This is a genomic window from Bordetella trematum (assembly GCF_900078335.1).
Classification (GTDB): Bacteria; Pseudomonadota; Gammaproteobacteria; order Burkholderiales; family Burkholderiaceae_B; genus Bordetella; species Bordetella trematum.
In genome coordinates, this window is record NZ_FKBR01000014.1 from 272 (window position 1) to 112,906 (window position 112,635).

The following is a 112,635-nucleotide window of genomic DNA, read 5'->3' on the forward strand; positions in this document are numbered from 1 at the left end:
CACATCCTTGCCTTGATGCCGCCTGAACTTGCCCACCGCCAACTACAAGTTCGTTGTCCCATATGTTGTCCCATATGCCCAGCAAACAAAAAGGGTTAGCTCAACAACATTGAGCTAACCCTTTGATTTTATTGGTCGGGGCGGTGGGATTCGAACTCACGACCCTCTGCTCCCAAAGCAAAAAAATACGTTTCCGCTGACGTCCGCCAAAGTCCGACAAAGTCCAGAAATTCCAATAAAATCAGCGCCAAGACAGCAGTCTTTTTCCGCCAACGTCCGTATTGGTTCGCCTGAAGCCGACAGCTCGTGGTGTCCCAATTGGTATCCCACCGAGCAGCTGACGCATGCCCTCAGACCTATTGACAGACACCGCCATTCGCCGCGCCAAGCCCGCAGAGACCCTGCACTATTTGCAAGATGGGAACGGGCTGATGCTACGAATCCGCCCCGACGGCCGTCGCGACTGGATGTGGCGCTACACAAGCCCTACGAAGGGGAAACGAGAAACACTCTACCCAGGATCGTACCCAGCGCTAACCCTGAAAGCCGTGCGCGAGTTCGTTCAAAAGCGCCGGGAGTTGGTTGCGAAGGGCATCGATCCGAAACGCGCCACAGCAGTATTGAACGACGACACCGACGCGATTCCAACGACGGTATCCGAGCTGTTTGGAGTGTGGTTCAAGAAAGAAATAATGCCTCATCGAAAGAGCGAAACCGATCACCAATCCATTCAAGGCCGCTTCAGTCGATATGTACTGCCGGCTATCGGCGACGTTAGCTTGACCGACGTTCGCCGGCCGCATGTTCTTAAGTCGATCGAGCCAGCGCGCGAGGGCAAAAAACTACGAACGGCCAACTTGATCCTGTCAGAACTCCGGCAAATGTTCGTTTATGCCGTGGCCAGGGAATGGATGCAGGGAGATCCCACTGCGGGGATAAAGCGACGAGACGCCGGCGGCCAGGATAAGGAAGGGGACCGCGTGCTATCCGATGGCGAGTTGTCCCAGCTCCGCGATGCGCTGGCTAGGCCAACAGAACAACGGACGAAGTATTACACGGCAACGCGTCGTGTCCTTCCGGTGCGTAGCGAACTCATGCTTTGGTGGACACTGGCAACGGCAGCTCGGGCGGTTGAGGTCGCCTCGATCAAGCGGCGGGGCGATGTCGATGTTGAGGCGCGCACATGGGATATCCCCTCCGACGTAGCAAAAAACGGGCGGGCTCATACGGTACATTTGAGCAACTTTACGCTGGCTATCTGGTCGCGCTTTCTTCTACTTCCGGCCGGCGACAGTCCATACCTGTTGGTTGGCCGGGAAGGTGGCCACGTTTCAGAGCGCGAGCTGACCCGTCGCCTCACCGACCGACAAACCCGTACGAAAAAGGTCAAGGGGAGAAAGAACACGACAGATCTGGATTTGCCTGGTGGCCATTGGACGCAGCATGATCTTCGGCGCACCGCAGCCACGATCATGGGCGAACTGGGCATACCCGAAGGCGTCGTGGACCGATGTCTGAATCACATTGAACCCAAGAAGGTCACCAGGACTTACCAGCGCCAGCAGATGCTGGTGCAGCGCCGAGATGCATTTGACGCGCTCGGCGCACATCTAACCAACTTGCTAGGCGATCCAGCCGAATGGTTGCCATGGCCAAACCTGGCCGAGGACTCGGCACAGTAAACCCTGCTCGTCACCGGCCAGAGCATCACACTCTGTTATGCATTGATGTAAGCTGTTGCTCACAGTTAACGCTTCACCCTGTTTTTCGACTTCACCGCAAGGTGCGTTTGACTCACATCGACACTACGGTTAACTTATAAGTGAACACATGCCCCTGTATCGGCTGATAACCAATGCCTCCATTGGGAACCCAGATGATGACCCCCAAGCGGCCAAGGACTCATGGAAGCTTTACTCGCGCCTCGAAGACGACAAGCCCGACGCGTCGCTGCTTTTGATCCGACAGATCGCAGCCATGCAAGAGCCTGCGGACAGAAAAGCGGCACTTGCCGCTGTTGTTAAGCTGATTCAAGTTGCCGCGACCGGTAAACCACTCACCGACTTTTATGACAAAAAGCAGTGCCATCCCTTTCATCAATTCCTTCATCCGGAAAAGCCACCGCAGACCAACCATTCGGTCTATCGAATTTGGAAGGGCGCAAGGGTAAGGTTGTCGTTCTATTACGGCGCGGATCGATCCATTTTGTTGGTGAACGCTTTTTCCAAGAAAGAGGACAAGCTGACGAAGGCACAAACGACCGCTCTAGAAACTGAAGTGAAGACCTACCTCGACGCTATGGCGGAAGGTACTTTTCGCATTTGCAAGCAAGAAATCAAGGATTGAGCCTCTAATGAAACACGCCCGTGCTAACACTGATACTCCCGTGAATGTGAGTGCTCTGTGGGCCGAAGCCACCAGCGACGACGACTTCGTTTTTGACGTCCGCGCCGAGCGCCTTTGCGTTGACTTGATCCGCGCTCTCCATCATCAGGACATGACGCAATCCGACTTGGCGTCTATCCTGGATTGGACGAAGGGCCGCGTGAGTAAGGTGCTGCATGGTCACACCAATCTGACGCTGAGAACGCTTCACACATTGGTGACCGCGATGAACTTGGATTTCGACATTGTGTTTCGTTCGAAAGAGGACGCGGCCTGCCGTCAACCTTGGCACGAACGCGAAGCGGACACCTACAAAACCCGCGTTGCGGCAGTGCATGCAATGGAAGCAACGATGCGGCAAAAACTCGCTGAATGCTCGATGCTGCTGGCTTCTGCAAAGCAGGTCAATCAGGCCGCATGGCGCCGTACCGATGTGCAGCAGGCGGCCAAGAAAACCCACTTTTCCCCCAACGAAAATTGGGGCTTTCCAATTGCATGCGCCGCAGCCTGATTTGGGGTAGCAATGAATCTATCTCCGCTGCAACTTGAGCATTACCACTTCTATCAGCTTTCGCTTGTCTCCCGGGACGACATAGAACTCGACCTTGACCGCAAGTCACTCTACCCGCCTATCGGCGAAGACGAAGTACACACAAAGGTCTTATTGCTGACCAGCGATGAGGCTGATCCGCATGAATTCATTGTGCGCCTTCGAGTCCGAAGCGAATTGACGTCCGCTAATGCAGAGTTCCCGTACACGTTCGATGTCGATATCGAAGGCATGTTTTCGATCGACCATGATGGGGAGATCGAAGAGCGAAAGCGACTGGTTGTCTGCAACGGTGCTTCAATCCTATATGGATCGATACGCGAGCAAATCCTTTCACTTTCCGCTAGGCATCGATACGGCCCGATCATGCTCCCGACTGCTAGCTTCTTGAAGCTGACGCGATCAGACAACGCCCCCGCCGAGCCCGCTGAGCCGAGGGAAGGCGCGCGGAAGCGGGCTAGCAAAAAGAAGCTGTAAGCTTCTTGAGCTAAGGAGGCCGCGGAGCTGCGATGCTCCCCGGCCTTTTTTTGTGGGGATTCCTCCTATTTCCAGCCAGTGTGCCTGTCGCGCGATAGCCACCAGCTTCGCCACGACCTGGCGCACCAATTGTTGGCGAGCGCGCTTCCGGGCGACGCCGCTCGATTGCCCCAGATCCGCTGCACCAGCGCTTGGCTAGTGCGCCGCCGGCGGCCGCCGCCCGGTCACACCCACAGATCCACCGCGACCTTATGCATCAGCCGTCTGGCCAGCGCGCCGACGTGGCCACGTCCACGACCGGCAGCAGCGTGTGCGGATCTGGCCAGGACCGGCGGCGGCAACGCGCTATCAGAAGAGTTGCGCGAACCCGAAGCCAGCCCGCAAAGAAACCATTCCTAATATTTCGGGAGGGGCTGGGAAAAACCTAACCTTCCTAACCAGACATAGCAAACTGGCCGGAGAGCCTTTATTCATACGGGTTTCCGGGGTTTCGCAAAACCTAACCTTTTCCTAACCAAAGCCTAACCCGGTTAGGTTTCTATACCCTAACCATATAAAAAATTAATTACTATATAAATCAATGACTTACGAAGCGGTTAGGTTTTAGGTTAGGTCAGGTTAGGTTTTAAACCTAACCAGTATTATTCATATAAATCAATCACTTATTAGGCTTTTTCAGGCCTAGTTAGGAAGGTTAGGTTTTTCCCAGCCCCTCCCCAAACCTGCGCAGAGTTTGAGCAAATCCACCACCACGCCCCGGACACGCCCACAGAAGTGCGTCGTTGGTGCGTCGTAGTGCGTCACCTGCCAAGCCCTACCAGCGGCCCGCAGAGCCGCGCCAATGCTGGCGCTAAGGGGTGACGCATAGATGAGTCTTTTTTGCCCCATTTAGCGCGCAGGCGTGGAGGGGGGAAGACTGCGCGCCAGGGGGTGCCACTGGTCAGAATACTGTATATTCATACAGCCCCTTGAGGTATCCCCATGGACTTCTTCGACCAATCACCGCGTGCCCCCCTGTCTGCGGCCCGCATACGGGCGCTCTACGCCCAAAACCCCACCACTGAGGCATGCGCATTAGCCTGGGAAATATGGCGCCTACAGCGCGTCGTGGTGGCTCTGGAAGCCGGCCTCAGAAACGCCAGCACCTTGCGCCACCGGCAAGACATCCTCGACCACGTGGCCAAGCTGCGGGAATACGTTCAGGGCGAGCCATGTTTGATCGAGGCGCTTGCGGTAAAGCCCGGCCGCCGGCGCGACGAGGAACGGTAAGCACGGCGCGACGTACCGACGAAAAAAAGCCCCGCCGAAGCGGGGCATGTCATCGAAGCCGAGCGGCCTATTCTTTCTCGCCCGTATGGACCACATAGGGCCGGAACTTCACCACCTCCTGCCCGAGCCATTCATTCAGACCCAGGAACTTCGCCTGTAGCGGCTCCAGCTCGTTGCGCGCGAATACCTGCGCAGCCGGCAGGATCGCGCCAAAGCCTCCGCTGTTGCTGGGCACCACCCCCATGAGCTGGGGCGGCACACGGTGCGCGGCGAGCATGTCATCGCGGCTGATGTTCTTGATGTTGAAGAAGTCATCACGTGCCGCGACCTCGCTAACCGGGATGATCTGCAAGCCGTCCTTCTTGCCACCAGGGGCATAGACAAACAGGTTGCGGAAGTTGCCCGGGCCTTTCGAGTTCTTCAACGCCTCACGGATGCCGTTCACATAGCTTTCATCTTGAATGGTGTCCGTCACGTACATGACGAAGCCCGCATGACTGCCGTTCTGGTAATACTTGCGCCGAAACAGCGTCGCGGACTCGTTTAGCCAGGCCGAATTCAGCGCCGCCAGATACTCCGGCATGCCATAGATTTCCTGGTTGATGTCGGGCTGCATGAGATGAGCCACGGCCCCTCGCGCGAATTCGTGTTCCTGGCCGATGCTTGGCACATAGAAATACTGGTCGGCCTCCAGCCCTCGCCGCGTGTACTTGGCCAGCGCATGGCGCAGCCCCAGCAGCTTTCCGGTCACGCTATCCTGCCGCTCCGCATGCGCGTTGCCGAAGATCAGAAAATCGACCGCCATCTTGTGGCACGTATCGCGGCTAAACAGGCGATTCGGCTCCAAAGTAGACGCCAGGATATTGGCTTTGAAGTAGATGGCCGAGCTGTGGTGGGGGCTTGCATGAAACGACTTGGCCAGCCCACCAAAATTGACGGGCGGCTCATACCAGCGACCGTTTTTCCAGCATTCCAGATAGTCCAGAATCTCGCGCCGATCCAGTACCGGCTCCGGCTCCCCAAAGGAAAACGCCTCGATGCCGGCGGAAGCCGGAGCCGCCGCCTGCGCCGCAGCGGTGGCGGCGAGCTGCACGCGCGGGGCTTTCTTTCGTTTCATCCGTAAATCTCCACAAGTCCCTGGTTCGCGCTGGTCGCGCCCTCCAGGGGTTCAAAGTCCAATGCGTGCATAAGCGCCCATGCGAGATCCGCATGCCCCGTGTCAGCAGCGCGCCCAGCGTCATAGGTCACGCTCTTACCGCTGGCGGTCATCGTCTTCTTGATCGACATCAGCGAATGGGCTATGTCGGTAGCGCCGGCGTCAAACTCAAGGCGTTTGTTCCGGATCACGTCGCCTGCCTTCAAGACAAGGCGCGACTTCACTTCAGGCGAATAGGCGTATGCGCGCGCATTCGGGAAAAATTGTTTGACCAGCTGGTAGACGCCCTGGCCCATGCCGGTGGCATCGATGCCGATATAAATGACGGCGTACCGTTCCGTGATTTCCTTTATCTTCTTGGCCTGGGCGGCAAAGTCCATGCCGCGCCACTGGTGACGCTCCAACACCCGGAACTTGCCGCCCGGCGTGCGCGGCGCGGCCAGCACGACGCAACCCGCCGAATCGCCGGTAAGCGATGGGTCATACCCGATCAAAACGGGGTTGTAGCCATAGGGCCGCAGCAGGAATTGCTGCACGTCGATCCATTCCACCATCGCATCCACCATGCAGCCCTGAAGCATGGCCAGGGGGAAGATGGACGCCGTATCGTCGATGAACCCGCACATAAGCAGGTTCTCGAACTGATCCGGGCTGTATTCAAGCCGCAGCTCGTCGATGTCGAACAGGTCGCACCCGCCCGCCTCCGCATCCAGAATCGTGACGATTTGCCGCCATAGCCGATCATCGCAGCGGTGCCCATTTTTCAGAACGGCATGCGCCAGCTCGATCGCAACCTGCTCGCGCTTCGCGCGCCGCTTGTTGAACAGCTCTCCAGTCCACAGCGGATAGGCTTCATGCGCCATGCTGGACGGAGTAGAAAAATAGGTCTTGCGCCAGTGCTTATGCAGCGCCATGCCACTGGCTACCTTGTTCAGCTCCGCGAAATTCGGTGTCCAAAAGAATTCGTCAAAGTAGAAGTTGCCGTGATAGCCCTGCGCCGTCCGCGCATTCGTGCCGAGAAAATACAGGTGCGCGCCATTTGGCAACACGATGGGATCGCCCTTTAGATCAACGTCCGCAGCTTCCCGGGCGAACTGCACGATGTACTGCTTGAAAACGTGCGCCTGCGCCTTCGATGCCGACAAGAAAATCTGATTGCGTCCGGTCCTGATCGCGTCGTCCAGCGCCTCACGGGCGAAGTACCACGTTGCGCCGATCTGGCGCGATTTCAGAATCATGCGCGTGCGCTGATCCCCATTGCGCAACCATACCTTCTGATAATCGAATAGCGACTCCCGGAAGGACTTCGATATCCGATCTGCCTGCGCCTCGCTGATCGCGTTTCGCTCCGGCCGGATTTTCGGGGCGGCGTTGCGGCGCTCAAGATTGGGGTTCAGCGTCGATTCTTTGCCGTCGCTGTCGAACTTGCGCACGCGTGCCGTGCGCTCAAGCTGCCGCCCCAGCAGGTCAATTTCCTTGAAATCCCGGCCGTCCTTCTGATCCTTCGCTATCAGCATGCACAGCCGCGCGTCTAAGGCGGTCTCCACGCGTTCCAGCGGCGACGCCGCGTCCCACTTGTCGCGCGTCTTCCAGCTATGCACGGTTGTGCGCTTCTCGCCGATGTGTCGCGCAATAGACGACACGCGCCAGCCCTGCCAGTACAGGTCTCGCGCAAGTTTTCGGGTATCGATGTTCTCTGCAATTTCAGACATGCCGCCATCGTGCCGACGTTTTCCGCGCGCGCGTGAAGGCGGGATGTGTAGCTACGCCTGCGACATCTTCCAGCCGTTGAGCGCGTGCCAGCCCCGCGCCACTATGGCAATACCCGAACACCACAAACAAAGCGAGACCAACCCATGAAATGGTTCACCGTGGCCACCGAAGGCCAAACGACTGACGGCCGCGTGATCGAACGCAGTTGGCTGGATGACATCGCCGCCACCTACAACCGCGAGACCTATGGCGCACGCATCTGGATGGAACACATCCGTGGCCTCCTCCCCGACAGCCCGTTCAAAGCATACGGCGACGTGCTAGCGGTCCGCGTGCAGGACAACAAAGACGGTAAGCGGGAACTGCAAGCCCAGCTTGACCCCACGCCGGACCTGGTGGCCATGACGAAGAAGCGCCAGAAAATCTACACGTCCATCGAGATCGAGCCGAACTTCGCCAAGTCGGGCAAGTGCGGACTCATCGGCGTGTCCGTCACGGATTCCCCGGCCAGCCTGGGGACTTCGATTCTGGAATTCGCTGCCAAGAACCCGGCAGCCCACCCCTACGCCTCCCGCAAGCAAAACCCCGCGAACCTCTTTACGAGCGCACTGGAGACCGTTCTCGACTTTGACGAAACACCCGCCGCCCAGGTGCCGGACGCAAGCGCCTCGTTCTTCGCGCGCATGAAGGAACTGCTGAGCACCTTCGCCCAGCAGCCCCAGCAGGCGCAGCCCGCCCTGCCGAACGACACCGCAAAGGCGCTCCAAGCGCTGCCGCAACTGTTCAGCGACTTCCAGGCGGCGTACACCGCAGGCAACAACGCGACGGCATCCAAGGTGGAGAAGCTCGAATCGGAACTGGCCGAATTCAAGAAGTCGGCCGCCAGCGCCGCCGACTTACAAGACCTGCGAGAAACCCTCGACAAGACGCCGAACAGCTTCCACCAGCGCCAACTGGCGACCGGCGGCACGGGCGAGCAGCTCACGCAGTTCTAACCCTCGAACCCGACATCAGACATCTATCGCCTACCGGATATCGAAATGCACCAAGAAACCCGCAAGAAATACAATGCCTATCTGGCCCAGCTGGCCGCCGTCAACGGCACCGACGATGCTGGCAAAACCTTCACTGTCATTCCGTCGGTACAACAGAAGCTCGAAACCGCGCTGCAAGAAAGCTCGTCGTTCCTGGGTCGCATCAACATGGTCGGCGTGGACGAATTGCAGGGTGAAAAGCTGGGCCTGAACCTGTCCGGCCCGGTAGCCTCGCGCACCGACACGACCGCCAAAGAGCGCCAGCCGCGCGACCTGTCCACCCTGGACAACAACGGCTATCACTGCCGCAAAACCGACTATGACTCGTTCATCCGTTACGACAAGCTCGACGCATGGCGCCGCTTTCCCGACTTCCAGTTGCGCATTGCCAATCTGCTGGTGCAGCGTCAGGCCCTCGACCGCATCATGATCGGTTTCAACGGCACCAGCATTGCGGCAAATACGGACCCCGCCGCTAACCCGATGCTGCAAGACGTGAACAAGGGCTGGCTCCAGAAGGCCCGCGAAAGCGCAGCCGAACGGGTCATGGCCGAAGGCAAGACCGGCTCCGGCAAGGTGCTGATCGGCCCGGACGGCGATTACAAGAACCTCGATGCGCTGGTGTACGACGCTATCCAGCTGCTGGACCCGTGGCATCAGGAGAATCCCGGGCTGGTGGCCATCCTCGGCCGTGGCCTGATGCATGACAAGTATTTCCCGCTGGTCAACCAGGACAACAAGGCAACCGACACCCTGGCTGCCAACATCATCATCAGCCAGAAGCGCGTCGGCGGTCTGCCGGCCGTGCAGGCGCCGTTCTTCCCGGCTGGCAAGGTCATGATTACGTCGTTGGACAACCTGTCGCTGTACTGGCAGGTCGGCGGGCGTCGTCGCCATGTGATCGAGAATCCGGGCCGCGACCGCATCGACACCTTCGAAAGCTCCAATGATGATTACGTCGTGGAAGACTTCGGCCTGCTCTCGCTGATCGAGAACATCGAACTGGCGGCAGCGTAACCATGGCCAGCCCTGCACAGCTTCACCGCATGCGGGTGCTGGCCGCCAAGACGAGCGCGGCCAGCGAGGGCGCGCCCGTCGTGGTGGGCGGTATCTATGGCCAGATGATGGCCAAACTGACACTGGACGCGCGCCGTCTGCACGACATTCAGTCCGTCGAACGCAAGATTTCGGTCAAGCGCGAACTGCTGCCCGAGTATCAGGCCTACATCACGGGCGTACTGGAGGGCGACTCGGGCCAGCCGGATGAGGTAGTCGCCACGCTCATGCTTTGGCACATCGACGCCGGCTTGTTTGAGCGGGGCCTTGAAATCGCTACCTACGTCATGCGCCACGAGCTGCCGTTGCCGGAGCGCCTGAAGCGCAACGCCGCGACCCTCTTGCTGGATGAAGTTGCTGGCGCCGTGGCCGGCGGCGCAGTCGCTGACGCAGATACTGCCATGGCCATTCTGCAACGGGTGGCCGTTCTGGTGGACGGTCACGACGCCCCGGACCAAGCGCGCGCCAAGCTGCACTTCGCCCTGGGCAAGACGCTGGCGCTCCAGGCCGGCGACACGCTGGACGGACAACGCCTGGAAATGGCACGTGCCGCCGTCGCGCAGCTCAAGCGTGCGGTTGACCTGTTCTCGGGCATCGGCGCCAAGAAGCTCATCGAACAACTGGAACGCAAGATCAAGAACGCCGGCACCGCAGGCTAACCGAGTGCCCCCAAGCGCACGGCGGCGCGGGCTGACGGTGGCTCCCTGAGCAACCCGACGCCTGCCCACCGCCGACCCCACTGGATTCCGCCATGAGCTTTATCGCCACAGCTCCCACACCGTCCAAGACACCCGCCAATGTCATCAAGAACGACGGCTTTTTCCCCGATTTCGACATGAGGGAGGCCCGCGACGCGCTCCGGCTTGATGGCACCGTCACGGACTCGCGCCTCCGGCATGCCCTGCTGGGCGCCATCGTGGAAGTGGGCGGCGACCTGGCGGCATGGAAGGAAGCCATGCGCGCGCGGGGCAGCGACACCCTGGCGAGCGTCCCCACCGGGGATTTAATCGACGGACAGTCGCGGCGGACGCTGGCGTATGTGCGCGCCGTGTACAGCCTGGTCAAAGCGGACCTGATCGAACGCATGGCCGACTACGACACCACGGGCGCCGGCCAGAAGCGCATCGAGTGGCTGGCCGACGCGCCGGACGAGCATCGGCGCAATGCCCGCTGGTCCACCGCCGACGTGCAGGGCCGACCGCGCAATGTGGTGGAGCTGATCTGATGCAGGTCCGCGCAATGCAGGGGGACACCGTAGACGCGTTGTGCTGGCGCCACCTGCGCACCACGCGCGGCGTGGTGGAACAAACCTTTGAACTGAACCCCGGACTTGCGGACCACGGCGCCATCCTTCCGCACGGCCTCGCCGTGACTCTCCCCGAGCCGGCATCCGAACCTTCGACGGTCCCGACCGTCAACCTTTGGGACTGAACTTCATGGCCGAACCCTCCACCGTCACCGCGACCGCAGCGGCGACCACCGCAACATCCGGGCTGGTTCTCGCCCAGGTGCTGCCCTACATCGACGCCAACGCCGCCTTTGGCGCCGTCATCGGCGCGGCCCTGGTCGCCAGCACCAAAAAGGATTTGAGCGCCTGGAAGCGCTTTCTATCCTTTCTTCTATCCGCGCTGTGCGGCTACGGTGGCGCCGGCGAGTTCATCGCGCGAGAATGGGCCAAACAGTCGTTCCTGCCCGCGCTGCTGGGCGCGCTGATCATTGTTCCCATCGCGCTCAAGCTGCTGGCCATGGCGCCGGATTTCGACTTGAGGGCGATCATCATTCGGATGGCCGGCGGCGGGGGGAAGCCATGAACACCGCCGCGCTGACGCTCACCCCCCTGGCCGTGGCCTGCGTCCTGCTGTACGCCCTGGCCGGCGCCCGCCTGCTTTGGTATCGGCCGAACGGCGCACACCATCGGCCGAAGGTGTCCCTATTCGCCTCCATCGCCATCGCCAGCCTGTTCTGCCGCGCCCTGGCGGTCGCCCTCTGCACGTCGGGCCCGCCTGGATTGCTGGAACTGGTCGCGGCCGGCGCCGTCTGCGCCATCGCTTACGCGATCCGGGGCAACTTGGCCATCTTCTTTCGGAGCAAGCAACGTGAATGAAATCCTGAAATCCGGCAGCCGCGGCCTTGCGGTAAGCGCCCTGCAAACGCAGCTGAACAATGCAGGCCATCGCCTGGACGTGACGGGCGAGTTCGACGACGCCACAGAAAGCGCCGTGCGCGCTCTCCAGGCGGCGCGCGGCCTGGTCGTGGATGGCAAGGTGGGAAACAAGACGCGCGCCGCCCTGGCCGGCCAGGACACGTCGAAACTGATGCGCGAATCCGATCTTTCCGCCGCCGCCAAACAGTTGGGCGTGCCCCTGGCCAGCGTCAAGGCGGTCAACGCGGTGGAGTCCAACGGCAACGGCTTCCTTCCCGATGGTCGCGTCTCGATTCTGTTTGAGCGTCATGTGTTTTACCAGCGCCTCCAAGCGCACGGCGTGGACCCCGCTCCGCATGCCCTCCGCTTCCCTGGCATCGTCAATCCCAAACGCGGCGGGTACGCTGGCGGCGCCGCCGAACACGCCCGCCTTGCGACCGCCGCGCAGGTATGCCGCGCTGCCGCCCTGGAAGCGACGAGCTGGGGCGCATTCCAAATCATGGGCTTTCACTGGCAAGCCCTGGGGTATGAAAGCGTCGAAGCCTTCGTTGCTTCCCAGCAGCAAAGCGAGGGCGCGCAGCTCGCGGCATTCGTGAAGTTCATCGAAGCCGACCCCGTGTTGCATAGGGCGCTGATCGGCCGGAAGTGGGCGGCGTTCGCGCGCGGCTACAACGGCACCGCCTATGCGGAAAACCTCTATGACGTGAAGCTGGCCCGGGCCTACGAACGGTTTTCAGCTCCGGCCGGCAAGGTGGCCGCATGAACGGGTGGCTTTGGCGGCTGGCGCCCTACCTCGTCTGCGCCTTGCTGGCCCTGGTCATCTGGCAGCAGCGCGGCACCATCGCCGGGCAGGCCGCCGCCCTGACAGCGTATGGCGAACGCCTGAACGCCCAGGACGTCGCCATGAGCAAGATCACGGCGGGCATTCAGCAAGGCAAGGACGACTTGCGCCAGCTGGTGGCCACACAAGAAGGATTCCGCAGCGCACTGGAATCGCGCCGCTCCGACATCGAGGACTTGAAACGTGAGAACGAAGATTTTCGCCACTGGGCTGATGGCGTGCTGCCTGAGCCTATTGCAAGGATGCGGGAACGCCCCGCGATCACCGGCGCCGATGGCTATGCCGAACACCTGCGCGCCCGTAGTCCCCTGCGTGCTGTCAGCCAGCCGCCCGGTCCGCAATGAGGACCTGAACGCAGCGCTTGACCGCGTAGAGGCAGATTGGGCTATCTGTGCCGCCCAGGTAGATGCGGTCATCGCGTGCGAAGCGAGGGAACGGAATGCGCAAAGCCACTGAACTGCGGGCGTACATCACTGAAGCAAACCCGTATCTGCGACGCGATCCGGAAAAGCTGCACGTCTTTATCGATGCCGGCGCGGTCGCAGCCGTCGCCACGGCCAGCCTGTCGCATGAATACGCTTATACCCTCAACCTTGTCATTGAGGACTTTGCCGGCGACCCGGGCAGCATCATGGTCCCCATCTTGGCTTGGCTGCGCGTGCATCAGCCGGACGTGCTGGAGAACCCCGAAAAGCGCAAGCAGGCCATCGCTTTTGAAGTGGAAATCATCACGAATGACACGTTCGACTTGAGCATCAAGCTCCAGCTCACAGAGCGCATCATCGCGCGACTGGATCCGGCCGGCGAGCGAATCGATATCACCCATGCGCAGGAGCCTTCCCACCCTGACCTATTCCCGGACCCGAGCGCGCCCGCGCGCAGCGTCTGCCGAGACGGTGAGGAAATCGGCATCCTGCCCTACCCTGGCTGGGCCATCGAGCGATGAGCGCCGACTTTGCCGACGTGCAGGACTGGGCCGCTGGCCTGCTCGCGCGGCTAGAGCCGGCTGAGCTGCGCAAGGCGAAGCTGCGGATTGCTCAGGAGCTACGCCGCACGGAAAGCCAGCGCATCGGCGCCCAGGTAGACCCGGACGGCCAGCGCTACAGGCCCCGCAAAGCCCGTAAGAACCTGCGCGGCAAGAAGGGCACCATCCGACGCAAGATGTTCGCGCGCCTGCGCACGGCACAGCACCTCCGCGCAGGCGTCACCGAGGACGCGGCAACGGTTGGTTTCAAGGGCCGCGCCTCGCGCATCGCCTGGGTCCACCAGCGCGGACTAAGGGACCGGGCAGCACCGGGCGCGCCCGACGTGCGCTATCCCGTCCGGCGCTTGCTTGGCTTCTCCAAGGAAAGCCGCGAACGCGTTCTGGATACGCTGGCCGACTTCCTGGCCGGTCGCGGGCTGTAGCAGGCCGAGCAACAACACCGGCTTCGTGCGCGCGCGAAGGCAGCGCGGCAACATGGCCGCATGCACGAAATAGCCGAACTCTTCCGCCTGCTGACCAACCTTATCCGGGTCGGCACCATCGCGCAGGTTGATCTTTCCTCCCGGCCGGCCAAGGTCCGTGTTTCCACCGGCGCGCTGACCACGGACTGGCTGCAATTCCTAGCCCTTCGCGCCGGCACGTCCACGACCTGGGATCCGCCGACGACGGGCGAACAGGTTCTGGTGCTTTGTCCAGGCGGTGACACCGCCGCCGGCATCGTCATCACCGGCCTGAACTCGGATGCGATCCCAGCCCCTTCGACCAGCGCCAGCGAACACGTGCGCCTGTATCCCGATGGCGCCCGCGTCACTTATGACCACCAGGCCGGCGCGCTGACTGCCACGGGCATCAAGACCATCCAAGCCAACGCCAGCACGTCCGCCATCCTGCGCTGCCCTGCCATCACCCTTGACGGCGATGTGACCGTCACGGGCCTGCTGTCCTATCAGGCGGGGATGTCCGGCAAGAACGGCAAGGGCAATCGGACGGTCATCAGCGGCGACATCATCCAACGCGATGGCGAACTGTCGTCCAACGGCGTGGTGCTGGAAACCCACACGCACCGCGTGCGCAGCCTGGGCGGCGAAACCGACGAGCCGACCAAATGAGCTATCTGGGAATGAATGCCAAGACGGGCCGGCGCATCACGGGCGCGGAACACCTGAGCCAGTCCATAGGCAAGATCATTGGAACTTCCGTCGGCACACGCGTTCGCCGGCGTCCCTTCGGTTCTGTGGCGCCCGATCTGGTGGACGCGCCTGCGAACGCCGCGACGCTGTTGCAGCTCTATGCGGCAGCGGCCACCGCATTGCTTGCCTGGGAGCCGCGCCTAACGCTGCGCGCCATCACCGCGCAGGTAGATGCGGCTAGCCCTGGCGCCCTGATGTTCGAGTTGTCTGGTGAAGCCTTGATAGACAACGAAGTGCGCCCGGTCTCCCTGTCTACCCGCATCGGTGCTTAGCATGGCCACGTCCAACACGATTGACCTATCCCTACTGCCACCGCCCGACGTGGTGGAGCAACTTGATTACGAGCAGATCCTTGAAACCCGAAAGGCACGCATCATCGCGCTGTTTGCGGCCGAAGATCGCGATGCAGTCGCCAAGACGCTGGCGCTGGAATCGGAACCGCTTACCATTCAACTGGAAGAGAACTCCGAACGCGAGTTGATCCTTCGCCAGCGCATCAACGAAGCGGCCCGCGCCGTCCTGCTGGCTTTCGCCAAAGGGGCAGACCTGGAGAACATCGCCGCCGAATACGGCGTGCAGCGCCTGATCATCCGCGCTGAAGATCTGACCGTATCGCCACCCATCGATGCCGTCATGGAAACTGATGACGAGCTGCGAGACCGCGTACAACTCGCATGGGAAGGCTTGTCCACGGCTGGCCCCCGTGGTGCCTACGAATTCCATGCGCGATCTGCACATGGGCAAATCGCGGATGCAAGCGCCATCAGTCCCGACCCCTGCGATGTGCTGGTGTCGATCCTTTCGCGTGACGGCGACGGTACGGCAAGCGAGACCATCCTCGCCGCCGCCCGCCTTGCGCTCAATGATGAAGACATCCGCCCGATGGGGGATCGCGTCACGGTGAAATCCTCCGTCATCCGCCGCTACAACGTGCGCGCCACGCTTCACCTGAAAGGCCAAGGCCCAGGCCGCAGCGTGGCAACCGCCACCGTCAACGCTTCTATCGGTGCGTTCGTGAACCGCCCTCGGCGCCAGGGCGTGTCCGTGTGGCGTTCCGCACTTACCGCCGCGCTGCACGTTGAAGGGGTGGATCACCTGGTACTGCACGAACCCGCCGCCGACATCCTGTTGCAGCCAACAGAAGCGGGCACTTGCGTTGAGGTTTCCATCGAGGTTGCGGGCGGGACAGACAATGGCTAAGAAACGCGCCTTGCTGCCGCCCAGCTCCACGCCACTGGAGCGCAACCTCGCCATCACAGGCGCGGACATCGAAGACATTCCCTTACCTATTCGCAGCATCCGGCAGGCCGCTGAATGCCCACCGGATCTGCTTACCTGGCTGGCCTGGGAGCGGTCCGTTGATCGCTGGGACGACGCTTGGCCCGTGGAGGCCAAACGCAAGGCCCTGCGCAACTCGTTCTTCGTCCACAAGCGCAAGGGCACCATCGGCGCCCTGCGGCGCGTCGTGGAGCCGCTGGGCTTCCTGCTGAACGTAACCGAGTGGTTCCAGATGCAGCCCGAAGGGCGGCGCGGGACGTTCCGCCTCACCATCGGCGTGCTGGATAGCGGTATCGACGAAGCGATGTATCTGGAGCTGGGACGCCTGATTGAAGACGCCAAGCGTCTGAGCCAGCACCTTATCGGCCTCGCAATTGCCGCCGAAGTCCGCACGCAAGTGAATTTCGGAATCGCCTCCTACGACGGCGACACCCTGACCGTTTACCCCTACATCCCCGAGACCATCGAAACGCGCGTTTCGCTGGCCTACGGCCTCCGCGATCACACCATAGACACGATGACGGTATACCCATGAGCGCTACCTATTTCGGAATTCTGACCAAGTACGGCGAAGAGCGCGAAGCGCAGGCGCACGCGCTGGGCATTCCCCTCAAAATCACGAGCCTTTCCGTGGGCGACGGTGGCGGCATCGTTCCGACCCCTGATCGCCTGCAAACCGCCGTTATTGGCGAATGGCGCCGTAAACCCCTCAATCAGCTATCCACGGATCCCGCGAATCCGAGTTGGCTGATCGCCGAACAGGTCATTCCTGAAAACGAAGGCGGCAACTGGATCCGCACCCTGGGGCTGCACGACGACACGGGCGGCCTGGTCGCCGTGGCGAACTGCCCGCCCACCTACAAGCCGCTGCTCGCCGAAGGTTCCGGCCGCACCCAGGTCATCCGCATGGTCTTGATGGTCAGCAGCGCCGCGAATTTCGAGCTGAAAATCGATCCTGCGGTTGTATTGGCCACGCGAAAGTATGTGGACGATGGCTTGGCGCTCAAGCTCGACAAGACCGGTACGGCAGTTGCCGCCGCCAAGCTTGCTACTGCCCGCACGATTGCTCTGACCGGAGACGGCACGGCTTCCGTTTCGTTCGATGGGAGCAAAAACATGTCGGCCGCTCTTACGCTCGCCGCTTCTGGCGTTACTGCGGGAACTGCTGGATCTGGAAATGAAATTCCCGTCATCACGGTTGACGCAAAGGGACGCGTCGTCAACCTGGGGAAGGCCGTAGTCGGAAACTCGGCTACAGCGACGAAGTTGGCCGCTGCGCGGCAATTCTCTATTACAGGTGGTGCGACAGCGGGTAGCGTGAGTTTTGATGGTTCCGGAAACGTGACTCTAAATGTGACGGCATTGGATGTGTCCAAGGCCACCGCAGGAACGCTCCCCGTCGCTCGCGGTGGAACCGGCTCTACGTCATTTGCAGCGCGGTCATATCTGACCGGCGCGGGCTCTGGCCCCCTGGTGCCTCGTACTGCGGTAGAAGTACTGGAAGATATCAAAGCCCTTCCCAAGGCCGGCGGCACCATGGAAGGTCCGATCTCTTTGGGCGCCGGAGCCGCCATCGGCGCGGAGTATGGCAGCACGTCCATTGCTAGAACTGCTCACGTGATACTTCCAGACGGCGGAGGCTTCTCCAGCAACAACGGAAGCATTCCCGGCGCAATGAAAATAACACTCCCATCCACATCAGTCGGTGCCAACACTATGTTGCGGCTCCGTGTAGAGGTGTTCGAATATTCGGGATCCAAACCTGTAACGATTTTGCTAGACGGCTACGTCCAGTCGAAAAAAACATGGTCAAGAGCCGGCGCAACGATTATCGCGGGCGAACCTACATCCGATTCATCTATTCGCTTCGGCCACGATGCGGAAGGTGTCCCATGCATTTGGATTGGTGAGCTTTCTAAAGGGTGGTTGTACCCAACCATTACCGTTGCCGAAGTCCTAGCGAAGTACAACGCTAACGGCGCAACCGTGGCCGCCTGGGGGACGGGTTGGAAGGTAGAGCCGGTCACGGCATTTGAGACCGTGGACATAACTCTTCCCGGCGGGAACCTGACATTTGGCCGCAGCGATATCCAGAACGTGGCAGGACTGGAGGATGCTCTTGCAAAAAAAACTAGCACCAGCGTGATGCTGACAGCAGGCAACGGCTTGAACGGCGGTGGAAACCTTGCAGCGAATCGCAGCTTTGAGCTTGGAACACCCGGCACGATCACTAAGGCATCGTCCAATGCTGTGCAGTCCACTAGCCATACACATGCCCTGGACATTTCCGCAGCCGACATTGGTGCCGCTTCATCCGATGTAATCCTGACAGCGGGGAACGGTCTATCTGGTGGTGGCAACCTCAGTGGAAACCGCGCCTTCAGTCTTGGAACGCCGGGAACGATCACTAAGGCATCTTCAAATGCTGTGCAGTCCACCAGCCATACGCATGCCCTCGACATTTCCGCAGCCGACATTGGTGCCGCTTCGTCCGGTGTAATCCTGACAGCGGGGAACGGTCTATCTGGTGGCGGAAGTCTCGGTGCAAATCGAACTTTCACTTTGGGAACGCCGGGCAAGCTGTCTGCAACAACCGCCAGCGCCGTAACTGCCGAAAGCCATACCCATGAGCTGGACACACAAGCCAATCAAATGGACACAACATCAGGCCGCCTGCTGTTGGTCGGCGCTTTTGGATTGGGGGCATATAACCCCCTAGGATCTGCGGATCTTGACACTATTGTGATACCCGGTAGCTACGGGCAAAACTCAAATTTGGGGGCAACGCTGGAGAATAACTATCCTGTTGCCGGCGCTGCTGGCACCTTGGATGTAGGTGTGGCCGGTTCTTACATTGTTACTCATACCTTCACCACGTTTAACCCAGTCCGCCTTTTTGTACGCTCGCGTCACAGCACTACCTCGTGGAAGCCGTGGGTAGAGTACGTTTCTACCGATACGGTGAAACTGAAATCACCAGCGGGACGGATAGCCTACATGGCCAGACGGACGGCCCCCCCAGGATGGCTGAAGGCAAACGGTGCTGCCATTTCCGTCGCTGCATATCCGGAACTGGATGGGGCGATATATTGCGGCGATGCTGCAAATTCAACCGCAGATTTTGGTTACCGCTGCACCAACGGGGCCAGTCCAGCAACGACACGAAGCACAACCGGGGAATTCATCGTACTGCCTGATCTTCGAGGCGAATTTACACGTGGCTGGGATGACGGCAGAGGCATCGATAGGAGCCGTGCGTTCGGCACTTATCAATCCGATACTTTCAAAGCCCACCGGCATACGCTCTCGACATCCGTAAACCGGGGCGTTGGCGGGATATCGGGGAGTCTTGAGCGTGTGCCATTTGTGTCGGACTCGTATGAACCGGAAACGATTTCAGAAGGTGGTGTTGAGACGCGTCCGCGGAACATAGCACTTCTGGCCTGCATCTCGTACTGACATGGAATTGCAATGAACGAATCAACCAATCAAGACGACTACCAACCCCGCATTGTGTCGGGGCTAGATCAGGACGGGTTTTTCCTCGAACCTGTCTATGCGGATCCGTCCCCTGCTGACCCTGGCGCCTTCTTGATCCCTGGTGGAGCAATTGACTACGAACCACCAGAATGCCGCCCAGAGAAATGCTATCGCCCAGATGGCAATGATGGCTGGGATGAGTTTGACGACTACCGAAACGTGCAAACTGTCCTTGTAGACAATGGAGTGCCTTACACCTACGGGCAGGTTATCAATGGCCTGACTTACAACGGGATTGGTCCCGTACCGGCCTGGCTAACACGAGCCACCCGCCCGAACGCTTGGAGCATCTGGGACGGACAAGCCTGGGTGGAGGACGAAGAAAAGCGCAGTCTGCTCATCAGGCAACAGCACGCGGACTCCCGAAACCAAAAGGCTGCACAGGCGGCAACAGCTATTGCCCCATTACAAGATGCTGTAGACCTTGGGCTGGCAACGCCAGAAGAAACGCAACTGTTGTACGCCTGGAAACTATACCGGGTCATGCTGAACCGAGTCGCCATCGAGCAGGAAGCCCCAGATTGGCCGAACCAGCCGACCTAATGACATTTGTACCTGCATCTGCACGAATCATGCCCTGCCAATTTTGGCGGGGCTTTTTGTTTGTCCGCCAGCGACATCAGGCACCCCGTGCGCGCGCGAGGGTCCGCATTCAAACTGATCTCTGTATCCAACAAGGCCCAGCGCCGCCCCGGCGTATCTATCGGAGTAAATCTCAATGGCTGAGGACTATCACCACGGCGTACGCGTCATTGAAGTAGACGACGGCACGCGCCCGCTTCGCACCCCGTCCACGGCTACCGTGGGCTTTGTGGCCACGGCTGAAGATGCCGATCCGGTCACCTTCCCGCTGAACACCCCCGTCCTGGCAACGAACATCGCCGCCGCCGCCGGCAAAGCCGGCACGAAGGGCACGCTTGCGCGCACATTGGAAGCCATCGGCGCCCAGATCAACCCGGCTACGGTCATTGTCCGCGTCGCCGAAGGCGCGACGCCCGCCGAAACGCAATCCAATGTGATCGGCGGCACCGACGCGAACGGCCGCTATACCGGCGTCCGCGCGCTGCTGGCGGCGCAAAGCAAAGGGCCGCTCATCAAACCGCGCATCCTGGGCGCCCCGGGCCTGGAGTCCGCCGCAGTCCTGGCCGAATTGGCCGCTACCGCGCAGAAACTGCGCGGCTTCGCATATGGCAGCGTCCCCGGCATGGACACGATTGAGGAAGTCGCCGCCTTCCGCGAGACCTTCGGGCAGCGCGAGCTGATGCTGATCTGGCCGGACTTCATGGGCTGGGACACGCGCACCAACAGCGAAGCACGCATTGTGGCATCGGCTGCTGCGCTGGGCCTGCGCGCCAAGATCGACACGGACATCGGCTGGCACAAGACCCTCTCCAACATTCCGGTAAACGGCGTGACCGGCATCAGCAAGGACGTGTTCTGGGACTTGCAAGACCCGGCGACCGATGCCGGCTACCTGAACGCCAAGGACATCACGACGCTGATCAACAAGACCGGCTTTCGCTTCTGGGGCAGCCGCACCTGCGCCGGACCGCAAAGCCTGTACCCGTTCGAGAACTACACGCGCACGGCCCAAGTGGTGGCGGACACGGTAGCCGAAGGCCATATGTGGGCTGTCGATCAACCGCTGCATCCCTCGCTGATCCGGGACATCATCGAAGGCATCAACAGCAAATTCCGCACGCTCAAGAACCTGGGCTACATCATCGACGGCAGCGCGTGGTGGGACAGCGAACCCAACACCAAGGAAACGCTCAAGTCGGGCCAGTTCTGGATCGACTACGACTACACACCCGTTCCGCCCGCCGAGAACATCATTTTCCGCCAGCGCATCACCGACCGCTATCTGGTGGACTTCGCCAAGCGCATTGCTGCCTAACGCAACACGGCCGCCATGCGCGGCCTGTTTCCTCTCTATCGAAACACCGGAGCATCAATTATGGGCATGCCCTCCAAGCTCAAGAACATGAACCTTTTCAACGACGGCCGAAGCTTTATCGGCGTCGTTTCCGCAGTCACCCCGCCGAAGCTGTCGCGCAAGATGGAAGCATGGCGCGCGGGCGGCATGGGCGGCGCCGCGCATGCCGATTTCGGCCTGGACGACGACGCGCTCAAGATGGAATGGACTATCGGCGGCTACATGAAGCAAGTGCTTCAGCAAGCCGGCGCGGTGGGTGTTGACGGCGTTCAACTGCGTTTCGCCCAGGCCTACCAGCGCGATGACACCGAGGAAGTCGATGCGGTAGAGATCGTCGTACGCGGCCGGCATTCGGAAATCGACCGTGGCGAATCGAAGGTTGGCGAAGACACGGAATGGAAGATTTCCACCAACTGCACCTACTACAAGGAAACGATCAACGGCGAGACCGTGATCGAAATCGACATCTTCAATCTGGTCCACATGATTGGCAGCGTGGACAAGCAAGAAGCCGTCCGCCGCGCCATCGGCATGTAACCCCTCAGACCCAAGAAAACCATGAAAGCTCAAGATCAAGCCAACGACCTCGCCATTGCCCCACATGAAAACGCAACCGCCGCCCAGGACGTGGACGACGGCAGCACGCAATTGGTGACCCTCGAAAGCCCCATCAAACGCGGCGGCCAGAACATCCACTCCATCACGGTTCGTAAGCCCAAGGCGGGTGCGCTGCGCGGCACCAGCCTAATCAACCTGGTGCAACTGGATGTCGTGTCCCTGCAAACCGTTCTGCCCCGCGTCACCGACCCGATGATTTCGGCGCCCGAAATCGCCAACCTGGAACCGGCCGACCTGCTGGCCCTGGGCGCTGCGGTTGCCTCTTTTTTCATGACGAAGGCGGAACGCGGGGCGCTCCAAACTGCGTAGAGGACGCGATGGCCGACTTGGCTCTGGTGTTCCACTGGAACCCGGACTACATGGACGGCCTATCGCTGGATGAACTGGCCCAATGGCGCGAGCGCGCACGCGTTCGTTTCCAACCGGAGTAGACACCGATGGACAAGACGCTTCAACTGCGCGTCATCGCGGCGATGCAGGACAAGCTGTCCGGGCCGCTCAAGAAGATCAAGCAAACCTCTGCCACGTCTGCCGCCGGCGTGGTGGAGCTTCGTGACAAGCTCAAGGCGTTGAACAACGCCCAGCGGGACGTAGGCCGGTTCCGCGAATTATCGCGCGGTCTGCAATTGACCCGCACAGAAATGGCGAACGCGCAGCAACGCGTGGCCACCCTCGCCCAGCAGATGCAGGCCTCTGCCAGCCCCACGCGTACGATGGCACGTGAATTCAACAGCGCGGTGCGTGCCGCGCAGCAGCTCAAGGCGAAGCATTCCGAACAGTCCATAGAACTGCAACGGCTACGGACTAGCCTCAGCACCGCCGGCTTGTCGGCAAGCAACCTTGCTCGGGACGAGCAAGGACTACGCCAGCGCATCGAGCAGACCAATGCGGCACTCGATAGGCAGATGCAGAAGCTGAAAGCCTCCGCGTCGCACCAGCAGCGCCTAGGCGCCGCGAAAGACAGGTACAACGCTGGCCGATCTGCCGCCGGTACGATGGCTGGCCTGGGCGCCGGCGGTCTGGCCGCAGGCGGCGCTGCGCTCTACGCGGAAACGAAGTTCTTGTTGCCCGGCGTGGACTTCGACGCTGCCATGAGCAAGGTTCAGGCACTCGCACGTCTAGATAAGATGAGCGTGGAAATGCAGGCACTGCGCAAGCAGGCCCGCGACCTGGGCGCGGCCACAATGTTCTCAGCTGGCCAGGCCGCCGAGGCGCAAGGATTCCTTGCGATGGCAGGCTTCAACCCGAAGGCGATTCACGCTGCCATGCCAGGCATGCTGTCGCTGGCCAAGGCGGGCGATACCGACCTCGCGCAGACGGCCGATATTGGGTCCAATATTTTGACCGGCTTCAACCTTCCGGCGGAACAAATGAGCCGCGTAGGGGATGTACTGGTGGGCGCTTTTACGCGTTCGAACACTAGCTTGTATATGCTAGGCGAGACCATGAAGTACGTGGCCCCCGTAGCCGCCGGAGTTGGCCAGGACATCGAAACGGTGGCCGCCATGGCAGGCAAGCTGGGCGATGCTGGTATCCAGGGCAGCATGGGCGGTACCGCCCTGCGGGCAATCCTGGGCCGTCTGGCCTCCCCACCAAAGGCGGCAGCCAAAGCGTTAGAAAGCCTGAAAATCCAGACCAAGGACGCAGCTGGCAACCTGCGCGACCTGCCATCTATTCTGGAGGAACTGCACAAGAAGACCTCCAAGATGGGCAACGCTGAACGCGCGGGGATCTTCAAGCACATTGCTGGCGAGGAAGCCTTTAGCGGCTTGCAGGTGCTGGTGGCACAGGCTGGAAACGGCGAGCTGCAGAAATTCATCCAAGAGCTTCGACAAGCGGCTGGCGAAGCCGACAAGACTGCCGGCACGATGGCAGACAACATGCGGGGGTCGCTCGACGAGTTGTCCAGCGCCTGGGAGGATCTGGGCATCCAGATCTACGAGCAACACGATGGCCCCCTGCGCAAGATGGTCACGGGATTGGCCGACACCATCGGCAAGGTGAAGGATTGGGCCGCAGCCAATCCCAAATTGGCTAGCGGCCTGACGGCGGCAGCGGCAGGCGTCGCCGCCCTGGTGGCCGGCCTGGGCGCGCTTACGCTGACGCTTGCCAGCATCCTGGGGCCATTTGTGATCGTGCGGTATGCGTTCACGATGCTTGGGATTCAGGGCGGCGGACTGGTGGGCGTGCTGGTGAACCTCGCCCGCAAGGGCATTGGTAGCGTAGGCCGCGCGCTCCTTCTCCTGGGCCGCATCCTGATGGTCAATCCGATCGGACTGGCCGTCACCGCCATTGGCCTGGCCGCATTCACCGTCTACAAGTATTGGGAGCCTATCAGCGCGTTTTTTCAGGGGCTATGGGCCAGCGTGCGGGACGCCTTCACCGGCGCTATAAACGGCATTACCGCGTTCCTGCAGGCCTGGAACCCGATGGCGACAATCCGAGCCATCTTCATGGGAGCATTGGAATTCTTCTCAGGGCTTTGGAACTCGATCCGCAGCACTTTTGATACGGCCGTGGCCGGCGTGTCGTCCGTCCTTCAGAGCTGGAATCCCATGGGGTTCATCCGGTCGGCGTTCGCGGGCATTGGCGGCTTCTTTGGCGAGACATGGGAAACGGTCAGCACGACGGTGACGGCGGGAATCGGCGCGGTCGGAAAGCTGTTGGCCGAATGGTCGCCGCTGGCGCTTCTGTCCGATGCCATCAATTCCGGCCTTCAGGCGATGGGCTTGGAAATCCCGGCGAAGTTCTCGGACCTGGGCGGCATGCTCATGCAGGGACTGGTGAACGGCATTACCAACGCCGCCGGCGCTGTGAAGGAGGCAATTTCCAACATGGGCGGCGGGGTCATCGGCTGGTTTAAGGAAAAGCTGGGTATCAAGTCGCCAAGCCGCGTTTTTATGGGCATGGGCGAATTTGTCTCTGACGGCGCGGCAGTCGGCATTGACCGCCATGCGCCGGCCGCTGCACAGGCTGCGCAAGCGCTTGCTGCATCGGTCGCAAAGGCGGGAGAGCTGGCCAGCCTCTCACCCTCTGTCAACCTGCCTCAGCCATCGGCGCTTGCCACTGTCGCCAACGTGGCGGCTCCGCCCGTCGCCCCGCACCAAATGCCGGCCAGCTTGCAGATGCCGCCAGCGGATGCACCGGCCCTGCTTCCCACCTCTAACGACCCGCAGCCTGCGGTATCCGCAGGCATATCTTCGTTCGCGGCACCGCACCCACAGTTTGTCCGCTCCGAGGCTCCACGCATCCCGCTGGCCCTAGAAGGAATCACAGCAGCCGGTAGTGCAATCGCATCGCGCCTGGTAGACGCTCTACGGGCTGCCCAAGGCGTTGTTACCGCACTTGCCATAGGCGGGACAGTAGTCGCGCCCAGTTCCGCGCTTGCAGCCTCTCCAGAGGCCGCAAGGCCATCGGCAATCAGCTTGGACCCCGACACGCTGGCGAGCCGCTTTGATATGCGCCCCACAGTGAAGCCGACTACTGCCCCGCGTTCTGTCGTCGTGCAGGGCGACACCATCGCCATCCACATCCACGGCGCTGGTTCCAGCCCCGCCGACATCGCACGCGCAGTGGAATCTGCCTTGCAACGCCGGGACGCGGAAAGGCAGGCACGTGTGCGCTCCGCCTACTTCGATCCAAACTAAGGAAACCTCGCCATGATGATGGCCCTGGGCATGTTCGTTTTCAGCCTTCCCACCGTCGCGTATCAGTCCCTGCGGCGCTCAACCGACTGGCGGCATGCGTCCAACAGCCGCATGGGCACAGCACCGGGATATCAGTTCGTGGGACGCGGGGAAGACAGCACCACCCTATCCGGCTTGCTCATCCCCGAGCTGGCCGGATCTGCCGGCGCCCTGGCGCTGCTGCGGCGCATGGCAGACACAGGCAAGGCGTACATCCTAGTGGACGGTAGCGGCACCGTGTACGGGCCGCACATCATCGACAAGATCGACGAAGACCATAGTGAGTTTTTCTTCAATGGGCAGTCGCAACGCGTCGATTTCAGCATTTCCCTAAAGTCGGTCGGCGACGATCAGGCCCGCACCCTGCTGGACGATCTGAAGTTGCCCATCGGGCGTATGGACAGCTCAATTCTGGATTGGAGCCTGTAGTGTCGTTCGCAGCCCTCACCACATCGGCCGACCCCTTAACCGGCGGCACCAGTTCGTACCCGCACCCACTGTGGCGCGTGGTCGTGGCCGGGAAGGACGTGACTGGCAAGATGCTACCGCGTTTGATGAAACTCACCTTGACCGAGTGCCGTAGCGACGAGGCAGACCAGTTGGACATCGAATTGTCCGACCATGACGGCAAGCTGGCCCTGCCCGCGCGCGGGGCGGTCATCCGGCTAAGCCTAGGATGGGCCAGCACTGGCCTGGTGGATAAGGGGACGTTCGTTGTGGACGAGGTAGCATTTGAAGGCCCGCCGGACACCATCACATTGCGCGCGCGTAGCGCCGACATGAAGTCGGCATTGCGTACGCGCACCGAGCGCAGCTTTCACAAGCAAACCATTCAGGAGATTGTCGAAACCGTGGCCAAGGCCCATCAGCTAACCGCCGTAGTCGGCCAGCGCTTCGCAAAGGTTAAGCTACAGCACATCGACCAAACGAACGAGTCCGATGTTGCCTTCCTGAACCGCATCGGCAAACGATACGACGCGGTGGCCACGATCAAGGATGGCAAGCTGTTGTTCTTGCCGACCGAACGCGGCCAAACCGCCAGCGGTAAGGACATGCCAACCCTCAGTCTGACCCGCCGCGATGGCGACCGGATCCGGTTTCATGTGGCCGACCGCGATTCTTATACCGGCGTCCGCGCGCTCTGGCAGGACAAAGGAAAGTCTGTGCAGCGCAAGGTTGTTGCGGGCGCTATCGGCAACGCCAAGACGCTGCGCACGGTGTTTGCAAGTGAAGCCGATGCGCTGGAAAATGCGCGCGCCGAATGGCAGCGAATTCGGCGAGGCGTTGCGAATCTGGAGATGTCCCTAGCATACGGCCGACCTGACCTATCACCGCAAACCAAGGTGCTCTTGCCAACCGTAAAAAGTCCCATCGATGAAATGACATGGCTAATTGTCAAGCTCACCCATAGCCTGGACGAACGTGGTTTGACTACCCGTTTCGAAGCAGAGACGGCAGAAGCGGCAGACGTACGAACGCGCGAGGAGGGCGAATCGGACGGCCTGCCAGCGGTGGATGGCGCGGGCTAACCCCGCGTCCGTCACCGCTCGATATTCACCTTCACATTAACCACAAGCTGCACCACACCAATCTGGATATTGTTGTTGCCAGTAATCGACTGACGCGGTGCGGCTTCACCCGCAAGCTGGATGTTCCCCTCACCCTCGATGTGTTGCTCATTGGCGGCACGGGCTTCTATATCGCCCTCGGTGCGATTTTCTTTCGCCATTTTGAGCGCATCAAACAGAGTGCCCAGCACATCGCTGGGCGACTGTTCTCCGCTAGGTTGGTTAAGAAAATGAACGTTTGTACCGGCGTCGTGAGGCTTTTGCATTTTTTATCTTCCTACTGTGCAATGCCAGCTCCATACAGACCCCAATACCGGCGGCGCCCGTAGCCCTTGCCGGCTTATGAGGGCATCTTCACCCCCCTTAAGCCTCTCGCCCGGCAGCGTCAGGTAGACGCCTCTTGTTTTAACTATTGGCCACTTAGCATGCACATGGCGGCGACGCTGGCCACCGCCTGGGATTGGCTCGCTTTGTCAAGGGCCACATCATCAACGCACGACGCGGCCCTCACCGACTTCTCCACTACGTCCATCGGACGCTTGGCGAGCTTCGCGGCAACGACCATATCCGCCATCGTGGCCATCTATGTTCTGCGTCACCGCGCCGGCCCATTCTTTCAGCGTGGCGTTGTGAAGAGTCCCGCCATCGTACCAATTGCCCGCCGCACCTACGGCCAGCGGCACGCCCAGGGCCAGCAGGCCCATAGCACTACGAAACACAGATTTCTCCTTGATGAAAATGCGGCGCGCGAACTACGCCGCCAACTGCAAAACCAGCTCGGTTAATTTGCTTTGGTCGATTGCGATTTGTGCCTTGCTGGCTTTGAACAGCGCATCGACAGCCTTGCGCTTTTTCGCTGGACTGAGTTCACGGCGAGCGGCCTCAAGTGCCATTTCCAGGGTTTCCCAGGCTTTCCCGTAACGCTCTAGATCTGCCTCTAGGTCGCGCTCAGACAGCGCGCGCGCGCCCGTAACGATGTAAAGCACGTCGGCGCCAGCCTGGGCAATCGCCTCCAAGTACGCCATATCAGGCTGCCGTAGCCCCTTTTCATAGTTCGCTTGCGCGCCCCGGCCCACTCCCCCGAGTGCAGCGAATTCGCTTTGCCCATAGCCGAGCCGTGCGCGTTCTTCTGCAAGCCGTTCGTTTGATGTATTCATTTGAGTTCATTCCCATTGACGAATGCTCTCATTTGAGAGCATAATCACTGCGTCACGTCACAAAGCAGAGTGTCACACCATGCAACATACACCATCCAAGCTCCGACCAGCGCCCAAACGAGTGCAACGCCCAATGGTTGGATTGCGTATGGACACATCGGAATTTGAGCAATGCAAGGCATTGGCGGAAGCCGATGCCCGGTCTGCGGGACAGTTCGCCCTGTTGATGTACCGGCGCGGGTTGGCCGACTACCAACGCGAAACGGCCGCCACTCCAAGCCCCCGGCGTCGTGGCGGTGTGAAATGAATGTGCTTGGCCAGCACTGCCCTCACTGCAACAAGTTCGCGACGGTCCGCACCAGCGCAATCGTCTCTCCCACCATGCGAATTCTCTATTTCCAGTGCCGCGACATCACATGCGGGCATACCTGGGTGTCGCACTTGGAAGCAGTACGCACCGTCTCTCCGGCATCGATACCAAATCCGAACGTCCATCTGCCTATGTCCACCAAGGCAGAAATCATTCGTCAACGCCTTGCAGCCTCATCCGATCCACGTCAACTGAGCTTCGACCATGAAAACGAATAACGCCCACCTTTCCGTTGTGAATGGTTCCGTGAACTGGGATCGGAATTTTCTGGCAGACCAAGCCCATCAATTTTTGGCTGTTGAGCTGGCACACGGCACCCGAACCGCAGCATTCCGCGACAACCTTTTGCTTGAACGCTGCACGGCGCACCTGATGGCGGTGGCCAACTGCTCGAAGTACACGGCCGCGACACAAGCCGCCCAGGCAATTGCCGAGATATCCAGCGCCCGCAGCCGCCTCACACTGGACATGGACCGCAGTACAAGCCATGCCCTTTTTGTTATTGACCGTGCTTCCGGCATCACCCGCGTAATTCCCGCCGCAGAGCTTGCCGTCATTCTGGATGTCCACAGCGCCGCACAGGCGCGCCGCCAGGCGCGGACCAACTAAACCCCATTCCCTGTTTTCCGTCTTGCTGGCGGGCGTTCTGACGCCCGCCACGGATAGCTGTTTTCCAAAGGAAATGAATATGCCCGCCATTCCCGTGCATGCCCGCATCGAGGCCCACATGAACGACGACGAAGTAAAGGCCTTGGCCAAGCTGACCGAGTACCTTGTTCGAGGCGCTTATGCGCCGGGGCAATCCCTTTTCTTGACTGCCGCCGCCGGCGACGCCGTCGTGTCCGGCCACATGCTTACCGCCGCCTGCACCGTCCACGCCGCTGCCATGCGCACGCTGCGCGAACGCAACCAACTGGCGTAATCATGAAGCCCGATCTTCACCGCGAGGTCATGGAGCGCCTTGAGGCCTACGGCTTCAAGGAACGCGCCGGCTGGCTACGCCAGGGCCGCTGTCCCGCATGCAACGAAAAAGAGCTGTACACCAACGCAGAGCATCCCTGGGTACTGCGCTGCGGGCGTTTGAACAACTGCGGATATGAGGGCCACGTCAAAGACCTGTATCCGGAAATCTTCGACCACTGGTCTACTCGGTACGCCGAAGAAGCGAAGACCAACCCGAACGCGGCCGCCGATGCGTATCTCATGCACGCCCGTGGCTTCGATATATCGCAGCTGCGGGGGTGCTACACGCAGGAGACCTATCACGACCGCGACAAAGGCATCAATTCAGCCACGGTCCGCTTTCCCGTAGCGCGGACCTATTGGGAACGCCTGATAGACCAGCCCAGCCGGTTCGGCAAGCAGAAGGCCCGCTTCCAGTACGGCGGCAGCTACATGGGCGAATGGTGGACCCCGCCCGGGTTCAATATTGCCAAGGTTGCCGAACTGTGGCTGGTTGAGGGCATATTTGACGCGATAGCGCTCTGGTCGGTCGGCATTCATGCCGCCGCTCTGCTTTCCTGCAACAACTATCCCAGCGTCGCCCTGCGCGCTGTCGCCGACGCGCGCCCCAACAACCTGCCGCATCTGGTGTGGGCATTCGACGGCGATCAGGCCGGCCGGAGATTCATTCGAAAGTTTGTAGAGCGCGCCCAGGACGATGGCTGGACCTGCAAAGCCGCCATCATCCCGCAAGACGGCCCCATCAAGCGCGACTGGAATGACCTGTACCAGCTCGACCGCAATACCGAGGACCCGGCCAAGCGCCGTCTTTCCGTTGAAGGGCGCAAGTTATATCTACATCACGGCGCGGTGCTGTTGGCCAAGTCCGCTACGGAAAAAGCCTTGCTGCTGTATGAACACGACAACAGCCGCACCGAATTTGATTTTGAGTTCGGCAAGCGCCTCTACTGGTTCCGCATGGACATTGATGCGTACCAGAAGGCCATGGACCGAATCGGGAACGAGGCTAAGGAACAGCACGCATCCGAAGAGCTACGCGCGCTTGCGCTGCGAGAGGCCGGCGGCATTCGCCCCATTTCCAACTGCTATCCCACGCCCCTCTACTTCCAAGAAAACAAGCTCACGGACGAGAGTTGGTATTACTTCCGCGTCGAATTCCCCCACGACGGCCCCCCAGTGAAGAACACCTTCACGTCATCGCAGGTATCGACCGCCAGCGAGTTCAAAAAACGTCTGCTTGCCATCGCGCCAGGCGCCATGTTCTCGGGCCAGGGCCACCATCTGGACAAGATGATGGAGCGCCGCCTCTACAACATCAAACGCGTGGAGACGGTTGACTTCACGGGGTATAGCCGCGATCACGGTTGCTTTGTTCTGGGCAAGCTAGCCGTCAAGGATGGCTCAGTCTTTCACGTCAACGCTGAGGATTACTTCGACATTGGCAAGCTGTCGGTGAAGTCGCTTAGCCAGTCGGTGGATCTGAAAATCAATGAGGACATTAACGATTACAAGACTGATTGGTTTGCTCGCCTCTGGACCGCGTTCGGCCCGCGCGGCACCGTGGCGCTGGCCTACTGGCTCGGCTCACTGTTTTCTGAGCAAATTCGCGCCTGCCTTAACTTCTACCCATTCCTAGAAATCGTTGGCGAGGCTGGCTCTGGAAAATCAACCCTTATCGACTTTCTATGGAAGCTGCTGGGCCGGGAGAACTACGAAGGCTTTGACCCGTCGAAGGCCACCGTGGCAGCCCGCGCACGCAACTTTGCGCAGGTATCAGGCCTGCCCATCGTCCTCATCGAATCAGACCGCGAACGGCTCTCCGAAGATAAAACACACGTTAAATCCTTCGATTGGGACGAGCTGAAAACGGCCTTCAACGGCCGCAGCATCCGTTCTCGCGGCGTGGCAAACGGTGGCAATGAAACCTACGAACCGCCGTTCAGGGCGTCCATCGTCATCGCTCAAAACAACGAGGTGAACGCATCCGAGGCCATCCTTTCGCGCATTGTCCACGTCCGAATCGACCGTTCCGAGCAATCGCCGGCGTCCTATGAGGCGGCGCAGGCTCTGGCGGCCGCGAGCGTTGAAGATGTATCCCATTTCATCCTGGCAGCCGTCAAGCGCGAAGCCGACGTAATGAGCGTTGTGAAGGCGCGCATGCCTGTCTATCGCCAGGCGATCCTAGAACGCCGCGAGGTGCGCATGATCCGAATCGGGGAATGCCACGGTCTGCTCATGTCATTGTTGGACGCGCTAAAGAGTCTCGTCCCGATGAGCGACGAGCAACACGCGACATCCGTTCAATACGTGGCCAGCATGGCCACAGCACGACAACTGGTCATCAACGCGGATCACCCGCTGGTGCAAGAATTCTGGGATGCGTATGCGTACCTGAACGGCGACGACGAAATGGCGCCGCAGCTGAATCACTCCTGCGATGACGACGTCATAGCGGTGAACCTGAACCAATTCATTGAGGTAGCCTCCGCACATCGCCAGCAAGTGCCAGCACTGCGCGACTTGAAGAAGGTTCTTCGCACTAGCCGCCAATACAAGTTCCTCGGGGTCAAGACCGTTAAGAGCCGGATCCGTCAGAACAATAGTCAGGCTGGCAGCAGCAAGGCATCCACGGTGCATTGCTGGGTCTTCAAGAAGGGTACATAGGCATGCTGAAACCCACTATGTCCCAGCTCGCGCACGCCCATGGCACCGCCCGCCTGCGCGGCACCCTGGCCGACGCCATGCAATCCCCGACCCTGGCCCGCTGCCTGGAAATCACCGCGCTGGCGCTCGCGCAGCCCCGCTCCGGCCACTACCGCCCGCCGCCGGCCGCGCCGCCGGCGCCCGCCCGATCCGCTGCCCACCCCGACCAACTCAAACCGCCGAGCCGCGATATCAAACGCGCCAGTGCCGGCGACGAGGACGAATAGACATGAGAGATACGAATCAGCCGTTTAGAAAGGCAACGGCACCCCACAAGGCATGGAGCTATAGGCAACTAACTGAGGCAACCGAAGCCCAGATTCATTTCCATACGGACTTCTTGAGAAAGTTGCTGGCACGCAGCCCCAATGACCGTCTGAACCATATCCATGTGAGTCAGGTAAGTGGTTGGGCCTATGGCGCGTTCGTCTTGTGGCAAAGCATGACGCAAGGCTGGCAGGATTCAAGTGACGAGCAACGCCTCCGGGAGCTTGCTGAATCGGTCGAAATGGCCGGCTCTGAGCATGGTGGCCAAGCATGAACGATCAACTTGTCTACCGCCTGGGGGATCTCGTCCGCATTCTAAGCCTGTCCAAGACAACGATCTATGAGCTGATTCAGCGCCAGGACTTCCCTTCGCCCGTGAGGCTCACGGCGCGGACTGTGGGCTGGCGCGCACAGGAGGTCACAGCATGGCTCGAAGCGAGGCCAAACAGTAGGAACAGGCAACCGGCTGACGATTCCGCTTAACGCTGGTATCCCTGGCGGTATCCCAAAGACAAAGGGCTTACAGATTCGCACCTGTAAGCCCTTGATTTTATTGGTCGGGGCGGCGGGATTCGAACTCGCGACCCTCTGCTCCCAAAGCAGATGCGCTACCAGGCTGCGCTACGCCCCGAAGGAGCAGAACTATACCAGATGCGGCGCACGCCCGACAGGGCGAGGCGCTTAGCCGAAGCGGCCGGTGATGTAATCCTCGGTTTCCTTGCGCGCGGGCTTGACGAAGATCTGGTCGGTGGCGCCGTACTCCATCAGTTCGCCCAGGTACATGTAGGCGGTGTAGTCGGAGCAGCGCGCCGCCTGTTGCATGTTGTGGGTCACGATGACGACGGTGTACTCGTGCTTGAGTTCTGCGATCAGTTCTTCGATCTTGGCGGTGGAGATCGGGTCCAGGGCCGAGCAGGGTTCGTCCAGCAGCAGCACTTCGGGCTTGATGGCCACGCCGCGGGCGATGCACAGACGCTGTTGCTGGCCGCCCGAGAGGCTGTTGCCGCTCTGGTGGATCTTGTCCTTGACTTCGTTCCACAGGGCCGCCTTGGTCAGGGCCCACTCGACGCGCTCGTCCATCTCGCCCTTGGACAGCCGCTCGAACAGACGCACGCCGAAGGCGATGTTGTCGTAGATGCTCATCGGGAACGGCGTGGGCTTCTGGAACACCATGCCGACCTTGGCGCGGATGAGCGAGATATCGGTCTTGGAGGTGAGCAGGTTTTCGCCGTCGAGCAGGATTTCGCCTTCGGCGCGCTGCCCCGGATAGAGTTCGAACATGCGGTTGAAGGTACGCAGCAGCGTGGACTTTCCGCAGCCGGACGGGCCGATGAAGGCCGTGACCTTGTTCTCGCGGATCGACATGTTGACGTTGCGAAGCGCGTGGAACTTGCCGTAGTAGAAGTTCAGGTTCTTGACCTCGAGCTTGGCTCGGGCGGCGGTTGCAGTGTTTTCCATGATTTTCCTTGTGCCGACGCTCGGATTACGACTTGCGGAAGAGGTTGCGGGCGAGGATGTTGATGCCCAGCACCAGCAGGGTGATCAACGTCGCGCCTGCCCAGGCGAGGTTGTTCCAGTCCTTGAAGGGGCTGGCGGCATATTGATAGATGACCACAGGCAGGTTGGCCATGGGGCCGTTCATGTTCCAGGACATGAACTGGTTGGACAGTGCGGTAAAGAGCAGCGGCGCGGTTTCGCCGGAGATGCGGGCGATGGCCAGCAGCACGCCGGTGATGATGCCGGTGCGGGCAGCGCGATAGCACACCATGGTGATCATGCGCCACTTGGGGCAGCCCAGGGCGGCAGTGGCTTCGCGCAGGCTGTTGGGCACCAGCAGCAGCATGTTGTCGGTGGTGCGCACCACGACCGGAATCACCAGGATGGACAGCGCCAGTGCGCCGGCCCAGCCCGAGTAATGCCCCACCTGGGCCACATAGACGGCGTAGATGAACAGACCGATGATGATGGACGGCGCCGACAGCAGCACGTCGTTCAAAAAGCGCGTGGCCGGCGCCAGCCAGCCGCGCTGGCCATACTCGGCCAGGTAGGTGCCGGCCAGGATGCCGATGGGCGTGCCGATCAGGGTGCCCACGCCAGCCATCAGCAGGCTGCCGACGATGGCGTTGATGAGCCCCCCGCCCTGCCCCGGCGGCGGCGTGATTTCGGTAAAGAGCGCAAGCGACAGCGCCGGCGCGCCCTTGACCAGCAGGGTCAGGATGATCCAGAACAGCCAGAACAGGCCAAAGGCGAGCGCGCCCACGGAGATGCCGAGCATCAGGCGATTGACCAGGCGGCGGCGGCGATAGACGCCGTTGTTCATGTTGAGCAGAGATTGAGCCATGATGTGCTATGCCTTAGGACTTGCGGCCTTCGCCTGCCGACAGGCGCGCCAGCAGCACCTTGGAGAGCGCCAGCACGACAGTGGTGATGAGGAACAGAATCAGGCCCAGCTCCAGCAGCGCCGCTTTCTGGATGCCGCCGGCCTCGTTGAATTCGTTGGCCAGCGCCGAGGCAATCGAGTTGCCCGGCGAAAACAGCGAGCCCGACCACTGAAAGGCGTTGCCGATCACGAAGGTCACGGCCATGGTCTCGCCCAGGGCCCGCCCCAGGCCCAGCATGATGCCGCCGATGACGCCCGACTTGGTGTAGGGCAGCACCACTTTCCACATGACCTCCCAGGTCGAGCTGCCCAGACCATAGGCCGACTCTTTGAGCATGGCGGGCACCAGCTCGAACACATCGCGCATCACGGCGGCGATGAAGGGAATGATCATGATGGACAGGATCAGCCCGGCCGTGAAGATGCCGATACCGAACGGGGGCCCGGCGAACAGGCCGCCGATGACGGGCAGATTGCCCAGCGTGGCGATCATCAGCGGTTGCACGTACTGCTGGAATACCGGCACGAAGACGAACAGGCCCCACATGCCGTAGATGATCGAGGGGATGGCCGCCAGCATCTCGACTGCGGTGCCCAGCGGGCGGCGCAGCCAGGCCGGCGAGAGTTCGGTCAGGAAGATGGCGATGCCGAAAGACACCGGCACCGCGATGATCAGGGCGATGGCCGAGGTCAGCAGGGTGCCGATGATGGGAACCACGGCGCCAAAGTTCTGTTTGACGGGGTCCCAGTCGTTCAGCCACAGAAAGGACAGGCCGTACTTGCTGAGCGACTCGTGGCTACCGTAGATCAGAGACACCATGATGGCCGCCAGCAAGATGAACACCAGAAAGGCGAACAGGCGGGTCAGGTTCCGGAAAAGCGCATCCATCAGCGCGTTGTTGTTTGGCTTCATAGGCGTAGGCGTGCCAGTGGTGGGTTCTGCCTTGCCTTGAGGCAGCGGCGCACTATTATCCATTACCGCGCTCATGGAGGAGCTTTCCTTTCGATGCCATGTCAGGAGAGGGGGGCAGAGACAAACACCCGGCGCGCCCGCCGCAAGGCAGGCGCGCCGGGTTAAAGGCAGGCTTAGTAGACCGCCTTGCCGTCCGTGGTCTGGACAGTCTTCCAGGCAGCACGGATCTCATCGGTCACGTTCTGGGGCAGCGGCACGTAGTCCAGCGCTTCAGCCGACTTGGCGCCATTCTTGAAGGCCCAGTCGAAGAACTCCAGCACCGCGCGGCCCTGGGCCGGCTTGTCCTGGACCTTGTGCACCAGGATGAACGTGGCGGCAGTCACGGGCCAGGATTCGTCGCCCGGCTCGTCGGTCAGCACCACGCCCATGCCCGGAGCGCCCTTCCAGTCGGCGTTGGCGGCAGCGGCGGCAAAGGCCTTCTGCTCGGGCTGCACGAACTTGCCAGCCTTGTTCTGCAGCTGCGTCCAGGCCAGCTTGTTCTGCTTGGCGTAGGCGTACTCGACATAGCCGATCGAGTTCTTCAGCTGACCGACGTAGGCGGCCACGCCTTCGTTGCCCTTGCCACCCTGGCCGGTGGGCCACTTGACGGCCTTGCCTTCGCCCACGGTGTTCTTCCAGTCGGGCGAGACTTTAGACAGGTAGTTGGTCCAGCCGAAGGTGGTGCCCGAGCCGTCCGAACGGTGCACGACGATGATGTCGGCCGACGGCAGCTTCAGGTCGGGGTTCAGCGCCTTGATGGCAGCGTCGTCCCACTTCTTGATCTTGCCCAGGTAGATGTCGCCCAGGACCTTGCCCGAGAGCTTCAACTGGCCCGGCGCCACGCCGTCGACGTTGACGACCGGCACGGTGCCGCCGATCACGGCGGGGAACTGCAGCAGGCCGGCCTGCTCCAGGTCGGCAGCCTTCATCGGGTCATCCGAAGCGCCGAAATCGACGGTCTTGGCCTTGATCTGCTGCTGGCCGCCGCCCGAACCGATGGACTGGTAATTCACGGCGTTGCCGGTGGCTGCCTTGTAGTCGGAAGCCCACTTGGCGTAGATGGGGTAGGGGAAGGAGGCGCCGGCGCCGGTGATATCGGTGGCCTGGGCGGCGAAGACGGCGGCGCTCAGGGCGGCGCCGAGGGAAACTTGCTTGAAGACACGTTTGAACATTTCGGGTTCCTTCTGTGCTCTTGGGAAAAGACCTGCGGGCTTGATGCCCATTCTTGGCTGACAGGGCTAATCCTAAACACCCAAAATGACAAGATAGTGACAGTCATATTCTTCATTTTGTAACTTGCGGGGCGGCGCCCGGCCTGCAGCGACAAGGGCCAATGTAAGCAATAGTCCTAGAACACGCCCATAGACACCAGACCAGTCTTGATTAGCGCGGCAAGCTCGCGGCCGAATGAAGCCAAATTGATATGTATGACGCTCAGGCTTTCAACGCCCTCACGCTCATCAGATCAATATTAGAAATACTATGCAGCCCAATCTGCCCTTCGGCCCCCCGTCTTTTCGCCCCACCCAGATCGCGCTTTGTCTCTCCCTGCTGATCGGTCCGCCGGTCGTGCATGCCGAGAGCGACTTTGATGCCAAGATCTCAAACAAAACCTTGGAAATCGCGGGCGAGACGATCCCCACCGAGTTGAAAGACAAGACCAAGGTGCTTTTGCAGGGTGACGCACACGTCACCGTCACGAGAGGCACCTGGAATCTCACTTCGGTTACGCTCACCGACAACTTGGACGAGCTGCTCAAGGATGACTCCTCTGATGCCGTACTCCTCGATTACCGCACACCCACGCTGACCGTGAAGCAGGCTGGCAAGGTCATGCTGAAAACCCTCGACCTGGAGGGCGGCACGATTCTCGTCACCGACACCAATTCCAACATCACCCTCAACGACACCGACAGCGGCGCACTCATCATTGGCAAGAATGAAGGCGCGGGCACGCTTGAGGTCAAAAACGGCGGCTCCGTGATCTCTGGCAGCGTCGTCAAACTCACGTCCGGGACGAACGACTTCGCCACCCTGTTGATTGACGGCAAATCGAACGTCACCCTGAACAAAGGCCTGTCCGCCGAAGGCGGCGGCACCGTCGATATCAAGATCAAGAACGGCGGCAAGCTGACCAGCAAAATAATCGCCAAGCTGGGCTCCGCCACGCACTCGGACGAAAACAAGGCCACGACCGTCGTCATCGACGGCAAAAACTCCCAATGGATCCATACCGAAGGGGGTCTCGAGCTGCAAAACAAGGCCAGCGTTCAGCTTTCAAACGAGGGAACACTGAATCTCGGCGCCCAGACCCTGAGCCTGACCGGCAAGCAGGCCCGGCTCATCATCGGCGGCAGCGGCAAGCCCGGCGGCACACTGACCGCGAACCGCCTGGTCTTTTCCTCGGAAACCGAGACGGCCGATACCCAGAAACTGATCTTCAACTATCCGGCCTCCGATGATGGCATCAGCCTGGATTTCAGCACCACTCTGTCCGGCAAGGGCAAGATCGAGCACAAACAGGGGTCCACCGTCTTCAGCGGCGACAATACGTCGTTCAGCGGCAGCACCACGATCACCGGCGGCGAGCTTATCGTCTCGAATAAGCTGGGCGGCACCATGGACGTCAGGACCGGCGGCACGCTCGGCATCGTCGGCAGGGGCGAAGTTGGCACGACCACGATCCACGAAGGCACCCTGTACGTCATCAATCAGGGCAGGAAGATCAATGGCGACCTGACCATCGACAGCAAGGGCACGCTGGACATCTATCTGCCCAAGACCCCTCCGAAAGAGGCCTTGCTGAACGTCACCGGCACCACGACGCTGCAAGCCAACAGCAAGCTGCAGCTTTCGGGGCCTGGCGACGTAACAGTCGACACGCCCTACCCGCTCCTCAAATCAAAAAAAGTCGAAGGCACTTTCGGCAGCACCACCATATCGAACAACCTGGCCTTCCTGGACACGAAGCTGGACTATGAGGCTGGCGCCGTGAATCTCACGCTGACACGCCGCGTCGAAAAGCCGAAGGATGCGGGTGGCGAGCCCGCAGTTGTTCCCCCCGAAGGCGGCAAGCCAGATGGCAATCCCGGCCGCGATGGCGAAAGCCATGCAGGCGGCGGTGGGCAGGGCGGTATGCCCAAGCGCTTTGAAAGTGAAGCGCACAGCCGCAACACCCGCTCGGTCGCCAACGCACTCGAAGCCCTGCCCGACGGCAACACGCTGCATCAGTTCGTACTGACGCTGCCCGAGGGCAGGCCTGACCTGGTCTTCAAGGCCTTGTCGGGCGACGCCGCCACCGCGGTCTCCAGCGCCTTGCAACAGACCGCGGTCTCCGCCGTCCAGCAAGTCCCACTCTCCCGCCTGCGCAACAGTCTGCAAGCCGGCTTGCTCCCCGGCGCCCCTCTCGCGCAAAGCGGCGGCGCCTACCCCGTCTCGGCCCTGCCCTCCTCTGCGGCCCAGCCCCTGTGGGCCCAGACCTTCGGCTCCTGGCAACGTGACCGCGGCGACAGCAACGGCCCCGCCGACCGCGCCGCGACGGGCGGGCTGTTCATCGGCGCCGATCACGCCCTGGGCGCCGGCTGGCGCCTGGGTGGCGCACTGGGCTACAGCCATACCCATATCAATGTCGCCGAGCGCTCGGCCAAGGCCAGCATCGACAACTACAGCCTCACCCTGTATGGCGGCAAGCAATGGCAGACCGGCGCCGGGCAACTCAGCCTCCTGCTCGGCGGCTCCTATACCCTGCACCGCATCCAGAGCGAACGCGATATGGCCCGCATCGGCCTGGGCAACCCGCTCAAGGCCCGCTACAACGGCAGCACCTCCCAGCTCTTTACTGAAATCGGCCGTGCCTTCCCCCTGACCCAGGGCTACATCGAACCCTATCTCGGCGTCAGCCTCAATCGTCTGCGCACCAGCGCCTACACCGAGACAGGTGGCATAGCCGCACTGCGAGGCCAGGCCCAAAGCAGCATCAACCTCGCCACCACCCTGGGCCTGCGAGCCGGCCACAAGCTGCAGATCGGCGCCAAGGATCTGCAGCTGCGCGCCGGCCTGGCATGGCGTTATACCGGCAAGGACCTGACCCCGCGCACCCGGCTGGCCTTCCTGGGCGGCGGGCCCACTTTTACCGTCCAGGGCGTGCCCATCGCGCGCAGTTCGGTCCAGGCCAACCTGGGCGCCGACCTGGCCGTCAACCGCAACGCCACACTCGGCCTTGGCTATACCGGTGAGTTCGCTTCAAGCTCGCAGCAACACACCGTCACCTTGAACGCCCGCTGGGCATTCTAGGGCCCGGGGCCCTGAGCCCTGGTCAACGGCCAGGGCTCAGGGATGGCCCAGTTTCTCCATCAGGTACTGGTGCACATTGAAGGCCGGCCGGCGGCTCTTCACTCGCGCGTAATCGCCGTCGGGGCGCTGCTGCCAGGAGAGCTGGTTGTCGCGCAGGGCATAAGTGAAGGCTTCGTCGATAACGCGCTTTTTCAGGGCCTTGTCGTAGACCGGGAAGGCCACCTCGACGCGACGGAAGAAGTTGCGGTCCATCCAGTCGGCTGAGGACAGATAGACGACCTCCTCGCCGTCGGCATGGAAATAGAACACCCGCGAGTGCTCCAGGAAGCGCCCCACCACCGAGCGCACGCGGATGTTCTCCGACAGCCCGGGCACGCCGGCGCGCAGCGCGCACACGCCACGCACGATCAGTTCGACCTTCACGCCGGCCTGGCTGGCCTTGTAGAGCTCCTCGATGACCTGCTCTTCGAGCAGCGAATTCATCTTGGCCATGATGCGGGCGCGTCGCCCCGCCTTGGCGGCGCGGGCCTCGGCGCGGATCCGCTCGACCATGGTGGTGTGCAGGGTGAAAGGCGATTGCAGCAAAGCCTTGAGCTCGCGCCGTGCACCCAGTCCGGTGAGCTGGCCGAAGACCTTGTCCATGTCTTCGCACAGGCGCGGGTCGGCCGTCAGCAGGCCGAAATCGGTATACAGGCGCGCAGTGCGCGGGTGATAGTTGCCGGTGCCCAGGTGCGCGTAGCGACGCAGGCGGCCCTTTTCGCGCCGCAGCACGAGGGCCATCTTGGCGTGGGTCTTGTGGGCCACCACGCCATAGACGACGTGCGCGCCCACCTCTTCGAGGCGGGCAGCCCAATTGATGTTGGTCTGCTCGTCAAAGCGGGCCATCAGTTCCACCACCACCGTCACTTCCTTGCCGGCGCGGGCGGCTGCCAGCAGGATCTGCATCAGCTCGGAGTCCTCGCCGGTGCGGTAGATGGTCTGCTTGATCGCCATGACGTCCGGATCCAGCGCCGCGGCAGTCAGGAAGTCGATCACGGGCTGGAAAGACTGATAGGGATGGTGCAGCAGTCGGTCACGCTCGGCCACCGCGGCAAAAAGATCGGCCGGGCGATCGCCCACCCGGTCAAAGGGCGACGGGATAGGGGCCTGATAGCTGGAGAACAGCTGCTCGGGCCGGGTTGCGGCATTGCACAGCTGCATCAGGCGCGACAGGTTCACCGGCCCGTTGACGCGATAGGTATCAGCCGGCGTGAGCGAGAACTCGCGCTGCAGAAAAGCCTCCAGGTCCGGCGGCGTGAGTTTGTCGATTTCCAGGCGCACGGCCGCGCCGAAGTTGCGCTGTGACAGCTCGCCCTGCAAAGCCTGACGCAGGTTGGTGACTTCCTCCTCGTCGACGAACAGGTCGCTGTTGCGCGTCACGCGCCACTGGTAGCAGCCCAGCATCTGCAGACCGGGGAAGAGCTCGCCCACGAAAGCGCGCAGCAACGAAGTCAGCAGAATGTAGCCTTCGGGATGGCCGGACAGTTCGCTGGGCATCTTGATCAGGCGGGGCAGTGCGCGCGGGGCCTGCACCACCGCGATCGTGGCCTCGCGCCCGAAGGCATCGGCGCCCGAGAGCGCCACGATGAAGTTCAGGCTCTTGTTGTAGACGCGCGGAAACGGATGAGCCGGATCCAGACCGATCGGCGTGAGCAAGGGCATGACGTCGCGCAGGAAGACCTCGTGGGCCCAGGCCTGCTGGGCCTCATCCCACTCGGAAGCATGATGCAGCGCAATACCTTCCTTTTGCAGGCGTGGCAGGATCTGATCGTTGAGCAGATCGTATTGCCGGCTCACCAGCGCGTGCACGGCGCTCTGCACTTCCTCGAAGGCTTCGTCCGGGGTCCGCCCGTCCGGGCCGATCACTTTGGGATTCTGTCTTTGCTGTTCTTTCAGGCTGGAAATCCGGATTTCGAAGAACTCATCCAGATTGGAACTGACGATACACACGTAGCGCAGCCGTTCAAGCAGGGGCGTGGCAGGATTCTCGGCCATCGCCAGCACTCTTTCGTTGAACTTGAGCAGCGACAACTCGCGATTCAGCAGCAAGGGTTCGTCAGGCAAGCGAATGGCCATTATTAGGTTCCAAGCAAAGGGACAGCCCGTGGTTTTACTGCAATATCATGACGATTCCATGACTGTCCGCCAGTCCATAGCAGCTGTCAATTGCGCCCCGGGCCGCGCGCATGACGCCTGCCGTGGCAGGCCGGTCAGGGCAGGCCGGCCAGCGCTGTCATATTGAGTCTCTATAATCGGGCCAATTACCATCTAAGCCACAAGCAAAATGGATCATCTTCTGGCAGCCGTGGACCTCGGGTCCAATAGTTTCCGCCTGTCCATCGGCCGCGTCATCCAGCAGGATGGGGTCGCGCAGATTTACCAAATCGACCGCATGAAAGAAACCGTCCGGCTGGCTGCCGGGCTGGGACAGGACATGACGCTGGGCCCCGAGGCGATCGATCGCGCCTTGTGCGTGCTGGAGCGTTATGGCGAGCGCCTGCGCAGCTTTCACCCGAGCCGCGTGCGTGCCGTGGCCACCAACACCTTCCGCGTGGCGCGCAATACCAACGAGTTCCTGCCGCTGGCCGAGGCCGCGCTGGGCTTTCCCATCGAGGTGATCGCCGGTCGCGAAGAAGCCCGCCTGATCTTCACCGGCGTGGCGCACAGCCTGCCCCCCTCACCCCACAAGCGCCTGGTCATTGACATCGGCGGCGGCTCCACCGAGGCCATCATCGGCAAGGGCACAGAGCCCAGCCTGATGTCTTCGCTGTACATGGGTTGCGTGAGCTACAGCCGCCATTTCTTTGCCGACGGCAAGGTCAGCGCGCAAGCCATGAAGCAGGCCGAGATCGCCGCCCGGCGCGAGATCGAGGTGATCGCCAAGCAGTACCGCAAGACCGGCTGGAAGGAAGCCTATGGTTCCTCGGGAACGGCCAAGGCACTGTTCGCCATTCTGACCGAGTGCGGTTTCGCCAAAGCCATCACGGCTGCTGGCATGGCCAAGCTGAAAGACCGCATCATCCGCTCCGGCAAAGTGGTGCCCTCCGAGTTGCCGGGCATCAAGCTGGAGCGCGCCGATGTGCTGCCCGGCGGACTGGCCATCATGAGCGCCCTGTTCGACGAGCTGGGGATCGAAAGCATGCACACCGGCGACGGCGCGCTGCGCCTGGGCGTGCTGTATGACCTGCTGGGCCGCGATGACCAGCACGACAAACGCAACGAGTCGGTGCGCCAGTTCATGAAGCGCTACCACGTGGACGTCAACCAGGCACGCCGGGTGCGCCAGACAGCCCTGACGCTGTTCGACGCCCTGCTGCCGGCGGGCGCCGAGCGCGCCGACCTACGCAACGCCATCGGCTGGGCGGCCGACCTGCATGAAGTCGGCCAGTCCATCGCCTATAACGCCTATCACAAGCACAGCGCCTATGTGCTGGGCCACGCCGACATGCCGGGTTTCTCGCATGCCGACCAGCAGCTCATGGCCTTGCTGGCGCTGGCCCACCAGGGCAAGCTGGCCAAGGCCGAACCGCTGGTGCGCAGCCACGCCCAATGGGTGGCAATCCTGTGCCTGCGCATGGCCACCCTGCTGCTGCGCCGCCGCGAGGATACCGCCCTGCCCTTCGACCTCAATGTCGAGGGCAAGGAGATCCTGATGGATATTCCCCAGGAGTGGCTGGACAATCATCCGCTGACCGACTTCACGCTGCAGGCCGAGGTGGCCGAATGGCGCAAGGTCGGCTTCACCTTCACGCGACGCGAGCACTGAATGAAAAACGCCGGGCAAGCCCGGCGTTTTTGACTCATACCAGTCGGAAGTGGCGTTTGTAGCGCTCGTCCATGGCCTGCATGTCCATGAGGACCGGGAAGTCGGCTGCATTGAAGTCCGGATCCCAGGCCGGCTCGCCGCAGACGCGCGCGCCCAGTTTCAGATAACCCTTGATCAGCGGCGGCACGCGCGCCGGCAGCGTGCTGTCCAGGCGTTCGACCGGATAGCGATGCAGGGGCGTGACCCGCGGCTCGCCCTCCTTGGGCAGCTGGCGCGACACCGTGCGCCAGACCTCGGCGGCGGTAACGCCGTCATCGCGCAGACTGACGCTGGCGCAACCCAGCGCGTAGCGGTGCCCGCCGCGACGCAGGAACTCGGCCAGGCCGCCCCACAACAGCATGATGACCGCACCGCCGCGATAATCGGCCGCCGTGCAGGAGCGGCCCAGTTCGACGACTTCGTTGCGCAACGGCCCCAGGCCGGTCAGATCGAATTCGGATTCGGAATAATAGCCCCCCGCCTCGCGGGCTTTTTCAGGCGTGAGAATGCGGTAGGTCCCCACCACGCGGCCGGTATCCAGTTCGGTGACCATGAGGTGTTCGCACCAGGGATCGAAGCGATCGCATTCGATGCCGTCCTTGGCGTCGGGAAAAACAGCGCCCATGTCCTGGGTGAAGACCTGGTAGCGCAAACGCTGGATTTGTTCGACTTCTTCGGGCGTGCGGGCCAGACCGACCGCCAGCGTTCGCAGCCCAGCCCCGGGCCAACCATTGGCGCCATCGGCCACTTTGTCCAAACGGGCTAGTTCAAGCATTGCGCGAGGCTCCTAAATATGCAGCAAGTGTGGACGCGCGTCATGTCAGTGTTCTGACGATAGTGTTACTTGACTATGAAGTTTACGCCGGCCGCGCGAAGTGCGCAGAACACAGCGGCCTTTCATCCAGTTACAGCACGGCCCGCACAGGGCGGGCCGCTTTGCAGGAAAGTTGCTGCCGCAAGGTCACGCCAGGCTGGCGGCCAGCTTGTTGGCGCTGGTCTGCGCCAGGGCGGCGTCTTCGGCCTCGACCATCAGTCGCAACTTCGGCTCGGTGCCGGACGCCCGGATCAGGACCCGTCCACGCCCGGCCAGCTCGGCCTCGACCTGCTCCCTGGCCGCGGCAAGACCGGCATGGCTCTTCCAATCCTGGCCCGGCTTGAGCGGGACGTTGATCATGACTTGCGGATACATGCGCAGATCGGCGATCCAGTCGGCCAGCGAGGTCTGGTTCAGCTGCAGCGCGGCCAGCACCTGCAGCGCGGCAATCGTGCCGTCGCCGGTGGTGTGGCAATCCAGGCACAGCAGGTGGCCCGAGCTCTCGCCGCCAAACTTCCAGCCGCGCGCCTGCAGCAGCTCCAGTACATAGCGGTCGCCCACGTTGGCGCGCTCGAACGGCACGCCCAGGCGCTGCAGCGCCAGCTCGAAGCCGTAATTGGTCATCAGCGTGCCCACCACGCCCTCGACCGTCTGGCGCTGCATGCGCTCGCGCACGATGGCGTAGAGCAGTTCGTCGCCGTTGTAGATACGGCCCCGCGCATCGACCATCTGCAGGCGGTCGGCATCGCCGTCCAGTGCGATGCCGTAGTGCGCGCCGCGCGCCTGCACTTCCTGGGCGAGCGATTCGGGATGCAGAGCGCCCACGCCCTTGTTGATGTTGAAGCCATCGGGCGACACGCCGATGGCATGGACCTCGGCGCCCACCTCCCGGAACACGTGCGGCGCGATGCTGTAGGCCGCCCCGTGCGCGGCATCGACCACCAGCTTCAGGCCGCGCATGTCCAGCGTCTGCGGCACGGTGCTCTTGCAGAACTCGATGTAGCGGCCCTGCGAGTCGGCCATGCGGCGCGCGCGGCCCAGATCCTCGGAACGCACGCAGCCCAGCTCGTCATCCAGGGCGGCCTCGATCTCGGCCTCGACCTCGTCGGGCAGCTTGGTGCCGTTGGCCGAAAAGAACTTGATGCCGTTGTCCTGATAGGGATTGTGCGAGGCACTGATGACGATACCGGCCACCAGGCGCAGCGTACGCGTGAGATAGGCCACGCCCGGCGTGGGAATCGGTCCGGCCAGCACCACATCGATGCCGGCGGCCGACAACCCGGCCTCCAGGGCGGACTCCAGCATGTAGCCCGAGATGCGGGTGTCCTTGCCGATCAGCACCTGCGGACGGCCGCCGGCGCGTTCGCCATGGCGGCGCACCAGCACGCGGCCGGCGGCATAGCCCAGACGCAGCGCGAACGCGGCATTGATCACCGGGCCGCCAACCTCGCCACGCACGCCGTCCGTACCAAAATATTTACGTTGACTCATGTAGAAATGACTCCAGTTTCAACTGCCCGCCAGACCTTCAGGGCGTCGACCGTGGCGGCCACGTCGTGCACCCGCAGGACCGCCGCGCCGCGTGCGGCGCCGGCCAGGGCAGCGGCCAGGCTGCCGGGCAGACGCTGATCGACGGCACGGCCGGTGGCCGCCCCGATCATCGACTTGCGCGACACGCCGACCAACAGCGGATAGGGGGACCCCAGACCGGCGAGATCGCGCAGTAGCTGGTAATTCTGGTCCATGGTTTTGCCGAACCCGAAGCCCGGGTCCAGCATGATGCGTTGCGGCGCCACGCCGGCCGCGCGCAAGGCGCGGGCCTGGGTCAGCAGAAAGTCCTCGACCTCGCCGCGCAGGTCGGCGTACTCGGGGTGGTTCTGCATGGTGCGGGGCTCGCCCTGCATGTGCATCAGGCACAGGCCGCAATGCGAGGCGGCCACGGCCTCGATGGCGCCGGGCTGACGAAAACCGTAGATATCGTTGATCATGTCGGCGCCGGCATCGAGCACGGCGCGCATGACCTCGGGCTTGAAGGTATCGACCGACAGCGGCACCCCGCAATCGCGCAGGGCCGCCAGCACCGGCAGCAGGCGACGCAGCTCTTCGGCCGCCGGCACCGCCGGCGCGCCGGGGCGGGTGGACTCCCCGCCCAGATCGAGGATGTCCGCGCCTTCGACGATCAGCTGCTGCGCATGCGCGACAGCGGCCTGCGGCGCATCATGTCGCCCGCCGTCGGAGAAGGAGTCGGGCGTGACGTTGACGATGCCCATGACAAGCGGGCGTCCAAGTTCGAGCTGGAAGCGCCCGCAAGCAAAAGTACTGGCCATGGGTGGAACGCAGGGTTCCTAGACGGCTGCTGCCGTGTTGTCGCCGGTGGCCACGCCACCGCTGGCCGGGGTGTCAGGAGTATCCGACGGACCCTCGGGGGTCTTGGGCGGACGCGGCGGACGATTCTGGATGATGTCCTCGATCTGGTCGGCGTCGATGGTTTCCCATTCGAGCAAGGCGCGGGTCATGACCTCGACCTTGTCGCGGTTGTCTTCCAGGATCTTGCGCGCCACGCTGTACTGCTCGTCGATGATGCGGCGGATCTCATTGTCGACCTTCTGCATGGTCGCCTCGGAGACATGCGTGGTCTTGGTCACGCTGCGGCCCAGGAAAACCTCGCCTTCGTTGTCCGCATACACCATGGGGCCGAGCTCGTCGGTCATGCCATAACGGGTGACGATATCGCGTGCGATGGCCGTGGCCCGCTCGAAGTCGTTGGAGGCGCCCGTGGTCATCTGGTGCATGAAGACCTCTTCGGCGATACGGCCTCCGAACAGCACGGCGATGGTGTTCAGCAGCCGCTCCTTGTCCATGCTGTAGCGATCGCCTTCCGGCAGCTGCATGGTCACGCCCAGCGCACGACCGCGCGGGATGATGGTGACCTTGTGCACCGGGTCGGTCTTGGGCAGCATGCGCGCCACGATGGCGTGACCGGACTCGTGGTAAGCCGTGTTGCGGCGCTCTTCTTCGGGCATCACGATGGAGCGGCGTTCCGCACCCATGATGATCTTGTCCTTGGCCTTCTCGAAGTCAGACATGTCAACCGTGCGGCCATTGCGACGCGCGGCGAACAGCGCAGCCTCGTTGACCAGGTTGGCCAGGTCGGCGCCCGAGAAGCCCGGGGTGCCGCGCGCCAGGATGGTGGCGTCGACATTGGGCGACAGCGGCACCTTGCGCATGTGGACCTTGAGAATCTGCTCGCGGCCGCGGATATCGGGCAGCGGCACCACGACCTGACGGTCGAAGCGGCCCGGACGCAGCAGCGCCGGGTCCAGCACGTCCGGACGGTTGGTCGCGGCGATCACGATGACGCCCTGGCCCGACTCGAAGCCGTCCATTTCGACCAGCATCTGGTTCAGGGTCTGTTCGCGCTCGTCGTTGCCGCCGCCCAGGCCGGCGCCGCGCTGACGGCCCACCGCATCGATTTCGTCGATGAAGATGATGCACGGCGCGTGCTTCTTGGCGTTCTCGAACATGTCGCGCACGCGGGCGGCGCCCACGCCGACGAACATTTCAACGAAGTCGGAGCCCGAGATGCTGAAGAACGGCACCTTGGCTTCGCCGGCGATGGCCTTGGCCAGCAGCGTCTTGCCGGTGCCCGGCGAGCCGACCATCAGCACGCCGCGCGGGATGCGCCCGCCCAGCTTCTGGAACTTGGTCGGGTCGCGCAGGAAGTCGACCAGTTCCTGGACGTCTTCCTTGGCCTCGTCGCAGCCGGCGACGTCGGCGAAGGTGATCTGGTTGGTGTTCTCGTCGAGCATGCGGGCGCGCGACTTGCCGAAGCTGAACGCCCCGCCCTTGCCGCCGCCCTGCATCTGGCGCATGAAGAACACCCACACGCCGATCAACAGCAGCATGGGGAACCAGGACACGAAGATGCTCATCAGCAGCGACGGCTCCTCGCGCGCCTTGCCGGAGACCTGCACGCCGTACTTCAACAGATCGGAGACCATCCACAGGTCGCCGGGCGAAGTCAGGCTGTAGGCGCGACCGCTGTCGGGCGTGACATAGAGCACGTCGCCCTGTACGTCGACCTTGCGGATACGGCCTGCCTTGGCGTCGTCCATGAACTGCGTGTAGCTCACGCCGTCCTGGCTGGGTGCACGTCCATCAAATTGCTTGAATACCGTGAACAGCACCAGCGCGATCACCATCCATACCGCAACTTTAGAAAACGAATTGTTCAAGGTCGATCTCCTGCTCTCGCTTCCGACCGGCAGACCCGGCGCTCCCGCGCGCAACAGCGCCCGGCCTGCAAATAGATATTGTCAATAGCTCATTCTACCCTGAGCGGGGGAATTACGCCGGGCGTTACCCGGCCGGGGCTGTAACACCCCCTTTCCGCCCGCTGCCCGCGTCAACCGGCGACCGTGTCGTCGGCCTGACGGGCCGGGTTCTTCAGATCGCGAGCCACCAGAAAGGTTTCCGAGGATTTGTCGCGCGAAGCCTTGGGCTTGCGCTCGACCACGCGCCGGAAATGCTGTTTGAAGGACTGCACGATCTGCGAAAACCCGCTGCCATGAAACGCTTTGACAATCAGGGCGCCATTGGGCTTCAGGTGAGCGCAGGCAAATTCGAGCGCCAGATCGCAGACGTGCTGGATCCGGGCAGAGTCTGCCGCCCCCACCCCCGACAAGTTGGGGGCCATATCGGAAATAACAAGGTCGACCGCGCGATTTCCCAGACGACGTTCGAGCTCCTGGAGCACTTCGTCATCGCGAAAGTCGCCCTCGAAGAACTCGACGCCGGCAATCGGCTCCATGGGCAGCAGGTCCAGCGCGATGATGCGCCCGTCCACTACCCCGCCGGGGCCGACCATGCGTTCACGGGCGACCTGCGACCAGCTGCCTGGCGCCGATCCCAGGTCGACCACCACGTCGCCTTTTTTGAGCAGTTTTTCCGTGTCGAGGATCTCGATCAGTTTGAAGGCGGCACGCGCCCGGTAACCCTTCTGTTGCGCCAGCTTCACATAAGGGTCGTTGATGTGCTGGTGAATCCAGTCTTTGGAGAATTTCTTTTTGGCCATTACCGTACAATTCCACGCATGCCTATATTAGAACTCACCTCACGCGAGCGCAGCGATCTTCGCTCCGCTGCCCACCCCCTGCGCCCCGTCGTTCTGATCGGAGACGCCGGCCTGACCGATGCCGTGCTCAAGGAAATCGACCGCGCCCTCAACGCCCATGAGCTGATCAAGGTGCGAGCCGGCGGCGATGACCGCGATGCACGCGAAGCCATGCTCGAGGCCATCTGCGAGGCGCTGTCCTGCGCTGCCGTGCACCATCTCGGCAAGATGCTGATCCTGTTCCGCCCCTCGACGCAGACGCAAGAGGTTACCACTGCTGCCGACCCGTCCAAGCGCCGCGCCAACGAACCGCATACGCCCAAGAAGCTGGCGGCCGAAGGCAAGACGCTGAGCAAGACCCGCAGCCGCAAGCCGGCCGAGGCGCCTGCAGACGGGCCGCGCGCCGTGCCCCTGAACGAAAAGGGCCGCGCGCTGCGTCCTTCCACGCGCAAGCCCAAATCGGCCTCCGGCCACGGCATTCCGCGCCGCTCCGGCAGCGCGCTGTCTCTGCGGGCAGGCGCGCGCAGCGGCAGCAACTCGCGCGGCGGGCTGCAGCGCGCACGCGTGATGCGAGGCAAGTAAAGGCAGGGAGGCAATGGCGGGCCGGACGTGAGCCGGCCTGTCGGGCCATCCGGTGACGTGCTCCGCATGGCCGGAAATGAAACCGCCCCCCTTTTTGCCGGGACCCGATGCCGCTCGATGAGCCGGCGCGGTCCGCGCAGGGGGGCTGTCGTGGCGCTACGTGTTACCGCTAGGGATTACAGATAGCGGATACCGATCACTTCGTACTCGCGCAGGCCGGCCGGCGCACGCACTTCCACCACATCGCCTTCGGACTTGCCGATCAGCGCTCGCGCCACGGGGCTGGACACCGAGATCAGATTGGACTTGATATCGGCTTCGACGTCCCCGACGATCTGATACGTCAGGCGGTCGCCCGAGTTCAGGTCTTCGATTTCCACCGTTGCGCCAAACACGGCGCGGCCATCGGCCTCCAGCGCGGCCGGATCGATCAGGTGCGCATTGGACAGCGTGCCTTCGAGTTCGGCAATGCGCCCCTCGATAAAGCCCTGGCGCTCACGCGCGGCGTCGTACTCGGCATTTTCCGACAGATCACCCTGCGCCCGCGCTTCGGAAATCGCACTGATCACAGCCGGACGCTCAATGGTTTTGAGCCGATGCAACTCTTGTTGCAAGCGCTCGGCCCCGCGCACTGTCAAAGGAATGGCAGACATGTCGTTTTCCCAACAAAGTAGAAAACGCCCCGGACGAGGCGTTTCGGTCTAGACCCGAACCACGCAACCGAAAAGACAGTACACCGGCGCTGCCCTGGCGGGGTCGCCCCGGGGCAGACAAGGTTTTCGGTCTTCCAGAATGAGAGTCATGCGGCCAGGCCGGCCGGCATGACGCCACGCCAGAACTGGCGCGTGGCAGTAGCCAAAACAAAACCCCGGCTCGGGTCGGAACCGGGGCAATCAGGTGTCATTGTGGTCAAACTCACAGGGAAAAGCAAGCCCCCGGAAAAACACCAAAAGTTGCAGGGAGTAGCGTGTCAGTTGCCCCTGTTTTTTTGTAAAAAAGCCGATCTTGTCGTCAGAGCCCGCCGTAACGGCGCACGACGGGCCGAAACGCTCAGCGGCGCCGGGCCCGGCCGAGCAGCGCGTACAGGATGATCGCGCCGAAGGTGGCCGTGCCGATGCCGCCCAGGGTGAACTTGCCCAGTTGCAGGGTGAAATCGCCCGCTCCCATGACCAGCGTCACGGCCGCCACGATCAGGTTGCGGTTATCGCTGAAATCGACCTGATTCACCACCCAGATCCGTGCGCCCGCCACAGCAATCAGACCGAACACCACCACCGACATGCCACCCAGCACCGGACCAGGAATAGTCTGAATCAATGCCCCGAACTTGGGCGAGAAACCCAGCACGAGGGCGATGACCGCTGCCATCACGAAAACCAGGGTGGAATAGATGCGGGTGACGGCCATCACGCCGATGTTCTCGGCATAGGTGGTCACGCCCGTGCCGCCCACCGCGCCGGAGACCATCGTGGCCACGCCGTCGCCCACGAAGGCGCGACCCAGGTAGCGATCCATGTCTCGCCCGGTCATGGCTGCCACGGCTTTCAGGTGGCCCAGGTTCTCGGCCACCAGAATGATGGCCACCGGCACGATCAGGCCCATGGCCTCGCTCTTGAAGACCGGCGCCGTGAACGTGGGCAGGCCGAACCAGGCCGCAGCGGCCACCCCGGAGAAATCGATCGGCTTGCCCATTCCCAGGCCATTGGCCAGCGCCGCGTAGATCAGGCAGGCGAGCACCAGTCCGACCAGGATCAGCAGCCGCTGCACCATGCCACGCGTAAAGACGGCGATGCCGCCCACGCATAGAATGGTGACCAGCGCCATGGCGGCATCGAAGCCCGATCCGCCCATGGCCCCCTTGGCGGCAATGGGCGCCAGGTTCAGCCCGATGACCGCCACCACGGCGCCGGTGACCACCGGTGGCATGAGGGCCTCGATCCAGTTGGCGCCCGCCCCGCCACGCGCATTGGCCGCCCAGACGATCAGGCCGATCAGGGTATAGGCCAGGCCGCAGGCAATGATGGCGCCCAGGGCCACGCCGATATTCGCGTTCGGGCCGCCGCCCGCATAACCGGTCACCGCGATCACCCCGCCGATGAAGGCGAAGCTTGAACCCAGATAGCTGGGCACACGCCCGCCCACGAACAGAAAGAAGATCAGCGTCCCGACGCCGGACATCAGGATGGCGACGTTAGGGTCAAACCCCATGAGCAAGGGCGCCAGCACCGTGGAGCCGAACATGGCCACAACGTGCTGGGCGCCCATGGCGACGTTTTTGGGCCAGGACAAGCGTTCGTCGGGCGCGATCACGACGCCGGCGGCGGCGTCGTCATCGACACGCCGCCAGCGCGGAAAATAGGATTCGGACATGGTCAGGGAAGAAGAGGGAGAAGAGAACCGGGGCGAAGTGTAAGGGCTGCCTCGCACCAGCGGCAACCCGGTTTAAGTCCAGGGCCCAAGATGTCGTACTAGGACAAACCCTTGAACCCTTCCACAGGAGCAGGCCGTGGCCATTTCCCCTCTGGGCGGCAGCCCCTTCATCAGCCTGTATTCGCGCGAAAAAACGGCCACTGCCGACAGCCGCAACGACGACCCCGTGCAACAGACCCTGCGCGAGCTGCAGCAACAGCTGCGCGAGGTGATGCGCCAGATGCAGCGCATCCGTGACAGCAACCTACCGCCGGCCCAGAAAACCCAGCAACTCCAGATGCTCAACAGTCAGGCGGCATTCCTGCAGGGCCAGATCCAGAAGATCCTGGCCGCGCAACTGCGTCAGCTGCAGGCGCAGGGCTGACACCCCGTGCGTGCTAGCGGCCCACCTTGCGCGACTGTGACTTGTTCAGGCGCGCGGCCTCTCTCTCGGCGTAAGCCTCTTCGCCCGCGTCATACGGGCCGTCATACATGCAGCTGGCGCGATCCCAGGTACATTCGCTGAACAAGCGCTTGGTCAGGCTGGAGCCGCCCGTGGCGGAGCAGCCGGCCAACGCGAGCAGGCCGACGATAAGGCCACCGCGCAGCAGAGTTTTCTTCAACATCGCTTCCTGTCTCCCCGGAAAGCCGCCGCCGCCGGAAAGGCAGCTGTACGACCCCATTTTACCCGCCACGCCAGGATCGCCCCCTGCAGGCGCGATAGCGCCCCCCGGCCGCTCGCGTTAAGCTCGCGGCTTCGATGGCTCTGGATACTTGCGGTTCAACACTCATGACTGAAATCTGGTTCATCCGCCACGGCGAAACCGACTGGAATCACCAGCGCCGCCTGCAAGGCTGGCAAGACATTGCCCTGAACGCCACCGGACGTGCCCAGGCAGCACGGCTGGCCACCCGCCTGGGCAATCCCCCTGCCCCGCCCGCTTTTGACGCCCTCTACAGCAGCGACCTGCAACGCGCGCAGCACACCGCCGAACCCCTGGCGCAGGCGCTGGCGCTGCGCCTGCGCACCGAGCCCGGCATGCGCGAGCGTGCCTATGGCGTGCTGGAAGGGTTGGCTCTGGACGATATCGACCGTCTCGCCCCTGAAGCCGCCGCGGCCTGGAAAAGCCGCGACCCGCTGCGCGAACTGGAGGGTGGCGAAACGCTCGGCCAGTTCCAGTCGCGCATTCTGAGTACGGTCGAAGACCTGGCGGCGCGCCATGCCGGCCAGCGCATTGTGGTGGTCACCCACGGCGGCGCGCTCGACATCATCTGGCGCCGCGCCAGCGGCGTGGCGCTCAACGGGCCGCGCGAAGTGCCGCTGCTGAACGTGAGCATCAACCGGGTGGCCGTGGCCAGGCCGGACTGGCGCATCCTGGGCTGGGGCGATGTCGCCCACGTGCAGCAGCCCGCCGGCGACGACGTCCAACCCTGAACCGTGCGCCTCAGCGCCGCGGCTTGCGCGGCGCGTCGCGCGCCAGGCGGTCATAGACGGCATTGGGCAGCAGGCGCATCAGCTTGGCCACGATGCCCATCTGCCACGGGATGACGCGGTAGCTCGCGCCACGCTCGATTGCCGCCGCGGCACGGCGCGCGAATGCCTCGGGCGCCATGAGGAAAGGCATGCGATAGGGGTTGTGCCGGGTCATGGGCGTGTCGATATAGCCCGGCGCAATCGTCACCACGCGCACGCCGCCGGCGGCCAGCTCCAGGCGCAGACTCTCGCAATAGGTCACCACCGCGGACTTGGAAGCGCTGTAGGCGCCCGCCCCCGGCAGGCCGCGCACGCCCGCCACGCTGGCAATGCCCACCAGACGCCCGCCGCCAGCTGCCTTCATCGGCCCGATGAAAGGCGCGAAGGTCGCCACCGTCGCCATGACATTGGTGTCGAAAATGGCCTGGAATACCGCAAGATCGTCGGCTTCTTCGGTGAGCGTGCCGGCGCTGATGCCTGCGCTGGCGATGACCACATCGATGCGCCCGCCCGAGAACGCCAGGAAATCCGCCGCAGCCGCCTGCAGGGCCTGGTGATCGCGTACATCCAGGGGATAGCAGCGGTGCTCGCCCGGCAGGCTCTGCGCCAGGGCTTCGAGCGCCCGGGCGCGCCGGCCCGACAGTCCCAGGCGCGCGCCCAGGCCGGCGTAATGCTGCGCCAGCGCCTGGCCCAGACCGCTGCTGGCGCCGGTGATAAAGACATACATGCCAAGGACCCCCTAGGTTGTTCAATAAAAAAGCCCGCATGACGCGGGCTTTCGGGCCGACCGGAGGATCACAGGAAGATCAGCGCAAAGATGCCGATCACCAGCAACCACTTCAGGACGTAATACAGCGTTTTGTTCTTCTTCTTGATGCCCTTGCCGAAGCGGCGCACCGCATACACCGCCCCGAAAATGCGGTTGATGCCGCCGGTACGGTCGCCTTCCTGGTTGGGCGAGGCCGCCGCACGCAGCAGAATGGCGCCAAAGAAGTTGTTCACCGCCTGCGCCCAACGATACTTCATGGGACGCTGCAAGTCGCAGAACAGGATGATGCGGTTCTGGTCGGTCTTGTTTTCGGCGTAGTGAATATAGGTTTCGTCGAAGATCACCGCCTCGCCATCGCGCCAGTAATAATTCTGGCCGTCGACGCTGATGTAGCAATCCGGACTGTTGGGCGTCATCAGGCCCATATGAAACCGCAGCGAACCGGCATACGGATCGCGATGGCGCGGCAACCGGCTGCCGGGAGGCAGGGCCGTGAACATCGCCGCCTTCATGCCGGGGATGCGGCCGACCAGCTCGGTGGTCACCGGGCACAGGGCGCGGGCCGAGGGATGGTCGGTGTCATACCACTTGAGGTAGAAACGCTTCCAGCCGCTCTTGAAGAACGAATTGAAGCCGGCGTCGTTGTACTTGTCGGAAGCCTTGATATGGCCGTCGCCGAACAGTTGCTCGGCCTCGGCACGGATATCTTCCCAGCGGTCCATCAGCACCTTGACCTCGGGAAAGAGTTTCAGATCGAGATAAGGCTGGTTCGGCACGCCCGAGAAGGCGTACATGAACACGTTGATGGGGGCCGTGAACGTCGAATGATCCAGTACCTGGCGCGAAAATCTGTGCCGCACGCGGCCGCGGTAGTGCACCACGATGGCCGTGACGATGAACAGGGCGAGTATGAACCACTTCATGCCGAATCCTCCGCCAAGGGGGCCGGCCCGCGGCCGGCCCCGTCTGGTTGCTGCTTTGTTGCGTCTGCTTACTGCATCGAGGCGTGCAGGTCCTGCAGGGGATAAACCTGCAGGCCTTCCTGGCCTTGACGCAGATACTGCATCCCTTCGACCGCCGCGCGGGCGCCCGCGATGGTGGTGAAGAAGGTGACCCGATTGGCCAGCGCCTGGGTACGGATGGTCCGCGAGTCGGCGATCGCGTTGCGGCGCTCTTCGACCGTGTTGATGACCAGGGCGATTTCGCCGTTCTTGAGCATGTCCACAATATGCGGACGGGCCTCGGTCACCTTGTTGACCACCTGCACCGGGATGCCGGCGGCCTCGATCTCGGCTGCCGTGCCGCGCGTGGCGACCAGTTTGAAGCCCAGGTTATGCAGACCGCGGGCGACTTCGACGGCACGCGGCTTGTCCTGGTTCTTCACGCTGATGAACACCGTGCCCGATTCCGGCAGGCTCACGCCGGCGGCCAGCTGCGATTTCACGAAAGCTTCGCCGAAGCTGCGGCCCACGCCCATCACTTCGCCGGTGGATTTCATCTCGGGGCCGAGGATGGTGTCCACGCCGGGGAACTTGACGAAGGGGAAGACGGCTTCCTTGACCGAGAAGTAAGGCGGCACGACTTCCTGGGTGATGCCTTGCTCGGCCAGCTTGCGGCCGGCCATGGCGCGTGCGGCGATCTTGGCCAGTTGCAGCCCGGTTGCCTTGGACACATACGGCACCGTGCGCGAGGCGCGCGGGTTGACTTCCAGCACGTAGACGTCGCCGTCCTGAACCGCGAACTGCACGTTCATCAGGCCGCTGACGTTGAGCGCACGTGCCATGGTGGCGGTCTGGCGCTTGATCTCGGCCACGATGTCGGCCGACAGCGAGTAAGGCGGCAGGCTGCAGGCGGAGTCGCCCGAGTGCACGCCGGCCTGCTCGATGTGTTCCATGACGCCGCCGATGAAGACGGTCTCGCCGTCGGCCAGGCAGTCCACGTCGACTTCGGTGGCGTTGTTCAGGAAGCGGTCCAGCAGCACGGGCGAGTCATTGCTGACCTTCACAGCCTCGCGCATGTAGCGCTCGAGGTCCTGTTGCTCATGCACGATTTCCATGGCGCGTCCGCCCAGCACGTAGCTGGGGCGCACGACCAGCGGGTAGCCGATCTCGGCGGCGTGCGCCAGGGCTTCGGCCTCGGTGCGCGCGGTGCGGTTGGGCGGCTGACGCAGACCCAGCTTGTTGAGCAGCTTCTGGAAGCGCTCGCGGTCTTCGGCGATGTCGATCGACTCGGGGCTGGTGCCGATGATGGGCACGCCATTGGCTTCCAGGGCGCGCGCCAGCTTCAGCGGCGTCTGGCCGCCGTACTGGACGATCATGCCGACCGGATTCTCCTTGTGCACGATTTCGAGCACATCTTCCAGCGTCAGGGGCTCGAAGTACAGGCGGCCCGAGGTGTCGTAGTCGGTCGAGACGGTTTCGGGGTTGCAGTTGACCATGATGGTCTCGTACCCGTCTTCGCGCAGCGCCAGCGAGGCGTGCACGCAGCAGTAGTCGAACTCGATGCCCTGGCCGATGCGGTTCGGGCCACCGCCCAGCACGATGATCTTCTTGCGATCGGTCGGCTGCGACTCGCACTCTTCCTCGTACGTGGAGTACATGTAGGCGGTGCGGGTGGCGAATTCGGCAGCGCAGGTGTCCACGCGCTTGTAGACCGGGCGCACGTTCAACTGGTGGCGCAGCTTGCGCACTTCGGACTCGGAGGAGTCCAGCAGGAAAGCCAGGCGACGGTCGGAGAAACCGCGGCGCTTGAGCTCAAACAGGGTGGCGGTATCCAGATCGGACAGGGTCTTCTGCTCGAGCGCCAGCTCGATGTCGACGATTTCCTTGATCTGGGCCAGGAACCACGGGTCGATGTGCGTCAGGTTGTGCACTTCGTCGAGCGTGAAGCCCTGGGCGAAGGCATCGCCCACGTACCAGATGCGCTCGGGACCGGGCTCGGCCAGCTCGGCCTGCAGCTTCTCGCGGTCGGTGGTCTTCTGGTTCAGGCCGTCGACGCCGACTTCCAGGCCGCGCAGTGCCTTCTGGAACGATTCCTGGAAGGTGCGGCCCATGGCCATCACTTCGCCGACCGACTTCATCTGCGTGGTCAGGCGGGAATCGGCCTGCGGGAATTTCTCGAAAGCGAAACGCGGCACCTTGGTGACCACGTAGTCGATGCTGGGCTCGAACGAGGCCGGGGTCGCGCCGCCGGTGATTTCGTTCTGCAGCTCATCGAGGGTGTAGCCCACGGCCAGACGGGCGGCGACCTTGGCTATCGGGAAGCCGGTGGCCTTGGAGGCCAGCGCCGAGGAACGCGAGACGCGCGGGTTCATCTCGATGACGATCATGCGGCCGTTCTTGGGGTTGACCGCGAACTGCACGTTCGAGCCGCCCGTGTCGACGCCGATCTCGCGCAGCACCGCGATCGAGGCGTCGCGCATGATCTGGTATTCCTTGTCCGTGAGCGTCTGCGCCGGGGCCACCGTAATCGAGTCGCCCGTGTGCACGCCCATCGGATCGAGGTTCTCGATCGAGCAGATGATGATGCAGTTGTCCGCCTTGTCGCGGACCACTTCCATCTCGAATTCCTTCCAGCCCAGCAGCGACTCTTCGATCAGCAGCTCTTTGGTCGGCGAGGCTTCCAGGCCGCGACGGCAGATGGTTTCGAATTCTTCGGCGTTGTAGGCAATGCCGCCGCCGGTGCCGCCCAGCGTGAAGCTGGGACGGATGACGGCGGGAAAGCCCGAGGTGCCCAGTTCGCCGGCGATGCGGCGCTGGACTTCCCAGGCCTCGTCCATGGAGTGCGCGACGCCCGACTTGGCCGACTCCAGACCGATGTCGGTCATGGCCTGCTTGAATTTCTGGCGGTCTTCGGCCTTCTCGATGGCGTGCTCATTGGCGCCGATCAGCTCGACGTTGTACTTGGCCAGCACACCGTTGTGGGCCAGGTCCAGGGCGCAGTTCAGCGCGGTCTGGCCACCCATGGTGGGCAGCAGCGCGTCGGGACGCTCGCGCTCGATGATCTTCTCGACCGCCTGCCAGGTGATCGGCTCGATGTAGGTCACATCGGCCGTCTCGGGGTCGGTCATGATGGTCGCAGGGTTGCTGTTGACCAGGATGGTGCGATAGCCCTCGGCCTTGAGCGCCTTGCAAGCCTGCGCGCCCGAATAGTCGAACTCGCAAGCCTGGCCGATGATGATCGGGCCGGCGCCAATGATGAGGATGCTTTTTATGTCTGTACGCTTGGGCATGGTGGAATCTTTATTTCTGGCCGGCCATCAGGGTGATGAACTTGTCGAACAGCACGCTGATCTCGTGCGGTCCGGGGCCGGCTTCGGGGTGCCCCTGGAAGCCGAAGGCGGGGCGGTCGGTCAGCTCGAAGCCTTGCAAGCTGCGGTCGAACAGCGAGATATGCGTGACGCGCGCATTGGCAGGCAGGCTGGCGGTGTCGACCGCAAACCCGTGGTTCTGGCTGGTGATGTAGACACGCCCGGTCTGCACATCCTGCACCGGATGGTTGCCGCCGTGGTGGCCGGTCTTCATCTTGACGGTCTTGGCGCCGACGGCCAGGCCCAGGATCTGGTGACCCAGGCAGATGCCCAGCAGAGGCAGCTTGCGCTCCAGGAAGGTGCGCGTGGCAGCCACGGCGTAATCGCAAGGCTCGGGGTCTCCCGGGCCGTTGGACAGGAACACGCCGTCCGGATTGAGCTTGAGCGCTTCCTCGGCCGGCGTTTCGGCCGGCACGACGGTGATGCGGCAGCCACGGTCGGCCAGCAGGCGCAGGATGTTCTGCTTGGCGCCGAAGTCATAGGCCACGACATGAAAGCCGTCCAGCGACGGACGGGTATAGCCTTCGCCCAGCGCCCAGGACCCTTCGGTCCAGGCGGTGATTTCCTTTTGGGAAACCACCTTGGCCAGATCCTGCCCGGCCATGCCGGGGAAGGCGCGCGCCAGCTCAAGGGCGCGCTCGGCGTCTTCGCCGACCAGGATGCAACCACCCTGATTGCCCTTCTCGCGCAGAATGCGGGTCAGCTTGCGGGTGTCGACACCCGCAATGGCGACCACGCCTTGCGCGGCAAGGTAATCGGGCAGGGATTGCGTAGCACGGAAATTGGAAACTCGCGCGGGACAGTCGCGCACCACAAGACCGGCAGCGTGCACACGGGAGGCTTCGACGTCTTCTGCATTGACGCCGGTATTGCCGATGTGCGGATAGGTGAGGGTCACGATCTGACCGCTGTAGCTCGGGTCAGTGAGGATTTCCTGGTAGCCCGTCATGGAGGTGTTGAACACCAGCTCGGCAACCGTGTGACCCGGCGCGCCTATCGAGACGCCCCGAAAAATGGTACCGTCCGCCAAAGCCAGAATTGCTGGAGGGAAGCGATTGGTTCCCTCGGGAAAAAGTTGCGGCAGCACAGTAAACCCCGGTTTTCAGAATCGATAATGAAACTTTCAGATTATAACCTGATCGCGGACTGTTCCCGTCATTTTCCTGCAATAGGGTCCGTAAGGGCCTCTGGCGCACGCCCGGCGCGGCCCGCCTGCGCCTTCGCCGGCCCCTGTTTTCCGACTGCCTTCGCCTGACGCTACGCCATGTCCACCCAGCTTGAAGCCCTGCGCCGCCACACCACGGTCGTTGCCGACACGGGCGACTTTGAAGTCATGCGGGCCCTGCGCCCGACCGATGCCACCACCAACCCCTCGCTGATCCTCAAAGCGGTGCAGCAGGAGGCCTACCGCCCGCTGCTGGAGGCGGTGGTGCGCGACCACCCTCAAGCCGGCCTGCCCGAACTGACCGACCGCCTGCTGGTGGCCTTCGGGCGCCGTATCCTGGACATCGTGCCCGGACGCGTGTCCACCGAAGTGGACGCCCGCCTGTCCTTCGACACCCGTGCCACCGTCGAGCGCGCACGGGGCCTCATGGCCCTTTACGAAGCGGCCGGCGTGCCGCGCGAACGCGTGCTCATCAAGATCGCCGCCACCTGGGAAGGCATCCAGGCGGCTCGCGTGCTGCAGGCCGAAGGGGTGCGCTGCAACCTGACGCTGCTGTTCTCGCTGGCGCAGGCTGCCGCCTGCGCCCAGGCGCGCGTGCAACTGATCTCGCCCTTCGTGGGCCGCATCTACGACTGGCACAAGAAAAACGCCGGCGCCCAATGGAACGAAGCGGCGCAGGCCGGCGAGAACGACCCCGGCGTACAGTCGGTGGCGCGCATCTTCGCCTACTACAAGGCCTATGGCATCGACACCGAAGTCATGGGCGCGAGCTTTCGCAACGTGGGCCAGATCCTGGCCCTGTCGGGCTGCGACCTGCTGACCATCAGCCCTGACCTGCTCAAGCAGCTGGACCAGACGCCGGGCGATGCGCCCCGCCGCCTGGCAGCAGCGCCGGCCGGGACGGCCCGCCCGGCCCCGATTGCGCAGGAAGAAGCCGCCTGGCGCGCCCTGCTCAACGAAGACGCCATGGCGAGCGAGAAACTCTCCGAAGGCATCCGTCTTTTCGTGGCCGACGCCCGCAAGCTCGACGCCTTGCTGCAACAGGGCCGCGCCTGACGATGCGCTGCGCGGGCCTGGCGGCCCGCGTCGCAGCGCCCCCCCCCGATGGACGCACTCCCCCGGCCAGCCCCCGCACGGAGGCGGGCAGCCGCTGAGATGGCACGGCGGATGCGACAAGCGGCCGGCGGGATTTTCCAGGCGCCATAAAAAAACTCCCGCCGCAGCGGGAGTCCGTGCGCCGCGATCAGAGCTTTTCGGTTTCGCCCGAGCGCGGCTGCCAGCGCATCAGGCGCTTCTCGCCCAGGCCGACCAGATAGTCCAGCAAGAGCGCAAAGGCCGTCAGCACCACGATGCCGGCAAAGACCGTATTCACATCGAAAGTGCCTTCGGCCTGCAGGATGAGATAGCCCACGCCGCTGGCCGAGCCCAGGTACTCGCCCACCACCGCCCCCACGAACGCCAGGCCCACCGACGTATGCAGGCTGGAGAACACCCAGCTGGTGGCCGAGGGCAGATAGACATGGCGCAGCAACTGGCGGCGGCGCGCGCCCAGCATGCGGGCGTTGTCCAGCAGCGTCGGGCTGACCTCGCGCACGCCCTGATAAACGTTGAAGAACACGATGAAAAACACCAGCGTGACCGCCAGAGCGACCTTGGACCAGATCCCCAGGCCGAACCACATGCCGAAAATCGGCGCCAGGATGACGCGCGGCATGGAGTTGGCCGCCTTGATATAGGGATCGAGGATGGCGCTGGCCGCCGGCGACAGCCCCAGCCACAGGCCGCAGCCCAGGCCCGCGACCGTGCCGATCACGAAGGCCAGCACCGTCTCCGAGAGGGTGATCCAGAGATGGTGGTAGATATCGCCGGTGGTCACGAACCACGACCAGATGCGCTGGGCCACTTCCAGCGGCTGACCGAAGAAGAACGCCACCTTGCTGTCCAGCGAGGCCACATGCCAGATCAGCAGGATGGCCACCAGCAGCAGCAACTGCCAGACGCGCAGACTGGCGGAGCCGGGTTTGATCAGTTTCGCCATGATTCAGGCCCGTTTCTGTTGGGCATAGCCCTTTAGCACTTCTTCGCGCAACACCGCCCAGATCGCCGCGTGCAGTTCCACGAAGCGGGGATCCATGCGCACCTCGGCCACGTCACGCGGACGCGGCAGATCGATGACGAATTCGCCGATCGGATGGGTGCCCGGTCCGGCCGACAGCACCACCACCCGATCGCTCATGGCAATGGCTTCGTCAAGATCGTGCGTGATGAACAGCACCGCCTTGCGACGCGCCATCCACAGATCCAGCACTTCGTTTTCCATCAGCTGGCGCGTCTGGATATCGAGCGCCGAGAAGGGCTCGTCCATGAGGATGATGTCGGGGTCGCGGATCAGGGTCTGGGCCAGCATCACGCGTTTGCGCATGCCGCCGGACATCTGGTGCGGATAGCGATGCTCGAACCCGCCCAGACCGACCCGGCGCAGCCAGTCTTGCGCCTGCTCCTCGGCCTGCGCGCGCGCCACGCCGGCGAACTCGAGCCCGGCCTTGACATTGTCCAGCGCATTGCGCCAGGGCAGCAGCGCCTCGCCCTGGAACATATAGCCGGCACGCGCATTGATGCCTTTCAGGGGCTGGCCGAACACCTTCACCTGCCCCGAAGAAGGCGCCAGCAGGCCGGCGCCGACATTGAGCAAGGTGGACTTGCCGCAGCCGGTGGGGCCGACCACGGAGACGAATTCGCCGGCGGCGACCGTCAATGTGGTGTCGGCCACCGCCGTGTAGCGCTGCGAGCTGTCATCGCGCGAGATGAAGGTGCACGTGATGCCTTCCAACGAGAGCGCCACCTCAGGCATTGGGATACTTCTCGTTGGCGCGTTCGGCGAACGCGTTGGTCCAGACCCGGGCGGTATCGATCTTGGCCAGGTCGATGCCGGAGTAGCTGGCCAGCGCACGGGCGGCGGTGGCCGCGCCATCTTCCGGGAACATGCCGTTGGGCGAGAGCCCCTCCAGGCTGGCCTTGACCGCCGCCTTGTAGATGGCCGGATCGCCCAGCAGATAGCTGGTCGGCACGGTCTTGGCGATTTCGTCCACGCCGGCCGTCTGGATCCATTTGTCGGCGCGCACGATGGCGTTGGTCAGGGCCTGCGTGGTGGCGGGGTTGTTCTCGACGAAAGCCTGGGGCGCATACAGACAGCCGGCCGGCATGTTGCCGCCAAAGATCTCCAGCGTGTCCTTGAGCGTGCGGGTATCGACGATCAGCCGCATGTCGCCGCTCTCGGTGAGCATGGTGACCACCGGGTCGGTGTTGGACATGGCATCGACCTGCCCGCTGCGCAGCGCGGTCACCGCGCCGGCGCCGGCGCCCACACCGATGAAGGACACATCGCTGGCCTTCAGGCCATGCTTGGCCAGGAAGAAACTCACCACCATATTGGTCGAGGAGCCCGGCGCGGTCACGCCGATCTTCTTGCCCTTGAGGTCAGCGGCGCTTTTGTAGTCGGGCAGATTCTTGGTGGACACCCCGACGCCGATCATCGGGCAGCGCCCCTGCAGCACGAAGGCGCGGTAGGCCTGGCCCTTGGCCTGCATGGCGATGGTGTGCTCAAAGGCGCCCGAGACCACATCGGCGCTGCCGCCCACCACGGCCTGGAGGGCCTTGGAGCCGCCGGCGAAGTCGGCGATGGTGACATCCAGCCCTTCGTCCTTGAAGTAGCCTTTGATTTCCGCGATGGTCAGCGGCAGGTAATAGATCAGTGCCTTGCCGCCGACGGCGATCTGCAGTTTGGTCTTTTCAGGTTTCTGGGCGCGCACGATGGCCGGCGCCAGGCTCATGGCGCTGGTAGCGCCGGCGAGTTTGAGCAAATCACGACGAGATACGGACATTGAGATCGTCTCCTGTGTGCCGCCGACGGCGGCCTGTGCTCGCGCGGCCGGACCCGGCCGCGTCGGTAAACCCGGACGTGATGCCAGCCCGCGCGCCCGGCCGTCTCAGGTACTGATTGCGCCGGTCTTCGCCAGCTCGGAAATCGTCGCTGAATCATACCCCAGCGATTTCAGCACGGCTTCGGTGTGCTCGCCCAGGCGCGGCCCCAGCCAGCGGGTGCCGCCCGGCGTGGCCGACAGCTTGGGCACCACGGCCGGCAGCTTGACCGGTTCGCCATCGGGGAAATGATGTTGCTCGATCATGCCGCGCGCCAGGAACTGCGGATCGGCAAACATGTCGGCCACGCTGTAGATCTTGCCCACCGGCACATCGGCCTGGCGCAAGGTCTGCAGGGCCTGCTCGATGGTCTGCCCGTCGCACCATTGCTGGATGGCGCCGTCGATTTCCCCGACCCGGCGCGCGCGCCCGTCATTGCGCACCAGCTCCGGGTCCTCGGCCAGGTCATCGCGCCCGATGGCGCGCATCAGGCGATGAAAAATCGCGTCGCCGTTGCCGGCGATGACGATGTTCTGGCCATCCGACGTGGTGTAGGTATTGGAAGGCACGATGCCCGGCAAGGCCCCGCCGGTGCGCTCGCGTACCACGCCGGCCATGTCGTATTCGGGCACCAGGCTTTCCATCACGTTGAACACCGACTCATACAGGGCCACGTCCACCATCTGCCCCTGACCGGCGCGGCAGGCCTCGCCGGTCTGGCCATTCCACCGCCCGCCGGTGGCATCGCGGTGGCGCAGGGCCATCATGGCCCCGATCACGCCGTGCAGCGCGGCCAGCGAATCGCCGATGGAAATGCCCACCCGCACGGGCGGGCGGTCCGGGTGGCCGGAGACGTAGCGCAGCCCTCCCATGGACTCGCCGATGGCGCCAAAGCCGGGCAGATCACGCATGGGGCCGGTCTGGCCATAGCCGGACAGGCGCAGCATGATGACTGCCGGGTTGATGGCGCGCAGGTCTTCGTAGCCCAGCCCCCACTTTTCGAGCACGCCGGGACGGTAGTTCTCGATGATGATGTCGGCCTGCAGGGCCAGCGCGCGCGCGATCTCGCGCCCGCGCGGATCCTTCAGGTTCAGGCCGATGGATTGTTTGTTGCGCGCCTGCACCGCCCACCACAGCGAGTTGCCTTCATGCAGATGCCGCCAGCTGCGGATGGGATCGCCACCGCCCTTGCCATCGGGCCCGGGCGGCGTCTCGACCTTGATGACCTCGGCGCCGAACTCACCGAACATGCGGGCGGCGAACGGCCCGGCGATTAGCGTGCCCAGCTCGAGCACCTTCAAGCCTTGCAAGGCTGACATCTGTCTGTCCCTCCGTCGCGGGCCTATCCTGGAGCGGCAGCCCGTCTGCGTACCGGTCTAGCGGCGCTCCATCAGCGCCCAGGCAATGGTGCCGGCATCGACATATTCGAGTTCGCTTCCGGCCGGCACGCCGCGCGCCAGGCGCGTGACGCGCAGACCGCGCTCGGCCAGCGCATCGCCCAGATAATGGGCCGTGGTTTCGCCTTCGGCGGTGAAATTGGTGGCCAGGATGACCTCCTGGACCACGCCGTCACAGGCGCGATCCAGCACGCGCTGGAAATCGAGCTCACGCGGCCCGACTCCCTCCAGCGGAGCCAGCCTGCCCATCAGCACGTAGTACAGGCCACGATAGCCGTGGCTGGACTCGATGACGTTCTGGTCGGCCGGCGTCTCGACGATGCACAGCAGCGAAGGATCGCGCTTGGTGCTGGCGCAGGTGGCGCACAGCTCGTCTTCGGTGAAGCTGTTGCAGCGTGCGCAGTGGCGCAGGTTCTGCACCGCACCCGCCAGCGCCCGCCCCAGCAGGTCGGCCCCCTGCACATCGTGCTGCAGCAGGTGATAGGCCATGCGGCGGGCCGAGCGCACGCCCACGCCGGGCAGGCGGCGCAAGGCCTCGATCAATGCCAGCAACGGCTCGGGTTCGGGAAGGGAGTTATCCATGGCAAAGGCAAAGGCCCCCGGAGGGGCCAGGACTCAGAACGGCAGCTTCATGCCCGGGGGCAGCGGCAGGCCGGCAGTCAGGCCGGCCATTTTTTCCTGCGAGGTGGCTTCGGCCTTGCGCAGCGCATCGTTGAAGGCGGCGGCGACGAGGTCTTCGAGCATGTCCTTGTCGTCGGCCAGCAGGCTGGGATCGATGGTCACGCGCTTGACGTCGTTGCGGCAGCTCATGGATACCTTGACCAGGCCGCCGCCGGCGGCGCCTTCGACCAGGATGTCGGCCAGGGCATCCTGGGCCTTTTTCATGTTTTCCTGCATCTGCTGGGCCTGGCGCATCAAACCGGCCAACTGTCCTTTCATCATGATGTGTCTTCCTTGAGAATGGGTTGAACGCCGGCCTCAGGCGGCCGGCGGGTCGACGGCGCGTACCGAATCCGGCACGACATGACCGCCAAAATCGTTGATCAGGGCCTGCACGAAGGGGTCGACCGCCACGGCCTGCTCGGCGGCCTCCTGTCGGGCGGCGCGCTCGGCGCGCGCCACCGCATGGGCCGTGCCGTCGCCGGTGGCGCCGACCTCGATCTCCAGGCGCAGGCTTTGGCCGAAATGTTCGCACAGCACGGTCTGCAGGCGCACCCGGCTTTCGCTTTCGGCCAGGGTGCGGACGGCCACGCGCAACTGCACCGCATCGCCCTGCACGCCGGCCCATTCGCTCTGGCGCGCCAGTTCGGCGGCCAGGCCGGTGACAGGCAGGCGCGCGGCCAGCTCCGGCCAGGTATTGGCGCTCATCTCGACCAGCCGGGCGCGCGGCGCGCGCCGCGAGGCAGCGACCGGCGCGCGCATGACGGCCGGCGCAGGCTCGGGCGCTTCGGTCACCAGGGTTTCGAACTCGTCGTCATCCGGGTCAGGGGTATAGCTCTGGGCGGTGTAGCCTCCCTCGGCATCATCGGGAATGGCCTCATCCACCCAGGCAGGCGGCCCGTCATCGGGCGGGGTCCGGGTTTGAGGCAAGGCCTCGGGCTGGGCTTGGCTCGCGGCGCGGGCCGGCTCAACCGGCACAGGCGTCTCCTCCCAGGGCGGCGGCAAACCGGCCGGCGCGACAACCGCCGCGGCTTGCGGCGCCGGAGCGGCCTGGAGCCCGGGGGCTGGCTGCGCCGCAGGCGGGGCCGGCTCGGGGTCGGCCGCAGGCTCGAATGCCGCCGGCTGGCTGGCTGGCGGCTGGCTGGCTGGCGGCGGCGCAGCGGCCACCGTACCGGTGTCCGCCGTGCCGACGGCTTCGGGTTCCGGCTTGGAGGCAGGCCCGGCCGCAACCGGCGCCACGGCGGCAACCGCTGCGACAGGCGCTGCCTGCGCAGCCGGCGCGGCGGATGCCGGGGCCTCGGCGCGGGTGGCCGGACCGGCCTCGCCATGCAACGACAACATGCGCAGGCAGGCCATCACGAAGCCGGCGTATTCATCGGGGGCCAGACTCAGCTCGCCCCGGCTGTGCACCGCCACGGAATAGAACAACTGCACCGCATCGGGATGCAGCAGGCCGCCCAGGCGAGCGATATCGGCAGCCAGCGGATCCTCGGGAGCAGTGGCGCCAGCCACGCGTTGCTCGATCGCGATACGCGAGAGCAGCACGGCAAAGTCGGCCAGCGCACCGGCATAGGACAGGCCGCGGGTGGCCAACTCATCGGCCACGGCCAGCACCGCCCGCGCATCGCCCTGGTGCAGCGCCTCCAGCAGGCGCAACAGATGCCGCTGATCGATGGTGCCCAGCATGCCGCGAACGGCTTCCTCGGTCAGGTTGCCGGCGCTGTAGGCGATCGCCTGGTCGGTCAGCGAGAGCGCGTCGCGCATCGAACCCGAGGCGGCCTGCCCGATCAGGCGCAGCGCCGGCACTTCGAAGCCGATCTGCTCCTGACCCAGCACAGCCTGCAGATGGCCCACGATGGACTCGGGCGGCATCTGCTTCAGGTTGAACTGCAGGCAGCGCGACAGCACCGTGACCGGGATCTTCTGCGGATCGGTGGTCGCCAGGATGAACTTGACGTGCGGCGGCGGCTCTTCAAGCGTTTTGAGCATGGCGTTGAACGCATGCCCGGTCAGCATGTGGACTTCGTCGATCATGTAGACCTTGAAGCGGCCCGCGCCCGGCGCGTACACGGCCTGCTCGAGCAGCTGGGTCATTTCCTCGACGCCCCGGTTGGATGCGGCGTCCAGCTCCAGGTAGTCGACGAAGCGCCCGGCGTCGATCTCGGTGCAGGCGCGGCACACGCCACAGGGCTGCGAGGTGATGCCGGTTTCACAGTTGAGCGACTTGGCCAGGATGCGCGAGAGCGTGGTCTTGCCGACCCCGCGCGTACCCGTGAACAGCCAGGCGTGATGCAGCCGCTGGGTATCCAGGGCATGGGTCAGGGCGCGCACCACATGATCCTGGCCGACCAGGGTATCGAAGGATCGCGGACGCCACTTGCGGGCCAGAACCAGATAAGTCATGCGGGGGATTGTAGAGCCAGATTAGGCCGTCTGCGCCGCCGCCGGGCAGATGCGGGCGTGGCCGAAACAAAAAGGGGCGCCGCGCAGGAGAGTGAAGATACACCATCATCTCTTGCGCGGCGCCCCTTTCGGGAAAACCGGGAGGCGAGCCTTACTCCGGCACTGGTCCTAAACGACTATGGCTGCTTCGTTCCCGACCTGACCAGTTTCACCGTCGAACCATGCGAAGGGGCCCGCCAGCACGCATTCTAGCAGAGCCCGGGAAAACCTGCTGCAGCGCCGTTCACAGGTCGATCCAGGCGCGGGCGCGGGGGAAATACAGTGCCGCTCGCGCGGCCCGCCCATCCAGCGCGCTGACCTGGGCGCAGTAGCGCTGCAGCTGCTCGCCATGGCGCAGGCGCATGCGTTGCGCGAAGTGGCCGGCCGTCTCGCCCGGGCCGGGCTGGCCGGTCTTGTAGTCGACGATCAGCCAGCCGTCTTCGGTGCTCAAGGCCAGATCGATGACCGAGACGCGCCCGCTGGCATCGATGAGCGGCCATTCGCGCCGCGCGCGCGACTGGCTCAGCAGCCAACGCCCGCGCTCATCATCGAGGGTCGCCAGCAAGGTCTGCAGCACGGCGTCGGCGGCGCGGTCGGCCTGGCTGTCGGGGATGCCGGCGCGCGTGAGCTGCCGCCGCATGGCCGGGCGCGCCGCGCGCAAGCGCTCGCCATCCCAGGCCTGCCGGCCCTGCTCTCCCATGCGCGCCAGCCAGGCATGCGCCAGCGTGCCGACCGCCGCGTCATAGCCGGCCTCCAGCTGCCAGCCCGGATGCTCGCCCTCGGCGGCCAGGCCGCCCGGCGCCACGCGCCGCCGCCCCTGCGCCACCCAGCGGGCCACGCAGGCGTCGTCCAGCCGTTTGAGCGGCTCGCCCTGCCAGGCAGGTTGCGCCTCGGCGACAGGAGCGTCGGGCACCGAACCCGGCGCCACGCCATCCCTGACGTAGGGCCAGAGCCTGCCCAACAGGCTGCTGGGTGGCGGGCTGCGCACTTCCCCCTTGGCGCGATCCAGGGCCAGGTTGCCCACCAGCCGCAGGCGCTTGCGCGCCCGGGTCGCGGCCACGTACAGCAGACGGTCGGTTTCATAGGCCGCCCGGCGCGCCTCGCGCGCCCCCAGGTAGCGCGATACCGGGTCGGCATCGGCCTCGGCGCGCGGCTTGACCGGCCCCATGAGCACACGGCCGTCATGGTGCTCGAAGCGCACCAGAGGCGCCGTATCGGCGCGCGGTGCACGGTGCAGGCCATACAGGATCACCGTGTCGAACTGCAGCCCCTTGGATTTGTGCATGGTCATGATTTCGACGGCGGCCTGCCCGCCCTGGACATCGGGCGCGGCAAACAGCCGGGCCACCGCCGCGTCCAGGACGGCCAGATCCAGGCCGCCATGCGGCGCCAACCGTTCGATCAGCTGGAACAGGCTCTCGGCATCGGCTGCCGCGCCCACGCCGCTGTACAGGCCCGCTCCGCCCAGCGCCTGCCAGACATGTTGCAGCCAGGCCGCCAAAGGCCAGGCGCCCGCCTCGTTGCCGCGATCCAGCAGAATGTCGGCCACGCGCCGCAGGCGCAGACATTCTTCGGGGCTGAGCAGACGCTCGGCCGCGCCGCTCAGGCCATCCGGAACGTCGGGCGCGTCGAACAGGCCCGCCTGGGCCGGCGCTGCCGGCGCGGGCGCCAGGGCGCGGCGCAGCAGTTGCGGCACCGGCGTGTCGTGATCTTCGCCGAACAGGCGCTGCAGGCTGGTGAGCGTCAGGCCGCAGCAGGGCGAGCGCAATACCGACAGCCAGGCCATGCGGTCTCCCGGATGCGACAGCGCGCGCAACAATTGCACCAGGTCGGCCACCACCGGACGCAGGCGCAAGGGCACCAGCTCCACGGCGCGGCAGGGGATGCCCTCTTGCGCCAGACGGCGCGACAGGCTGCCAAGATGGCTGCGCGCGCGCACCAGGATCGCGACCGGATGAGCGCTGTCGGGATGTTCGGCCAGCGCCTGGCGCACCAGCGCCAGCGCGATCTCTTCGGCCGCCGCCTCGCCGTCGGCGGCGCTGCCCTCGGCCCAGGCGGGGTGGAAGGTCACGGCCGGCCCTTCCAGCGCCGGGTGAAAGGCTGCCGACGCGCTGTAGCGGATGGCCCCGGCGGCCGCGTCGTTGGCCGCCGGCAGCAGGCCCGAAAAACAGCGGTTGACCCATTCGACCACGCCGCCCTGCGAACGGAAATTGTCGGACAATTGCAGGAACTCCAGTTCGACCTCGCCCACCCGGCCGGCCGCGGCACGCAGGAACAACCCGACTTCGGCCTTGCGGAAGCGGTAGATCGACTGCATCGGGTCGCCCACCAAAAACAGGCTGCGGCCATCGCCGGGCTGCCAGCCGGCGGTCAGGCTTTCCAGCAGGTCGATCTGCGTCTGGCTGGTGTCCTGGAACTCATCGACCAAGAGATGGCGGATGGAGGCGTCGAGTTTCAACAGCAGCTCGCCCGGGTCGTCGCTGCTGCCCAGCGCCCGTTGGGCACGCTGATTGATCTCGATGAAATCGACCTCGCCGGCCTGCGCGAACACCTGCTGCAACTGCGCCACGGCCAGCGCCAGCGTCACCAGCTGGGCGCTCAGCACTTCCCATTGCTCATCGCTGAAGGTGGCCGGCGGCATACTGCGCAGGGCCGCCAGACGGGCGACCCAGGCTTCGTCGCCCGACCAGGCCGACAGCCACTGCACGAAAGGCTCTTTGTGCGCGCTTTTGGCCGGAAAGCCCAGGTTCTTGGTAACCCCCTTGGGGCTGCGCAGCCCGCCCGTGCCGGTCAGCAGCAAATGCGCCAGCGCATGCCAGCGCGGCAGGTCTTCCACTTGCGGCGACAGCGCCCCGGTCCAGTCCAGCAGCGGGCGCAGGCGCGTGTCGCCGCTGCCCTCGAGCTCGGCGGCGGCGCGCCGCGCCGACTCGCACAACGCCTCGCCGCAACCGACCGGCAAGGCCTGGCGCAAGGCCAGCAGTTCTTCTTCGAGCGTCTCGGCCATGCCGGCCTCGACCCCCTCGCGGTCCAGGCCGTAGCGCAACAGGGGCAGCCACTGGTCGCGCTGCCCCAGCATGGCGGCGATGGCCTGCTGAGCCGCGCCGACGTCCACATCCATGTGAGCCAGCAGCGTCACCACGCTGGGATGCTCATCGGCCAGCGCCAGCGTGGCGCTGGCGGCGGCCTCGTAATGCACCATGGCGTCGTCGGCGATCTCGGGCATGCCGCCCAGGCCCGAGAGCCAGGGCATGCCTCGCACCAGCCCGGCGCAGAACGCATCGATGGTGCGGATGGCCAGCCGCGCCGGGTGCTGCAGCAAGCGCCAGCCGCGCTCCTGATCGCGAGCCAGGGCGCGCCGCGCCAGCAGCCAGCTGCGTTGCTCATGGGCGCTGGCCGGCTCCGGGCCGCTCGCCAGGGCGAGCTTCTCCAGCACCCGCGCGTGCATTTCCGAGGCGGCTTTGCGCGTGAAGGTGATGGCGACGATTTCTTCAGGCCGGTTGACCGTGGCCAGCAGGGCCAGGATACGGTCGGTCAAGAGTTCGGTCTTGCCGGAGCCGGCCGGCGCCTGCACCAGAAAGGACTGCTGCGGATCCAGGGCCCGCAGCCTCTGGGCGTGATCCTGGGGTTGGCGTTCACTCATGACTCAAGCGTCCTCGTCATCCAGATGCAGGCGCAGAAAGGGCAACGCATCGCAATACTGCAGATCGTCGCGGCCCCAGGCCCGGTTGGCGGCTTCGCCGCGCGCATATTCATCGGCCAGGTTCTCGATGGCCTGCCGCCAGCCTTGCAGAATCTCCGGCCAGGAGCGTGCGCCGAAAGTCTCGCTATCGGCGGCCAGCTTGACGCCTTCCAGCCCCAGATCCTCGTCGGCCAGGCCCTGGGCGGCCACATTGCGCGCATGGATCTGCACCAGCAACAGGCCGGCCACGCCCTCTCCGCCATCCTGCCCGCTCAGCACGGAGGCGTAGAAAGGCAGTTGCAGGTTGATGGGACGGGGACGCGACCAGTCGGCTTCGGGGCGGGCCTGCGCGGCGCCCGTCTTGTAGTCCAGGATGACCGTGCGCCCATCGCCCAGACGATCGATGCGGTCCAGCCGGAGTTTGAGCGCCAGCGCACCACGCTGCCAGCGCTGGTCAGCTTCCAGCTGCTCGATGGCGAAGGGGGGGCGCTGCGCCTCCAGTTGCATCCAGCGCGCCAGGACGGCCTCGGCGCGGGCACACTCCAGCCCGCGCACGGCAGGCGCATAGGCTTTCAATTCTTCGTCGGCCGCCTGCGCGACGGCCTGCCCCAGCAACGCCGGCAGGCGTTGCTCCTGCATGGCCAGATGCAGCGCTTCCTGGTCCGGCAGCATACGCCAGGCCAGCTCCAGCGCCCGGTGCAGAAACTGCCCGCGCACGTTCTGGCTGGCCGCCACGGCATAGGGCGCCAGCTCGCGCGCGCCCAACCGGTGACGCACGAACGCCCATTGCGGATTGCGGGCCTGGGTGTCGAGCACATCCAGCCCGCCGGTGCTGGCGCCTTGGGCCGCCAGGGGTGGGCCCTGCTCGTCCACCAGGCTTTGCAACGGCAAGGGTTCGACCGCCTCATCCTGCGGCGCGCACGCCTGGCGCAGGGGCGCCGCAGCGATCAACGGCGAGGGCCGCAACTCGCGCTCGCCCTCGTGGGCCGCGCAGCTGACGATCATCTCCGGCGCGCAAGCGCGCAAGGCCTCGAACATGGTTTCGGCCCACTCGCGCTCGCGCTCGGGCGTGGCGCGCGGGGCCCCCGCCTGGCGCAGCACCGCCAGCGGCAGCAAGGGGTTGGGGCGCGGCGAGGCCGGCAGGACTTCGTCGGTCAGGCCCAGCATCCAGACACCATCCCAACTGCCGCCTTCGGCTTCCAGCAGGCCCAGCACATCCAGGCGCGCCAACGGATCGCGCTGCGGTTGAAAACTGCCAGCCCGCGCGGCGCTGGTCAGCAGGCGCACCGCGCCATGCCCGTCAAGCGGGCCGGCAGCCGGCGCCAGCGCGGCAAAATCCCCCAGCAACTCGCCCAGCGCGCCCATGACCTGGTAGCCCACGCTGTCGAGCGCCTGCTCCCCCGGAAAGCCCAGCGCGATCAGCGCTTCACGCACATGACCGGCCCAGATATCGCAGGGCGCGCGCGACGGCGCAGCCTGCCAGACCGCCAGCGCGGCTTCCCAACCCTGGGCCAGCCGCGGACAGAACTCCAGGCGTTTTTTCCATTCGGGCTCGCTGATGCGGATCTTTCCCTGACGACGCCAGCGCACATCGATGGCGGCATGGCGCTCGCTGCGATCGCCCGCGCAATGCCCGGCCAACAATGCCGCGCCGAATGTGGCCGCCGCCACCGAACCGCTGCGCGCCATATCGGCCAGCGCCTGCAGCCAGGCCAGCGCGGCGCGCAGCGCCGGCCACTCCAGCAGGGGTCGGCCGACCGCCACGTTAAAGGGCAGATCGGCCTGCCCTTGCCCCCCCTGCAGCGCCTGGCTCAGCACGCGCCGCGCAAACGGCGCCTCGTTTTCCAGTTGCGCCGAGACGATGGCATAGCGGCCGGCCGGATTGGCGCGCAGACGCTGAGCGGCCCAGGCCGCGGCCGCACGCCATTCCTGCGCATGATCGGCGCTCAGTACGCGAACCGGCTCGGCCGGCTCGGCGCGCGTTTCGCGCCAGACCCGCAATTGCGCCCCGCCATCCTCAAAGGCGGCCAGCAGCCGCGCAAAGCGTGGCGAAACCTCGCCGAAGCCGGCCAGCACGATCCGTTCGGGCGCCGCCAGCTCGCCGCCGCGCAAGGCGCGCAACACGCGCAGATAGCCCTGGTTGGCGTCGTCCGCATCCAGCTTGGCCAGCATGGCGCGATAACGCGCCCGCCAGCGCGCGAAGCCGCGATATTCATCGGTCTGCGCCGCCTCGGGAATATCCAGCCGCCATTCGTCGCACAGCATGTCGGCATCCATGGCCAGGCGCGCCGCCTGATCGATGTCCAGCAGCGCGCGATCAGCCTCTTCATGGGCGATCGCCTCGCGCCAGACGAGCTGGGCGGCAAAGCCGCCCAGGCGGAAGGCGGGCAGATCTGCATCCACCTCGAACGCCAGCTCGTCGGCGGCGGCGGCCAGCCAGGCCGACAGGGGCACGATGCGAGGCAGTTCGCTGACCTGGCGCTGCGCCCGCAGACGCGCCGCCAGCTCGAGGGTCAGGCGCCGGGCCAGACGATTGTTCACAGTCAGGATCAGCGTGCCCGCGCAGGGCAGCTCGGCCAGGGCCTGCACATCGCAGGCGGGCAAATCGGAAAGGACGGTGTCCGGCATGCAGGCATGGGCCGCCACGCGGCCAGGGGAAAGTCGAACAGCCGCTAGGATACCGTGGCCGAGGCGCCTAAAAACCGCACATGGCGGCCACGTTTTCCCAGTTGATGCGCATCTCGGGCGAGAGATAGCCGACAAAACCGAGCAGCATCACGGCAGCCAGCAGCAATCCGCCCAGCCAGCGCACCCAGCGACGCGGCCTCATGCGACCGCCACGCCCGGCGTCAGCGCGCGTTCGCGCACCGGCAGGCAAAGCAGGGCCGCCAATACGGCCAGCCCCAATCCCAGCCACCACACCCCGTTGTAGCTGCCGGTAGTGGCATAGACATAGCCGCCCAGCCACACCCCGCTGAAACTGCCTACCTGGTGCCCCAGGAACACGATGCCCGACAGGGTGGCCGCATAGCGCAGCCCGTAGATATCTCCGATCAGCCCCTGCGTCAACGGCACGGTGCCCAGCCAGAACAGCCCCATCCAGGCCGCAAAGACGTACAACACCAGCGGCGTGAGCGGCACGGCCAGCACCAGAATGATGCCGAAGGCCCGCATGGCGTAGGTGCCGGCCAGCAGCCATTTCTTGCTGTAGCGTCCGCCCAGTTTGCCGGCGTAGAAAGAGCCGATCACGTTGAACAGACCAATCAGCGCCAGCGCCGTGGCGCCGTCGGCTGCGCTCAGGCCCGCATCGGTCACGAAGGCCGGCAGGTGCAGCGTGATGAAGGCCGTATGGAAGCCACAGACGAAGTAGCTCCAGAACAGGAAATGGAAAGAGGGATGCAGCACCGCCTGGCGCACGGCCTGCCCCAACGACTGGGTCACGCCGTGCGAGGAGGCCTTGCCGCGCAACAGGAACGCCATCGGCAGGGTCGCCGCCATCAGCAGGGAAAGCAGCCACAGGGCGCCACTCCAGTCCAGCGCGCCGATGGCGAACTGGCCGGCCGGCACGATCAGGAACTGGCCCATGGAGCCGCCCGCACTGGCCACGCCCATGGCCGTGCTGCGATAGGCCGGCGGCACCGCGCGCGCGATCACGGGCAGGATAATGGGGAAAGTGGTGCCGGCCTGACCCAATCCCACCAGCACACCGCTGGTCAGGTAGAGCATGAGCGGGTCGCCGGCGTAACGGGTGCCCACCATCCCGAGCGCATACAACAGCCCGCCCATCGCGATCACCCTGCCGGCGCCATAGCGATCGGCCAGGATGCCCATGAAGATGCTGGCCAGCCCCCACACCAGATTCTGCAGCGCAAAGGCGAAGGAAAACACTTCACGGCCCCAGCCCTGGGCCAGTCCCATGGGTTGCATGAACAGGCCGAAGGTGGCCCGCAAGCCCATGGCCACCATGACCACGGTCGTTGCCGCCACGATGGTGCGCACGGAGATCGTTTCTGAATTCGACATATTCGATGGAGGCAATGAGGTCCGCAACGGCAGACCACCCGTCACAAGGCCCGCCACCGGGCGGGCCCAACCGGGCAGACTGCCCCGGACCGGGCCAGCCATGACGGGCCGCGTACTGCGCGGCCGCCGGCTGCCCGAGAATTCAGCAGTTGTCCTATGACAAGTTTACCTGCTCCCGCCGCCCACGCCCGCACGAGCCCCTGCGAGGCCGGGACCCGGGGCGGGTCCGCAGGCGGCCAAAACGGAAAAGCCAGCGTATCGCTGGCTTTTCCTGCTTGCCCGTCAATGCGCTCAGGCGGGGCGATGGACGGCACAGAGCTTGTGGCCATCGGGATCGCGCACATAGGCGAGATACATGGCGCCCTTGCCGCTGCCGCGCAGCCCCGGAGGACTTTCGATCGAGGTCCCGCCGTTGGCGACCGCCACATCATGGAAGGCCTGCACCTGCTCCGGCGAGTTGCACTTGAAACCCAGGGTCGCGCCATTGGCCACGGTGGCGGGCTGGCCGTCGATGGGCTCGCTCACGCCGAAGGTGCTGCCGTCGTGGCGATAGAAAAGCCGGCGCTGGCCGGTCGCGGACTGGTTGCTGACGGCCTCGCCGGCCCCCAGCAACCCCAGCACGGCGTCATAAAAGCGCTTGGAACGTTCGATGTCGTTGCTGCCGATCATCACATGATTGATCACGGTGAATTTCCTCTATCTGCTTGCCTGTGGAGGCGGGAATCGGGCGGCACCGCCGACGGCGGCCGCCCTGCATTGTCTGCCAAGACACGGCCCCCCGCCACTGATGCCCGGCATTGCTGCAAAGCAGGCCGGAATGCAGCGCCATATGCTAGGATTGCGGGCTGCATACCGGATGCCCCCGTAGCTCAGTGGATAGAGCATCTCCCTCCTAAGGAGAGGGTCGCACGTTCGATTCGTGCCGGGGGCGCCATGCCCGGGCCTGCCCTGGGCCGCCCCGCTGTGATATGCCCCCCCTTTCCGAGCACCATGTCGGCCGGCCCGGCCCGGCGCTCGCGTCCTTGGCGACTCTTGCCGTCCTGCGGGTTTGCCCCGCCTCAAATTCAGCCGAAAAAAGCCTGTCCCCTCTTGCGCAAGAGTTTAAAATACTGTTTAAATTTGCGCCGTAAACGTTTAATTCGTTTAGGGTTTTCCTTCTTCCGGACAGGACGGCCCTCGGCGATATCCCCTTACAGTCAGACAAGGCCTGTAAACATGGCAATTTCCTGGATGCGCCTGGCTGCGCGCGCCGTTGCGCCCCTGGCCCTGGCGGCGGCAATGTTCTCCGCCCCGGCGCTGGCAGCCAAAGCCACGGATCCCTGCAAGACCAACGCCAAGTCGGCGGAATGCCGTGCCGCCAAGAAGAAGGCGCCGGCCACCAAGACCGCGGCAAGCAAGCCCGCCGCCAAGACTGCCCCCAAGACCACCCCCAAGGCCGCCTCCCGCGCCAGCGCGAAACCGGCAGCCAAGGCGCCGGCCAAGACCGCTTCGAAAGCGAGCGCCAAATCCAGCGCCAAATCCACCACCAAGGCCCGCAGCAAAACCGCCAGCAAGGCCTCGCCCAAGGTCGCCGCCCGGAAAGCCCCCGCCTCCGGCAAGAAAGCCGCCCCCCGGAACGCCAGGGCCCGCCACGCCGCCGCGGCTGCGGCAGGCGCGGCCGTGGTCGAACCGGCCCTGGTGTCGGTGGCCGAGGATGTGCGCTCGCTGCGTTCGAGCACGGCCTACGTGATGGACCTGGAAACCTCCACGGTGCTGTTCGCCAAGAACGACAAGGTCGTGCGCCCCATCGCCTCGATCTCCAAGCTGATGACCGCGCTGGTGGTGGTCGACGCCAATCTGCCCATGGATGAAATGCTTGAGATCACCGATGAGGACATCGACACCCTCAAGCACACCACCTCGCGCCTGAGCGTGGGTACGCGCCTGTCGCGCGGCGACATGCTGCACCTGGCCCTGATGTCTTCGGAAAACCGTGCCGCCAATGCCCTGGGGCGCAACTATCCGGGCGGGCTGCCGGCCTTCGTGCGGGCCATGAACGCCAAGGCCGCCACGCTGGGCATGGTGGACTCTCGCTTCGTCGAACCCACCGGCCTGTCGGCCCAGAACGTTTCTTCGCCGCGCGATCTCTCGCGCCTGCTGCGCGCGGCCTCGCAACGTCCGCTGATCCACCGCTACTCCACCGATTCGGAATACGAGGTCGAGGTCAACAAGCGTACCCAGACCTTCCGCAATACCAATCTGCTGGTGCGCAAGCCCGACTGGGATATCAAGGTATCCAAGACCGGCTTCATCAACGAGGCCGGCGAGTGTCTGGTCATGCTTACGCGCGTGAACGGTCGCGACCTGGCCATCGTGCTGTTGGATTCGCAAGGCAAGCTCTCGCGCATCGGCGATGCGGTGCGTCTGCGCCGCATCGTGCAAAGCGAGGTGGCGATGCTGTAACGGGCCTGCCTGCCCGCTACCGCCAGGGCCGCAGATGCGGCCCTTTTCATGTCCGGGGGAATCAGGCGTGCGCCGGCTCGTAAAGATGAGGCGGCAGCCCCTCGAATACCTGGGCCGCGTCCAGCGAGGCGATGGCCCGCCCGGGCGGCAGACGGCCGCTGGCCTGCAGCATCTGGTAGCGCAGGCAGCAGACCCTCAGGAAGGACGTGAAATTGGGCGTCTCGCCGCGATAGGCCAGCAGCTCATCGTAGAGCCGCTCGATCAGTTGCGTGACGCGCAGGCCGTCACGCTCGGCGATTTCCTGCAGGACAGTCCAGAAGAGTTTTTCCAGCCGCACGCTGGTGGCCACGCCATGCAGCCGCAAGGAGCGGCTTTCGGCCGTATAGGACAGGGCGTTGGCTCGGATGAAGATCTCGCACATGGGTCGCTCCGCATGGGTCGCTCCGTTGAGCAAGCAATGTACGGCCTGGACTGAGCCGGCGGCAAGCGCTGCCGGCCCAGCCTGCCTCAGTGCGAGATCCGCGTACCCAGCACCGCGAGGAACTGCGCCAGCCAGGCCGGGTGTGCCGGCCAGGCCGGCGCAGTGACCAGGTGGCCGTCGGTATGGGCCTGATCGATGGGGATGTCGGCGTAGGTGCCGCCCGCCAGGCGGACCTCGGGGGCGCAGGCCGGATAGGCCGAGCAGCTGCGCCCGGCCAGGATGCCAGCCGCCGCCAGCAACTGCGCCCCATGGCAGACGGCGGCGATCGGCTTGCGCGCCGCATCGAACTGCCGCACGATGTCCAGCACCTGCTCGTTCAGGCGCAGGTATTCCGGCGCGCGGCCGCCCGGGATCACCAGGCCGTCATAGTCCTGCGAGCTGACCCGGTCGAAATCGAAGTTGAGGGTGAAGTTGTGGCCCCGCTTTTCGCTGTAGGTCTGCGCGCCCTCGAAGTCATGGATGGCGGTGGCGATGGTGTCGCCGGCCTTTTTACCGGGGCAGACGGCATGCACCACATGCCCGACGGCCAGCAGCGTCTGGAACGGCACCATGGTTTCATAGTCTTCGGCGTAATCGCCAACCAGCATCAAGAGCTTTTTGCCCATTGTCGTCTCCTGTCTCCGCCCCCCTTGGGACGCCTGACCCATTGTGGCGCGGGCGCGGCGCCCCGGGGTGGTACAGGATTACCGCGCTATTCCAGCCCGACGCTGACCGGCCTGGCCTGCAGCAGATCCACCAGCACGCCGGGCGCGATGCCGATCAGGTAGCCGCGCCGCCCGCCGTTGATGTAGACCTGGGGATAATCCAGGATGCCACTTTCGATATAGACCGGCATGCGTTTGCGAGTGCCGAAGGGTGACGTACCGCCGACCTGATAACCCGAATGACGCTGCGCGACCTCGGGATGGCAGGGCGTGATCTTCTTGGCCCCGGCCTGGCGCGCCAGATTCTTGGTAGAGACCTCGCGATCGCCATGCATGATCACCACCAGCGGCTGGGCCGCCTCGTTTTCCATGATCAGCGTCTTGACCACGGCGTGCGGATCCAGGCCCAGCTGGCGCGCGGCTTCGCCGGCGCCGCCGTGATCGACGTAATCGTAGGTATGTTCGGTGAACGCCACCTTGTGGCGCTTGAGAAACTGGGTCGCAGGGGTTTCGGAGACGTGTCGGGTTTTGCTCATGGGTCACGGACGCCGTCAGGCGCGCGGGTGATGCGCGGCGTGCAGCGACTTGAGCCGCTCGCGCGCCACATGGGTGTAGATCTGGGTGGTGGAGATGTCGGCATGGCCCAGCAACAGCTGAACCACGCGCAGATCGGCACCATGGTTCAGCAGGTGGGTCGCGAAGGCGTGGCGCAGCACATGCGGCGACAACGGCGCCTGGACATCGGCGACCCGGGCGTACTTCTTGACCAGTTGCCAGAACGCCTGGCGCGACATGGCCTGGGCGCGCGCGGTGATGAACAGCGCATCGCTGACGCGCGCACCGGCCAGCTCGGCACGGGCCTGCTCCAGATAGCGCTGCAGCCAGTGTGCCGCCTCGGCGCCCAGCGGCACCAGCCGGTCGCGTCCGCCCTTGCCCTGCACCACGCGCAATACGCCGTCGGCCAGGCTGACATCGAGCGTGCGCAAACTGACCAGTTCGGTCACGCGAACGCCGGTGGCGTAGAGCGTCTCCAGCATGGCGCGGTCACGCAGCCCGCGCGCCAGCGACAGATCAGGAGCCTGCAACAGCGCCTCGACCTGGCCTTCTGAAAGCGTCTTGGGCACGCGCAGGGGCTGGCGCGCGGCCTCCAGGCTCAGGCAGGGATCGGCGGCGCAGCGCCCCTCGCGCAAGGCCCAGGCGAAGAAGCGCCGCAGGGTGGCCAGCCGGCGGTTGGCCGTGGCTGGCCGGCTGTCCTCGTGGCAGGCGGCGAACCAGGCCGCCAGGTCCGCCGCGCTGGCCTCGCACAGCTGGCCGGCGGCCCCGGGCGGCGCCTCTGGGGCCTGCAGCCAGCGGGCAAAGGCGCTCAGGTCGCGGCGGTAGGCCGCCAGCGTGTTGGCGGCCAGGCCGTCTTCCAGCCAGAGGGCCTGGATGAAGGCATCGATGTCGGCCTGAGAAACCAGGACAGAGGTGTCGGACATGGAGGTTCAGGAGCGGGAAGCGGCCTGCTCGGCGGCAGCCACCTGCAGCCAGGCTTCGAAGGCCTTGAGCGCGCCGGGCCGCTCGCTGTGCTGCGGATAACCGAAATAATAGCCCTGCCGCACCTGCAGAACATGCGGCACCGGCATCACCAGCCGCCCCTCGTCCAGCGCCCGCTGGGCCAGAAAGCGCGGAATCAGGCCCACTCCCAGACCGGCCTGCACCGCCGCCATCACCATGGTGAACAGGTCATAGCGCGGCCCGCCCGCAGCCGACGGCCCATACAGCAGGCCATTGGCGTCATACCATTGGCGCCATGCGTCCGGACGCGAAGCCAGGTGCAGATGGGTCATGGCCGCCATCAGCGGGCCGCCGCGGGCGCGCGCCTGCTCCAGCAGTGCCGGCGCACAGACCGGCACCAGTTCGCGCTCCGGGAACAGCAGCACCCCCTGGCTGCCGGGCCAGATGCCGTCGCCATGGTAGAGCGCGCCGTCAAAAGGCTGATCCTTGAACTGAAAGGGCAGCGTGCGCACCGTCAGGCTGACGGTGATATCGGGCTCGGCCTGCTGGAAATCCGGCAGTCGCGGAATCAGCCAGGTGGTGGCCAGCGTGGGCACCACGGCGATGTGGATGCTGCGCCCCATGCCGGTGCGGCTGACCAGACCGAAGGTGTCCTTCTCGATCTGGTCCAGATGGTGACGGATGCGCCCGGCGTACTCGGCGCCATGGTCGGTCAGCACGATGCGCCGGCGCACGCGGGTAAAGAGCTGCACCCCCAGGCGCGCCTCCAGACTGGCCACCTGGCGATAGACCGCGCTGTGGGTGAGCGAGAGCTCCTCGGCCGCACGCGAAAAGCTGCCCAGCCGGGCGGAGGCCTCGAAAGCCTGCAGGGCGCTCAAATTGGGAATACCGTTTCTCATGCGCACGATCCATCGCAAGGCGAGCAGGGCCGGAGGGTCTGCACCCCCCATTGAACAAGTGCCGTCTGCTCACTATCATGTGCAATTTTATCAATTGCATTGTGCAAGTCAGGAACATTATCCTGATGCGATATTTTTCATAATCCAAAATACGAGACACTCCACCCGCCGTGACTTCCTCCACTCGCAAAACCGGCCCTCGCATGGGGGGGCATATCCTGGTCGACCAACTGGTCAACCATGGCGTCAAACATGTTTTCTGCGTCCCTGGTGAGAGCTACCTGGCCGTGCTGGACGGTCTGCATGACGCCAGCATCGATGTCACGGTCTGCCGCCAGGAAGGCGGCGCGGCCATGATGGCCGATGCCTATGGCAAGCTGACCGGCGAACCGGGCATCTGCATGGTGACCCGCGGCCCGGGCGCGGCCAACGCCCTGGCCGGCATCCACATCGCCCTGCAGGACTCCACGCCCCTGATCCTGTTCGTGGGTCAGATCGAACGTGGCATGCGTGAGCGCGAAGCGTTCCAGGAAATGGACTACCGTGCCGTGTTCGGCACGCAGGCCAAATGGGTGACCGAGATCGATCAGGTCGAACGCATCCCCGAATTGCTGTCGCGCGCCTTCCATGTGGCAACCTCGGGGCGTCCGGGCCCGGTGGTCATCGCCCTGCCCGAAGACATGCTGGTCGAGATGGCCGACGTGGCCGATGCGCCCCGCTACGAAGTGATCGACGCCGCGCCGAGCGCCGCGCAGCTCGACCGCCTGAGCCAGTTGCTGGCAGAAGCCAAAAAGCCGGTCGCCATCCTGGGCGGCACGCGCTGGGATGCCGACGCGGTGGCCGGGTTCGCCCGCTTCGCGCAGGCCCACGCCCTGCCCACGGCCGTGTCCTTCCGCCGCCAGATGCTGTTTCCGGCCGACCACCCCTGCTATATCGGCGATGTGGGCCTGGGCATCAATCCGGCCCTGCTCAAGCGCCTGCAGGACGCCGACCTGATCCTGCTGGTGGGCGGACGCATGTCGGAGAACCCGAGCCAGGCCTACACCCTGCTGGACATCCCGGTGCCGCGCCAGAAGCTGGTGCATGTACACCCCGACAGCGCGGAGCTGGGCCGCGTCTATCGCCCGACGCTGGCAATCAACGTGTCGCCGGCCGCCTTCTGCGCCGCGCTGGCCACGCTGCCCGCGCCCCAGGCCGCCCCGGCCTGGAGCGAGGACACCGCCGCCATGCGCCAGAGCTATCTGGCCTGGAGCGATCCGGCCCAGGTCAAGACGCCGGGCAAGCTGCAGCTGGGCGAAGTGATGGCCTACCTCGAAGCGAAGCTGCCCGCCGACGCCATCATGGCCAACGGCGCCGGCAACTATGCGACCTGGCTGCACCGCTTCCACCGCTTCACGCGCTACGGCACCCAGCTGGCGCCGACCTCCGGCTCAATGGGCTATGGCCTGCCGGCCGCGGTGGGCGCCAAACGCGCCCAGCCCGAAAAGATGGTGGTGTGCTTCGCCGGCGATGGCTGCTTCCTCATGCACGGCCAGGAGTTCGCCACGGCCGTGCAGTACGACCTGCCCATCATCGTGGTGCTGATCGACAATGGCATGTACGGGACCATCCGCATGCACCAGGAGAAGCACTACCCGGGCCGCATCTCGGCCACCGGCCTGAAGAACCCCGATTTCGCCGACTACGCCCGCGCGTTCGGCGGGTACGGCGAACGCGTCGAGACCAGCGCCGAATTCGGCCCGGCCTTCGAGCGCGCCGTCGCCAGCGGCAAGCCGGCGATCCTGCACTGCCTGCTGGATCCGCAGGCCATCTCGCCGTCGACCACGCTGGACAAAATCCGCGCCGCCGCCGAACAGGCTCAGGCGTAAACCTGGCGGGCGGGCCTGGCGGCCCGCCCTGCCGGATTCCGATTTCACTTTTACCGCTTGCCCTTTCTGGAGTACCGAATGTCCTCGATGCCCTCGTTTAACTGGGAAGATCCGCTCCTGCTGGATCAGCAACTGACCGAAGAAGAGCGCATGGTGCGCGACGCCGCCTACGCCTATTCGCAGGACAAGCTGGCCACCCGCGTGCTGGAAGGCTTCCGCCACGAAAAGACCGACCCCGCCATCTTCGCCGAAATGGGCGAACTGGGCTTGCTGGGCGCGACCATTCCGGTCGAGTACGGCGGCGCCGGCCTGAACTACGTCAGCTACGGCCTGATCGCCCGCGAAGTCGAACGCGTGGACTCCGGCTATCGCTCCATGATGAGCGTGCAATCCTCGCTGGTGATGGTGCCCATCAATGAATTCGGCAGCGAAGCCCAGAAGCAGAAGTACCTGCCCAAGCTGGCCTCGGGCCAGTGGATCGGCTGCTTCGGCCTGACCGAACCCAACCACGGCTCCGACCCCGGCGGCATGGAAACGCGCGCCCAGAAGATCGACGGCGGCTACAAGCTCACCGGCAACAAGATGTGGATCACCAACTCCCCCATCGCCGATGTGTTCGTGGTGTGGGCCAAGTGCGTCGGCGGCGAATTCGACGGCAAGATCCGCGGCTTCATCCTGGAAAAGGGCATGAAGGGCCTGTCGGCGCCGGCCATCCACGGCAAGGTCGGCCTGCGCGCCTCGATCACCGGCGAAATCGTCATGGATGAGGTGGAAGTCAGCGAAGAGCAGATGATGCCGGGCGTCTCGGGCCTGCGCGGTCCCTTCACCTGCCTGAACTCGGCCCGCTATGGCATCGCCTGGGGCGCGCTGGGCGCCGCAGAAGCCTGCTGGCACACCGCCCGCCAGTACACCCTGGACCGCAAGCAGTTCGGCCGCCCGCTGGCCGCCAACCAGCTGATCCAGAAGAAGCTGGCCGACATGCAGACCGAGATCACGCTGGCCCTGCAAGGCTGCCTGCGTCTGGGCCGCATGAAGGACGAAGGCACCGCCGCCGTCGAAATCACCTCCATTATGAAGCGCAACTCCTGCGGCAAGGCCCTGGACATCGCCCGTCTGGCGCGCGACATGCTGGGCGGCAACGGCATCTCCGACGAATTCGGCGTGGCCCGTCACCTGGTCAACCTGGAAGTGGTCAACACCTACGAAGGCACGCACGACGTGCACGCGCTGATCCTGGGCCGCGCCCAGACCGGCATCCAGGCTTTCTTCTGACCGGCAGCGGCCTGCGCGCCGCGCCCGCACAGCAAAACGCCCCGTCAGCCATGGCTGACGGGGCGTTTCCTTTTCCGCTGGGCCGTCCCAAGGAAAAGCGCCACCTCGGGGGGCAGCAAGCCGTCAGGCGCAGCGTGGGGGCACCCCTCTCCGCTGGGCCGTCCCAAGGAAAAGCGCCCCCGGGTCGGGCTCAGCCGGCCAGATCGAACAGGCTGGTGGCATCCAGCTCCAGCACCACTTCGTCATGCTGGTTGTAGACCAGCCACGACCAGCTGACGATGCCCAGATCGGCGCGCGTGGTGGAGCGGCGTACGCCTTGCACCCGCGCCTGCAGCGTGAGGGTGTCGCCCGGACGCACCGGTACGCGCCAGCGCACCTCGCCCAGCCCCGGCGAGCCGAAGGACTCGGAATCATGCAGGATGGCGTCCACGGCCATGCGCATGGCCAGCGCGCAGGTGTGCCAGCCGCTTGCGATCAGGCCGCCCCAGCGCCCTTCTTCGGCGCGGGCGACATCGACATGAAACCATTGCGGATCGAACTGGCGCGCGAAAGCCAAGACTTCGTCCTGAGTGACCGTGAGCGGCCCTCCCTTGATCACCATACCTTCGCGCAGCTCGGCGAATTTCATTGCTTCCCTCCTTGATTGGCCGCTTTCAGGCCGTCTGAAGCCATAGGATACAGGGATAGGGGCAACGGCTGCCCACGCCTTGATATAAGCCCAAAAAAAGGCCCGGCAAAGCCGGGCCCCGGGCGAGACAGGAGCGTCGGCCCCGCCCGGCCGCCGCGCGCCTAGAGATCGCGGCGACGGACCCCGAAAGCCAATGCCAGCAACGCCACGATGCAGGCTCCCATCACGTAAAGCGCCGGCGCGAAAGACACCCCGGTGGAGAAGCTGATCCAGGTGAGGATGGCCGGCGCAAAACCGCCGAAGATGGTGACGGCGGTGTTATAGGCCAGCGACATACCAGAGGAGCGCACCGCCGTCGGGAAGATCTCCGACAGCGCTGCCGGCGCAACCCCCACATACATGGCCACCATCAGGCAGCACAGCGACTGCGCGACGATCAGCGCCGACAGCGAATGATTGGCCTGCAGCCACATCAGCAGGGGATAGATGCAGACCAGCATGATGAGCGCGCCAGCCGTCAGCACCGTGCGACGGCCGAAGCGGTCGGACAGCGTGCCGGCGAAAACGCATCCGCCAATCATGAACAGGTTGCCCACCAGCGCCGCCGTGAAGGCATCCGAACTGGCAAAGCCCAGATTGCGCTGCACGTAGATGGGCATGTAGATCACCAGGGAATACGGCCCGATGGCCCACAGCACCGACAGGCCCAGGGCCGAAGCCAGCTCGCGCGGATACTCCTTGACGACCCGCAGCAAGGGGGCGCGCGCCTTCTCTGCGCTACGCGCCTGGCGCTCCTGCTCCTCGCGGAAATGCGGGGTTTCGTCCAATGCACGCCGCATCCACAAGCCCACCGGCGCGATGGCCAGGCCCAGGATGAAGGGAATGCGCCAGCCCCACTCGCCTACCTGGTCTTCGGTCAGCGTGGTGGTGACCACGGTCGCCACCAGCGCGGCCAGCAGGTTGGACACCCCCATGCTGGCCTGCAGCCACGACGCATACTGCCCGCGCTTGCCGGCCGGCGCATGCTCGACCAGGAAGGCCGTAGCCCCACCGACTTCGCCGCCTGCCGAAAAGCCCTGCAGCACGCGGCCGCAGACGATCAACAAGGGCGCGCCCACGCCGATGGCCGCATAGGGCGGCGCGATCGCGATGAGCAGCGTGCCCGCGGCCATCAGCATGATGGTCAGCGTGAGCGCGGCGCGACGGCCGGCCCGGTCGCCATAGGAGCCCAGGATGAGCGCGCCCAGCGGCCGCACCACGAAGCCCAGGCCAAAGGCCAGGAAGGAGGCCATCAACTGCACCGTCGGGTCTTCGTTCTGAAAGAAGTTCTGCCCGATATAGACCGCGAACAACGCGTAGACCGTGAAGTCATACCACTCCAGCGCGTTGCCTGCCGAAGCCGCAATGACCGCGCGGCGCCCCGAATGAGACGGCTGGGCCGCCTGTTCGCCTCCGGCCGCTTTTGCAGCGGTATGGATTGCGATGTCTTTCATGCTTGCTTTCCCCTTGGACTCGCGCCTTGCCGGCGCTGTGGTCCGTTAAGAGCGCCCCTGCCCGTCAGGCGGCGCCCGCTCTTACGCCGCCGCCGTCGCCAGCCGCGCCAGATGATGGCGGCTGGCGCCGAACAGCGCCTCGATGACCGTGCAGCGCTTGAAGTGCGCGCCCACGCTCAATTCATCGGTCATGCCGATCCCACCGTGCAACTGGATCGCGCCCTGCCCGACCACCTTGGCCGAGCGACCGGCCTGAACCTTGGCCATGGACAGCAACCGGTCCGCCTCGGGCAAGCCGTCAGCCAGCGCCATAGTCGCGGCCAGCGTCAGCGAACGCGCCTCCTCCAGCGCGATATACATATCGACCTGACGATGCTGCAAAGCCTGGAACTGGCCGATGGGCCGGCCGAACTGGCGCCGCACCTTGAGATACTCCAGCGTGGCGTCATGCATGGCCTGCATCGCGCCCAGGTTTTCGGCGCACAAGGCGGCGATCGCATGACGATAGGCATCGTCGACCAGGTCCGCGCCGCTGCCGCCAGCGCCCAGCAAGGCCTCGGCCGGCACATGCACGTCCGTCAGCGTCAGATGCGCCGCGCGCCCGCCGTCCAGCGTCGTGAAGGCCCGCCGCGACAGGCCCGCCGCATCGGCCGGCACCAGAAACAGCGACAGGCCATCGCGCTCGCCCGGCGCCCCGGCGCTGCGCGCCGACACGATGAAGACATCGGCTGTCGGCGCGTCCAGCACAGTGGCCTTGGCGCCATTGAGCACGAAGCCCCCGCCCTGCGGCTGCGCGGCCAGCGCGACCGCATAACGCGCATCGCGTGCCCCGGCCTCGGCATGGGCCCAGGCCACTTTGCAATGGCCAGCCGCCAGCGGCGCCAGATAGCGCTCGCGTTGCGCGGCGCTGCCATGACGCAGCAGCAGGCCAGCGCCCAGCACGGCCGTCGAGAAGAACGGTTCGCTGGCGCGCGCGCGCCCCAGCGCCTCCATGATGAGCATGGTTTCGACCGGCCCGCCGCCGATGCCGCCGGCATCTTCCGGCAGCAGCAGGGCGAACCAGCCCAGCTCGGCCATCAGCGCCCAGTCCGTCTCGGCATAGCCCGGCTCGCTGGCCAGCAAGGCGCGCCGGCGCTCGAACTCGCCATGCTCGCGCGCGAAGGTTTCGGCGCTGTCCTGCAGCATGCGCTGCATGTCGTTCAAGGAAAAATCCACGGCTTGCTCCTACAGGCCCAGCACGTGCTTGGCCAGAATGTTGCGCTGGATCTCATTGGATCCTCCCCAGATCGACACCTTGCGCAGGTTGAAGTACAGCGGCCCGGCGGCAGCGGCGAACTCCGGCGCCAGCGCCTGGCTGTCGTCGACCTCGCCGTCCAGCAAGGCTTCGTCCAGCGCCAGTGCATCCAGCCCCATGCAGTCCATGGCCAGCTCGCTGATGGACTGCTCGATCTCGGTGCCGCGTATCTTCAGCATGGAGGCCGCATTGCCCGGGCTCTGCCCGGCGTTCATCGCACTCAGGAAGCGCAGTTCGGTGTACTCCAGCGCCGCCAGCTGGGTTTCCAGGTCGGCAAAGCGCAGCCGCAGCACCTGGTCGTCGAGCAATGCGCCGCCCAGGCCGTCACCCCGCTGCCCGGCCACGGTTTTCAGCCGGGCCAGCAGGCGACGCGAACGCGCCACCCCGGAGATCACGAAGCGCTCATGCTCCAGCAGAAACTTGCCGTATGACCAGCCCGTGCCCTCGCCGCCGACCAGTTGCTCGACCGGCACGCGCACATTGTCGAAAAACACCTCGTTGACTTCGGCATCGCCATCCAGCATGCGGATCGGCCGCACGCTCACGCCCGGCGAACGCATATCCAGCAGCAGAAAGGAAATGCCCTGCTGCGGGCGCTCTTCCTTGCTGGTGCGCACCAGGGCGAACATCCAGTCGGCCCATTGCGCCCAGGTGGTCCAGATCTTCGAGCCGTTGACGACATAGTGATCGCCATCGCGCACGGCCGTGGTCTTGAGCGAGGCCAGGTCGGAACCCGAACCCGGCTCGGAATAGCCCTGGCACCACCAGTCCTGGTTGTTCAGGATGCGCGGCAGGAACCGCGCCTTCTGCGCCGGACTGCCATAGGTGTAGATCACCGGGCCGACCATGTTCACGCCGAACTGCACCAGCGGCGGGCAGGGCTGCGCGCCGTACTCCTGCATGAAAAGATATTTCTGCACGGCGCTCCAGCCCGGACCGCCGTACTCCTGGGGCCAGTTCACGGCATACCAGCCGCGCCGGGCCAGGATGTCCTGCCAGCGCACGAAATCCTCGCGCTCAAGCCGCAGGCCCAGCGACACCTTGCGTCGGATGTCCGCCGGCAGATTGGCCGCGATGAATTCGCGCACCTCGATCCGGAAGGCTTCCTCTTCCGGCGTAAATCGCATTTCCATTGCCTACTCCTCAGATCACGCCATCGGCGCGCAGCGCCGCGATGGCGGCCGCATCCAGCCCCAGCAACGCGCCGAGCACTTGCTCGCTGTGCTGCCCCAGAGCCGGCGCCGTGCGCACCCGCCCGCGCTCGACGCCGGAAAAATGCACGGGCTGCTCCATGAGCGCCGTCTCGCCCAGCACCGGATGCGTGGCGCGCGCCAGCAGCCGGCGCACCTGCGCCTGTTCGCTGTCGGCAGCCTGCGCCGTATCCTGGATGGGCGCGGCCGGCACCCCGGCGCGGCTCATGGCGTCCACGGCCGCGGCCACGCTGCGCTGGCGGCTCCACCCCTCGATGTAGCCACGCAGCTCCGCATCGTGCCGGCTGCGCAGGCCATCGCTGACAAAGCGCGCATCACCCGCCAGCTCGGGATGGCCGATGGTTTCGGCCACGGCCCGGAACAGCTTGTCGTTGGCCGCCGCGATCACCAGATGCCCGTCGGCGGCGGCGTACGCCCCGAACGGCGAACTCAGCGGGTGACGGTTGCCCACGCGACGCGGCGCGCTGCCGCCAAACAGGTACTGCGCCATGGCGGTCGGCTGCATGGCCAGCAGGGCATCGAACATGGCCACATCGACGTGGCGGCCCTGCCCGGTGCGCTCGCGGTGAAACAGCGCCGCCATCACGCCCCAGGCCGCGAACATGCCGGCGCAGATGTCGCCGATGGATTCGCCGATCAGGGTGGGCGCGCCATCCGGCTCGCCAGTCAGGCTCATGATGCCGCTCATGGCCTGGGCCACCACGTCGTACGACGGCCGGTCCGCGTTCGGGCCGTTCTGGCCGAAACCCGAAATGCTGCAATACACCAGGCCCGGCGTCTGCGCCGACAGACAGGCATAGCCGATCCCCAGCTTGTCGGCCACGCCGGGCTTGAAGTTCTCGATCACCACATCGCACTGCGCGGCCAGTTCGCGCGCGATGCGCTGGCCGGCCTCCTGTTTGAGATCCAGGCGCAGGCTTTTCTTGCCCCGGTTGTTGAGCACGAAGTTGGTGCTCTCGCCCTGCACCATCCGGCCCATGTGGCGCTGGTCGTCCCCGTGCGGCGGCTCGATCTTGATGACTTCGGCCCCCAGGTCCGCCAGCATGGCCGTGCAATACGGCCCGGCCAGCACCCGGGTGAAGTCCAGAACGCGCACGCCCGCCAGCATCTCTTGATTCATGGTCTTGTCCGCTGTCGCGTCCTGCTCAGGCGCCGAAGGCGGCGGTGTCGATGCGGCCGATGGCTTTGAGACGCACCTCGTCGAGCGCTTCCTCGTAGCCGGCGTCGGCATAGCGCAGCACGCCACTGGCGGTATCGTTGGTCATCGACAGCGACAGGCGGCGCTCGGCGCCTTCGGTGCCATCGGCCACCACCGTCACGCCGGCGCTGGTCATATAGCCGCTGTAACCGCCGCCGCCCGAGTGGATCGCCACCAGATCGGCGCTGGAGGCGCAATTGATCATGGCGTTGAGCAAGGGCCAGTCGGCGATGGCATCGGAGCCGTCACGCATGTTCTCGGTCATGATGTTGGGATGGGCCATCGCGCCAGCGTCCAGGTGGTCGCGCGTGAAGGCGATGGGGCCCGAGAGCACGCCGTCGCGCACCATCTGGTTGACCGCCAGCGCCAGCTCGGTGCGTTCGCCGTGCCCCAGCCAGGCAATGCGCGCCGGCAGCCCCTCGAAGGGCACTTCCTTGCGCGCCAGGCGCACCCAGTTGGTGACGATGGCATTGTCGGGAAAACGTTCCAGCAGCAGATCATCGATCTTGCGGATGTCGTCCGGATCATTCGACAGGGCGATCCAGCGGAACGGCCCGATGGCCCGCGCAAACAGCGGACGCAGGAAGGCCTCGGTGAAAACGGGAATATCGAAGGCGCGCTCGACGCCGCCATCGCGTGCGTGGGTACGGATCAGGTTGCCGTTGTCGAAGACGATGGCGCCGCGATCCTGGAAACCCAGCATGGCCGTCACATGGCGCACGATCGAGGCGCGGCTGGCGTCCATCAGGCGGGGCACGTCGGTCTTGCGCAGCTCGGCCACTTCGGCCAGGGTGTAGCCGGCCGGGATATAGCCGTACACCAGATCATGCGCCGAAGTCTGGTCGGTGACGATATCGGGAACAATGCCGCGCGCCAGAATTTCCGGGAAGACCTCGGCCGCATTGCCCAGCAGGCCGACCGACACCGGCTCGCGGCGCGCCTGCGCCTCGCGGATCATGGCCAGGGCCTCGTCCAGGGTATCGGCGCGCTTTTCCAGATAACCGGCCTTCAGGCGCTTCTCGATGCGTTCGGGATTGATTTCGACCGTCAGGATGGCGGCGTTGGCCATGCGGCCGGCCAGCGGCTGGGCGCCTCCCATCCCGCCCATGCCGGCGGTCAGGATGAAGCGGCCGTGCAGGTCATTGTCGAAATGACGCTCGGCGATGCGCGAGAAGATTTCGTAGGTGCCCTGGATCACGCCCTGCGAACCGATGTATTGCCAGTCGCCGGCGGTCAGACCGCCCCAGCAGATCAGGTTTTCCTGCTCCCAGCGGTAGAAGTTCTCGGCCCGCGCCCACTGGCCCACCATATTGCAGTTGGCCATGATGACGATGGGCGCATCTTTGTGGGTGCGCAGCACGCCGATGGGCTTGCCCGACTGCACGATCAGGGTCTGGTCTTCCTCCAGTTCCATCAAGGCCTTGACCATCGCGTCATGCGAGGGCCAGTCGCGTGCAGCACGCCCCAGGGCGGCATACACCACCAGATTGTCGGGGTCTTCGCCCACGGCCAGCACGTTTTCCAGCAGACGCAGCAATGCTTCCTGGCGCCAGCCCTTGCAGCGCAGTGTCGGGCCGCCCGGGATTTTGAATTCGCGTTTCACTTCGAGTACCTCAACGAGCCAATGCGTAATCAGTAAAGTTCATGCCGAGCGCACGCTCGACGATGGGATAGACCGAGGGATCGGTGACGCTGGACGACAGCGGGATGTGGCGCTTGTGCACATGCAGGATGCTGACCTCCAGGCCGTCACGCAGCTGGCCGGCGCTCACGGGCTTGCCGTCCGTGTCCAGCGTGGTGATCACATCCGGGTAGCAGGCGATGCGTTCGCCATGGGCATCGGTGACGGCCATGTGCTCGTTCATGACGTGGAGCACGCGTTTGCCGGCGCCTTCGCCGATTTCCACCGTGCCGATGTCGAAGGCTTCCTCGGTGTACTTGAGCGTGTTCAGGCGCACCTTGCCCGAGCCGATGATTTCGCCCTTGAGTTCCCGGCAGATGGCGTCGATGACGGCGGCCCCACCCCGCGGCTGGGCCGCCAGGATGGCTTCGCCCAGCGCCAGCGCCATGCTGATGCCACCCAGCGCGGCGTGCTGGCGCACATACGAGGCACGAATGGGATTGCGGCAACTGGCGATGAAGCCGCCCGACATATCGGAGGCCTTGCGCAGCACCGGCGAGACCTTGCCGGTCGCCCCGCGCACGGTCAGTTCCATATAGGCGTTGTTGCGGCGGTTGCCGCCCACGGCGCACTGGATCATGGGCTCGGGGCTGTTGGCCAGGCCCAGCGAGCCCATGTCGCCGGTCGGGTGGGCGCGCAGGTCGCCCACCGCGTCGATGACCTTGGTGCCCAGCACCGCCGAAGGCAACCAGGCATTGAGGGTGCTGGACATGCCATTCTGGCCGATGATCAGGCCATACAGCGGCTCGCCCAGCGCCTCCTGCACCAGGCTGGCCGCCTTGACGTAGTCCACGCCCAGCATTTCCCAGTCGGTCAGCCCGCCCGGCGCGCCGATGGCAGCGGCCGTGGCGATCCAGGCCTCGTCGGGCACTTCGTCCATGCTGACCAGCTCGGGGCGACCCATGGTCACGGCCAGCGTGCCCAGTTGACGGCCATGCTCGGCCCAGCCGCCGCCGCCGCAGGCGAACACCGAGCCGCCCAGCACCGCAGCCTCAACGTCCTTGAGGGTCAGAATCCTTCCCATGATTGCTCCTTTCCGTCTTGATAGGTGATGCCTTGCACCGGTCAGGAAGTCGCGATCTCAACCCCTGTCGGACAGTGCGTTGAGCGGATCATAGGAAGGTCTATTGATAATGTCGTATTACCTTTTATGCCATGTATATAACAGCATGTTAATCATCATTGCTCGCCCTGGGGACGCTCCCGCGGCCCGTCGGCAGGGCCTAGGGATAGTCCTAATCCGCAATGACGGCGCCTGCCTCAGGTTTCGAGCTCGCGCAACACGCGGATGAACTCGCGCGCCAGACGCGACAGGGGTTCCAGTTCCAGGTGATAAACGCTGATGGGCGCGCTGACCGTCTCGGCCACGGGCACCGTGACCACGCCGCTCCAGATAGGCCCGCGTACCGACATCTCGTCGACCAGGGCCACCCCGGCGCCGGCCTGCACCATGGCGCAGGCCACGTGCGCCTGCTGCACCTCGATGCGCGCCTCGGGCTCGGCCGGCAAGCCGGCAAAGATGTCGCGCACCAGCATGGCAAAGGGAATGTCGGCGCTATAGCCGATGAGCGGCTGCTCGGCCAGTTCGGCGGCGCTGACCTGGGCGCGCCCGGCCAGCGGATGGCCTTCGGGCAGCACTGCGACGAAGTGGTTTTCATACAGCGACTGGGAGGCGAAGCTGGGGTGATCCATCGACAGATAGGCCACTCCGAGCTCGACCTGCTGCGTGAGCAGCGATTGCAGCATCACGCTGGGAATGAGGGTCTGCAGCACGAGGCGCACTTCGGGAAACTCGCGCCGGAAGGCGGCGATGGCGCGCGGCATGAGCGATTGCCCCAGGCTCGGGCTGCAGGACAGGCGCAACTGCCCGACCCGGTTCTCCGCCAGGTTGTCGGCCACTTCATTGACCCGCTGCACGATCTGATAGAGCGTGGACACCTCGGCGAAAAGGCGCTTGGCCTCGGGCGTAGGGTAGAGCCGCCCCTTGATGCGCTCGAACAGCATCAGGCCCAGGCGCTGCTCGGTGTAGGCGATCAGGCGGCTGACGGCCGGCTGCGATACGAACAACAACTTGGAGGCGCCGCTGATCGAACCGCTCAGCATGATGGCGCGAAAGACTTCGATCTGACGCAGGTTGAGCTTCATGGCGACTCACCGGTTTCATTAACGTGATGTTAATTATTACGCACAATTAAGCATAAGACGTTGTGCAAGGCGGCTCACTACACTGGCTCCCATTCCTGTTGCAAAGATAAGGGAGACAGCGATGAGCGATTTTGATTTGGTGGTGCGCGGCAACATCGTCGAGCCGCAAGGCATCGTCGAAGACGGCTGGCTGGCGGTACGCGGCACGCAGGTAGCCGCCCGAGGTACGGGGCAGCCGCCTGCCGCGCGCGAGACGGTCGATGCGCGCGGCCAGTGGATCATGCCGGGCGTCATCGACGGCCAGGTGCATTCGGGCAGCCAGGCCAACCAGGAAGGGCTGGGCTGGGCCTCGCGCGCCGCGGCTGCCGGCGGCGTCACGGTCATGGTGGACATGCCTTATGACGACCCCGAACCGGTGGCCTCGCGCCCCCACCTGGACGCCAAGATTGCCGAGGCCGAACGCGACTGCCACGTCGACGTGGCGCTGTTCGGCACGCTGAACCGCGAGCACGGCCTGGCCGCTGCCGCCGGCCTCATCGAAGGCGGCGTCTGCGCCTTCAAATTCTCGACCTTCGAAGCCACGCCGGGGCGCTTCCCGCGCATCGAGGAGGACGACCTCTACGAAGCCTTCCAGTTGATCGCCCCGTCGGGCCTGGCCTGCAGCGTGCACAACCAGATGCAGGAGCTCACGCGCAAGAACATCGCCCGCCTGATCGAGGCCGGCGACACCGGCTGGGACGCGTTCATGCGGGCCCACACGCCGCTGATCGAAAATCTGGCCACCGGCATCATCTACGAGCTCGGCGCCGAAACCGGGGCGCGCGCCCACGCCGTGCACGTGTCGACGGCACGCGGCTTTGAGCTGTGCAATATGTATCGCCGCGCCGGCCACCAGGCGAGCATCGAAACCTGCGTGCAATACCTGATGCTCAATCACGAAGAGCACACCCGCCGCTTCGGCGCCAAAACCAAACACTATCCGCCCATCCGCCCCAAGGCCGAGGTCGACCGCCTGTGGACCCACATCGCCCGGGATGAATGCACCTTCGTGTCTTCGGACCACGTGAGTTGGGGCCTGGAGCGCAAGGGCAATCCCAACGTGTTCAAGAACGCCTCGGGCGGCCCCGGCCTGGAGACCCTGCTGCCGGCATTCTGGACCGGCTGCGAGGAGCACGGGATTTCGCCCTCGATGGTGGTGCGCCAGCTTTGCCTGAACCCGGCGCGCCACTTCCTGCTCGATGACCGCAAGGGCTCGCTGGACGTGGGCCGCGATGCCGACATCGTCATCCTGAGCCCGGAGCGCTACGCCTTCGACCCTTCGGTCAGCCTGTCGGCAGTGAAGTGGAGCTCTTTCGAGGGCCGTGAATTCCGCGTGCGCGTGGCCGCCACCTGGTGCCGCGGCCAGCAGGTCTATGACGGTCAACGCATCGTCAACCAGGCCGGCCACGGACGCTTCCTGCGTCCGCGCCAGGCCTGAATCCGACCCTTATCGCGGACATCATCATGGCATCTGAAACCGAATTTCCTCCCTTGAACGCCGAGCGCCTGTGGGCGCGGGTCGAAACGCTCTCGCGCATGACGCTGCCCGACGTGCCCTGGACCCGGCGCGCCTTCTCTCCCCTGTTCGAACAATCGCGCCAGTGGCTGCGCAGCGAGTTCGAGGCCGCCGGGCTGGCCGTGCGCCAGGATGCCGGCGGCAACCTGATCGGCGTGCGCGCCGGGCGCGACGCCACGCGCGCGCCGCTGTCCACCGGTTCGCACTGCGACACCGTGATGGGCGGCGGGCGCTTTGACGGCATCATCGGCGTGCTGGCCGGCATCGAGGTGGCCCACACCCTGCAGGAGCAGGGCGTAACGCTGGCACACCCCTTCGAGGTCATCGACTTCCTGTCCGAAGAGCCGAGCGACTACGGCATTTCCTGCGTCGGCAGCCGCGCGCTGTCGGGCCAGTTGCATGCCGACCAGCTGGCCGCACGCAACGCTGAAGGCGAAACCCTGGCGCAGGGGCTGCGACGCATCGGCGGCGATCCGGATGCGCTGAGCGCGCCCTTGCGCGGCCCCGGCGGCACGGCCGCCTTCGTCGAACTGCACATCGAGCAGGGGCCGGTGCTGGAGACGCGCGACCTGCCCATCGGCGTGGTCACCAACATCGTCGGAATCCGGCGCGTACTGATCACGGTGCACGGCCAGCCCGATCACGCCGGCACCACTCCCATGGACATCCGCCGTGATGCCCTGGTCGGCGCGGCGCGCGTCATCGACGCCGCCCATGCCCGCGCCACGGCGCTTGCCGGCAAGCCGCATTACGTGGTCGCCACCATCGGCCGCATCGCCATGACGCCGAACGCGCCCAATGCGGTGCCAGGGCAGGTCGAACTGTTGATGGAGGTGCGCAGCGACAGCGATGCCGTCCTGGATGACTTCCCCGAAGCCGTGATGCAGTCGGTGCAGGCGCCCCTGGCGCAGCTGCGTCTGAGCGCGAGCTGCGCGCCGGTCAGCCGGGCGCGGCCGACCGACTGCTCGCCGCTGGTGATGGACGCCGTGCAGGCTGCCGCCGATCGCCTGGGCTACGCCAACATGCGCTTGCCCAGCGGCGCAGGTCATGATGCGGTCTACATGGCCCCCACCGGCCCGATCGGCATGATCTTCATCCCTTGCCTCGATGGCCGCAGCCACTGTCCGGAAGAGTCCATCACGCCGGCCCAATTGCTCGACGGCACGCGCGTGCTCTATGAAACCGTGCTGGAACTGGATCGTCGCCTGAGCCAGGGCTGACCCGGCGTCCGGATGCCGGACGGCGTGCCTGCGGGCCGCCGCCCGGCCCGGATTCAACCGGCCAGACCGGCCGTGTCCAGGCTGAAGGCAGCCGCGGCGCGGCCGATGCGGTCATTGACCGCATCCCAGGCGGGATCGGCCGGCGGCGCCTGCACCCAGATGCGGGCATAGCCTTGCGTATCCAGGTCGCGCAACGTGGCGTACAGCGCCTGGGCATAGCGCGCCGGGTCGGCCGGCACGCGATGGCAATCCAGGCCCGGCAGATCGGCGTGCCAGCCATAGGTCACCAGCGCGCTGCGTCCGGGCGGCAGGCCCTGTTGCGTCAGCTGCGCCCAGGCGGCCTCGTCGAGCAGGGCCAAGGGCGTGCGCGGCGCATAGTGCGCCTTGAGCGTGCCCGAGGCGCGCGGCGCAGCCGCATCCGGACGGCGCACCGGCACACCCAGCACCTGCGCCAGTTGCGCAGCGCTGATATGCCCGGGGCGCAGCAGCACCGGGCCCGCCCCCTGATCCAGGCGGGACAGATCCAGGATGGTGGATTCGATGCCGACCTCGGCTGCGCCGCCATCGAGCACCGGCATGCCGGCAGCCACTTCATTGGGGAACTCGCTGCGCACATGCCCGGCCTGTGTCGGCGAGACATGGCCGAAGGTATTGGCCGACGGCGCCGCCACCCCGCCCTGACCGCCCGGCTTGAGCGCGGCAAAGGCAGCCAGCAGCGCCTGGGCGACCGGATGCGAGGGGCAACGGATGCCGATGCTGTCCTGCCCGCCGCTGACGGCTTCGCCGATGCCGGGGCGACGCTTGAGAATGAGGGTCAGCGGCCCCGGCCAGAAGGCCGCGATGAGACGCTCGGCCTCGGGCGGCACTTCGCTAGCCCAATGCCGCAGATCGGCCTGCGGCGCCACATGCACAATGACCGGGTGCGTCGCCGGACGCCCCTTGGCGGCATAGATGCGCGCCACGGCCTCGGGATTCTCGGCATCGGCGCCCAGCCCGTAGACCGTCTCGGTCGGGAAGGCGACCAGGCCGCCTTGGGCCAGTCGCTGCGCCGCAGCGGCGATATCGGCATCAGCCATGGCGGACATCCGGCGCCGGCAGGCCGAGCACCTGAGCCACGCTTGCGGCATCGGCCTGCACCTTGGCCAACGGATGACCGACCACGGTCAGGTGGCCCATCTTGCGGCCACGGCGGGCCTCTTCCTTGCCATACAGATGCAGCTTGGCGCAATCGACGGCCAAGGCGCCCGCCCAGTCGGGCTCGCGCGGCGTCTCGCCATCGAACCAGCTGTCGCCCAGCAGATTGAGCATGACCGCCGGCGCCAGCAGCCCGGTGCTGCCCAGCGGCAAGCCGGCCATCACTCGCGCCTGCTGTTCGAACTGGCTGGTCACGCAGGCATCCAGGGTGTAGTGGCCGCTGTTGTGCGGGCGCGGCGCCATTTCATTGACCACCAGCGCGCCGTTGCGCAGCACGAAGAACTCCACGCACAGCACGCCGTGGTAATCGAGGCCCTGGGCGATCGCCTGAGCCGCCTGGCGCGCCTGTTCCTGCAGCGCCAGCGAGCCTTCCTCGCCGACGGTGGAGACGGCCAGGATGCCCTCGTGATGCACGTTGCGTGCAATCGGGAACACCACGTTGGCGCCATCAAAGCCGCGCGCGATGATCACCGAGATTTCGTAGTCCAGCGGCAGCAGCGCTTCCAGCACACAGGGCACGCCGCCGAAGGCCTCGAAGGCGGCCAGCGCATCTTCGCGATTGCTGACGCGCGCCTGGCCCTTGCCATCGTAGCCCAGGCGGGCGGCCTTCAGGATGCCCGGAAACAGGTGCTCGCCGGCGGAGCGCAGATCATCGGCGTCGTGTACCGCCACATAGGGCGCCACGGCGATGCCCTGGGCGGCGATGAACTGCTTTTCCGCGATGCGATCCTGCGCTACCGCGACAGCGTCGCCCGACGGGCTGACGCGGCAACGGCGGGCCAGCACGCGCAGGCTGTCGGCAGGCACGTTCTCGAACTCGGTGCTGATCACGGTGCAGCGATCGGCCAGCGCGGCCAGGCCCGCGGCATCATCATAGGCGGCACAGATATGCAGATCGGCCACGCGGCCGGCCGGGCAATCCTGGGCGGGGTCCAGCACCGCCACGCGATAGCCCAGGCTTTGCGCGGCATGACAGAACATGCGGCCCAGTTGCCCGCCGCCCAGCAGGCCCAGCCAGCCGCCAGGGGCAACGATGAGTTCGGAATGAGATTGCGACATGGTCAGTCCCGCCCGGGGCGGGGAAAACAGGGCGCCCCGAAGGACGCCGCGATCAGAAAAGCCGCCGGCGCCGGGCGCAGGCGGTGCGAACGGCGATCAGGCCTGCGGCGGCAGCGTCATGTTGCGCGCGGTCTCGGTCTGCGCGGCACGAAACGCCAGCAGTTTGGCGTGCAGGGCATCATCGGTGGTGGCCAGCGTGGCGATGGCATGCAACGCCGCGTTGGCGGCCCCCGCCTCGCCGATGGCGAACGTGGCCACCGGCACGCCCTTGGGCATCTGCACTATGGACAGCAGCGAATCCTCGCCGCGCAAATAGCGCGAAGGCACGGGCACGCCGAACACCGGCACCTCGGTCAGGGCGGCCATCATGCCCGGCAGGTGGGCAGCGCCCCCGGCGCCGGCGATGATGGCGCGCAGCCCGCGGGCGCGCGCCTGCGCGCCGTAGTCGGCCATATCCTGAGGCATGCGGTGGGCGGAAATCACGCGCGCCTCGAAAGGCACGCCGAACGACTCCAGCATCGCCACGGCATTTTTCATGACCTCCCAATCGCTGGAAGATCCCATGATGACGCCCACCACAGGGGCGCCGGTAACCGAAGAGTGTGTGGTCATGAGCGGGTTCGATGCGCCCGGGCGGCGCAGCAGTGAAGAAACCAGGCCGGGGATGTCCCCGGCCGCGAAGGCAGTTATTTTACCCGCCTTCTGATGTCTCCCCTAGAACGGGGACGCTCCATGCCGGGCGGAAACGGCGCGACGCGCCAGAAATGCCGGCCACCACGCCCCCCCCCCATCGCCCGCAAAAGCAAAAGCGCCCCGAAGGGCGCCGGTGACGATCGCGGGGAACGCGCGGGCTCAGGCCGTCAGGCGGTCCAGGGCTTCACGGTACTTGGCGGCCGTCTTTTCCAGCACGTCCTGGGGCAGGCGCGGCGCGGGGGCCGTCTTGTCCCAGGGCTGGGTTTCCAGCCAATCGCGCACGAACTGCTTGTCGAACGACGGGGGGCTGGTGCCTTCGCGATAGCCATCGGCCGGCCAGAAGCGCGAGGAATCGGGCGTGAGCACTTCGTCCATCAGGTGCAGCTGACCCCGGTCGTCCAGGCCGAACTCGAACTTGGTGTCGGCGATCATGATGCCCTTGGTGGCCGCGTAGGCCGACGCTTCGGCATACAGCCGCAACGTCACGTCGCGGATGCGCTCGGCCATTTCCTCACCGACTTCGGCGACCACATGTGCGAAGTCGACGTTCTCGTCGTGCAGGCCGAACTCGGCCTTGGCTGCGGGCGTGAAAATGGGCTCGGGCAGGCGGCTGGCCTGACGCAGGCCCTCGGGCAGGCGGATGCCGCAGACGGCGCCGCTGTCCTGGTAGTCCTTCCAGCCCGAACCGATCAGATAACCGCGCGCCACGGCCTCGACCAGAATGGGCTTGAGGCGCTTGACCACGACCGCGCGGCCGCGCACCTGGTCCACCTCATCGGGGGCCACCACATCTTCGGCGCGCACGCCGGTGGAATGGTTGGGCAGGATGTGGGCCAGCTTGCCGAGCCAGAACTCGGTCAATTCGGTCAGGACCTGGCCCTTGCCCGGAATGGGGTCGTCCAGGATGACGTCGAAAGCCGAGATACGGTCGGTGGCCACGATCAGCAACTTGTCGTCGCCGACCGCGTACATATCACGCACCTTGCCGCGCCCCAGAAGAGGCAGGGACTTGATGCTGGATTCATGCAAAGCGGAAGTCACGGATTGAGCCTATGGCGGTAAAGATTCCGTCGGCCGACGGAAAGCCCCGGAGCGCCGGCACGCCGGCGGGAGCATTGGGAAAGAGCTATAGATTACTGCAAAAGCAGCCGCGCCCGCAGCGGGCGGGCAGATGTGAAAAAGGCCCCGAGGGGCCTTTTTCATCAGGTCGGCTTACTGCACGACCTGCGCCAGTTTGCCGGAGGCATACAGCCCGGCCATGTCGCTGAGCGACACCGGCTTGATCTTGCTGCCGTTGCCGGCAGCGCCGAAGGCCGTGTAGCGTGCCACGCAGACCGCCTTGGCAGCGGCACGGGCCGGCTTGAGGTACTCGCGCGGGTCGAACTTGGAGGGGTTCTCGGCGAAGAAGCGACGGATCGCGCCGGTCATGGCCAGGCGGATGTCGGTGTCGATGTTGATCTTGCGCACGCCGAACTTGATGGCCTCCTGGATCTCTTCGACCGGCACGCCGTAGGTTTCCTTCATGTCGCCGCCGAACTCGCGGATCTCGGCCAGCAGTTCCTGCGGCACGCTGGAGCTGCCGTGCATCACCAGGTGGGTGTTCGGCAGACGGGCGTGGATTTCCTTGATGCGCTGGATCGACAGGATGTCGCCGGTGGGCTTGCGCGTGAACTTGTAGGCGCCGTGGCTGGTGCCGATGGCGATGGCCAGGGCATCGAGCTGGGTGCGGCGCACGAAGTCGGCGGCCTGCTCCGGATCGGTCAGCAACTGATCCATGGTGAGCTTGCCGTCGGCGCCGTGGCCGTCTTCCTTGTCGCCTTCCATGGTTTCGAGCGAGCCCAGGCAGCCCAGTTCGCCTTCGACCGTCACGCCCAGTTTGTGAGCCATGTCGACCACCTTGCGGGTCACGTCGACGTTGTATTCGTAGTCGGCAATGGTCTTGCCGTCTTCTTTCAGCGAGCCGTCCATCATGACGCTGGAGAAGCCCAGGTCAATGGCGCCCTGACAGATGGCAGGCGACTGGCCGTGATCCTGGTGCATCACCACCGGGATATGCGGATACGACTCCACGGCGGCCTGGATCAGCAGCTTCAGGAAACCTTCGCCGGCATATTTCCGGGCGCCGGCCGAAGCCTGCATGATGACCGGGCTGTCGGTTTCCGCCGCGGCTTCCATGATGGCCTGGACCTGCTCCAGATTGTTGACGTTGAAGGCGGGAATGCCATAACCATTCTCGGCCGCATGGTCGAGCAACTGGCGCATGGAAACGAGGGCCATAAAAAGGACTCCTGAATTCGGGTGAAGATGGGGAAGATGAAATCCGGCGAATTCCGTGATTTTAGCCGGGTTTGCGATGCAGTCCCATGCCGGCCGGCCTGGGTGATTTGTTGCAGTTCTTTACCTGGCCGCCGGGGTCGCCGGCAAAGGGGAATTTTTGTCGTTTTTCGATTAAGGCTATGATTCCGTTCTGCCTTTCCGATACATCGGGCGTATTACCCCCTCTCCTGGCCGGCCGCATCGCGCTTGCGGGCCTTCTCTGTAGTTGATCATGAACACCAAAAAACTGACGCGTTACATCGGCATCTCCATGGTGCTGGGCATCGCCGTGGGCTACGCATGCCACCGCTATGCGCAGGATGCCGCCCATGCCGAACAAATCGCCTCCTACTTCAGCATGGTGACCACCATCTTCCTGCGCCTGATCAAGATGATCATCGCGCCGCTGGTCTTCGCCACACTGGTATCGGGCCTGGCCAGCATGACCGATGGCCGCGCCGTCGGCCGCATCGGCCTGCGTGCCATGCTGTGGTTCGTCAGCGCGTCCTTCCTGTCGCTGCTGCTGGGGCTGCTGCTGGTCAATGTGTTCCAGCCCGGCGCCGATCTCAACCGCGCGCTGCCGGACGCCGGCGCCTCGACCTCGCTGAAGACGGGCGACTTCACCCTGCAGGGTTTCCTGACCCACGTCTTCCCGAGCAGCATCATCCAGGCCATGGCCAACAACGAGATTCTGCAGATCCTGGTGTTCTCGCTGTTCTTCGGCGCGGCGCTGGCCTATGTGCGCCGCGACGGCCACACCACCATCGTCAATGCCATCGACGAGCTCGCCAAGGTGATGTTCCGCCTGACCGACTACGTCATGCGCTTCGCGCCGCTGGGCGTGTTCGCCGCCATGGCGGCAGTCATCACGACCGAAGGCCTGGGCGTGCTGGTGACCTACGGCAAGCTGATCGGCGAGTTCTATCTCGGGCTGGTGCTGCTGTGGGCGTTGCTGTTCGGTGTCGGCTATCTGTTCCTGCGTCGCGATGTGTTCCGCCTGGGCGGGCTGATCAAGGAACCCACCCTGCTGGCCTTCTCCACCGCCAGCAGCGAATCGGCCTACCCCAAGACCATCGAGGCGCTGACCCGCTTTGGCGTGCCGCCGCGCGTCTCCGGCTTCGTGCTGCCGCTGGGCTACTCCTTCAACCTGGACGGCTCCATGATGTACCAGGCCTTCGCGGTGCTGTTCATCGCCCAGGCCTATGAAATCCCCATGACCTTCACCCAGCAGTTGATGCTGCTGCTGGTGCTGATGATCACCAGCAAAGGCATGGCCGGGGTGGCGCGCGCCTCGCTGGTGGTGGTGGCGGCCACCCTGCCGATGTTCGATCTGCCTGAAGCCGGGCTGCTGCTCATCATGGGCATCGACCAGTTCTTCGACATGGGCCGCACCGCCACCAACGTGGTCGGCAACAGCATGGCCACCGCCGTGATCGCCAAGATGGAGGGTGGCGAGTCCGCCAGCCCCGATGAGATCGCCGCGGCCAGCGCGGAAGAACAACGGGCCTGACCCGGGTCCGGCAATGCCGCCGGCGCCCCGCCCCGCCAGCCGCGGGCCGGGGCGCCGGCGTTTTCGAGAGACGCGATTCAAGCCGGGCGGGCCGCCTCGTCCAGCAGGAACAACGGCAAGGCCAGCGCCGCGGCCAGCCGGGCCGCATGCAACTGTTGCGGCCCGACACGCTCGGTCTTCATCAGAAAATTGAGCGTGCCAAGACAGCGGCCCGCCTGCACCACCGGCACGTTGATCACCGAGCGCAAGCCCAGCCGGGCAATGGCGTCGTGGTCATCGAAGAAGTTGCGGATGGCCTCGCTGCCCTCACCCACGAACAGGCGCTGCTCGATCAGCACCTGCTGCCCCCAGGCCGTCCCGGTCTTGTCCTTGCTGCCGCCCGGCGGGTACGCCCCGGGCTGCGAGCTGTACAGACGTTGCACCTGCATGGCGGCGGCATCGAAACGGTTGGCGGTACACAAGCGCTGATCCAGCACGGGGGCGGCGTAAGCATCGATGGCGGCGAACGCGGCGACGATATCGCCGGCGACATGGGCGGCCATCAAACGCTCAAGCGCGGCTCCGGCGGCAGTGTCGAACGCGCTCATTCGGCCGTGATCCCGAGTTCATTGATCAGGTCGCCGTACTTCCGGGCATCCTGCTCCAGCAACTCGCCGAACTGTTCCGGCGTACTCTCGACCAGCAGCACCCCCATCTCGTTCATCTTGCGGATCACGTCGGGCCGCCGGAGCACGGCATTGATTTCCTGATTGAGTCTCGTCGTCAGTTCCGGCGGCAGGCCCGCCGGGCCAAAGGCGCCGTACCACACCGACAACGCATAGCCAGGCAGGGATTCCGCCACCGTCGGCACTTGCGGCAGCAAAGGCGAACGCTCGCTCTCGGTCACGCCCAGCAGCTTGAGCTTGCCGGAATTCACGTGGGGCAGCGTCTGCGTGCCGGCGCTGAACAGCACTGGCGTGCGGCCGGCCACCGTGTCCAGCACCGCCGGCGCGCCGCCCCGGTATGGGACGTGCATCATTTCCACGCCGGCGGCGCGCTCGAACAGCACGGCGCTCAGGTGATTGGTCGAGCCCTGTCCGGCCGAGGCATAGGCGACCGTGCCCGGATTTTTCTTGAGATAGGCAACGAAATCGGTCACGTTGTCAGCCGGCACGGAAGGATGCACCACCATGGTATTGGTCACACGCGCCAACTCGGCAATCGGCGTGAAGTCCTTCACGCCATCGAACGGCATGTTGGCGTAAAGCGCGTGATTCATGGTGTGGGTACTCATGGAACCCAGCAGCAAGGTGTAGCCATCCGGCTTGGCGCGCGCCACATAGGCACTGCCGATGTTGCCCGACGCGCCAGACCGGTTTTCCACCACGACGGGTTGGCCAAGAGACTGCGACAGGCCTTCGGACAACATGCGGGCGAGAATATCGGTCGAACCGCCCGCCGCCCACGGCACGACCAGTGTGACCGGTTTTTCAGGCCAGGCCGCCTGGGCCGGCCCTCCCAGCGTCGCCAACCCCAGCGTCAATCCGGCAGCCAGTTGTTTGATCGAGAAAGTCATGGTGTTCAACCCCTGTATGTAGAGACCGGTCTGGATGCCGGTTGGAAAAGGCGTGAAAAACTAGCGCCCCACGGCGTAGCCCTGCATGCCACGCGGATTGGCGCCAGCCTTGAGCAGCCAGCCGCCGGCGCGCGCCTGGCGCGTGCAAACGCTGATGCGGCCTTCCGACCACGGTCCGCCGACGACCACGTCATGGCCGGCGGCCTGCAGGGCCGCAATCGTTTGCGGCGGCAGGCGCGACTCGACCGTCAGGCGATTCAGCGTGGTCGAACGCGGCCAGAAGGAGCCGGGGAAATGATCGATATGCCAGGATGGTGCATCGATGGCCTGCTGCAGATTCAGCCCGGCCGCGTGACGCAGCAAGAACGACACCGTCCACTGATCCTGCTGATCCCCGCCCGGCGTGCCAAAGGCCATGTAGGGCAGGCCGTCGCGCAGCACCAGGCCCGGCGACAGCGTGGTCGACGGCCGCTTGCCCGGCATCAGACTGCCTGGCAGCCCCTCGTCCAGCCACGTCATCTGCAGCCGGGTGTTCAGGGAAAAGCCCAGGCCCGGCACCACCGGGCTGGACGACAGCCAGCCGCCCGAGGGCGTGGCGGCGACCATGTTGCCGTGTCGGTCGATGACATCGATGTGGCAGGTATCACCCACGAACAGTTCACGCTCGGCCCCTTGCGACACCGGCGGCAACGCGGCAAAGGTGGGCTCGCCCACACCGAATCGCGTATCGGCGTGCGCCAGCGTGCGCTGCGCGGCGGCCAGATCAGGCAGGCGCGGCGCCTGCCCGACGGGGGCGCCGGGCTGCAGCATCCTGCTGGCCTGTGCGCCGACCAGCGCGGCGCGCTCACGGGCGTAGGGAGCCGACAGCAGGGCCTGCATCGGCACGCGCACGAAGTCCGGGTCACCGTACCAGGCGCTGCGGTCGGCGAAGGCCAGTTTGGCGGCCTCGGCCACGCGATGCACAAACTCGAAGGAATCCGGCGCCAGCCCCTCCATGCCCAGTTCGCGCAGGATCGCCAACTGCTGCAGATGCACCGGCCCTTGTGACCAGGGCCCGCACTTGGCCACGGTGAAAGGCCCGTAATCCAGCATCACGGGCTCGTCATACTGTGCCTGCCAGCCTGCCATGTCGTCCTTGCGCAGCAGGCCGCGATTACGCTGTCCGGTGGTATCGCGGATCTCGGCATGTCGATAGAAATCATCGATCGCATCGGCCACGAACCCCTGGTACCAGACATCATGCGCGGCCTGGATGCGGCTGCGCCGGTCGCAGCCCCGCGCGGCGGCTTCGTCCAGGATGCGTGCATAGGTTTCGGCGATGGCCGGCGTACGCATCCAGCTGCCCGGCGCCGGCACCTGCCCCTGCGGCAGCCACACCTGCGCCGATGACGGCCACTCGTCCCGGAACAGCGATTGCACAGCCAGGATGGCCTGGGCAATGCGCGGCACCACCGGAAACCCGTCGCGCGCATAGGCCATGGCTGGCGCCAGCACATCAGCCAGCTCCCAGCTGCCATAGTCGCGCAGCAGCGCCAGCCAGGCGCCAAAGGCGCCCGGCACCGTCGCCGGCAGCAGGCCGATGCCCGGCACCAGATCCAGGCCCAGGGAGCGGAAATAGTCGCTCGAGGCCAGCGCGGGCGCAGGCCCCTGGCCGCACAGCGCGCGCATGCGCCCTTCATCCTCGCTCCAGAACAACACAGGCACTTCCCCACCCGGGCCGTTCAGGTGCGGTTCGACCACCTGCAGCACGAAGCCGCCGGCGACGGCGGCGTCATAGGCATTGCCGCCCTTTTCGAGCACCCCCATGGCGGTCTGGGAGGCCAGCCAGTGGGTGGATGAAACCACCCCGAAGCTGCCCTGGATCTCGGGACGGGTGGTGAATTCGGAATGCATACCTGCGCCTGCCGCAAAGAAATCGTCGTGAGGGGCAGTATAGGAGTGGGAAATAACTAAAATTCAGTTTCTTTGCATAGCTACATAACCATCAAGGAATAGCAGGATGTCATCCGCCCCGAGCCTGGCGCGCCGCCTCAAGCACCGTCATCTGACGCTGCTGCTGGCCATCGAACGCCACGGCACCCTGACCCGGGTGGCCGCGCAGGCTGGCATCAGCCAGCCTGCGGCCAGCAAGATCCTGCTGGAGATCGAAGACCTGTTCGGCGCGCCCCTGTTCGTGCGCACAGGACGGGGTTTGCAGGCCAACGCGCTGGGACAGCTGGCCATCGATCGTGCTCAGCGCATGCTCAACGACCTGTCGCGCTGGGAACAGGAGGTGCAAGCCTTGCAGGGCGGCCACGCCGCCCATCTGCATGTCGGGGCCGTGCCGTATGTCTCCAGCACGCTGCTGGCCCGGGCCATCGCCCTGCTGCTGGAACGCCATGGCATCACCGTGACGCTGCATCGCGCCACCACCGACCATCTGCTGCCCATGCTGCGCCGTCACGAGCTCGATGGCATGATCGGTCGCCTGCCGCCACTGGCCGGGCTGGAAGGCCTGCGTCACCAGGCCCTGTATCACCAGCGTCCCAGTCTGATCGCGCATCGGCATCTGGCGCGGCGCCTGAACGCGCGCGCGCCCGACTGGGCCGCCGCTGCCGCGCTGCGCTGGGTGCTGCCCGAAGCCCGCACCCCGACCCGCCATCTGATTGCCGAGCACTTCGTGCGCTGTGGCGTGGCACCGCCCCAGCCTGTGCTGGAGGCCTACTCCACCGACGTCATCGAAACCCTGCTGGGCGGCGATGCCACCCTGGTTTCGGTGGTGCCCACGGAGATCGCCCAGGAGCTGGCCGCGCGCGGGCGCATCAAGGCCATCACCTGGGACTGGGGCTGGGAATTGCCCCCCATCAATCTGATCCAGCGCGAGTGCGCCGACCTGCAGGCGCCGGCCGCGCAAACGGCGCTGGCCGGCATTCTCCGGGAACTCTGCGGGCCACCCGCCTGAGGGCAGGCCCGCCGCGCCGGCCTACTCCAGTTCGATGCCGGCCTCGTCGATCAGCGTGGCCCACTGGCCGGCGTCGCGCTTGACGATCTCGCGCAGTTGCTGCGGGGTGCTGGCGACGAACTCCACGCCCTGGGATTCGAACTTCTGGTTCAGGGCCGGATTCTTCAAGGCTTCGGCGGTGGCGCGATTAAGCTTGTCCAGCACCTCGGGCGAGGTGCCCGCCTTGGCGAACAGGCCATACCAGGTGGTATAGGAAACACCCGGCAAAGCCTCGGACACCAACGGCAGGCTGGCCGTGTCGGCCCCCTGGCTGGGCGCGCTCATGGCCAGCGGCTTGACCAGCCCCTTATCGATCATGGGCTTGAGCGAGGGCATGCTGCTGAACAAGGCCTGGACCTGGCCCGATGCCAGATCCGTCAGCACCTGCGAGGTGCCGCGATATGGCACGTGCACCACATCGACACCGGCCTTGCTCTTGAACAGCTCCATGCCCAGGTGCGCCACGCCGCCCACCCCGGCCGAGCCGAAGTTGACCGTGCCGGGATGGGCGCGGGCATAGTCGACCAGCCCCTGCACCGACTCCACCGGCAGCTTGGCGTTGACCACCAGCACGTGGGGACTTTGCGTCAGCAGGCTGATCGGCTCCAGCAGCGCCAGGACATCGCGCCCTTGCATCGCCTTGGACGGAATGGTCATGTTGCCCGAGGCCGGCATCAGCAGCGTGTAGCCGTCCGCCTCGGCACCCAACACCTGGTTGAGCGCGGGCACGCCGTGGCCGCCGCCGGCATTGACCACCACCACCGGCTGGCCCAGCTGCTCGCCGAGCACCTGTGCGAACTCACGCCCGACGATATCGGCCGGGCCGCCGGCGGCAAACGGCACCACCATGCGGATCGGGCGTTCGGGATAAGCGGCCAGCGCCTGCGTGGCCGGAGCCAGCCCGATGGCCAGGGCCAGCACGGCCCAGGATTGCTTGAATGACATTGTCTTCCTCCAGGTTGAAATCGGATGCGGCGCTCAGCGGATCTGCGCCATCTCTATCGGGTTGTCGGCCAGGGCCTGATCCAGCCAGACGGGCCGCAGCTCGCCGCGTGCGATCGCCGCCATGCGTTGCGTCTCGGCCTGCCCCTTGGCCAGCGCGGCTGCCACCAAGGCCTCGCCGCGCGCCGGCTCGAACGCCACCACCCCATCGTCGTCGGCGAAGATCCAATCGCCCTTGCGGATGGTCACGCCCCCGCAGCTGACGGCCTTGCCTACGCTGCCCCCGCCGCGCTTGTGCGGGCCGGCTGGCGAGACCGCGCGGGCGAACACGGGCAGCGCCGCCGCGCGCAACTCCTGCGCATCGCGCATGGCCCCGTCGATCACCACCCCTGCCAGGCCGCAGGCGGCCGCCTGGGCGCACATGATCCCGCCCATGACGGCGCGCTCGGTATGCCCTTGCGCATCGATGACCAGCACCTCGCCCGGACGGGCAATGGCCAGCGCGGCATGGATCGCCAGGTTGTCGCCCGCCGGCACGGCCACCGTCAGGGCCGGCCCATGCAGCACCCAGCCCGGGCGCAGCGGTTTGATCGCGGCCTGCAATACCGAGGCGCCCACGTCGGCCAGCAAGGTGCTGCTCAGGCCCGGGCTGTGAATATCGCTCATCGTCTACTCCACCAGGCTCGTCACGGCCGACGGGAAAATGCGCTGATAGGCCTCGCCATAACGCGTGCCGGCCTGCTTGCCGCGCCGCCCGGCCTGCGCGCCACGCTGCAGCGCGACGCGCTCGTAGTAAGCCCACAGATTGGACTGGGTCGGCATGGCCTGCATGGCCTGCCACTTCACGGGCCACACTTCCGTGATGTCCAGCAGCAGGTCGGGCTTGAACTGGCACAGCTCGGGCTGGTGCGGCTCGAAACACAGCACCTGAGGCGGCGTGACGTAATCGGCCCCATGGCCCGGCGCGATGGCCTGCATGCGCGCACGCAGCACCATTTCATAGCTGCGGCAATGGTCCAGGTTGGACGGATCGTGCTCGGGATGGGTCAACACCACCGAAGCGCGCGTCTCGCGCAGCTTGCGGCTGATGCGGCGGACCGACTCGGCCGACTCCGGCATGGGATAGTCGCCCAGGTCATGGAAATCCAGCGACGCCACGCCCAGCAGTCCGGCGGCCGCTTCGGCCTCGGCACGCCGCAATGCCTTGACCGCATCGCGCCCGGTGTCGCCCTGCCAGGCGGCATTGGACTCGCCGTTCTCGCCAAAGCTCAGGCACAGGAGGTGCACGTCCACCCCTCGTCGCGCGTGCAAGGCCATGGCCCCGCCGCAACGCCATACAAAATCGCCCACATGGGCCGTCACCACCAGCATGGAAGCCGCCATCGTTGTCTCCAGAAAAAGCAGCCTGCATTCTATTTCCGTGAAACGACGTTGTACTGTGTACAATCACGGGGATTTCACATCCCCTTGGAGTCCATCTTGAGTAATGACGGAGTGATCGCCGTCGAGCGCGCCCTGAGCGTGCTGAACTGCTTCAAGCCCGGCAGCGAACGCCTTTCGCTGGCCGACTTCGCCGCACGCCTGCCGCTGCACAAGACCACCATCTTCCGCTTGCTGAATTCCCTGGTGCGCTGCGGCTACGTGGTGCGCGAAGCCAACGGCCAGTACAGCCTGGGGCCGCGCGTGCTGTATCTGGGGCGCGTCTATGAGCGAGGGTTCGACCTGTCGGCCCTGGTCATGCCCGTGCTCG

General features: G+C 64.8%; 108 protein-coding genes, 2 tRNA genes and 1 other RNA gene (1 of these 111 running past the window's edge). 52 read left to right on the forward strand and 59 right to left on the reverse strand.

Annotated features, from left to right (window positions below):
• Positions 1 to 344 precede the first annotated feature (344 nt).
• From A7V84_RS07640 to A7V84_RS07660, 5 genes are all read left to right on the forward strand, one after another.
• Positions 345 to 1,682, forward strand: a complete 1,338-nt coding sequence (locus tag A7V84_RS07640) for a tyrosine-type recombinase/integrase (protein WP_063939983.1) — start codon at positions 345 to 347, stop codon at positions 1,680 to 1,682.
• A gap of 148 nt (positions 1,683 to 1,830) precedes the next feature.
• Positions 1,831 to 2,346: a hypothetical protein gene (locus tag A7V84_RS07645; protein ID WP_063491976.1), complete on the forward strand. Its 516-nt coding sequence runs from the start codon at positions 1,831 to 1,833 to the stop codon at positions 2,344 to 2,346.
• A 7-nt stretch (positions 2,347 to 2,353) separates the two neighbouring features.
• Positions 2,354 to 2,896: a helix-turn-helix domain-containing protein gene (locus tag A7V84_RS07650; protein WP_115638904.1), complete on the forward strand. Its 543-nt coding sequence runs from the start codon at positions 2,354 to 2,356 to the stop codon at positions 2,894 to 2,896.
• Between the two features lie 12 nt (positions 2,897 to 2,908).
• Complete coding sequence (locus tag A7V84_RS07655) at positions 2,909 to 3,412, forward strand: protein-export chaperone SecB (RefSeq protein WP_063491974.1); 504 nt, start codon at positions 2,909 to 2,911, stop codon at positions 3,410 to 3,412.
• Between the two features lie 981 nt (positions 3,413 to 4,393).
• Positions 4,394 to 4,681, forward strand: a complete 288-nt coding sequence (locus A7V84_RS07660) for a hypothetical protein (protein WP_063491973.1) — start codon at positions 4,394 to 4,396, stop codon at positions 4,679 to 4,681.
• Between the two features lie 67 nt (positions 4,682 to 4,748).
• Here A7V84_RS07660 and A7V84_RS07665 read toward each other — a convergent pair whose 3' ends face one another.
• Complete coding sequence (locus A7V84_RS07665; protein WP_063491972.1) at positions 4,749 to 5,798, reverse strand: phage portal protein; 1,050 nt, start codon at positions 5,796 to 5,798, stop codon at positions 4,749 to 4,751.
• On the reverse strand, positions 5,795 to 7,549 hold the full coding sequence (locus A7V84_RS07670; protein ID WP_063491971.1) for a terminase large subunit domain-containing protein: 1,755 nt from the start codon (positions 7,547 to 7,549) through the stop codon (positions 5,795 to 5,797). The genes A7V84_RS07665 and A7V84_RS07670 overlap by 4 nt, the downstream gene beginning before the upstream one ends.
• A 144-nt stretch (positions 7,550 to 7,693) precedes the next feature.
• Here A7V84_RS07670 and A7V84_RS07675 point away from each other — a divergent pair, with 144 nt between their 5' ends.
• From A7V84_RS07675 to A7V84_RS07780, 24 genes are all read left to right on the forward strand, one after another.
• The gene (locus A7V84_RS07675; RefSeq protein ID WP_063491970.1) at positions 7,694 to 8,545 is read left to right on the forward strand and encodes a GPO family capsid scaffolding protein; all 852 of its coding nucleotides are present in this window, start codon (positions 7,694 to 7,696) and stop codon (positions 8,543 to 8,545) included.
• Between the two features lie 45 nt (positions 8,546 to 8,590).
• Positions 8,591 to 9,601 carry a phage major capsid protein, P2 family gene (locus A7V84_RS07680; protein WP_063491969.1) on the forward strand — a complete coding sequence of 337 codons (1,011 nt, stop codon included), beginning with the start codon at positions 8,591 to 8,593 and terminating at the stop codon, positions 9,599 to 9,601.
• A gap of 2 nt (positions 9,602 to 9,603) precedes the next feature.
• Positions 9,604 to 10,299, forward strand: a complete 696-nt coding sequence (gene gpM, locus A7V84_RS07685; protein WP_063491968.1) for a phage terminase small subunit — start codon at positions 9,604 to 9,606, stop codon at positions 10,297 to 10,299.
• A gap of 92 nt (positions 10,300 to 10,391) precedes the next feature.
• Positions 10,392 to 10,865, forward strand: a complete 474-nt coding sequence (locus A7V84_RS07690) for a head completion/stabilization protein (protein WP_063491967.1) — start codon at positions 10,392 to 10,394, stop codon at positions 10,863 to 10,865.
• Entirely contained in the window at positions 10,865 to 11,071 is a 207-nt protein-coding gene (locus A7V84_RS07695) for a tail protein X (RefSeq protein WP_063491966.1), read from the forward strand. The genes A7V84_RS07690 and A7V84_RS07695 overlap by 1 nt, the downstream gene beginning before the upstream one ends.
• A 5-nt stretch (positions 11,072 to 11,076) precedes the next feature.
• Positions 11,077 to 11,451 (forward strand): putative holin, encoded by a 375-nt coding sequence (locus A7V84_RS07700; protein WP_063491965.1) that lies wholly within the window; start codon positions 11,077 to 11,079, stop codon positions 11,449 to 11,451.
• The gene (locus A7V84_RS07705) at positions 11,448 to 11,744 is read left to right on the forward strand and encodes a phage holin family protein (RefSeq protein ID WP_063491964.1); all 297 of its coding nucleotides are present in this window, start codon (positions 11,448 to 11,450) and stop codon (positions 11,742 to 11,744) included. The genes A7V84_RS07700 and A7V84_RS07705 overlap by 4 nt, the downstream gene beginning before the upstream one ends.
• Complete coding sequence (locus A7V84_RS07710) at positions 11,737 to 12,546, forward strand: N-acetylmuramidase domain-containing protein (protein ID WP_063491963.1); 810 nt, start codon at positions 11,737 to 11,739, stop codon at positions 12,544 to 12,546. The genes A7V84_RS07705 and A7V84_RS07710 overlap by 8 nt, the downstream gene beginning before the upstream one ends.
• A gap of 291 nt (positions 12,547 to 12,837) precedes the next feature.
• Positions 12,838 to 13,080: an Rz1-like lysis system protein LysC gene (lysC, locus tag A7V84_RS21645; RefSeq protein ID WP_212760497.1), complete on the forward strand. Its 243-nt coding sequence runs from the start codon at positions 12,838 to 12,840 to the stop codon at positions 13,078 to 13,080.
• Positions 13,064 to 13,570: a phage tail protein gene (locus A7V84_RS07720; RefSeq protein ID WP_063491961.1), complete on the forward strand. Its 507-nt coding sequence runs from the start codon at positions 13,064 to 13,066 to the stop codon at positions 13,568 to 13,570. Before lysC ends, A7V84_RS07720 begins: the two co-directional genes overlap by 17 nt.
• Positions 13,567 to 14,031, forward strand: a complete 465-nt coding sequence (locus tag A7V84_RS07725; RefSeq protein ID WP_063491960.1) for a phage virion morphogenesis protein — start codon at positions 13,567 to 13,569, stop codon at positions 14,029 to 14,031. Before A7V84_RS07720 ends, A7V84_RS07725 begins: the two co-directional genes overlap by 4 nt.
• A 60-nt stretch (positions 14,032 to 14,091) precedes the next feature.
• Positions 14,092 to 14,718 carry a phage baseplate assembly protein V gene (locus A7V84_RS07730; protein ID WP_063491959.1) on the forward strand — a complete coding sequence of 209 codons (627 nt, stop codon included), beginning with the start codon at positions 14,092 to 14,094 and terminating at the stop codon, positions 14,716 to 14,718.
• Entirely contained in the window at positions 14,715 to 15,071 is a 357-nt protein-coding gene (locus A7V84_RS07735; RefSeq protein ID WP_231939989.1) for a GPW/gp25 family protein, read from the forward strand. Before A7V84_RS07730 ends, A7V84_RS07735 begins: the two co-directional genes overlap by 4 nt.
• A gap of 1 nt (position 15,072) precedes the next feature.
• The gene (locus A7V84_RS07740; protein ID WP_063491957.1) at positions 15,073 to 15,999 is read left to right on the forward strand and encodes a baseplate assembly protein; all 927 of its coding nucleotides are present in this window, start codon (positions 15,073 to 15,075) and stop codon (positions 15,997 to 15,999) included.
• Positions 15,992 to 16,612 (forward strand): phage tail protein I, encoded by a 621-nt coding sequence (locus A7V84_RS07745; protein WP_063491956.1) that lies wholly within the window; start codon positions 15,992 to 15,994, stop codon positions 16,610 to 16,612. Before A7V84_RS07740 ends, A7V84_RS07745 begins: the two co-directional genes overlap by 8 nt.
• Positions 16,609 to 19,536, forward strand: a complete 2,928-nt coding sequence (locus tag A7V84_RS21650) for a phage tail protein (RefSeq protein WP_082832978.1) — start codon at positions 16,609 to 16,611, stop codon at positions 19,534 to 19,536. The genes A7V84_RS07745 and A7V84_RS21650 overlap by 4 nt, the downstream gene beginning before the upstream one ends.
• A gap of 12 nt (positions 19,537 to 19,548) precedes the next feature.
• Positions 19,549 to 20,160, forward strand: coding sequence for a tail fiber assembly protein (locus A7V84_RS20620; RefSeq protein ID WP_082832977.1), 612 nt, complete (start codon positions 19,549 to 19,551; stop codon positions 20,158 to 20,160).
• Between the two features lie 175 nt (positions 20,161 to 20,335).
• Complete coding sequence (locus A7V84_RS07755; RefSeq protein WP_063491954.1) at positions 20,336 to 21,514, forward strand: phage tail sheath protein; 1,179 nt, start codon at positions 20,336 to 20,338, stop codon at positions 21,512 to 21,514.
• Positions 21,515 to 21,574: 60 nt separating this feature from the next.
• A complete protein-coding gene (locus A7V84_RS07760) occupies positions 21,575 to 22,090 on the forward strand; it encodes a phage major tail tube protein (RefSeq protein WP_063491953.1) in 516 nt (171 codons plus the stop codon).
• Positions 22,091 to 22,111: 21 nt separating this feature from the next.
• On the forward strand, positions 22,112 to 22,480 hold the full coding sequence (locus A7V84_RS07765; protein WP_063491952.1) for a phage tail assembly protein: 369 nt from the start codon (positions 22,112 to 22,114) through the stop codon (positions 22,478 to 22,480).
• Positions 22,481 to 22,488: 8 nt separating this feature from the next.
• A complete protein-coding gene (locus A7V84_RS20625; protein WP_082832976.1) occupies positions 22,489 to 22,602 on the forward strand; it encodes a GpE family phage tail protein in 114 nt (37 codons plus the stop codon).
• 6 nt (positions 22,603 to 22,608) lie between these two features.
• A complete protein-coding gene (locus A7V84_RS07770; protein ID WP_063491951.1) occupies positions 22,609 to 25,818 on the forward strand; it encodes a phage tail tape measure protein in 3,210 nt (1,069 codons plus the stop codon).
• A 12-nt stretch (positions 25,819 to 25,830) separates the two neighbouring features.
• Positions 25,831 to 26,286: a phage tail protein gene (locus A7V84_RS07775; RefSeq protein WP_063491950.1), complete on the forward strand. Its 456-nt coding sequence runs from the start codon at positions 25,831 to 25,833 to the stop codon at positions 26,284 to 26,286.
• Positions 26,286 to 27,386: a contractile injection system protein, VgrG/Pvc8 family gene (locus tag A7V84_RS07780; RefSeq protein WP_063491949.1), complete on the forward strand. Its 1,101-nt coding sequence runs from the start codon at positions 26,286 to 26,288 to the stop codon at positions 27,384 to 27,386. Before A7V84_RS07775 ends, A7V84_RS07780 begins: the two co-directional genes overlap by 1 nt.
• A gap of 11 nt (positions 27,387 to 27,397) precedes the next feature.
• Here A7V84_RS07780 and A7V84_RS07785 read toward each other — a convergent pair whose 3' ends face one another.
• On the reverse strand, positions 27,398 to 27,691 hold the full coding sequence (locus A7V84_RS07785; RefSeq protein ID WP_115638906.1) for a hypothetical protein: 294 nt from the start codon (positions 27,689 to 27,691) through the stop codon (positions 27,398 to 27,400).
• A gap of 165 nt (positions 27,692 to 27,856) precedes the next feature.
• On the opposite strand from A7V84_RS07785, the gene A7V84_RS21050 reads away from it, so the two are divergent.
• The gene (locus A7V84_RS21050; protein WP_156508014.1) at positions 27,857 to 28,210 is read left to right on the forward strand and encodes a hypothetical protein; all 354 of its coding nucleotides are present in this window, start codon (positions 27,857 to 27,859) and stop codon (positions 28,208 to 28,210) included.
• On the opposite strand, the gene A7V84_RS07790 is transcribed toward A7V84_RS21050, so the two are convergent.
• Positions 28,178 to 28,582, reverse strand: coding sequence for a helix-turn-helix domain-containing protein (locus A7V84_RS07790; protein WP_115638907.1), 405 nt, complete (start codon positions 28,580 to 28,582; stop codon positions 28,178 to 28,180). The genes A7V84_RS21050 and A7V84_RS07790 overlap by 33 nt on opposite strands.
• Positions 28,583 to 28,885: 303 nt before the next feature.
• Here A7V84_RS07790 and A7V84_RS20630 point away from each other — a divergent pair, with 303 nt between their 5' ends.
• The 7 genes from A7V84_RS20630 (at position 28,886) to A7V84_RS21805 (ending at position 33,368) form a co-directional block, all read left to right on the forward strand.
• On the forward strand, positions 28,886 to 29,170 hold the full coding sequence (locus A7V84_RS20630) for an Ogr/Delta-like zinc finger protein (protein WP_115638908.1): 285 nt from the start codon (positions 28,886 to 28,888) through the stop codon (positions 29,168 to 29,170).
• Complete coding sequence (locus A7V84_RS21055; RefSeq protein ID WP_063491946.1) at positions 29,157 to 29,561, forward strand: hypothetical protein; 405 nt, start codon at positions 29,157 to 29,159, stop codon at positions 29,559 to 29,561. The genes A7V84_RS20630 and A7V84_RS21055 overlap by 14 nt, the downstream gene beginning before the upstream one ends.
• Positions 29,562 to 29,640: 79 nt before the next feature.
• Entirely contained in the window at positions 29,641 to 29,874 is a 234-nt protein-coding gene (locus A7V84_RS07800; protein WP_063491945.1) for a hypothetical protein, read from the forward strand.
• Positions 29,875 to 29,876: 2 nt separating this feature from the next.
• Positions 29,877 to 32,579: a toprim domain-containing protein gene (locus A7V84_RS07805; protein ID WP_063491944.1), complete on the forward strand. Its 2,703-nt coding sequence runs from the start codon at positions 29,877 to 29,879 to the stop codon at positions 32,577 to 32,579.
• 2 nt (positions 32,580 to 32,581) lie between these two features.
• Positions 32,582 to 32,845, forward strand: a complete 264-nt coding sequence (locus A7V84_RS07810) for a hypothetical protein (protein ID WP_063491943.1) — start codon at positions 32,582 to 32,584, stop codon at positions 32,843 to 32,845.
• A 2-nt stretch (positions 32,846 to 32,847) separates the two neighbouring features.
• Entirely contained in the window at positions 32,848 to 33,159 is a 312-nt protein-coding gene (locus A7V84_RS21060) for a hypothetical protein (protein ID WP_127070779.1), read from the forward strand.
• The gene (locus A7V84_RS21805; protein WP_063491942.1) at positions 33,156 to 33,368 is read left to right on the forward strand and encodes a helix-turn-helix transcriptional regulator; all 213 of its coding nucleotides are present in this window, start codon (positions 33,156 to 33,158) and stop codon (positions 33,366 to 33,368) included. The genes A7V84_RS21060 and A7V84_RS21805 overlap by 4 nt, the downstream gene beginning before the upstream one ends.
• 71 nt (positions 33,369 to 33,439) lie before the next feature.
• Here A7V84_RS21805 and A7V84_RS07820 read toward each other — a convergent pair.
• The 5 genes from A7V84_RS07820 to pstS all read right to left on the reverse strand — a co-directional run bounded on the left by A7V84_RS07820 (position 33,440) and on the right by pstS (position 37,389).
• Positions 33,440 to 33,516, reverse strand: a tRNA-Pro gene (locus A7V84_RS07820).
• A gap of 50 nt (positions 33,517 to 33,566) precedes the next feature.
• Positions 33,567 to 34,343: a phosphate ABC transporter ATP-binding protein PstB gene (gene pstB / locus A7V84_RS07825; RefSeq protein ID WP_025518289.1), complete on the reverse strand. Its 777-nt coding sequence runs from the start codon at positions 34,341 to 34,343 to the stop codon at positions 33,567 to 33,569.
• A gap of 25 nt (positions 34,344 to 34,368) precedes the next feature.
• Positions 34,369 to 35,226: a phosphate ABC transporter permease PstA gene (pstA, locus tag A7V84_RS07830; RefSeq protein ID WP_025518291.1), complete on the reverse strand. Its 858-nt coding sequence runs from the start codon at positions 35,224 to 35,226 to the stop codon at positions 34,369 to 34,371.
• Positions 35,227 to 35,239: 13 nt separating this feature from the next.
• A complete protein-coding gene (gene pstC / locus A7V84_RS07835; protein WP_025518292.1) occupies positions 35,240 to 36,253 on the reverse strand; it encodes a phosphate ABC transporter permease subunit PstC in 1,014 nt (337 codons plus the stop codon).
• A 98-nt stretch (positions 36,254 to 36,351) separates the two neighbouring features.
• On the reverse strand, positions 36,352 to 37,389 hold the full coding sequence (pstS, locus tag A7V84_RS07840; RefSeq protein ID WP_025518294.1) for a phosphate ABC transporter substrate-binding protein PstS: 1,038 nt from the start codon (positions 37,387 to 37,389) through the stop codon (positions 36,352 to 36,354).
• A 310-nt stretch (positions 37,390 to 37,699) separates the two neighbouring features.
• Between pstS and A7V84_RS07845 the strand changes: the two genes are divergently transcribed.
• Positions 37,700 to 40,510 (forward strand): autotransporter family protein, encoded by a 2,811-nt coding sequence (locus tag A7V84_RS07845; RefSeq protein ID WP_063491941.1) that lies wholly within the window; start codon positions 37,700 to 37,702, stop codon positions 40,508 to 40,510.
• Between the two features lie 36 nt (positions 40,511 to 40,546).
• Here the strand turns inward: A7V84_RS07845 and ppk1 are convergent, their stop codons facing one another.
• Complete coding sequence (gene ppk1, locus A7V84_RS07850) at positions 40,547 to 42,625, reverse strand: polyphosphate kinase 1 (RefSeq protein ID WP_025518297.1); 2,079 nt, start codon at positions 42,623 to 42,625, stop codon at positions 40,547 to 40,549.
• A 208-nt stretch (positions 42,626 to 42,833) separates the two neighbouring features.
• On the opposite strand from ppk1, the gene ppx reads away from it, so the two are divergent.
• Positions 42,834 to 44,315, forward strand: a complete 1,482-nt coding sequence (ppx, locus tag A7V84_RS07855; protein ID WP_025518299.1) for an exopolyphosphatase — start codon at positions 42,834 to 42,836, stop codon at positions 44,313 to 44,315.
• 34 nt (positions 44,316 to 44,349) lie between these two features.
• Here ppx and A7V84_RS07860 read toward each other — a convergent pair whose 3' ends face one another.
• From A7V84_RS07860 to A7V84_RS07880, 5 genes are all read right to left on the reverse strand, one after another.
• The gene (locus tag A7V84_RS07860; RefSeq protein WP_025518301.1) at positions 44,350 to 45,129 is read right to left on the reverse strand and encodes a GNAT family N-acetyltransferase; all 780 of its coding nucleotides are present in this window, start codon (positions 45,127 to 45,129) and stop codon (positions 44,350 to 44,352) included.
• A 186-nt stretch (positions 45,130 to 45,315) separates the two neighbouring features.
• Complete coding sequence (gene glmM / locus A7V84_RS07865) at positions 45,316 to 46,659, reverse strand: phosphoglucosamine mutase (RefSeq protein WP_025518302.1); 1,344 nt, start codon at positions 46,657 to 46,659, stop codon at positions 45,316 to 45,318.
• A complete protein-coding gene (folP, locus tag A7V84_RS07870; protein ID WP_063491940.1) occupies positions 46,656 to 47,495 on the reverse strand; it encodes a dihydropteroate synthase in 840 nt (279 codons plus the stop codon). The genes glmM and folP overlap by 4 nt, the downstream gene beginning before the upstream one ends.
• A gap of 18 nt (positions 47,496 to 47,513) precedes the next feature.
• On the reverse strand, positions 47,514 to 49,403 hold the full coding sequence (ftsH, locus tag A7V84_RS07875) for an ATP-dependent zinc metalloprotease FtsH (protein ID WP_025518306.1): 1,890 nt from the start codon (positions 49,401 to 49,403) through the stop codon (positions 47,514 to 47,516).
• Between the two features lie 170 nt (positions 49,404 to 49,573).
• Positions 49,574 to 50,242, reverse strand: a complete 669-nt coding sequence (locus A7V84_RS07880; RefSeq protein WP_025518309.1) for an RlmE family RNA methyltransferase — start codon at positions 50,240 to 50,242, stop codon at positions 49,574 to 49,576.
• Positions 50,243 to 50,260: 18 nt separating this feature from the next.
• Here A7V84_RS07880 and A7V84_RS07885 point away from each other — a divergent pair, with 18 nt between their 5' ends.
• Positions 50,261 to 50,863, forward strand: coding sequence for a YhbY family RNA-binding protein (locus A7V84_RS07885; RefSeq protein ID WP_025518311.1), 603 nt, complete (start codon positions 50,261 to 50,263; stop codon positions 50,861 to 50,863).
• Between the two features lie 176 nt (positions 50,864 to 51,039).
• Here A7V84_RS07885 and greA read toward each other — a convergent pair whose 3' ends face one another.
• On the reverse strand, positions 51,040 to 51,516 hold the full coding sequence (gene greA / locus A7V84_RS07890; RefSeq protein ID WP_025518312.1) for a transcription elongation factor GreA: 477 nt from the start codon (positions 51,514 to 51,516) through the stop codon (positions 51,040 to 51,042).
• Between the two features lie 397 nt (positions 51,517 to 51,913).
• Positions 51,914 to 53,233: a solute carrier family 23 protein gene (locus A7V84_RS07895; protein ID WP_025518313.1), complete on the reverse strand. Its 1,320-nt coding sequence runs from the start codon at positions 53,231 to 53,233 to the stop codon at positions 51,914 to 51,916.
• 136 nt (positions 53,234 to 53,369) lie between these two features.
• Here A7V84_RS07895 and A7V84_RS07900 point away from each other — a divergent pair, with 136 nt between their 5' ends.
• The gene (locus tag A7V84_RS07900; RefSeq protein WP_063491939.1) at positions 53,370 to 53,657 is read left to right on the forward strand and encodes a hypothetical protein; all 288 of its coding nucleotides are present in this window, start codon (positions 53,370 to 53,372) and stop codon (positions 53,655 to 53,657) included.
• Between the two features lie 13 nt (positions 53,658 to 53,670).
• Here A7V84_RS07900 and A7V84_RS07905 read toward each other — a convergent pair whose 3' ends face one another.
• Positions 53,671 to 53,898: a hypothetical protein gene (locus A7V84_RS07905; RefSeq protein WP_025518317.1), complete on the reverse strand. Its 228-nt coding sequence runs from the start codon at positions 53,896 to 53,898 to the stop codon at positions 53,671 to 53,673.
• A gap of 164 nt (positions 53,899 to 54,062) precedes the next feature.
• Between A7V84_RS07905 and A7V84_RS07910 the strand changes: the two genes are divergently transcribed.
• Complete coding sequence (locus tag A7V84_RS07910; protein ID WP_025518319.1) at positions 54,063 to 54,707, forward strand: histidine phosphatase family protein; 645 nt, start codon at positions 54,063 to 54,065, stop codon at positions 54,705 to 54,707.
• A 10-nt stretch (positions 54,708 to 54,717) separates the two neighbouring features.
• Here the strand turns inward: A7V84_RS07910 and A7V84_RS07915 are convergent, their stop codons facing one another.
• The 4 genes from A7V84_RS07915 to carA all read right to left on the reverse strand — a co-directional run bounded on the left by A7V84_RS07915 (position 54,718) and on the right by carA (position 60,911).
• The gene (locus tag A7V84_RS07915; RefSeq protein WP_063491938.1) at positions 54,718 to 55,473 is read right to left on the reverse strand and encodes an SDR family oxidoreductase; all 756 of its coding nucleotides are present in this window, start codon (positions 55,471 to 55,473) and stop codon (positions 54,718 to 54,720) included.
• Positions 55,474 to 55,541: 68 nt separating this feature from the next.
• Positions 55,542 to 56,438 carry a lipid A hydroxylase LpxO gene (lpxO, locus tag A7V84_RS07920; RefSeq protein WP_025518321.1) on the reverse strand — a complete coding sequence of 299 codons (897 nt, stop codon included), beginning with the start codon at positions 56,436 to 56,438 and terminating at the stop codon, positions 55,542 to 55,544.
• Between the two features lie 68 nt (positions 56,439 to 56,506).
• Positions 56,507 to 59,746 (reverse strand): carbamoyl-phosphate synthase large subunit, encoded by a 3,240-nt coding sequence (carB, locus tag A7V84_RS07925; RefSeq protein ID WP_063491937.1) that lies wholly within the window; start codon positions 59,744 to 59,746, stop codon positions 56,507 to 56,509.
• A gap of 10 nt (positions 59,747 to 59,756) precedes the next feature.
• Entirely contained in the window at positions 59,757 to 60,911 is a 1,155-nt protein-coding gene (gene carA / locus A7V84_RS07930; protein WP_033534143.1) for a glutamine-hydrolyzing carbamoyl-phosphate synthase small subunit, read from the reverse strand.
• Positions 60,912 to 61,088: 177 nt separating this feature from the next.
• Between carA and tal the strand changes: the two genes are divergently transcribed.
• Positions 61,089 to 62,045, forward strand: coding sequence for a transaldolase (gene tal / locus A7V84_RS07935; RefSeq protein ID WP_025518326.1), 957 nt, complete (start codon positions 61,089 to 61,091; stop codon positions 62,043 to 62,045).
• A 187-nt stretch (positions 62,046 to 62,232) separates the two neighbouring features.
• Here the strand turns inward: tal and A7V84_RS07940 are convergent, their stop codons facing one another.
• The 13 genes from A7V84_RS07940 to A7V84_RS07995 all read right to left on the reverse strand — a co-directional run bounded on the left by A7V84_RS07940 (position 62,233) and on the right by A7V84_RS07995 (position 77,792).
• Positions 62,233 to 63,027 (reverse strand): ABC transporter permease, encoded by a 795-nt coding sequence (locus A7V84_RS07940; protein ID WP_025518328.1) that lies wholly within the window; start codon positions 63,025 to 63,027, stop codon positions 62,233 to 62,235.
• Between the two features lie 3 nt (positions 63,028 to 63,030).
• On the reverse strand, positions 63,031 to 63,840 hold the full coding sequence (locus A7V84_RS07945; protein ID WP_063491936.1) for an ABC transporter ATP-binding protein: 810 nt from the start codon (positions 63,838 to 63,840) through the stop codon (positions 63,031 to 63,033).
• Positions 63,833 to 64,870, reverse strand: coding sequence for an ABC transporter substrate-binding protein (locus tag A7V84_RS07950; RefSeq protein WP_033534141.1), 1,038 nt, complete (start codon positions 64,868 to 64,870; stop codon positions 63,833 to 63,835). The genes A7V84_RS07945 and A7V84_RS07950 overlap by 8 nt, the downstream gene beginning before the upstream one ends.
• A 105-nt stretch (positions 64,871 to 64,975) precedes the next feature.
• The gene (locus tag A7V84_RS07955; RefSeq protein ID WP_033534140.1) at positions 64,976 to 66,226 is read right to left on the reverse strand and encodes a CaiB/BaiF CoA transferase family protein; all 1,251 of its coding nucleotides are present in this window, start codon (positions 66,224 to 66,226) and stop codon (positions 64,976 to 64,978) included.
• Positions 66,227 to 66,283: 57 nt separating this feature from the next.
• The gene (gene recR, locus A7V84_RS07960; RefSeq protein WP_025518332.1) at positions 66,284 to 66,886 is read right to left on the reverse strand and encodes a recombination mediator RecR; all 603 of its coding nucleotides are present in this window, start codon (positions 66,884 to 66,886) and stop codon (positions 66,284 to 66,286) included.
• A gap of 33 nt (positions 66,887 to 66,919) precedes the next feature.
• Positions 66,920 to 67,246: a YbaB/EbfC family nucleoid-associated protein gene (locus A7V84_RS07965; protein WP_025518334.1), complete on the reverse strand. Its 327-nt coding sequence runs from the start codon at positions 67,244 to 67,246 to the stop codon at positions 66,920 to 66,922.
• Positions 67,247 to 67,282: 36 nt separating this feature from the next.
• Complete coding sequence (locus A7V84_RS07970) at positions 67,283 to 69,367, reverse strand: DNA polymerase III subunit gamma/tau (protein ID WP_063939986.1); 2,085 nt, start codon at positions 69,365 to 69,367, stop codon at positions 67,283 to 67,285.
• Between the two features lie 140 nt (positions 69,368 to 69,507).
• Positions 69,508 to 69,605, reverse strand: an RNA gene (gene ffs / locus A7V84_RS07975) — signal recognition particle sRNA small type.
• Positions 69,606 to 69,650: 45 nt separating this feature from the next.
• Positions 69,651 to 73,046, reverse strand: coding sequence for a UvrD-helicase domain-containing protein (locus tag A7V84_RS07980; RefSeq protein WP_063491935.1), 3,396 nt, complete (start codon positions 73,044 to 73,046; stop codon positions 69,651 to 69,653).
• A 3-nt stretch (positions 73,047 to 73,049) separates the two neighbouring features.
• On the reverse strand, positions 73,050 to 75,713 hold the full coding sequence (locus A7V84_RS07985; RefSeq protein WP_063491934.1) for a PD-(D/E)XK nuclease family protein: 2,664 nt from the start codon (positions 75,711 to 75,713) through the stop codon (positions 73,050 to 73,052).
• A 67-nt stretch (positions 75,714 to 75,780) separates the two neighbouring features.
• A complete protein-coding gene (locus A7V84_RS21755) occupies positions 75,781 to 75,915 on the reverse strand; it encodes a hypothetical protein (protein WP_257792243.1) in 135 nt (44 codons plus the stop codon).
• Positions 75,912 to 77,108: an MFS transporter gene (locus A7V84_RS07990; RefSeq protein WP_101604679.1), complete on the reverse strand. Its 1,197-nt coding sequence runs from the start codon at positions 77,106 to 77,108 to the stop codon at positions 75,912 to 75,914. The genes A7V84_RS21755 and A7V84_RS07990 overlap by 4 nt, the downstream gene beginning before the upstream one ends.
• 291 nt (positions 77,109 to 77,399) lie before the next feature.
• The gene (locus A7V84_RS07995; RefSeq protein ID WP_025518341.1) at positions 77,400 to 77,792 is read right to left on the reverse strand and encodes a VOC family protein; all 393 of its coding nucleotides are present in this window, start codon (positions 77,790 to 77,792) and stop codon (positions 77,400 to 77,402) included.
• 174 nt (positions 77,793 to 77,966) lie between these two features.
• Between A7V84_RS07995 and A7V84_RS08000 the strand changes: the two genes are divergently transcribed.
• Positions 77,967 to 78,042 (forward strand) — tRNA-Arg (locus tag A7V84_RS08000).
• Positions 78,043 to 78,323: 281 nt separating this feature from the next.
• A complete protein-coding gene (gene pbpG, locus A7V84_RS08005) occupies positions 78,324 to 79,550 on the forward strand; it encodes a D-alanyl-D-alanine endopeptidase (protein ID WP_025518344.1) in 1,227 nt (408 codons plus the stop codon).
• 61 nt (positions 79,551 to 79,611) lie between these two features.
• Here the strand turns inward: pbpG and A7V84_RS08010 are convergent, their stop codons facing one another.
• From A7V84_RS08010 to A7V84_RS08030, 5 genes are all read right to left on the reverse strand, one after another.
• A complete protein-coding gene (locus tag A7V84_RS08010; protein WP_025518346.1) occupies positions 79,612 to 79,971 on the reverse strand; it encodes a ribbon-helix-helix domain-containing protein in 360 nt (119 codons plus the stop codon).
• An 86-nt stretch (positions 79,972 to 80,057) separates the two neighbouring features.
• Positions 80,058 to 80,636 (reverse strand): DJ-1/PfpI family protein, encoded by a 579-nt coding sequence (locus A7V84_RS08015; RefSeq protein WP_025518348.1) that lies wholly within the window; start codon positions 80,634 to 80,636, stop codon positions 80,058 to 80,060.
• Between the two features lie 86 nt (positions 80,637 to 80,722).
• Positions 80,723 to 81,211, reverse strand: a complete 489-nt coding sequence (gene ybaK, locus A7V84_RS21065) for a Cys-tRNA(Pro) deacylase (protein WP_025518350.1) — start codon at positions 81,209 to 81,211, stop codon at positions 80,723 to 80,725.
• A gap of 15 nt (positions 81,212 to 81,226) precedes the next feature.
• The gene (xerD, locus tag A7V84_RS21070) at positions 81,227 to 82,153 is read right to left on the reverse strand and encodes a site-specific tyrosine recombinase XerD (protein WP_025518351.1); all 927 of its coding nucleotides are present in this window, start codon (positions 82,151 to 82,153) and stop codon (positions 81,227 to 81,229) included.
• Positions 82,154 to 82,159: 6 nt separating this feature from the next.
• Complete coding sequence (locus A7V84_RS08030) at positions 82,160 to 83,071, reverse strand: LysR substrate-binding domain-containing protein (protein ID WP_025518353.1); 912 nt, start codon at positions 83,069 to 83,071, stop codon at positions 82,160 to 82,162.
• A 170-nt stretch (positions 83,072 to 83,241) separates the two neighbouring features.
• On the opposite strand from A7V84_RS08030, the gene A7V84_RS08035 reads away from it, so the two are divergent.
• Both A7V84_RS08035 and A7V84_RS08040 read left to right on the forward strand, forming a co-directional pair.
• Positions 83,242 to 84,939, forward strand: coding sequence for a thiamine pyrophosphate-binding protein (locus A7V84_RS08035; protein ID WP_025518354.1), 1,698 nt, complete (start codon positions 83,242 to 83,244; stop codon positions 84,937 to 84,939).
• 78 nt (positions 84,940 to 85,017) lie between these two features.
• The gene (locus A7V84_RS08040) at positions 85,018 to 86,211 is read left to right on the forward strand and encodes an acyl-CoA dehydrogenase (RefSeq protein ID WP_025518356.1); all 1,194 of its coding nucleotides are present in this window, start codon (positions 85,018 to 85,020) and stop codon (positions 86,209 to 86,211) included.
• 190 nt (positions 86,212 to 86,401) lie between these two features.
• Here A7V84_RS08040 and A7V84_RS08045 read toward each other — a convergent pair whose 3' ends face one another.
• From A7V84_RS08045 to A7V84_RS08080, 8 genes are all read right to left on the reverse strand, one after another.
• Positions 86,402 to 86,839, reverse strand: coding sequence for a MaoC family dehydratase (locus A7V84_RS08045; RefSeq protein WP_025518358.1), 438 nt, complete (start codon positions 86,837 to 86,839; stop codon positions 86,402 to 86,404).
• Positions 86,840 to 87,000: 161 nt separating this feature from the next.
• Positions 87,001 to 88,332, reverse strand: a complete 1,332-nt coding sequence (locus A7V84_RS08050) for an MFS transporter (RefSeq protein ID WP_025518359.1) — start codon at positions 88,330 to 88,332, stop codon at positions 87,001 to 87,003.
• 81 nt (positions 88,333 to 88,413) lie between these two features.
• Positions 88,414 to 89,547 carry an acyl-CoA dehydrogenase family protein gene (locus A7V84_RS08055; protein WP_063491931.1) on the reverse strand — a complete coding sequence of 378 codons (1,134 nt, stop codon included), beginning with the start codon at positions 89,545 to 89,547 and terminating at the stop codon, positions 88,414 to 88,416.
• Between the two features lie 9 nt (positions 89,548 to 89,556).
• Positions 89,557 to 90,759, reverse strand: a complete 1,203-nt coding sequence (locus A7V84_RS08060; protein WP_025518363.1) for an acyl-CoA dehydrogenase family protein — start codon at positions 90,757 to 90,759, stop codon at positions 89,557 to 89,559.
• 10 nt (positions 90,760 to 90,769) lie between these two features.
• The gene (locus A7V84_RS08065; RefSeq protein WP_063491930.1) at positions 90,770 to 91,957 is read right to left on the reverse strand and encodes a CaiB/BaiF CoA transferase family protein; all 1,188 of its coding nucleotides are present in this window, start codon (positions 91,955 to 91,957) and stop codon (positions 90,770 to 90,772) included.
• A gap of 25 nt (positions 91,958 to 91,982) precedes the next feature.
• On the reverse strand, positions 91,983 to 93,638 hold the full coding sequence (locus A7V84_RS08070) for a urocanate hydratase (protein ID WP_025518366.1): 1,656 nt from the start codon (positions 93,636 to 93,638) through the stop codon (positions 91,983 to 91,985).
• A 10-nt stretch (positions 93,639 to 93,648) separates the two neighbouring features.
• Positions 93,649 to 94,740: a DUF917 domain-containing protein gene (locus A7V84_RS08075; RefSeq protein WP_033534132.1), complete on the reverse strand. Its 1,092-nt coding sequence runs from the start codon at positions 94,738 to 94,740 to the stop codon at positions 93,649 to 93,651.
• Between the two features lie 236 nt (positions 94,741 to 94,976).
• The gene (locus A7V84_RS08080) at positions 94,977 to 95,861 is read right to left on the reverse strand and encodes a LysR family transcriptional regulator (RefSeq protein WP_025518370.1); all 885 of its coding nucleotides are present in this window, start codon (positions 95,859 to 95,861) and stop codon (positions 94,977 to 94,979) included.
• A gap of 121 nt (positions 95,862 to 95,982) precedes the next feature.
• Between A7V84_RS08080 and A7V84_RS08085 the strand changes: the two genes are divergently transcribed.
• Positions 95,983 to 97,338: a dihydroorotase gene (locus A7V84_RS08085; protein ID WP_033534131.1), complete on the forward strand. Its 1,356-nt coding sequence runs from the start codon at positions 95,983 to 95,985 to the stop codon at positions 97,336 to 97,338.
• Positions 97,339 to 97,364: 26 nt separating this feature from the next.
• Positions 97,365 to 98,636 (forward strand): Zn-dependent hydrolase, encoded by a 1,272-nt coding sequence (locus tag A7V84_RS08090; RefSeq protein ID WP_063491929.1) that lies wholly within the window; start codon positions 97,365 to 97,367, stop codon positions 98,634 to 98,636.
• A gap of 53 nt (positions 98,637 to 98,689) precedes the next feature.
• Here the strand turns inward: A7V84_RS08090 and A7V84_RS08095 are convergent, their stop codons facing one another.
• From A7V84_RS08095 to fba, 5 genes are all read right to left on the reverse strand, one after another.
• On the reverse strand, positions 98,690 to 99,712 hold the full coding sequence (locus tag A7V84_RS08095) for an L-threonylcarbamoyladenylate synthase (RefSeq protein ID WP_063491928.1): 1,023 nt from the start codon (positions 99,710 to 99,712) through the stop codon (positions 98,690 to 98,692).
• A complete protein-coding gene (locus A7V84_RS08100; protein ID WP_025518375.1) occupies positions 99,705 to 100,889 on the reverse strand; it encodes a 5-(carboxyamino)imidazole ribonucleotide synthase in 1,185 nt (394 codons plus the stop codon). Before A7V84_RS08100 ends, A7V84_RS08095 begins: the two co-directional genes overlap by 8 nt.
• Before the next feature lie 96 nt (positions 100,890 to 100,985).
• Positions 100,986 to 101,501, reverse strand: coding sequence for a 5-(carboxyamino)imidazole ribonucleotide mutase (gene purE, locus A7V84_RS08105; protein WP_033534128.1), 516 nt, complete (start codon positions 101,499 to 101,501; stop codon positions 100,986 to 100,988).
• Positions 101,502 to 101,741: 240 nt separating this feature from the next.
• Positions 101,742 to 102,623, reverse strand: coding sequence for a phosphoribosylaminoimidazolesuccinocarboxamide synthase (locus A7V84_RS08110; RefSeq protein ID WP_025518378.1), 882 nt, complete (start codon positions 102,621 to 102,623; stop codon positions 101,742 to 101,744).
• A 171-nt stretch (positions 102,624 to 102,794) separates the two neighbouring features.
• A complete protein-coding gene (fba, locus tag A7V84_RS08115; protein ID WP_025518380.1) occupies positions 102,795 to 103,859 on the reverse strand; it encodes a class II fructose-bisphosphate aldolase in 1,065 nt (354 codons plus the stop codon).
• Between the two features lie 271 nt (positions 103,860 to 104,130).
• Between fba and A7V84_RS08120 the strand changes: the two genes are divergently transcribed.
• Positions 104,131 to 105,408, forward strand: coding sequence for a dicarboxylate/amino acid:cation symporter (locus A7V84_RS08120; RefSeq protein ID WP_025518381.1), 1,278 nt, complete (start codon positions 104,131 to 104,133; stop codon positions 105,406 to 105,408).
• Between the two features lie 77 nt (positions 105,409 to 105,485).
• Here the strand turns inward: A7V84_RS08120 and A7V84_RS08125 are convergent, their stop codons facing one another.
• Genes A7V84_RS08125 through A7V84_RS08135 form a run of 3 tightly spaced genes read right to left on the reverse strand, consistent with a single transcriptional unit; the run spans position 105,486 to position 108,856 of the window.
• Positions 105,486 to 105,995 (reverse strand): GAF domain-containing protein, encoded by a 510-nt coding sequence (locus tag A7V84_RS08125; protein WP_025518382.1) that lies wholly within the window; start codon positions 105,993 to 105,995, stop codon positions 105,486 to 105,488.
• Complete coding sequence (locus tag A7V84_RS08130; protein ID WP_025518384.1) at positions 105,992 to 106,963, reverse strand: Bug family tripartite tricarboxylate transporter substrate binding protein; 972 nt, start codon at positions 106,961 to 106,963, stop codon at positions 105,992 to 105,994. The genes A7V84_RS08125 and A7V84_RS08130 overlap by 4 nt, the downstream gene beginning before the upstream one ends.
• A gap of 60 nt (positions 106,964 to 107,023) precedes the next feature.
• Positions 107,024 to 108,856, reverse strand: coding sequence for a gamma-glutamyltransferase family protein (locus A7V84_RS08135; RefSeq protein WP_063491927.1), 1,833 nt, complete (start codon positions 108,854 to 108,856; stop codon positions 107,024 to 107,026).
• A gap of 106 nt (positions 108,857 to 108,962) precedes the next feature.
• Between A7V84_RS08135 and A7V84_RS08140 the strand changes: the two genes are divergently transcribed.
• Positions 108,963 to 109,904, forward strand: a complete 942-nt coding sequence (locus A7V84_RS08140; protein WP_025518387.1) for a LysR family transcriptional regulator — start codon at positions 108,963 to 108,965, stop codon at positions 109,902 to 109,904.
• A 21-nt stretch (positions 109,905 to 109,925) separates the two neighbouring features.
• On the opposite strand, the gene A7V84_RS08145 is transcribed toward A7V84_RS08140, so the two are convergent.
• Genes A7V84_RS08145 through A7V84_RS08155 form a run of 3 tightly spaced genes read right to left on the reverse strand, consistent with a single transcriptional unit; the run spans position 109,926 to position 112,268 of the window.
• Positions 109,926 to 110,888 (reverse strand): Bug family tripartite tricarboxylate transporter substrate binding protein, encoded by a 963-nt coding sequence (locus tag A7V84_RS08145; RefSeq protein ID WP_025518389.1) that lies wholly within the window; start codon positions 110,886 to 110,888, stop codon positions 109,926 to 109,928.
• A gap of 33 nt (positions 110,889 to 110,921) precedes the next feature.
• Positions 110,922 to 111,551, reverse strand: a complete 630-nt coding sequence (locus A7V84_RS08150; protein WP_025518390.1) for an RraA family protein — start codon at positions 111,549 to 111,551, stop codon at positions 110,922 to 110,924.
• A 3-nt stretch (positions 111,552 to 111,554) separates the two neighbouring features.
• Positions 111,555 to 112,268, reverse strand: a complete 714-nt coding sequence (locus A7V84_RS08155) for a PIG-L deacetylase family protein (protein ID WP_033534123.1) — start codon at positions 112,266 to 112,268, stop codon at positions 111,555 to 111,557.
• Between the two features lie 96 nt (positions 112,269 to 112,364).
• Between A7V84_RS08155 and A7V84_RS08160 the strand changes: the two genes are divergently transcribed.
• On the forward strand, positions 112,365 to 112,635 hold the start of the coding sequence (locus A7V84_RS08160) for an IclR family transcriptional regulator (protein WP_033534122.1). It continues 455 nt past the right edge of the window; 271 of the gene's 726 nt are visible here — the first part of the coding sequence; the start codon lies at positions 112,365 to 112,367; its stop codon lies beyond the right edge, outside the window.

Excerpts from the sequence above, each read along its gene's own strand:
- A7V84_RS07640 (WP_063939983.1), top strand. The coding sequence starts at position 345 with ATGCCCTCAGACCTATTGACAGACACCGCCATTCGCCGCGCCAAGCCC.
- A7V84_RS07645 (WP_063491976.1), top strand. The coding sequence starts at position 1,831 with ATGCCCCTGTATCGGCTGATAACCAATGCCTCCATTGGGAACCCAGAT.
- A7V84_RS07650 (WP_115638904.1), top strand. The coding sequence starts at position 2,354 with ATGAAACACGCCCGTGCTAACACTGATACTCCCGTGAATGTGAGTGCT.
- A7V84_RS07655 (WP_063491974.1), top strand. The coding sequence starts at position 2,909 with ATGAATCTATCTCCGCTGCAACTTGAGCATTACCACTTCTATCAGCTT.
- A7V84_RS07660 (WP_063491973.1), top strand. The coding sequence starts at position 4,394 with ATGGACTTCTTCGACCAATCACCGCGTGCCCCCCTGTCTGCGGCCCGC.
- A7V84_RS07665 (WP_063491972.1), bottom strand. The coding sequence starts at position 5,798 with ATGAAACGAAAGAAAGCCCCGCGCGTGCAGCTCGCCGCCACCGCTGCG.
- A7V84_RS07670 (WP_063491971.1), bottom strand. The coding sequence starts at position 7,549 with ATGTCTGAAATTGCAGAGAACATCGATACCCGAAAACTTGCGCGAGAC.
- A7V84_RS07675 (WP_063491970.1), top strand. The coding sequence starts at position 7,694 with ATGAAATGGTTCACCGTGGCCACCGAAGGCCAAACGACTGACGGCCGC.
- A7V84_RS07680 (WP_063491969.1), top strand. The coding sequence starts at position 8,591 with ATGCACCAAGAAACCCGCAAGAAATACAATGCCTATCTGGCCCAGCTG.
- gpM (WP_063491968.1), top strand. The coding sequence starts at position 9,604 with ATGGCCAGCCCTGCACAGCTTCACCGCATGCGGGTGCTGGCCGCCAAG.
- A7V84_RS07690 (WP_063491967.1), top strand. The coding sequence starts at position 10,392 with ATGAGCTTTATCGCCACAGCTCCCACACCGTCCAAGACACCCGCCAAT.
- A7V84_RS07695 (WP_063491966.1), top strand. The coding sequence starts at position 10,865 with ATGCAGGTCCGCGCAATGCAGGGGGACACCGTAGACGCGTTGTGCTGG.
- A7V84_RS07700 (WP_063491965.1), top strand. The coding sequence starts at position 11,077 with ATGGCCGAACCCTCCACCGTCACCGCGACCGCAGCGGCGACCACCGCA.
- A7V84_RS07705 (WP_063491964.1), top strand. The coding sequence starts at position 11,448 with ATGAACACCGCCGCGCTGACGCTCACCCCCCTGGCCGTGGCCTGCGTC.
- lysC (WP_212760497.1), top strand. The coding sequence starts at position 12,838 with ATGGCGTGCTGCCTGAGCCTATTGCAAGGATGCGGGAACGCCCCGCGA.
- A7V84_RS07720 (WP_063491961.1), top strand. The coding sequence starts at position 13,064 with ATGCGCAAAGCCACTGAACTGCGGGCGTACATCACTGAAGCAAACCCG.
- A7V84_RS07725 (WP_063491960.1), top strand. The coding sequence starts at position 13,567 with ATGAGCGCCGACTTTGCCGACGTGCAGGACTGGGCCGCTGGCCTGCTC.
- A7V84_RS07730 (WP_063491959.1), top strand. The coding sequence starts at position 14,092 with ATGCACGAAATAGCCGAACTCTTCCGCCTGCTGACCAACCTTATCCGG.
- A7V84_RS07735 (WP_231939989.1), top strand. The coding sequence starts at position 14,715 with ATGAGCTATCTGGGAATGAATGCCAAGACGGGCCGGCGCATCACGGGC.
- A7V84_RS07740 (WP_063491957.1), top strand. The coding sequence starts at position 15,073 with ATGGCCACGTCCAACACGATTGACCTATCCCTACTGCCACCGCCCGAC.
- A7V84_RS07745 (WP_063491956.1), top strand. The coding sequence starts at position 15,992 with ATGGCTAAGAAACGCGCCTTGCTGCCGCCCAGCTCCACGCCACTGGAG.
- A7V84_RS21650 (WP_082832978.1), top strand. The coding sequence starts at position 16,609 with ATGAGCGCTACCTATTTCGGAATTCTGACCAAGTACGGCGAAGAGCGC.
- A7V84_RS20620 (WP_082832977.1), top strand. The coding sequence starts at position 19,549 with ATGAACGAATCAACCAATCAAGACGACTACCAACCCCGCATTGTGTCG.
- A7V84_RS07755 (WP_063491954.1), top strand. The coding sequence starts at position 20,336 with ATGGCTGAGGACTATCACCACGGCGTACGCGTCATTGAAGTAGACGAC.
- A7V84_RS07760 (WP_063491953.1), top strand. The coding sequence starts at position 21,575 with ATGGGCATGCCCTCCAAGCTCAAGAACATGAACCTTTTCAACGACGGC.
- A7V84_RS07765 (WP_063491952.1), top strand. The coding sequence starts at position 22,112 with ATGAAAGCTCAAGATCAAGCCAACGACCTCGCCATTGCCCCACATGAA.
- A7V84_RS20625 (WP_082832976.1), top strand. The coding sequence starts at position 22,489 with ATGGCCGACTTGGCTCTGGTGTTCCACTGGAACCCGGACTACATGGAC.
- A7V84_RS07770 (WP_063491951.1), top strand. The coding sequence starts at position 22,609 with ATGGACAAGACGCTTCAACTGCGCGTCATCGCGGCGATGCAGGACAAG.
- A7V84_RS07775 (WP_063491950.1), top strand. The coding sequence starts at position 25,831 with ATGATGATGGCCCTGGGCATGTTCGTTTTCAGCCTTCCCACCGTCGCG.
- A7V84_RS07785 (WP_115638906.1), bottom strand. The coding sequence starts at position 27,691 with ATGCAAAAGCCTCACGACGCCGGTACAAACGTTCATTTTCTTAACCAA.
- A7V84_RS21050 (WP_156508014.1), top strand. The coding sequence starts at position 27,857 with ATGGCGGCGACGCTGGCCACCGCCTGGGATTGGCTCGCTTTGTCAAGG.
- A7V84_RS07790 (WP_115638907.1), bottom strand. The coding sequence starts at position 28,582 with ATGAATACATCAAACGAACGGCTTGCAGAAGAACGCGCACGGCTCGGC.
- A7V84_RS20630 (WP_115638908.1), top strand. The coding sequence starts at position 28,886 with ATGAATGTGCTTGGCCAGCACTGCCCTCACTGCAACAAGTTCGCGACG.
- A7V84_RS21055 (WP_063491946.1), top strand. The coding sequence starts at position 29,157 with ATGAAAACGAATAACGCCCACCTTTCCGTTGTGAATGGTTCCGTGAAC.
- A7V84_RS07800 (WP_063491945.1), top strand. The coding sequence starts at position 29,641 with ATGCCCGCCATTCCCGTGCATGCCCGCATCGAGGCCCACATGAACGAC.
- A7V84_RS07805 (WP_063491944.1), top strand. The coding sequence starts at position 29,877 with ATGAAGCCCGATCTTCACCGCGAGGTCATGGAGCGCCTTGAGGCCTAC.
- A7V84_RS07810 (WP_063491943.1), top strand. The coding sequence starts at position 32,582 with ATGCTGAAACCCACTATGTCCCAGCTCGCGCACGCCCATGGCACCGCC.
- A7V84_RS21060 (WP_127070779.1), top strand. The coding sequence starts at position 32,848 with ATGAGAGATACGAATCAGCCGTTTAGAAAGGCAACGGCACCCCACAAG.
- A7V84_RS21805 (WP_063491942.1), top strand. The coding sequence starts at position 33,156 with ATGAACGATCAACTTGTCTACCGCCTGGGGGATCTCGTCCGCATTCTA.
- pstB (WP_025518289.1), bottom strand. The coding sequence starts at position 34,343 with ATGGAAAACACTGCAACCGCCGCCCGAGCCAAGCTCGAGGTCAAGAAC.
- pstA (WP_025518291.1), bottom strand. The coding sequence starts at position 35,226 with ATGGCTCAATCTCTGCTCAACATGAACAACGGCGTCTATCGCCGCCGC.
- pstC (WP_025518292.1), bottom strand. The coding sequence starts at position 36,253 with ATGAGCGCGGTAATGGATAATAGTGCGCCGCTGCCTCAAGGCAAGGCA.
- pstS (WP_025518294.1), bottom strand. The coding sequence starts at position 37,389 with ATGTTCAAACGTGTCTTCAAGCAAGTTTCCCTCGGCGCCGCCCTGAGC.
- A7V84_RS07845 (WP_063491941.1), top strand. The coding sequence starts at position 37,700 with ATGCAGCCCAATCTGCCCTTCGGCCCCCCGTCTTTTCGCCCCACCCAG.
- ppk1 (WP_025518297.1), bottom strand. The coding sequence starts at position 42,625 with ATGGCCATTCGCTTGCCTGACGAACCCTTGCTGCTGAATCGCGAGTTG.
- ppx (WP_025518299.1), top strand. The coding sequence starts at position 42,834 with ATGGATCATCTTCTGGCAGCCGTGGACCTCGGGTCCAATAGTTTCCGC.
- A7V84_RS07860 (WP_025518301.1), bottom strand. The coding sequence starts at position 45,129 with ATGCTTGAACTAGCCCGTTTGGACAAAGTGGCCGATGGCGCCAATGGT.
- glmM (WP_025518302.1), bottom strand. The coding sequence starts at position 46,659 with ATGAGTCAACGTAAATATTTTGGTACGGACGGCGTGCGTGGCGAGGTT.
- folP (WP_063491940.1), bottom strand. The coding sequence starts at position 47,495 with ATGGCCAGTACTTTTGCTTGCGGGCGCTTCCAGCTCGAACTTGGACGC.
- A7V84_RS07880 (WP_025518309.1), bottom strand. The coding sequence starts at position 50,242 with ATGGCCAAAAAGAAATTCTCCAAAGACTGGATTCACCAGCACATCAAC.
- A7V84_RS07885 (WP_025518311.1), top strand. The coding sequence starts at position 50,261 with ATGCCTATATTAGAACTCACCTCACGCGAGCGCAGCGATCTTCGCTCC.
- greA (WP_025518312.1), bottom strand. The coding sequence starts at position 51,516 with ATGTCTGCCATTCCTTTGACAGTGCGCGGGGCCGAGCGCTTGCAACAA.
- A7V84_RS07895 (WP_025518313.1), bottom strand. The coding sequence starts at position 53,233 with ATGTCCGAATCCTATTTTCCGCGCTGGCGGCGTGTCGATGACGACGCC.
- A7V84_RS07905 (WP_025518317.1), bottom strand. The coding sequence starts at position 53,898 with ATGTTGAAGAAAACTCTGCTGCGCGGTGGCCTTATCGTCGGCCTGCTC.
- A7V84_RS07910 (WP_025518319.1), top strand. The coding sequence starts at position 54,063 with ATGACTGAAATCTGGTTCATCCGCCACGGCGAAACCGACTGGAATCAC.
- A7V84_RS07915 (WP_063491938.1), bottom strand. The coding sequence starts at position 55,473 with ATGTATGTCTTTATCACCGGCGCCAGCAGCGGTCTGGGCCAGGCGCTG.
- lpxO (WP_025518321.1), bottom strand. The coding sequence starts at position 56,438 with ATGAAGTGGTTCATACTCGCCCTGTTCATCGTCACGGCCATCGTGGTG.
- carB (WP_063491937.1), bottom strand. The coding sequence starts at position 59,746 with ATGCCCAAGCGTACAGACATAAAAAGCATCCTCATCATTGGCGCCGGC.
- tal (WP_025518326.1), top strand. The coding sequence starts at position 61,089 with ATGTCCACCCAGCTTGAAGCCCTGCGCCGCCACACCACGGTCGTTGCC.
- A7V84_RS07940 (WP_025518328.1), bottom strand. The coding sequence starts at position 63,027 with ATGGCGAAACTGATCAAACCCGGCTCCGCCAGTCTGCGCGTCTGGCAG.
- A7V84_RS07945 (WP_063491936.1), bottom strand. The coding sequence starts at position 63,840 with ATGCCTGAGGTGGCGCTCTCGTTGGAAGGCATCACGTGCACCTTCATC.
- A7V84_RS07950 (WP_033534141.1), bottom strand. The coding sequence starts at position 64,870 with ATGTCCGTATCTCGTCGTGATTTGCTCAAACTCGCCGGCGCTACCAGC.
- A7V84_RS07955 (WP_033534140.1), bottom strand. The coding sequence starts at position 66,226 with ATGTCAGCCTTGCAAGGCTTGAAGGTGCTCGAGCTGGGCACGCTAATC.
- recR (WP_025518332.1), bottom strand. The coding sequence starts at position 66,886 with ATGGATAACTCCCTTCCCGAACCCGAGCCGTTGCTGGCATTGATCGAG.
- A7V84_RS07965 (WP_025518334.1), bottom strand. The coding sequence starts at position 67,246 with ATGATGAAAGGACAGTTGGCCGGTTTGATGCGCCAGGCCCAGCAGATG.
- A7V84_RS07970 (WP_063939986.1), bottom strand. The coding sequence starts at position 69,367 with ATGACTTATCTGGTTCTGGCCCGCAAGTGGCGTCCGCGATCCTTCGAT.
- A7V84_RS07980 (WP_063491935.1), bottom strand. The coding sequence starts at position 73,046 with ATGAGTGAACGCCAACCCCAGGATCACGCCCAGAGGCTGCGGGCCCTG.
- A7V84_RS07985 (WP_063491934.1), bottom strand. The coding sequence starts at position 75,713 with ATGCCGGACACCGTCCTTTCCGATTTGCCCGCCTGCGATGTGCAGGCC.
- A7V84_RS21755 (WP_257792243.1), bottom strand. The coding sequence starts at position 75,915 with ATGAGGCCGCGTCGCTGGGTGCGCTGGCTGGGCGGATTGCTGCTGGCT.
- A7V84_RS07990 (WP_101604679.1), bottom strand. The coding sequence starts at position 77,108 with ATGTCGAATTCAGAAACGATCTCCGTGCGCACCATCGTGGCGGCAACG.
- pbpG (WP_025518344.1), top strand. The coding sequence starts at position 78,324 with ATGGCAATTTCCTGGATGCGCCTGGCTGCGCGCGCCGTTGCGCCCCTG.
- A7V84_RS08010 (WP_025518346.1), bottom strand. The coding sequence starts at position 79,971 with ATGTGCGAGATCTTCATCCGAGCCAACGCCCTGTCCTATACGGCCGAA.
- A7V84_RS08015 (WP_025518348.1), bottom strand. The coding sequence starts at position 80,636 with ATGGGCAAAAAGCTCTTGATGCTGGTTGGCGATTACGCCGAAGACTAT.
- ybaK (WP_025518350.1), bottom strand. The coding sequence starts at position 81,211 with ATGAGCAAAACCCGACACGTCTCCGAAACCCCTGCGACCCAGTTTCTC.
- xerD (WP_025518351.1), bottom strand. The coding sequence starts at position 82,153 with ATGTCCGACACCTCTGTCCTGGTTTCTCAGGCCGACATCGATGCCTTC.
- A7V84_RS08030 (WP_025518353.1), bottom strand. The coding sequence starts at position 83,071 with ATGAGAAACGGTATTCCCAATTTGAGCGCCCTGCAGGCTTTCGAGGCC.
- A7V84_RS08040 (WP_025518356.1), top strand. The coding sequence starts at position 85,018 with ATGTCCTCGATGCCCTCGTTTAACTGGGAAGATCCGCTCCTGCTGGAT.
- A7V84_RS08045 (WP_025518358.1), bottom strand. The coding sequence starts at position 86,839 with ATGAAATTCGCCGAGCTGCGCGAAGGTATGGTGATCAAGGGAGGGCCG.
- A7V84_RS08050 (WP_025518359.1), bottom strand. The coding sequence starts at position 88,332 with ATGAAAGACATCGCAATCCATACCGCTGCAAAAGCGGCCGGAGGCGAA.
- A7V84_RS08060 (WP_025518363.1), bottom strand. The coding sequence starts at position 90,759 with ATGGAAATGCGATTTACGCCGGAAGAGGAAGCCTTCCGGATCGAGGTG.
- A7V84_RS08065 (WP_063491930.1), bottom strand. The coding sequence starts at position 91,957 with ATGAATCAAGAGATGCTGGCGGGCGTGCGCGTTCTGGACTTCACCCGG.
- A7V84_RS08075 (WP_033534132.1), bottom strand. The coding sequence starts at position 94,740 with ATGGGAAGGATTCTGACCCTCAAGGACGTTGAGGCTGCGGTGCTGGGC.
- A7V84_RS08080 (WP_025518370.1), bottom strand. The coding sequence starts at position 95,861 with ATGAAGCTCAACCTGCGTCAGATCGAAGTCTTTCGCGCCATCATGCTG.
- A7V84_RS08085 (WP_033534131.1), top strand. The coding sequence starts at position 95,983 with ATGAGCGATTTTGATTTGGTGGTGCGCGGCAACATCGTCGAGCCGCAA.
- A7V84_RS08090 (WP_063491929.1), top strand. The coding sequence starts at position 97,365 with ATGGCATCTGAAACCGAATTTCCTCCCTTGAACGCCGAGCGCCTGTGG.
- A7V84_RS08095 (WP_063491928.1), bottom strand. The coding sequence starts at position 99,712 with ATGGCTGATGCCGATATCGCCGCTGCGGCGCAGCGACTGGCCCAAGGC.
- A7V84_RS08100 (WP_025518375.1), bottom strand. The coding sequence starts at position 100,889 with ATGTCGCAATCTCATTCCGAACTCATCGTTGCCCCTGGCGGCTGGCTG.
- purE (WP_033534128.1), bottom strand. The coding sequence starts at position 101,501 with ATGACCACACACTCTTCGGTTACCGGCGCCCCTGTGGTGGGCGTCATC.
- fba (WP_025518380.1), bottom strand. The coding sequence starts at position 103,859 with ATGGCCCTCGTTTCCATGCGCCAGTTGCTCGACCATGCGGCCGAGAAT.
- A7V84_RS08120 (WP_025518381.1), top strand. The coding sequence starts at position 104,131 with ATGAACACCAAAAAACTGACGCGTTACATCGGCATCTCCATGGTGCTG.
- A7V84_RS08125 (WP_025518382.1), bottom strand. The coding sequence starts at position 105,995 with ATGAGCGCGTTCGACACTGCCGCCGGAGCCGCGCTTGAGCGTTTGATG.
- A7V84_RS08130 (WP_025518384.1), bottom strand. The coding sequence starts at position 106,963 with ATGACTTTCTCGATCAAACAACTGGCTGCCGGATTGACGCTGGGGTTG.
- A7V84_RS08135 (WP_063491927.1), bottom strand. The coding sequence starts at position 108,856 with ATGCATTCCGAATTCACCACCCGTCCCGAGATCCAGGGCAGCTTCGGG.
- A7V84_RS08140 (WP_025518387.1), top strand. The coding sequence starts at position 108,963 with ATGTCATCCGCCCCGAGCCTGGCGCGCCGCCTCAAGCACCGTCATCTG.
- A7V84_RS08145 (WP_025518389.1), bottom strand. The coding sequence starts at position 110,888 with ATGTCATTCAAGCAATCCTGGGCCGTGCTGGCCCTGGCCATCGGGCTG.
- A7V84_RS08150 (WP_025518390.1), bottom strand. The coding sequence starts at position 111,551 with ATGAGCGATATTCACAGCCCGGGCCTGAGCAGCACCTTGCTGGCCGAC.
- A7V84_RS08155 (WP_033534123.1), bottom strand. The coding sequence starts at position 112,268 with ATGGCGGCTTCCATGCTGGTGGTGACGGCCCATGTGGGCGATTTTGTA.